The sequence below is a fragment of the Sporolactobacillus sp. CQH2019 genome, assembly GCF_028765345.1.
In the GTDB taxonomy this organism is placed as follows: domain Bacteria; phylum Bacillota; class Bacilli; order Bacillales; family Sporolactobacillaceae; genus Sporolactobacillus.
In genome coordinates, this window is record NZ_JARAJZ010000004.1 from 173,014 (window position 1) to 288,356 (window position 115,343).

Here is a 115,343-nt window from a genome sequence, read left to right on the forward strand (position 1 = left end):
TGCCGGACAGCAGAGACGAAATAATCTCACCCTGGCCCTTGCGCAATTCATCATAACCGAAATATTGTTTCAATACTTTGTGGACAGCGTCCTGCATCAATGAAACCACCTTTTTCCGGCCTTTGCATGCCGCGAAAATACTAGTTTCATTTTATCACAGGATCCGCCCAATCCGGCCAAGTTTCGTTTTTCTGCCTGAACGTAAAATGTCCGGCACCGGCCGATTTCAGGCGCCTCTTCTGGCCGTCGACGGGATGCAGCGGCCGCCGCTGCCATTCAGAATCGACCGGCTTTGAGCGATTCTATCGATCTTTTCACGATCGGCCGCCGCGCCTGATCGTGAAAAGGCTCAACAAACCGGACCGTTGTTTCCCAAAAATCAGAAGCCCGGCGAAAGCGTCCGCTATCCGTCCGAACCATTCATATAATTTCTCATATGCTGAAGTAGATTGGTTTTATGAAGGGAGAATTGATAATTATGGATCAGAAAGATCATCAGGATCCCCGATTGCCGATAAGACGAAATCTGATGGATGAGATCGATACCTTTTTTCAGCAGGATCCTTTTCGCGGTATTTTAAAATCGATTGACGACTTTTTTGAAAAGCATTCGTTTTTCGCCGGATTCTCCGTCCGCCAGTACGAATCCGGGGATGAATGGATTGTCGAGGCCGAACTTCCCGGTGTGAAACAGGAAAACATTCATATTGAACTGTTGGGAGACCGGATCCGGATTGCGATAGAAAACGATGTCTCAATGGAAACGAAGAACGAAGAAAAAAGCATCCAGACACACGAAAGACGGTTTGAGCGGGCTGAACGTCTGATCGTCCTTCCGTATACCATTGACCGGTCGCGCACCCGTGCCTCATTTTCAAACGGAATATTGAAAATTCACGGGCCGAAACATCCGAAAGCCATCGACACACTGGCGATCGAGTGAGAAAAGAAGGGCGCCGCATCAGCCGATTTTTCGACGATGAGACGTCCCTTTTTATTCTTTCTATTGCCCACCCTTTGAACAATCAAAGATTGGAGTGCCTGCCTAATCCATGACAGCGTCAGGATAGCCTTTTCTTTTTTCCTCTTGCCATCAGGCCGGCAGACTGTGTCCCAAGGTATCGATAACAAACCGGCCCTTCAGGATGGGCGTTCCATCACTGTTGAAATGTCCGTTAAAATTTCTTTCTTCCGTTCCGATTATTTGCACTTACTAGGCCGTTATGGGTGATTTCCCATGTTGATATTTTGCTGTTTACCAACGATATGCCGGCAGTTACGGGTGATGCTTTGCAACTTACCGGTGCTTTTCCAATGCCTGCGGACAATTTTCGGCATGATTCACATGAATAGACGGCAGACGGAAGAAAAGTGTCGGACATTTTCGGCATTTAACACCCGTCCGCGAATGATATCACCTGTCAGAGAAGTATTATCGCCGTTCACATCGCCTTTCAGAAGACAATACCCGTTCTCCGGAAGAGCACACGATGGCACGCATCTGGAGGGATGTTCAGCCCGACAAAATGTCTCGCGCTGATTCAGCCGGTTCAGTTGAGCCGGCAAAACTGAGTACCCGGCAACACAGAAAAATGGTAAAGTCGCTTTGATCCTGGAATGCCTTATTTTTTCAGCGGTGTCATTTCCGGCGCTCTGCCTCATTTAATCAAAGCCCGACATAAACAGCGATGCGGGTACAGCCGGTTATTTCTTTTTCTCCCTATCGGCTTAATGATCCGTTCAGGCCGCCGACAAACCTTTCAAGCCGGTCGAGCCCTTCCTTGAGGACTTCCGGTGAATAGGCGTAGGACAGGCGCAGATAGCCTTCGCCGTATGAAGAAAAGGCACTGCCGGGCACTGCCGCCAGCCGCTCCTTTTCAAGCAGATGCAGCGCGAAGTCTTCAGACGTCATGCCGAATTTTTTAATCGACGGGAATACATAAAATGCACCCGACGGACGGACCGCCTCAATGCCCATCTTTTCAAGCCGGCCGAGCACGTAATCGAGCCGCTGCCTATAAGCCTTTCTCATCGGCGCCGCGTCGTCCTTCCCAGCAGTCAGCGCTTCGATCGCCGCATACTGGGTAATGCTGGTGATGCAGGAAATTCCGTATTGATGGACCTTAATCAGCTGTTCGGCAATCGGCCGGTCGGCAAGCACATAGCCCATCCGCCAGCCCGTCATCGCGTGCGATTTCGACAGTCCGTTGATTACGAGAGCCGCCTTTTTCATTCCCGGAAAAGAAGCAATGGAAACGTGCTTCCGTCCGTACGTGAGTTCGCTGTAAATTTCATCGGAGACAACAAAAATGTCCCGATCCCGAAGCAGATCGGCAATGGCGGCCAGTTCATCGGCGGACAGCACGCAGCCTGTCGGATTGGAAGGATACGGCAGAATAACCGCCTTCGTCCGTTCGTTCAACCGGCCGGCAATCTGATCCGCCGTCATCTTAAAGCCGGTTCCGGTCGTATCAATATAGACGGGAACGCCGCCGGCGAGCCTGATCGGCGCCGCGTAACCAGGATAGGCCGGTCCGGGCAGAATGACTTCGTCCCCTTGCTCGAGAATGGTTCGGAAGGAGAGATCGAGCGCCTCACTGGCACCGACCGTAGTGATGATTTCCGTTTCCGGGTCGTAGTAAAGATTGTATTTTTCAGCGACATATCCGGAAACGGCCTGCCGCAGCCCGAGAAGTCCGGCATTCGCTGTATAGACCGTGTGATTATGATCAATCGCCGCCTTCCCGGCCTCTTTAATATGCTCCGGCGTCGGAAAATCAGGCTGACCGATCGTCAGTGAAACCGCCCCCGGATAGTCTTTGACTTTATTAAAAAAACGACGGATGCCGCTGATCTGAATCGAGTGGACACGTCCGTTCACTCTGCTTTCCATATTTCTCATCCCTTCGGAGCGTCGATAGCCCTGCCGTTCACCGGCCAAAAGCCCTTTTATAGTTCCGGCTATTCACACATATTGATTTCAGGTCGTTGACTGTTGATTCTTTGCGTTTTGCTGTTGATTTTGCACACTCGCTTCCGAAATTCTGAAGTCTACCAATGATAAACGGCCATTTACCCGTGATATACCGGCGTTGGCCGACGATTTTCGGCACGATTCATATAAATATGCAGCAGGCGGAAGAAAAGCAGCCGGTACTTCCGGAATGACCACCCGTCTGCCCCTCATACGCCCTCCAGAGGAGAATTCCGCCACGGGCACCGGCAGACTGCCCTCTTTATTCCACTGTGTACCAATAGATGATAGCTTCTTTCACGCCACGGCCGCGGTACATGCCGAGGAGACCTCTATTTAGATTATTTCGCATGAAATGAACAAAGCCTCTGCATGCCGCGCGCAAAGGCTTTGTTTTTCAGGCTCATCAGTCAGTCATCGCTGCTTCTTCAACAGTGACTTCCCGTGTCCAGCCAAGCTCATCCTTCAGACGGCCCGACTGAATTCCGGTCAGCGTCTCGTAAAGCTTCTTGGCGATCGGGCCGATCTCACCCTTTCCAATCTTGATGAGACGATCCTCCCATTTCAGGAAGCCGACCGGAGAGATCACGGCTGCCGTTCCTGTCCCGAAGACTTCTTCGAGCTTCTGCTTTTCCGCCTTTTTAAACAGCTTTTTAACCGAAATTCTCTTCTCTTTGACGGGAACATCCCAATACCGCAGCAGCCGAATGACTGAGTCGCGCGTCACACCCGGAAGGATACTCCCGTTCAGGGCAGGCGTCCAGACTTCGCCCTCAACTTTAAAGAAAATATTCATGCTGCCGACTTCCTCAACATATTTGTGTTCCACGCCGTCAAGCCACAGTACCTGATCGAAGCCGAGCTCTCCGGCTTTCGACTGTGCCTTCAGGCTTGCCGCGTAGTTTCCGCTCGTTTTGGCAAACCCGACTCCGCCTCTCACCGCTCGTACATATTCATCTTCCACATAAATCCTGACAGGGCTAACCGCATCGCCGAAATAGGAAGCGACCGGCGACAGGATAACAAATAACTTATACGATTCGGCGGGATGAACGCCGAGAAACGGTTCGGTCCCGATGATAAACGGACGGATATAAAGGGACTGTCCGGGTTTTGAAGGAATCCAGTCCCTTTCGACGGCGACAAGTTTCATGATCGCCTCAATCACGAATGCCTCATCGATTGCCGGAATATTCAGGCGGGCGCACGATTGGTTCATCCGTTTCATATTCATTTCCGGCCGGAAAAGCAGAATGCGCCCGTCTTCGGCCCGATAGGCCTTCATCCCTTCGAAAACTTCCTGACCGTAATGAAAGATTGTTGCGGCGGGTTCAAGCGCAATCGGGCCATAAGGAACAATCCGGGCATCGTGCCATCCTTCGGCCGCAGTATAGTCCATCTCAAACATGTAATCTGTAAAATGCTTTCCGAAACCGAGATTTTCCGGATCCGGCTTAACCTTCAGCCGATCCGCTTTCTGAAACGCAATCTGCTGCCCCATGATTCTTTTTCCTCCCTGATAAATCTTTTTAGTTAATTATATCAATATGGAGGAAAAATCGCTATATCGCGTCGTGAGCTGCCGCTTTCCTCCGAGTGGTCGCCCAGACCCGGAAAAGGCCTGCTGCGCGGACCCGTCCCATGATCCGAAATACACAGGCGGGCGCTTCTTTCAGGCCCTGTCAAAAAGGTTTGTTTTTTCCAGATTCTGAATAAATGATTCCGTCCACTGGGAGCAGGCTGCCGTTCTTCGTGCATGTACGTCGGACGGTATACATTTAAAATAAATTAATATGAGTCTCTCTTTAGCTTATTGTCCTGCTGTGCCATTAAATGATGATCGGCTTTTCCTGAGGCCATCTTTTGAAAGACAGATGGCGTTTTCACAGTCGATAAACTTCTGTCACGGCTGATGATAGATCGGGGTACCTGCTGAAAATCGATTAAGCACCGTCGACGACCGAAAAACAGCTACTAACGGTCGATCATGGACTGAAATCCGATCCATACAACCGGGCCGCTGGCCAGTATCGGTCCGAAAATCTTTGCCCTGAAGAATTTGCTAATCGACCTGAAGCAGCGGGCTATCGCTCTAAAATGATCTCGATTCGCCCTGTTCCGGCAAAGTATCGCCCCAGCAAGAGTTTATCACCCCGAAAAAAGAATGAATCGACCTGAAGCAGCGAGCTATCGCCCTAAAATGATCTCGATTCTCCCTGTTCCGGCAAAGTATCGCCCCGAAAAAAGAATGAATCGCCCTAAAGCAGCGAGCTATCGCTCTAAAATGATCTCGATTCGCCCTGTTCCGGCAAAGTATCACCCCGAAAAAAGAATGAATCGACCTAAAACAGCGAGCTATCGCCCTAAAATAATCTCGATTCGCCCTGTTCCGGCAAAGTATCGCCCCAGCAAGAGTTTATCACCCCGAAAAAAGAATGAATCGACCTGAAGCAGCGAGCTATCGCTCTAAAATGATCTCGATTCGCCCTGTTCCGGCAAAGTATCGCCCCGGCAAGAGTTTGACGACTGAACTCCCTGCAACAATTGATTAAATCAATCAGGTACATTCCGATTATCCGCACTAATTGATTCCAGTCCGTTTATTGTTGATACGCCGGCATTTTCCTGGCGGTCTTCGCCACGATTCACAGAAATTCGCGGCGGGCCGAAGAGAAAGATCGGGTGTTTCCGCCAGGTAACGCCTGTCCGTACCGGATATCTCTCTTTTTTCGAAGGAATAAACCGCCGTCCGCCTGAGCATTCAAAAGAATAGACTGGCGCCCATGCAAGCGATCGTCTTCTGGAAAAATCGACGGCGTTTCCACGCCGCGGTCCGAAAGGATACATGAATGGAGGGGACGCCCATTTAAATTAATTTTTTGTTCGGTCAGAGAAGGGGGAAAGAAGATTTTCCCGCTTTCGATCAGTTGCCTGTCCGGTTTGCCCGAATTTTCGGGCTTTATTTTAGAAAAAAAAGGATGTCTTTACTATAAAATTTTTTCTACATAATTTTCATTGGCGGTCAAATAGTTGCCATTATTCAATGCGTACATTTTTGATTGGTTAACGGTTAATGTGCGGACGACGGCAAACACTTGTCCTTTATGCACAAGGCCGTTCCTTGCCGACCAGTCGGGCCGGCCATAGTAATAAAGATCCCGGGCCCGTACCCTTACCAGAAAACGCCCCGCTTGATCGGTGCCTTTTTTCTTCTTCAGTCCGAATGCGGCGGCCAGGCCGTTCACATGGCCGCGGGCAATTTCCCCGATGAACATCTCAGATCGCAGCTTTGTATTATCCGCCCGCGTCTCAATGGACCCGTTCTTTGTCATCACGGCCGGCATCCCGCTCTTCATCAGTTCGGAAAAATCTGCCTTTCCTTTTCCTCTGTCCGCCCAGCCGGTCGCTCGGAGAACTGCCCGATGAATAGCCGACCGGTATGTTTCCACACCATTTCCCGCTTTCGTAAAAATACAGTCTTCAAAACCCGTCCCGTCTCCGGCATCGACATGAAGGCTGAGAAAGAAATCGGCGCCCCACAAATTGGCCGCACGCACGCGCTCCTCCACTGAAACTTCCGTGTCGTTTTCCCTGCTCATTCTTACGTTTACATCCGTATATTCCCGCTCGATGATTTCCCGGATCCGGTCGGCAATCAAAAGGGTCACCTGTTTTTCCGTTAATCCGTATGCGGAAGCGCCGCGATCCTTGCCGCCGTGCCCCGGATCCAGATAGAGTTTGAATGTCATCAGACCAAGTCCTCTCTCAAACCATAATAGGATTTTTCTTTTCATTTTATTATAAAAAGTCTTTTTTGCTTGTACCTCTGCACATCACTCCGCAACCCGTTTTTTATAGAGGGAAGGGTTTTAAAATGTCCGGATGAAGTTCGATCCAGGCCCCTGTTTTCTGCGGATGCACGGTCCCGGAAACTATTTAAAAAACGTCCGAAAAATATCTTTAATCGGGTGGGCAATCCTGCTACAATGTACTGAGTTGTGATTTAAAAAATGTGTGAGCGGACAGATGTTCTTCACGTCTTCTTTACTTTTTTCATTTATCCATTTTCAATCCGTCCTAAAAGGAGTGGCTTATGCGTCAATTTACTTTAGCGTCATGCGCCTTGTATTTTCTGACCGGACTGACTGCTATTTCCATCGGATCCGTACTGCCTCAGCTGCTGGCGTATTACAAAGTCTCGTACACAATCGGCGGGCAGCTGATTTTTATTGGCGCTATGGGCTTTCTCGCCGGAGTGCTCGTTTCTTCCTATTTGAATAACCGATTCCGGCCGAAACCTTTGCTGACCGTCTCGTCTCTGATTATCGCAGGGGCTCAGCTCGGCATTTTGCTCCTCCCTCCCATTCCGCTGTTCATGGCGTTCTATTTCATAAACAGTATGGGGCAGGCCGCCATCGGCGTCGTTGTCGCCACCATGATCATTGAAGTCTTTATCGGCAGGCAGGCCGTTGCCATGAGCTATCTCGAAGTATCGTTCGGTCTCGGCGCGTTTACAATGCCGATCATGGCCAGCCTGTTCATCGCGCTGAATATATGGCGCTATCTGTTCGTTGTAACATCTGTACTTGCCCTCATTCTGGCCGTCGTTTGGACACAGATCTCCTTTTCAAAAAAAACCGCTGTGCCGTCGGAACGGCTGGATGCTTCCGGCCTTGCGGAATCCGGGCCGCTGCGGATGGGCCGAAAATGGATTATGCTCGGGCTGTTTGCCCTGATTGTTTTTCTGTATGGAGGGCTTGAAGGCAGCCTGAACAACTTTCTGTCATCGATTTTTATGAACTATCTGGATGTCGTGGCGTACGACGCGTCAATCAGCATCGGCATCTTTTGGGCGGCGATGGTCGTCGGACGGGCATTAACCGGAGTGATCATACGCAGAGTTGCCTATAATATTTATTTGCTGATCAATATCTGCGGAGCGCTTCTTTCGCTGATTCTGTTCATCATTCTGAAGAATGCGCCGATGGGCTACTTTTTTGTCACGACGCTCGGCCTGATGATGTCCGGCCTTTATTCGATTACGCTCGTTTATGCCAACTATTCGATTCCGGACAGCGCCCATCTGGTCACACCGGTCATTTCCGGCCTCTCCGGTCTCGGATCGGCTGTTTTCCCCGCATTTACCGGCTTCTCGATCGACCATGCCGGTATGCCGGCGACGTTATGGTCGATCACCGGTATTGCCGCCTCCTACCTGATCTTTTTGCTTGTCATCGGCCGTACCCGCGGAGACGGTCCGCGCATTTTTCATAGATTTCCGAGAAGGGGGCATGCCAAACTTGTTTTTTCCCCCCGGGGATCAAGGTTTAATAAATCATAAAACAGTGAGAAAAACGAACAGCGCGTGTTTTGACGCCAAGGACTCATGATTCCGGCCTGCAGCCGGAATTTTTTTGCATGCATTTCTTTTTTATGTGTATTATATGATATAATACACGTGAAACATATAATGTGCATGAATCCGAATGGAGGTTGTTCCATGAATGAGCGGCAGGTCGGGCCGCTCCTGCTTACGCTTGATCTCAGCCGCCCTCTTTACGAACAGATACTCACGCAGATGCGCCGTTTTATTGCCAGGGGAACGATTCATGCAGGGGAAAAAATTCCTTCTGTCCGGGAAATGGCTCATAAATTAAAAATTAATCCGAACACAGTCATGCACGCCTATCAGGAACTTGAGCGTGACGGACTGACGGAGAAAAGGCGCGGCCAGGGTACGTTTGTAACAGAATCGGCAGCCCAGATCAGACGTTTTAAAGAACGGCTCGCTTTTGATTACAGCGATCAGTTTTTAGAAAATATGTACTGCCTTGGATTCAGGTGGACGGAAATACAGTCTTTTCTGAACACGATCAAAAAAAAGAAGGGGGAACGATGAAATGTCCGAGCCGGTGATTTCCGCAAAAGAACTCACAAAAAGATACGGCAGCCGGGCTGCCGTTGAGAACCTGACACTGAATGTCGGCAAAGGGCGGGTTTTGGGCGTCCTCGGGGCGAACGGTGCCGGAAAATCAACCTTTTTCCGAATGATTGTCGGTCTTGTTCGGCCCGATAACGGACAGATCGAGGTACTCGGAAAGGAACCGGGATGGCGCAGCGATGCCGAAATAGCTTATCTGCCCGACCGTGCACGCTGGTACAGCGATTATACTGCCGATCAGGGCATCGAATGGGGGAGCCGTTTTCTTCCCGGTTTTGATCGCGAAGAGGCCGGCCGGCTTGCAGAGATCATGCGTCTTCCGCGGGATCTGAAAGCCAGCGAGATGTCGAAGGGGCAGGAAGCGCGGCTGATGCTGATTTTATGTATGGCCCGCCGCGTTCCGCTTGTGATTCTTGACGAGCCGTTTTCCGGAATAGACGGCAGCTCGCGGGAACACATTATAGACGTCCTGATTGACGCGCTCAGCGAGAAGCAGCAGACGCTGCTGATCAGCACACATGAAATTTACGAAGCGGAAGGCCTGTTCGATGATGTTGTTTTCCTGAGACAGGGACGCGTGGCACTGTCCGGCGAGGCAGAATCGCTGCGCAGGCAGTACGGCTCGATCGATGCCCTGTCAAAGAAGCTCTACCGCGAGGAGGAAAGATAAGATGGAACCGAATCTTAAATCCGTTCTCGTTCCGCTGGTCAGACATGAATTCCGGCGCAGACACCGCAGAAGGCGCCAATGGATGAGCAAACAGTGGCAGCTTGCCTACGGTCTGTTTTTCCTGGCTGTTATTCTGATTCTGACGACTTATTTTTCTTTATTTCACACGATACAGCTGAACTATATTTGGTTTGTATTTTTGGGCCTTCCCTGGGCCATGTTCGGACTCTCTATCTCCAGAATCGTACGGGAATGGAAAGGAGAAACGGTCGGATGGTGGCTGACCCTGCCCTATTCCCGGCAGACACTGATTCTGGCAAAGTTTATCGCCGGTTTAATGAGGAGTCTTCTGATTGCTCTCGCCGCCTATGTTCTGATTTTTTTGTTCGGAGGCTACGCAACGCTGATCAGTGCAAGTCTGTCTTTGCAAGATTTTGGAGTTTTTGCCGAATCGGGCCTTTATTTTTTCCTTCTCGATATATGCTTTTTTCCTCTGGCTATCGCCTTCGGTCTCCTTTACGGTACATTGATCAGGACGAAGTGGCGTCCGGCTGTCCCGCTGTTCTGGATCGTCCTGAGCATAGGCTGGGGCATGGGCTGGAGTATAGGCGACCCATCGGAATGGATACAGGCATCCGGCCAGTCTCTTCAGATACCGTCACTCCCGATCCCCGCCGTCCTCATCGGCTGGGTACTAAGCGGGCTGCTCATCATGCTTGCCGGATGGCTGCTTGAGAAAAAACTGGATCTGTAAAAAAGAAGACGGAGACACACTGATTTTTATTATCCTATGCGGGCTCCCTTAGCTCCGGAAAAACGATCTTGTTTTTTGGCCATTTCAGGTTCAGGCCACTACTCGGAACAATTGACTCGGGCCCGGAAAAGCGGAAAGTTTTCCATCCTCCGCCGGGTGAAGACACAGACTGCGGCTGATCATGAGCCGAGAGAATAATTCAGTTAATATATAAGAAATCCGCCGGAAGATTCGTTCCGACGGACTTTTTATTTGGTTTCCAACGGGATACTCGGTTCTTCCATAGAAATCTGCCAGTCGATCGGTTCCTCTCCGGCTGATTCGAGATAGTGGTTGGCCCGTGAAAAAGGCCGGCTTCCGAAGAACCCATAGCGTGCGGAAAACGGGCTCGGATGGGAGGACTTGATAATAAAATGACGGTCTTCTGTGATCAGATCCGCTTTCGCCTGGGCGTTGCGTCCCCAGAGAATGAATACGATCGGCTTTTCACGCTTATTCAGATCGCGGATCACCGCGTCGGTAAACTGTTCCCAGCCCATACCCTTGTGAGAGTTGGCGGCTCCGCGGCGGACGGAAAGCACCGTGTTGAGCAGCAGCACGCCCTGGCGCGCCCACTCGATCAGGCAGCCGTGATGCGGAATCGGGCAGCCGAGATCGTCATGCAGCTCTTTGAAAATATTCTGCAGCGACGGCGGCTGCGGCACACCCGGTTTAACGGAGAAGCTGAGTCCGTGTGCCTGTCCCGGTTCATGGTAGGGATCCTGTCCGAGGATCACCACTTTTACCTTTTCATACGGTGTGTATTTCAGCGCGTTGAACAGATCGTACATGTCCGGATAGATGGTTTTCGTTGTATATTCCTGCTTCAGGAATGTTCTCAGTTTCAAATAGTAGTCTTTCTGGAATTCAGGTTCGAGAATCGGCTCCCAGTCATTGGTCAATATATGTTTCTTCAACAGCAGCACACCTCTCCCAAATGCCCGGTCGTGATTGCGGCCGGATTTTTTAATTAACAAATCAAGACCTTTATCTGCCCGATCATGACCCATCCCGCCGGGAAGGAATCAGCTTCCAGTTATTGTTGACTTTAGCCCGGATCACCTTTTTTTTAAGTATTTCGTTCGCTATGATTTCAGACACGTCAACCGGGATATCCTTGACAACCGGTTTATTGCGGAACATCAGATAGTCGCCGCCTCCGCCTGAACGGTAATTGTTCATGACCACATCATAGTTCCGGCCCATCTGAACAGGCTCGCCATGATATTCCAGCTTCGTAATGCGCCTCCCCACCGGTTTCGAAATATCAATGACATAGTCGATGCCTTCCCACATATCATAATTATAGTGCTGAAGTTTCGGCGCCGTAAAGCTCTCCCCGTCTTTATGCGGCTCTCCGTCATACTGTTTGAAATAGGAAGCCGACCGTTCCAGCGCATCGAGCATATCGCGCCCGCTGATCCGGATCACTCTCAGTGTGTTCGGATAGATGTAATTAGCAACGATATCGCGCATCGACACGTCGTGCGGAAGCCCCGGCGACTCATTGTTAAACAGCGCCGTTGACGAAATATCCGCTCCCGAAACCTTCATCTGCAGGTCATTGATAAATTCGATCAGCGGATGATCGTGCATGCGGACGTCCATCGGATCGCCGACCGTCATATCCCCCTCAATCCTGCCAAGCGGTCTGTCCAGCCAGGCCTGGGTATCTTTTTCATAGCCGTCCGTCAGCCTGAGCAGCTCTCTATCCTCGGGTACGGCGCGGACAGAAAGAAGATCCGACACTTTGCCGGTGATGCTCCAGCGTCCGCCTTTTCTGACCAGATCAAGCGTCACTCTTCCAAGAAAAGAGCCGTTCGAACCCGGTTGAACCACGGTTACACCCTTAATTTGCCGGCCGCCGATCAGACGGTGCTGGTGTCCGGTCAGCAGGACGTCAATATCCGGCACCTCCATGCACAGCCGGTATCCCTGATTTTCCCCGGTGGGCTTTCCCTCAGTTTCGCTCGTCTCCAGATTCCGCTCAAAACCGCCGTGATAGGACACGATAATAATATCTGCCCGCTTCCGTTCTTTCAGGACCGGCACCCACTTTTTTGCCGCCTCAACCGGATCCGCAAACTGCATATCCGGAATATTTTCCGCATTTTCCCAATTCGGTATGTATTTTGTTGTCAGTCCCAGTACAGCAGCCCGCAGGCCGTTTGCAAATGTTTTTATAATATACGGCCTTCCAAAAAAGGGCTTGCCGGTTTTGCGATCCAGTATGTTGGCTGCGAGCCACGGAAATGCCGAATTTCGCACAGTTTCGGCAAGCAGGCCGATGCCGAAATCGAATTCATGATTGCCGAATACAGCGCAGTCGTAGCCGAGCCGGTTGGCCAGCACGATCATCGGGTTCGGCCGCCGGTCATCAAAGCGGGCATAATAATAAAGGAGCGGAGTTCCCTGAATCATATCACCGTCGTCAATGAGGAGGACATTCGGGCAGGCTTTTCTCTCCCGGCGTACAAGAGTGGCAATCCTGCCCATGCCGAGATCCCTTCGTTCATTGTTGGCGTAGCTGATCGGATAGATGTTCCCGTGAACATCGCTCGTTTCCAAAATCACCAGTTTCATGGTTTCCATCTGCAGTCCTCCGTCCTCTTTTCATACTACCATGACGTCCCGCGTCTGTCGGCAATAAAACCGTCATTGCCTGTAAAAATTTTCTTTTAATCTTTATCCGGGCGGGCAGCGAAAAATGTTTCTTACGCCCGGATATGATGAAGCGAATCGTCACGCCGGTCCGTTGCCGATCGGCTATAATAGAAAAAGGCGTCTGTAATCAAAAAGTCCCCATTATGATCCGATGCACGCAGATGATTCATTTTTTAACAAGATCGTCCATCTTTTTCAGATACGAAACGGAGGTGTCTTCATGCGGTTTCGACATTATTCAGCACTTGCCGTTCTGTTGGTCTCCGCGCTGCTTATGCTTGCGGGATGCGGAAGCAGGCAGCCGACAGCGGAAAGCAGATTTCAGGCGTATGTTAAGGCATGGCAGAGTAAAAATTTTACAGCAATGTACGGGTTTCTTTCAAAAAGTTCTCAAAAAACGATCAGCAAGTCGGCTTTTGTCGCACGTTATCAGAAAATCTATAATGGCATTTCAGCCGGAAAAATGACGGCAGCCGTTCAGAAAACGGATCAGGAAAAAAAGAATGCCGTATCTTTTAAAGCGGCCCTCGCAACCCTCGCCGGCCCGGTCAGTTTTTCGCAATCCGTTCAGATGACGCAGGAAACACGCAACAACCGGCAAAATTGGTACGTGGACTGGCAGCCTTCGCTGATTCTGCCCGGATTAAAGACAGGGGACACCGTCAATGTCGAGACCGTGCCGAGCAAGCGCGGTGAAATTCTCGACCGCAACGGACAACCGCTCGCTATAGACGGAAGCGCAGCGAGCATCGGCGTCGTTCCCGGTCAATTAGGGACAGGGAGCGGGAAGGCCCAGACAATCAGCAGGCTCGCCCAAATTCTCGGCGTGTCCGTTCAGCAGATCAACGACGCGATGGCCGCTTCATGGGTTCAGGCCGACAGCTTTGTTCCGATTAAAACCATCGGCGCCGGAAACGTCAGCCTGATCAGGCAGGCCACCTCGCTGACCGGCGTCGTCCGGACAAACGTTGAAAGCCGGATTTATCCGGACGGCCCGGCGAGCGGACATCTGACCGGCTATGTCAGCCAGATAACGGCCGAACTGCTTAAAAAGAATCCAAATGCAGGATACAGCGACACATCCGTGATCGGAATCACCGGGCTGGAACAGCTTTTTGAAAATCAGCTTCGTCAGCACGACGGTGCCACGATTGCCCGGCTTAATAAATCCGGCAAGCAGACCGGCATCATTGCCAAAACGGCGCCGAAGAACGGCCGGAACATTCAGCTGACCATCGATCGGAATGTGCAGGATGCGCTCTATCAGGAAATGAAAAACAGCGCCGGTTCAGCCGTAGCGATAAATCCGAAAACAGGCGATATTCTCGGGCTGGTCAGCACACCGTCTTATGATCCCAACAGTTTCGCTCTCGGCATCTCCGCCGCAGATTATGCGAAGCTGAGCAACGATCCGATGAAGCCGCTGGAAAACCGTTTTGCTTCCGCCTCCGCTCCCGGTTCGGTCTTCAAGCCGGTCACGGCTGCCATTGCGCTTGACCGCAAAGCCATTAATCCGGCACAATCGGTTGCAATCAACGGCCTTAAATGGCAGGACAGCAAGTCATGGGGAGATTTCTATGTCACCCGCCTCGACAGCTCGCCAAGTGTCAATCTCGAGCAGGCGCTGTACCTGTCGGACAATATCTATTTCGCTCAAACCGCTCTGAAGATCGGCGGTCAGACCTTTGCGGCCGATGCCAAAAAATTCGGATTCGGCGAGACGCTGCCCGTGCCTTATCCGATGCAGCCGTCAACACTTTCCAGCAGCGGAAATCTGAATGATTCGCTGCTGCTTGCCAATTCCGGATACGGTCAGGGCGAGGTCAGCGTCAATCCCCTGCATCTGTCGCTCATCTACTCCGCGTTCGTCAATGACGGAAGTATCATCAAACCGCGCCTGATCAAGACTGACGCGCCTGCGGAAATGTGGAAAAAGGACGTGATGTCGCCGGCAACGGCCCGGCTTCTCAACCAGGATCTGATTCAGGTCGTCAGCAACCCGGCCGGCACCGCCCATGACGCTCAGATTAACGGCCTCACCCTTGCCGGGAAAACCGGAACACCCGAGTTCAAGATGAAGCAGAATCAGGCCGGGCGGGAAAACGGATGGTTTGTCGCCTACAATACGGACAATCCGCGGCTGCTTGTCACGATGGTCGTCGAGAACACTCAGAATCAGGGCGGCAGTCACGCGGTTACACCGAAAGTCAAAAATATTTTCACGGATTTGCTGAAATAATAACCGCGCAGCCGATTTAGAGAGAGGCTTTCTTACCCGGGGCCTGCTGTTTTCAGCAGCTGGGAGTCCCACTGCCTGAACCAGCCGATAGCACTCCGGTATCGCTCTCCCCATCCATAGGCCGCAAAAAGACAGGCCCGGAATCACATTATGATTCCGGGCCTGTCTTTTAATATAACAAAATGAGGATCAGCTCATTCTCGCTTTGACATAATCGAGTACGTCTGCCGCCGTATCCAGATTCAGGATCGCTTCTTTATGCTTAGCCACTTCTTCCTTGGACAACTTCAGCAGCTGAGTTCTTGCCGGAAGAATCGATGTCGCACTCATGCTGAACTCATCAAGGCCGAGGGCGAGCAGAACAGGAATGGCTGTCGCATCGCCGGCCATTTCGCCGCACATGCCTGCCCAGTGTCCCTCTTTGTGTGCCGCATCAATCACACGGCTGACGAGGCGGAGAATCGCCGGGTTCAGAGGCTGGTACAAATAGGAAACATGCTCGTTCATCCGATCGGCTGCCATCGTATACTGAATCAGATCGTTTGTGCCGATGCTGAAGAAGTCGGCTTCTTTGGCAAAGCGATCCGCCAGCACAGCGGATGCCGGGATCTCCATCATCATCCCGACCTCAATGTCGTCGGAAACCCGGGTCCCTGCAGCAACAAGCTTGTCCTTCTCTTCAAACAGAATCTTCTTCGCTTCACGGAGTTCATTGACGGTCGCGATCATCGGAAACATAATCTGCAGTTTGCCGAATACGCTTGCTCTCAGCAAGGCGCGAAGCTGGGTACGGAATATATCCTGACGCTCCAGGCAGAGCCGGATCGCGCGGAAGCCCAGGAACGGATTCATTTCCTTAGGAAGCGGCAGATACTTCAGCTTCTTATCGCCGCCGATATCAAGTGTCCGGATCACTACCGGTTTTCCTTCCATTTTTTCGAGAACTTCTTTATATGCTTCGAACTGCTCATCTTCCGACGGCAGGCTGTCACGGCCCATATAGAGGAATTCCGTCCGGTACAGTCCGATCGCCTCGCCGCCGTTGTTGGCAACTCCGGTTACGTCGCCCGGATTGCCTATGTTGGCGCCAAGCAGGACGCGAACGTCATCTTTCGTTTTCGTCGGTTCATTGACCAGCTTTTTCCATTCTTCCTGCTGTTCTTTAAAGGCGGCCTGCTTCGCGCGATATTCTTTAATTTCTTCCTCGCTCGGATCGAGAATGACCTCGCCGTTCAGGCCGTCGACGATGACAAGCTGGTCCTCCTCTGCCTTTTCAAGCACCGTTTTTGTGCCGACAACGGCCGGAATTTCCATCGAACGGGACATAATCGCCGAGTGAGATGTGCGGCCGCCGACGTTCGTTGCAAATCCTTTGACGTATTTACGGTTGAGCTGAGCCGTATCCGAAGGGGTCAGATCTTCAGCTATAATGACGGCTTCTTCCGTGATGCTTGCCGGAGACGTGAAAGAAACGCCGAGCAGATGGGCCAGGATCCTTTTGGACACATCGCGTACATCTGCCGCTCTTTCTCTCATGTACTCATTGTCCTTCATACTTTCAAAAGTCTGAATAAAAAATGTCGATACATCCTCAAGCGCGGCTTCGGCGCTGAAGCTTTCATCATTGATCTTATTGGCGATTGCGCCGACAAACTCCGGATCGCTGAGAAACATCAGATGGGCGGCAAAGACATCGGCTTTATCTTTGCCCAATTCTTTTTCAGCAGTTCCCTTTATCTCTGTCAGTTCCTTTTTTGAGATTTCGAGCGCGGCATCGAGCCTCTTTTTTTCAGCCGCTTTGTCGTCGACCGTTTTCCTCTCAAAAGTCAGATCCGGATTTTTCAGAATAAACGTCTTAGCAATGGCAATGCCGGCAGATGCGGCAATACCCTTAATCTTTTCAGTCATGATCAGACTCACCCAGCCCTTCAAATTTTAAGAATTCAGCGATTATGAAACCGCTTCTCGTCAGATCCGTCGCAACCTTGCGATCCCGCTGCCGGCCAGATTATCAATGACAGGCACGGCTGCCTTGATTTCCGGCCTTTCTTCATGTCCCGCGGGCTGTGAAGCGTACCGGATCGCTTCTGTCTGCCGGTGTGCAGCTTCCGTAAATGACGATTTCACAGGCCTTTGTAAATTTTTTTCATTACTTGCAAGCCATTTACGGCTATTTTTTACACCGGAAAGCATGACACTAGTTATTATAGCAAGTCGTCATTTATATTGAAAGCGAGTGCAATTTCTTGTATAAGATTTGTCACAATTAGGGGCTGATAGGGGCCGGTTCCGCGTAAAGCAGAACAGGGATTTCTGCCCTGTTCCGTTCCTCCATAGCCTTTTATTTTAAATATTGCTGACTTTTATCTGAGGCAGGAGTTCTTCTACTTTTTCCCTGCTGCACAAATCAACCGAGAAAGCCGTCGCACTTCCGGCAGCCGCGCCTTTCTGAAAAGCTTTCCGGAAGCTGCCGCTGACAGCGTATTCGGAGAGGAAACCGCCGACCAGAGAATCCCCGGCGCCGACAGAGTTTCTGAGCACGCCCTTGGCAGGAGAAGCGAAAAGATATTCGTCTTTATCTATGTAGACGGCTCCCTTTCCGCCCATGGATACGATGACATGCTCGATTCCTTGATCGACAAGTTTCTTCCCATATTTTTTCACATCGTCGGCAGATTTAATCATCACGCCGAAGTACTCGCCGAGCTCATGATGATTGGGCTTAATCAGAAACGGTTTAGCCGTGACGACCTCTTCGAAAGCCTCGCCGCTCGTATCGACCACGACTTTTGCCCGGCCGGCAGCGACTTTTTCAATCATGTCCTTGTAAATTGTTATCGGAAGGGTGCCGGGCACACTGCCCGACAGCACCAGAATGTCTTCCGCCGTCAATCCGGCGATTTTCGCAAAAAGCGCGTCCAGCTGGCTGTCCGTAATCTGCGGAGCGACGCCGTTGATCTCTGTTTCCGTGTCACTTTTCAGCTTCACATTGATTCGCGTATCCCCGTTCACCGGGACGAAATCCGTTTCAATACCCTCTCCGGCGAGCTGCTCCTTGATAAAATTGCCGGTGAAGCCGCCGATGAAACCGAGGCATTTTGACGTCTGTCCCAGATGATTCAGCACCCGCGATACATTAATCCCTTTCCCGCCGGGCATTTTTCGATCCGTTTCGACATGATTCAGTTCTCCGGCCCTGAAATGGTCGATCTGCAGGAAATAGTCGACTGCCGGATTAAGTGTGCATGTATAGATCACCAGTGATCAGCCCCTGTTCATCTGTTATTATTTCCGTACCCCGCCGGGCTTGGTTTCATGATTCATTTATTGGGGGAGCAAAGCGATAAAAACATACAGGCGGAAGGATACAGTTTGCCTGATCATTTTCCCTCTTTATTGCTGGTTTCAACCTTTCATCGCTTTTGCGGACCATACGTTCCATCCGTGTGATTCACTTCGGTTGCTGCAGCCGTCCCGCGCAACCGGAAATCAATTTTTGACCCTCCCAAGATATTTATTATAAAGGGATAATCAGTCAATATCAATCAAATTAAATCACAAAGCAATCAAAAAATGCCAGCCGTTTAAACGGGGCAATGGAGAAATCAATCCATTAAAAAAAAGACGGGATTCCCCGTAAGGATGATCCCGTCCGCTTTTCGTTTTTAATTTTCTTTGTGTTCTATTTAATAACATAGGCAAGAATCCAGATCGAGCCGGCAACCATGGCAAAAGCTACAAAGATGCCGAACAGGAGACCGAGAATCTGGTGCACCGGTTCGGTGCCTTCAGTTACATGCATAAACATGAACAATTGAATCAGCGCCTGGAAAATCGCCAGTGCGACAATAATCGTCAGCGTGACTTGAACCGGCAGAGAAAGGCCGACTGCCACCCACAAAGCGAGAAAGGTCAGTGCCAGCGAGAGGATCAGTCCGATAACCTGTTTCCAGGGAAAACCTGTCTGTTCCTGTTTGATTGCCTGATTTTCATTTTCATGCATTTTAAATCACCAGCCCCGTCAAATAAACTGCTGTGAAGATGAAGATCCAGACGACGTCAAGAAAATGCCAATAAAGGCCGACCATAAATGCTTTTCTTGCGGTAACGGCTGTGATGCCGCGCTGCGCAAGCTGGATGATGATCGAAGTCACCCAGACAATCCCCAGCGACACATGGACGCCGTGCGTACCGAGCAGGACGAAAAACCCCGACAGAAAGGCGCTTCTCGTGATCGGTGCGCCTTCGTGTACGGCATACGAATAAAACTCATTTGCTTCGAGGCCGATAAAGGCGAGTCCGAGAATCACCGTCACAACCAGCCAGCCGATCAGTCCTTTTACATGATGGCGGCGCAATTCAAGCGTACCGAGGCCGCATGTAAAACTGCTGACCAGAAGGATGATCGTTTCGGCCATGACCGGATTGATTTTAAACAGATCCCTTGCCGTCGGCCCTCCCGCGGTATGGCTCTGCATCACCAGATAACTGGCAAACAATGTACCGAAAAGAACCAGTTCGGCGGCAAGAAAAATCCAGAATCCGACGATGCGAAGATCTCCCTCTTCTGTCGAGTACTCCAGAGGCATGTTCTTTTTGTCTTTTGCGTCCAGGATGGATTCAGCCATTATGATAACCTCCCCGCAGCGCGCTCAGTGCGTTCAATTTCGTCAACCGAAATGTAATGGTAATCATTGTAAACAAAGGAACGAACAATCATACAGATGGCGACGGCGACGAGTCCCGGGATGCCCATCCAATACCATTTGAACACGAATCCGAATCCGGCCACAAACATAAAGGCCGACATGATGAACGGAATGCCTGTGTTATTCGGCAAATGGATCGGTTTAAACGGCCGCTGCGGTTGCTTCCCGCCCTTTCTCTTTTCCTCCTTTATGGTTTCAAAAGCATCGCGCGTCGATACGGTCGGAATATGGGCAAAATTGTATTCAGGAGCGGGAGAAGCGGTCGACCATTCGAGCGTACGGCCGTTCCACGGATCGCCTGTCGTGTCTCTTTTTCCATGAATGGCGCTCCAGACGATATTCAGTGCCATGATGATAAAGCCGAGGCCCATGCCGAACGCACCGATTGTGATGATGAAGTTGATCGGCCCCCAGCCGAGTCCGGCCGGATAAGTGTACATACGCCGCGTCATGCCCATCAGCCCAAGGAAGTACATCGGCATAAAGCAGATATTGAACGAAATCATAAATATCCAGAACGACCATTTACCCAGCTTTTCATTGAGCAGATAGCCGAATATCTTCGGCCACCAATAATGGAGGCCGCAGAAAATTCCGAAGACGGTGGCCGCAATCAGCGTGCTGTGGAAGTGGGCGACCAGAAAATAGCTGTTGTGGTACTGATAGTCGGCAGGCGCCATTGCCAGCATGACACCGGTAATCCCGCCGACCGTAAAGTTCGGAATAAATGCAAGGGCCCAGAGCATCGGCGTTGTAAACTCTATTCGTCCCTTATTCAGGGTAAACAGCCAGTTGAAAATCTTTACACCGGTCGGTATCGCAATCAGCATTGTCGATATCGAGAAAAAAGCATTGACCGGCGCCGTATTGCCCATCGTAAAGAAGTGGTGCAGCCACGTGAGAAAGCTCAAAAAAGAAATGGCGACCATCGACCAGACCATGACGACGTATCCGAACAGTGTCTTATGGGCGAACGTCGCAATCACTTCAGAGTAAATGCCGAACACCGGAAGCAGCACGATATAGACCTCCGGATGCCCCCAGAACCAGAACAGGTTGGCCCAGAGCATCGGCGAACCGCCGGCAGCTATCGTAAAGAAATGGGCGCCGAAAAGACGGTCGATCGTCATCAGTGCAAGAGCAACGGTAAAAGCCGGGAATGCGAAGATGATGATCACCGATGTGATCAGAACCGACCACGAGAACATCGGCATTTTAAATAATTTCATGCCCGGTGCGCGCATTTTCAGAATGGTCACCAGAAAATTGATTCCGGTCGCGAGCGACCCGATACCGGAGATCTGGACACCGATCAGATAATAGTTCTGCCCGACTCCCGGATTCAGTTCCGCCCCGGCAAACGGCGCGTAGCTCGACCAGCCGGCGTCCGGCGAACCGCCGATGACAAAGGACAGGTTGAAAAGCATCGCACCGAAAAAGAACAGCCAGAAGCTCAACGCGTTCAGGAAAGGATACGCAACGTCGCGCGCACCGATCTGAAGCGGGATGGCAATATTCATCAGTCCGAAAAGAAACGGCATGGCGACGAAGATAATCATGATCGTGCCGTGTGTGGTAAAGACCTGGTCATAATGTTCCGCACTAAGAAAATGCATATTGGGCAGCGCCAGCTGCGTGCGCATCATCAGCGCATCGATGCCGCCGCGGAACAGCATCAGCAATGCGGCAATAATATACATAATGCCGATCCGTTTATGATCCACGGTCGTCAGCCATTCGTCCCAGAGCCATTTCCACTTTTTCAAATAGGTCAGGACAAAAATGATTCCGATCGAGACAAGAGCAATGGAGACGTCTGCTCCGTAAATCATCGGATCGCCGGTAACAAAGAAGTGGCTGAGAAAATTTGTGATATTTTGCATTACGGGTTGTTCCCCCCTTTCCCGCTATTACCCGACATGTTCATACCCGGCATGGAATCTGAATGATCCATGGATGTTCCCGATTCTGTACCTTCCATTTGTGCCTTGTTCAGGTTCTTTTCGATTTCTTTTGGGTAAGATGAGAAGGTCATCGGTTTCACACTGTCCGGTTTCAGCAATTGCTTGTACTTGCTCATCGTCAGCGCAGGCTGATTTTTCTTGACGTCGCTGACCCAGCTGTCAAAATCAGACGACGACTTGGCAAGGACGTTAAACGTCATATGTGCAAAACCCTGGCCTGAATAGTTTGAGCTCCGCCCGGCGTACGTTCCCGGCTTATCCGCCTGCAGCCAGACATGCATTGACATGTCCGTCATTGTGTATTGTTGTCCGCCGAGTTCCGGAACCCAGAAAGCATTCATGGCGTCATAAGCATGGAGACGGAAATTCACCGGAATCCCGGCTGGAATCACGACATAATTCACGGTTTCGATATTCTGGCCCGGATAGCGGAACAGCCATTTCCAGTCAGCGGACGTCACATCGATTGTCATCGTTTTGCTGTTAAGAACGGCCGGAGCCTTAGCCGTCGCTTTCGGCGGATCGTTGAGCGCATAAAGCGTCCGCACGGTCGGAACAGCAAGCAAAATACAAATCACGACAGGCACAATCAGCCAGATGATTTCCAGTTTTCTGTTTCCCGTATCATTCGGATCAAAACCCTTATTGTTTTTACGCCCAAACCGGACAAGTACATAAATATAGATAATGAGAACAATTGCTAAAACCAGACTCATCATGATCAGCGACCAGACGATCAGATGATATTGCTCCCGGGCCACGGGTCCCTGAGGATTAAGAACAGTAATTTTATCTGAGCATCCGGTCAGCAGGACCAATAACGGCGCAAGAACAGCCAATCCTTTCATCTTGAAGTTTTTCATCATTGTCTCTCTTTTCCCCCCTCCTGTTTCTGCCGAATTTTGGGCCCCTCTTTGAGGTAAATTCCGATAAGCATTCACATTATAGCATAAAGGCGGTATTTTATCTCAGTAGGGGCCTGATTGCTGTGACTAAAATTACAAATAGACTTTTTTCGACAAAAGATAACACATTCGTCACTCACGTGTCACACTATGTTCATACTTTCCCAAACAGTTTTCATTATAATGGAAAAGGCCAAAATTAGAAAGCGTTTACATCATTTATTTTTTTAATGAATTTTCTCACCTGGCAGACGTGGTTTGGGAATGCACCGTCCGCCCTTCTGAAGGCCAATAAATTAACGCGGGCCATGATTGACTTTTTTGGAATGCCCGGACAGAGGTTTGAATTCCGGAAAATAGTCAGGACTTTTCTTTCGTCCTCTGTCTATTCATATAAACCGTGCCGGAAATCGTCAGTAGATAGCTGAGTATCACCAGTAAAGCTCAAAGAATCGGCGGTAAATTGCGCTTTACTGATTCGCCGGCGTTTCCCGGCGATTTTAGTCACGATTCACAGAACTTCGCGGCAGGCCGAAGAGAACGATCGGGTGTTTCCGCCGGGTAACGCCTGTCCGTGCAGGATAGCCCTCTTTTTCAGCGGAATAAACCGCTCTCCGCATGAACATTCAAAAGAATAGACTGGCGCCCGTGCAAAGTGATCGCTTTTCGAAATAATTAGAGGGTACCCGTGTTTTTTTAACTACGGGTACCCAGCTCATTGTCCTGCTGTGCCTGTCGTCAATTGATGATCGGCTTTTTCTGAGACCATCTCGCGAAAGACAGATAGCGTTTTCACGCAATAAAGCTCCTGTGACAGTCGATAAACTTCTGTCACGGCTGATCAATCGGGTGTACCTGCTGAAGACCGATTAAGCATCGTTGACGACCGAAAAGCCGGGTGTAACGACCGATAAACTCCCTGGGACGACCGATAAACAGCTGCTAACGGTCGATCATGCACTAAAATCCGATCCATGCAGCCGAGCCGCCGGCCAGTATCGGTCCGAGAATTCTCGTCCTGAAAAATTTGTTAATCGCCCTGGAACAGTGAACTTTCGCCCTAAAATGATCGCGATTCACCCGATTCCGGCGGAGTATCGCCCCGGCAAGAGTTTAACGACTGAACTCCTTGCCACAGTTGATTCAATCAATCAGGTACAATCTTGATGTTCCGATTATTCGCACTTATTGATTCCGGTCCGTTTATTGTTGATAGCTCGGCGATTCCTGCCATGATTCACAGAACTTCGCGGCAGGTCGAAGAGAACATTCGGGTGTTTCTGCCGGATAACGCCTGTCCGTGCAGGATAACCCTCTTTTTCAGCGGAATAAGCCGCCGCATGGATATTCAAAAGGATAGACTGGCGCCCGTGCAAAGCGATCGTTTTTTGGAAAAATCGACGGTGCCTTCACCGCCTGGCTGTCGTCCATGCCGGGCGCACAAGAAAGGGAGCGGATATTTATCCGCTCCCTGAAAGAATAGAATCAACTTTGTCACGGGATAATCAGGTGCTGACCCGGAAATATGAGGGTCAATGACAGATTGTTGGCCCGCATCAGCCGGTTCACCGTAACACCGTGAAGTGTCGCAATTTCCCAGAGGTTGTCGCCGGCTTTGACCTGGTAGCCTCCGCCGGATGAGGCCGACGAAGATGACGCAGTCGAAGAAGACGTGACTTTCAACTGCTGACCCGGATAGATCAGATTCGAGCTGAGGCCGTTCAGCGATTTCAATGCCGAAGCGGAAAGACCGTGGCTTTGTCCGATCGCCCATAGGCTGTCGCCGCTCTTTACCGTATAGACGGAAGACGACGAGCTCGTTTGCCCGGACGACGAAGACGACGAAGCAGCTGCAGATGCCGACGAAGAAAGCTTCAGCGTCTGACCCGGATGGATCAGATCCGAGCTGAGGCCGTTCAGCGATTTCAGCGTCGAAACAGAAAGGCCGTGGCTTTGTCCGATCGCCCACAGGCTGTCGCCGCTTTTCACCGTATAGACGGAAGACGACGACTGCGACGAGACGCTCTCGCTTTGCGTGGCTGCCGCTGCCGGCCGGGCTGCCGCGGTGCCGATAATGCGGCGTGCCGTGACAAACTTCGGCGCCCAGTAGCCTTCCGATCCTCCTCCGCTGAAAACATTGGTAATATGTACCCCGTATGATGTCTGCGCACTGATCATCTGGCCTTTGCCGGTATAGATGCCGACGTGCTGGATACTGCCGTCTCCCGCTGTATCAAAAAAGAGAAGATCGCCCGCCTGCAGGCTGTACTTGCTCACCGCGATCCCCTTTGTTGCCTGATCCGCGGCTACCCTCGGCAGCGTAACACCGGCCGCCAGTTTATAAATCAGCTGTGTAAAAGAAGAACAGTCAAACGACGAAGTTGAAAAAGCAGGTGCACCGTAAACATAAGGCCTTCCCTGAAATTGTGACGCCTTGTTGACAATGTCCTGCCCGGTCGCCGCAAAAACGGACTGCCCGGTTGCCGTAAAAACAATCCCCCCGACGATCGCAGCAGGCAAAACATATTTATTCATAAAACCGGCCTCCAATCGTTTTCTTAGTCCGTATCGCAAGTCCCGGTGACAATCGGCCCCATACCGGAGACTATGGACAAAATACCCAGCTTATTTCTATAATAACACTTTATTAGAGTCATAGATTGGCAGAATTTTTCGCTTTCAGGAGATCCCTCCATACGCGGAAATACCCGCTAATTATTGAACTGTTTCGTATTTTTTATCGGCGTGCTTCTCTAAAAGGTTTAGGCCCAAACAAAAAAACCGGTCGGATAGAACCGGTTTTACTGATAAATATACATGATTTATGATTCTTATGTCGCGCGTCTCTCGGAGAAGGACCTTGGCCTCAGTCTATTTTTTGAAAAAGGCTTTTATATTCTCCGTAGCCTTCGGATTCCAAATCTTCTTCAGGGATGAAACGGAGCGCTGCCGAATTAATGCAGAAACGAAGCCCTTCCGGAGCCGGCCCGTCGTCGAATACGTGGCCGAGATGCGAATCTCCCAGCATGCTGCGCACTTCGGTCCGGATCATGCCGTGGCTTGTATCCGTCCGTTTAACAAGCCTGCTCTCGCTCAGAGGTTTTGTAAAACTGGGCCAGCCGCAGCCCGCATCATATTGATCTGTCGACGAAAACAGCGGCTCCCCGGATACGATATCCACATAAATGCCATCCCGGCGATTGCTCCAGTAGGCATTGTCGAAGGGCCGCTCTGTCCCGTTTTTCTGAGTCACTTCGTACTGAATGCTATTCAGCTCTTCCCGCAGTGCCTTCCGCTCCTTTTTCACAAGCCAGTGCTTCCTGATAAATTCGTCGCGGCCCGAACCTTGACGATACAGCCGGTAATGCAGCCCATTTTTCCTATAATAATTCTGGTGATATTCTTCGGCGGGATAAAAAGGGCCTGCCGGGACAATTTCCGTAACAATCGGTTTCCTGAATTTTCCGCTTTGTTCCAGTGCCTTTTTTGATGCTTCCGCCAGACGTTTCTGCTCCCCGCTGTGGTAAAAAACAGCCGTCCGGTAAGAGGAACCGCGATCGTGGAACTGGCCGCCGGCATCCGTCGGATCGATCTGCTGCCAGAATAGCTGCAGAAGTTTTTTATAGGGGTAGACAGACGGATCAAAGGTAATCTGCACCGCCTCCGCGTGTCCCGTTGTTTCAGAGCACACCTGTTCATAAGTCGGATTCTCTGTGCTTCCGCCCGTGTAGCCCGATACAACCTTGATAATCCCGGGCTCTTCGTCAAAAGGATGCACCATGCACCAGAAACAGCCGCCGGCAAATGTCGCTTTTTCAATCATTCGAATCCCTCCTTTCTTAAAATGTACCTTATTGGGGCGGCCAATTGCGAACACCTTGCTCGTTTTGGTCTGATTATAGTTTTTTCGGCGCATTCTTACTATAATAAATAAAAAGTGTATTTTTGATACAGGGGGGTCGTTTTAATGACAGAACATTATAAAGCGATGACGGTCGCCGGTTCGGATTCGAGCGGCGGCGCAGGAATGCAGGCAGACCTGAAAACATTCCAGGAACTCGGCGTGTACGGGATGACGGCGCTGACCAGTATTGTCACCATGGATCCGTATCACAATTGGGCACATTCGATAACTACTCTGGGGGCAGACCTGCTGCAGAAACAGCTGGACACCATCGTTGCCGGCATCGGCATCGATGCGATGAAAACAGGAATGCTCGGTTCGCCGGCAATTATCCGGACAACGGCGGCCGTGATTGAAAAGCACCATTTAAAGAATGTCGTCATCGATCCGGTAATGGTCTGCAAGGGGGCAGAAGAAGAACTGCAGCCGGAGCTGCAGCCGGAAAATACGGAAGCAATCCGCGAGCTGCTGATCCCGAAGGCGCTGATCACGACACCGAATCTCTATGAGGCCGCAAAACTCGCCGCTACCCCGCGGATCACAAATGTCGATCAGATGAAAGAAGCCGCGGCAAAGCTTGTGGCTCTCGGTGCGGCATACGCGCTGGTCAAGGGCGGAAGCAGGCTGCCGGACACCGATCAGGCAATCGACGTGCTTTATGACGGCAAAAATTTCGAGATCGTCGCCAGTGAAAAAATCAATACCTCGAACATTCACGGCGCCGGCTGCACCTATGCCGCCGCCATCACAGCCGAACTGGCTAAAGGAAAACCGGTAGCGCAGGCCGTTAAGACTGCCAAGGCATTTGTCACGGCCGGAATCAGAGAGTCGTTCAGCCTGAATCAATACACAGGGCCGACCGACCACAGCGCTTATAAAAGACAGCTGATCGGCCGTTGATCCTTTTTGAAGATATACCGTTCGTTAATAAGTGATCATCTTGATCGGGACGGAGGAACTTATGACCGAAATCGCCAATATTTTTTGCGTGGGGAGAAACTACGCACAGCATGCCAAAGAACTGAACAATACCGTCCCCGCTGCACCGATGTTCTTTTCGAAGCCGACGCACGCAGCCGCCGAAGCCCGGGGACAGACGATCGGGCTGCCGGGAAATCAGGGCGACGTCCACTATGAGGGCGAATGGGTCGCCCATATCGGACGTGCCTTCAGTCCGGGACTGGCGGCCGACGAACTGATCGACGGAATGGCGCTCGGCATCGATTTTACTTTACGGGATGTCCAGAGCGAACTGAAGGAAAAGCAGCAGCCCTGGCTGCGGGCAAAGGGCTTTCTGAATTCCGCCGTCCTGACGCCGTTCATTCCCTTCCCGGGAGTGAAAGCCTGCCTGAAAACCGATTTTTCTCTGTGGATGAACGGAAGAGAAGTGCAGCGCGGCAATATTGGACAAATGATTTTTGATCTGCAGACGCTGATTGATTTCTGCGGCAATCATTACGGGCTGGGCGCGGGTGATATTATATTTACGGGAACTCCGGCGGGTGTCGGCAAAGTCGCGGACGGCAGCAGCTTTTCGCTGCGCTGGGGACGGGAGTCTCTCGGCGAATGCACAATCGCGCTAAAACGGTCATGAAAAGGAGAACGGCGGAAAATCGGCAGCTTGTCTCTATCCTTCTTCCTGTCCGTCATCAACGACAAATCCGAGCGCACGCAGCGGGCCCTTGGCCATGATCAGAAATAATCTTCTGGCAATCTCCTCCTTTGAGATGCTCATGTCGTTCTCGAACCACCAGCTGACCAAACCGAGCATGGCGGAGGAAATAAAAATCGGGACAATTTCGAACGTCACCGGATCGGACGTGCCATGCAAAGAAATCAGGCCGGGCACTTCACTGTAGAACCTTTGCAGAAAACTCTTCTGTACCCTGCTGCGGAATCCGGGAATGCCCTCGTTAAACAGCATCGCTCGAAAAAACAGTTCATGTTTCTGAAAATGGCCGAAAATGCCGGTGACAAAGCCGACCACCTTCTCAGGGATCAATCTGCCGTTCTCAAAAAAATTTTCCGGATGAAAATGAGTGATCAAAGCAGTCAGACCGCCGTCCATGACCCGGCCGAGCAGGTCGAACTTGTCCACATAATGCAGATAAAAGGTGCCGCGGCTGACATTTGCCCCGGCAGCAATATCTTTCACCGTAATCTCGTTAAAATTTTTCCGAAGCAGCATTTCCAGAAATTTAGATTCTATCGCTTCTCTTGTCTTGACGGCCCGGCGATCCGTTGACTCCGGCTGCATGGTTATCGCCCCATTCATTTTTGATTGGAATAACAGGTAAAAATCTGTGCGAAATTGTTCGGGATGTCAGAACGGCGCCGTTTGAATAGATGAGCCGTTCCCGGCCGTTGTTGACAAGGGCGGCGCTTTTGAGGTATTTTTTCTGTTATCAGACATTCTTACTGCAAGTGTCTATTAATGATCATTTTCTCTGACATTGCACATTGAACAAATTCCGGTTCCATTTTATCATAATTGATGAACACTGTGTTCATCAATTATTCATTCGGTGAAGGATGTGATGGCGATGACATACCCGGTTATCGGGGAACATCTTTACAAGCATTATAAGAAACAGGTTGTGCTTGACGATGTTTCCCTCACGCTCCGTGAAAGTGAAATCTATGGGCTGATCGGCCCTTCCGGCGCCGGAAAAACCACTTTGGTCAGAATCCTGCTCGGGCTGGAGAAAGCGGACGGCGGCCGTGTGGAACTTTTCGAACAGGCGCCGACACTCAATGCCTTCCGGTCGCTCGGTTATATGGCACAGTCCGACGCGCTTTATAACGAGCTGAGTGCCTATCAGAATCTGGAATTTTTCGCAGCGATTCAGGGAATGCGCGGAAAAGAAAAGAAACGGCGGATTCGGGAAGTCGCGAAAAACGTCGGACTGGAAAATGATCTGAAAAAGAGTGTCTCCCAATTCTCCGGCGGCATGAGGCGGCGGCTTTCGCTTGCCGCCGCACTCGTTCATGAACCGCGCCTTTATCTTCTTGACGAACCGACCGTCGGACTCGACCCGCTGATCCGCAGAGATATTTGGAGGCTTTTTCATTACTTGAGGAGCAAGGGGGCAACGATGATTGTCACGACCCACGTGATGGACGAGGTAGCGCAGTGCGACCGCGTCGGCCTGCTCAGTGAGGGGCATATCATCGCCGAAGGTGCGCCGAAAGAACTCATGCGCCAGTACGGCGTTTCGACTATTGAAGACGTTTTTCTGGTCAGGGAAGGGGCAAAATCATGAGCAATCTGTCCGCAATGGCAAGACGCATTATCCGCCAGATCATCCGCGACAAGCGGACGCTCGCTCTGCTGATTATCGCGCCGCTTCTTATTCTGACACTGGTCTGGTATATTTTCGGCGCAAAAAGCGCTACTCCGCATCTTGCCGTCATCAACTATGAATCGTCGGATCTGCTTCCCGCTTTTAAATCAGCGGACTACGAGCGCATGAGCCCCTTTGAGGCCCGGCAGCAGCTGGCAGACAAGCAGATCGACGCCTATGTGGATCTCGGGAATCCGGTTGCCGTTCATCTGGAAGGCAGCGATCCGCAGCGGAACGGGCTGGCAATGAATAAAATTCAAAAATCGATGCAGGCCGTGCAGCAAATTCAAGTAAATAAAATGCAGACACAGCTGAAGAACCTGATTCAGAGCCAGCAGAAGGCGATTCAGGCCCAGCAGAAGATCATGAAGCAGATGACCGTCATCATGCAGCGCTATGCTCCTTCCGCTCTGGCCGGTCTTCAGCTCAATGCTGCAAAATCCGGGGCGCCGGCAGGCATTCAGCCGCCGCAAAAGACTGAGCTCGACGTCTCCTACCTGCACGGCAACTCCGGCCTGAACACATTTGACTCATTTGGACCGGCGATGGTCGGCATCTTCGTCTTTCTGTTCATTTTTATGATCGGCGGCGTTTCTTTCCTGCGTGAACGGACGACCGGCACACTCGACCGTCTCATGGCGTCTCCGATCCGAAATTACCAGATTATCTGCGGTTATATGGCCGGTTTCGGGCTGTTCGTGATTGTCCAGTCCTTTATCCTGACCTGTTTTATCGTTTACGTCCTGCAAATCTATAACGTCGGCAGCATTTTCGACGTGCTGATTATCGTCTTTATTCTTTCATTCAGCGCACTTTCGCTCAGCATCCTGCTTTCGACATTCGCTTCAAATGAACTGCAGATGTTTCAGTTCATTCCGCTGGTCATCGTCCCGCAGATTTTTCTCTCGGGACTGTTCCCGATCGATACACTCCCGGGCTGGGTCCGGGCCATCGGCGCTCTGATGCCGATCCATTATTCGACCGATGCGCTGCGCAATATCATGATCCGCGGTACGGGATTCGCCGGCTGGTGGTTCGACGGAGCGGTGCTGCTCCTTTTCTCGGTCGTTTTCATCACCATCAACATCTTTGCAATACGTGCCTCACGGCCGCTCGCATCATAATTCAGAACGGCAGGCTTTAAAAAAGGAGATCCGGACCGCCAGCAGCAGGCGGTTCGGATCTCCTTTTCTATTGGAAACGAAAAATCAATGATCATTTTTTATGGAGATGCGGCTTCCTTGAATGACGACTTTTTCTCCTTTTTTCAGATTCGTGAACACGACGGATGTTATCGTCGAAGGCACGCGCTTTGCAATCAGGGAAAAATCGGCTTTTAACAGCCGCTCCCCTTTTTTGACCCGCTCCCCTTCTTTTACAAGCATCGTAAATCCCTCACCTTTGAGGGAAACCGTATTCAGTCCGATATGGATGAGCAGTTCGCGGCCCCCCGATGATCTAAGGGCAATCGCGTGCCTGGTCGGGAATATATGGATGACCTGGCCGTCAACCGGCGAGCGGACCATGTCGCTCTGCGGAATGACCGCGAATCCGTCGCCCATTATTTTCTGAGAAAAGACGGGATCGGGAACCTCCGTAATCGGAACGATTCTGCCGGCCAGCGGCGGGAGAAATTCAGCGTCCGGCGCCCCTGCACCGCTTGCCGCTGCACGGATGTCCGTCTGATAGTCGGAGCCTTTCTTATGGAAGAACTTCTTAATAAAGGACATCCCATTCACCCTTTCAAACCCGATTAAAATGCTGATCTCATGCTCATCTTAGTCACAAGATACAAATTTTTCAAGCAATTTATCGGCAGCCTTCGGATCCTTCTCCCGGATCGTCTAATGGCAGGCAATGGAGTCATATTATTTAGAGTGATCCATCTCAATCGGAGGTGTCGGCATGATTTCCTTTGACAGAACCCATCAGCGCTTTCATTTGTGTGCGCACGGGGTCAGCTATGTTTTTCAGATAATGGACGGTTATCCGCTGCATCTGTACTGGGGACGGCTGCTATCCGCTCTGCGCGGCAGCGCCGGACCGCTCTTCGTCAAGCGTTCTTTTGCGCCCTATGCCGATCCGGGCCATCCGGAATTTTCACTGGCCACGCTTCCGCAGGAATATCCGGCATACGGCAGCGGCGATTTCCGTCATCCCGCCTATCAGGTGCAATTCGAGAACGGCTCGACAGTATCCGACATGCGTTACACGGGACACCGCATCTACCGGGGGAAAAAAAAGCTCCGCGGACTGCCTGCTACTTATGCCGAGGATGATCGCGAGGCACAGTCTCTGGACATTTTTCTGCAAGACGATGGCGGCGGCCTTCAGGCTACACTGACTTACACAGTGTTCCGCGACTTCGGCATCATCGCGCGCTCTGTCCGCTTTACAAACGGCGGAACGGCCCCGATCCGCCTCCTGCGCGGGCTGAGCACCAGCATCGATTTCCGGGACGGCCGGTTTGACCTTCTGTCCTGTTACGGATCGCATAATAATGAGCGTAATATTTCAAGACATCCGCTTTCCCGGGAAATGCAGGTGATCGAGAGCCGCCGGGGGGCCAGCAGCCCGCAGCACGATCCTTTTTTTGCTCTGCTGCGCGAGCGGACCGATGAGGATCATGGCGAAGTTTACGGGTTCAGTCTCGTTTACAGCGGCAATTTCTGCGCACAGGTTGAGATGGATGCCTATCGAACAGTCCGGGCATCCATAGGGATGGGGCCGTTCGATTTTTCATGGAAACTCGGGCCCAGCGAGTCATTTCAGACGCCGGAAGCAGTTATGGTTTATTCGGACCAGGGCCTCGGCGGCATGTCGCGGACTTATAACCGCTTCTACCGCACGCATCTGGCCCGGGGGCGCTACCGCGATCAACTGCGACCGATCCTGGTTAATAGCTGGGAAGCGACGTATTTTCGGCTGAATGAGAGAAAATTGCTGGCAATCGCTGCGGAAGCCGGAAAACTCGGAATCGAACTGTTCGTCCTTGACGACGGATGGTTCGGCCGCCGCGATAATGACAGAAGTTCGCTCGGCGACTGGACCGTCGACCGGCGCAAACTGCCGCACGGCCTGGGCTGGCTTTCGGAGCGGATCCACGGACTGGGTCTGAAATTCGGCCTCTGGTTCGAACCGGAAATGGTCTCGCCCGACAGTGACCTGTACCGCGCACACCCGGACTGGTGCCTGCATGTCCCGAACCGGCAGCGTACGCTCAGCCGCAATCAGCTCGTGCTCGACCTGTCGCGCGCCGATGTCCGCGGCTATCTCATACAAGCGCTGACCGCCGTGCTGCGCTCGGCCGACATTAATTATGTAAAATGGGATATGAACCGGCATATGACGGAAATCGGATCCGCACAGCTGCCGGCGGACCGGCAGCGCGAGACGGCTCACCGCTATATACTCGGCCTTTACGAACTGATCGAAGCGCTGACTTCCCGATTCCCGGACGTTCTGTTTGAGAACTGTTCGAGCGGCGGCGGCCGTTTCGACCCCGGTATGCTTTATTACATGCCGCAGTCATGGACGAGCGACAACACCGATGCCGTCTGCAGGCTGAAAATCCAGTACGGCACAAGCCTGCTCTATCCGGCGATTGCCATCGGTGCCCACGTTTCCGCCGTCCCGAATCACCAAATCGGACGCGTCACTTCTCTTGGCACCCGGGGGCATGCGGCGATGTCGGGAAACTTCGGCTACGAACTGGATCTGACCCGGCTGACCGATCAGGAAAAAAAAGCGGTCGGGAAGCAGATCGCCTTTTATAAAGAAATCCGGCCGCTTATTCAGTTCGGCGACTTTTACCGGATCGAAAACCCTTTTGAAAGCAATACGGCCGCCTGGTGTTTCGTGGCTTCCGACAAATCGGAGACAGCCGGCTTCTTCTTCGAAATTCTTGCCGATCCGGCACGGCCGCTTCATACGTTTCAGTTCAAGGGCCTCGACCCGCACGCCCTGTACGAAGATGCAGCAACCGGCAGCACCATCGGCGGTGATGAATTGATGTACGCCGGGCTGGCCGTCCCCGCCGGCAAAGGCGACTTTCGCAGCGCCGTCTGGCACTTCAGGAAAAAGAAGGGATAAGCAGGCCGCAGATCAAGGGAGGATGGACAAAAATACGGATCGGACAGCCGTTACATGCCTGTTAACGGCTGATAAATCGAATGTAATGACCGATAAGTCTGTACCCACGACCGATAACTATACCGCGCCGGCTAATAAATTTAAAGATCATGATCTGAAAGATTAAAATTAAATTGAACCCGGCAAGCGATCAATCGCACGCGGCAAAACAGAACTAAAAAAGCCGGCTGAAACTCTGAAAACAGCTTCAGCCGGCTTTTTGTCACTATTCTTTTTCCAATGCTTCCACTTTCAGCGAAAGCTCGGTCCAGCGGTCCAGCGCCCGATCCAGCTCTTCTTCCGCATCCTGCTGCTGGGCAAAAAGCGTCTGCGCCTGCCCTGCATCGCTACCGGCTTCGGCCACCGCCTTTTTCAGCGTTTCCACTTTTTCCTCGAGCGCGGTAATGCGCGCTTCAATCCCGTTCCATTCTTGTTCTTCTCTGAATGACAGCTTTTTCTTTTTTTGAATCACAGGCGCGGGAACGGACTTTGCCTTCTTAGCCGCCGCTGCATTTCCCGGCGGCTGTTTCTTCTTGTCCGCAATATAGCCACTATAATTGCCTTCGAAGCGCCGGATCACGCCGCTCCCTTCAAAGGCAATCAGGCGGTCGGCAACACGGTCGAGAAAAAAGCGGTCATGCGAGACGGCGATGACTGTGCCCGGAAACTGCAGCAAATAGTCTTCAAGCACACTCAGCGTCTCCGTGTCGAGATCATTGGTCGGCTCATCAAGAAAAAGGACATTCGGCTCCCGCATCAGCACACGCAATAAATAGAGGCGCTTGCGCTCGCCGCCGGACAGTCTGCGAATATACGTGTGCTGCTGCGGTCTGGCAAACAGAAAACGCTCAAGCATCTGTTCCGCCGTCACCAGTTGCCCGTCTGCCGTTTTCATGACCTGCGCCGCTTCTTTAATATAGTCGATGACGCGCAGGTCCTCATCCATTTCAACATGTTCCTGTGTATAGTAACCGATTTTTACCGTTTCGCCGATTTCGACCGTTCCCGCATCCGGCGCAAGCCGCCCGGCGAGCAGATTCAGCAGGGTTGTTTTGCCGCTGCCGTTGGGGCCGATGATGCCGAGGCACTCTCCGGGCGTCACAAGCAGATCGAAATTCTCAATCAGCGGCTGCCCATTGAACTCTTTTGTCAGGTTTTTGGCTTCAATCACTTTTTTGCCGAGGCGCGCCGATCCGATCGCCAGATCGACAGACTGCTTCGTCTCGGGGCCCTTGTGCGCCTGCATTCCGTGTATCCTTTCGATTCGCGCCTTCTGCTTCGTCGACCGCGCCTTGGCGCCCCGTTTCAGCCAGGCCAGTTCCCGTCTCAGCCGGTTCCGGTGTTTTGCCTCGTCAGCCGATTCCCTGTCCTCCCGTTCAGCCTTCTTCTCAAGAAACATTTCATAGTTTCCGTTATAGATATAGAGTTTTCCTTGATCCAGCTCGAATATTTTCGTTGTGACACGATTGAGAAAATAGCGATCGTGTGTGACAATCAGCAGAGCTCCGGGATATTGAATAAGCGCTTCCTCCAGCCACTCGATCGTTTCATTGTCAAGATGGTTGGTCGGCTCATCCAGAATCAGCAGATCGGCCGGCTGGATCAGCGTACGGGCAAGCGCGACTCTTTTTTTCTGGCCGCCGGAAAGTTCGGCAGCCGGCGTGTGAAAGTCATGGATACCGAGACGGGTTAAAATATTGGCGGCCGCCGCTTCGGCTTCCCAGGCCCCCGCCGCGTCCATTTTCTGCTGCTGTGCCATCAGAGCATCCTGCTTCGTCCTGCTTGAAGGATCGTCATCCAGATCCGCAAGCGCCTGTTCGTAGTTCCTCAATGTGGCCATCATCGGCGCCGTCCCGCCGTAGATGTAATCAATCGGTGCGACGCCGGTTTCGAATGCCGGCGACTGCGCCAGATAGGCCAGCCGGAAAGCATTGGCGTGCCGGATGGTTCCGGCCTCAACCGAATCCGCACCCCCGATCACATTGAGCAGCGTCGATTTACCGGTGCCGTTCACGCCGATCAGGCCGATTCTTTCCTTCGCGGAAATTGAAAAAGAAATCCCGTCAAGCAGCGTTTTATCTCCGTATGTCTTATATAATCCTTCAGCATCAAGAATGCTCACTGACATCATCCTTATTGAAAAATATGATTATCCTCATGCTTATCCAGTTCGGCAAACTGCGTCGTCAGCCGGCCGTCGACTGTCCGCCGTAAAATGTTTCCGACCCATCCAGACCGGCAGAGTGTGCTTCAATTCCGCATCGGCCGTTACTGACATTCGGATAGGCTCAGAAATTTCGGTGCGGCTTCAGTCCGATTCGGTGTTTTCTGCTTTTCGGCGCAACTTTGAACCGATTCGGTGCGGCTTTTTCCTATTTCGGTGCGAGTTCTGACCGATTCGGTGCGGCTGCTCAAGTTCGGTGCGGCTTCGGCTCGATTCGGTGCGAGTTTTCTGCTTTTCGGCGCAACTTTGAACCGATTCGGTGCGGCTTTTTCCTATTTCAGTGCGAGTTCTGACCGATTCGGTGCGTCTGCTCAAGTTCGGTACGGCTTCGGCCCGATTCGGTGCGAATTTTCTGCTTTTCGGCGCAACTTTGAACCGATTCGGTACGGCTTTTTCCTATTTCGGTGCGACTCCGAAATTTCGGTGCGAGTTTTGCTCTTTTCGGTGCGGCTTTTCAGTATTTCGGCGCGACTTCAGCCTGATTCGGCGCAAGTTTCCGGGATTCGGTGCGGCTCCGAAATTTCGCTGCTGATCGCCACGCGCATTGCCCAAAAGAATAGATACCCGCCCTGGACGACGGATCGCGGCGCTCCGGCCAGATACATAAGCCGATGGGATACTCCGTTTGAAAAATTGTCGCTGCAGCTGAAACATGCGGTATCTCTTTTTATCTTACACCACTTCAGTGCCGTTTGGCATCGTGAGGAGTCACACCGATCAGTTTTCCCGTGACAACGAGCCTGTTCGGTGTCCGCGTCGGTTTATCGCATGTAATCAGCGTGATCTGTTTTTCGGCCGTCTGTTCAATCACGCTTCCGTCTGTTTCCGGAACAATCCTTTTCCCTGTAATTTCGTACGTGTAATCATTTTTCAGATCAGTAATTACGACCTGGCTGCCGATACGAATATGCATCAGCGGGCCGAACAACAGGCTTGCCTGCCGCATATGGTGCCCCGCGAGCGGATAGTTTCCCGTACCCATTCGCTGATCCGGCCGCATCGTCGTCGCTCCGGCGAGCAGATTCGCGCTCGTCGTCCCCTTTAAAATAGGCAGATTGATTCCCACGCTTTTTATCGTTATCTGACCGACCACCGCTTCCGGATCGGCACCGGCGCCCGCCTTCAGGGTTTCAAAAAATGAAGGCGGCTGGATCGCACCAAAATCACCAAAATCGAAGGAAGCCTGACGATGATCATTCTCGTTCAGCTGGACCGCCGTCAGTTTTTCCGCGCTCAGGCGGGTGCTCATGAACCCGATCAGGGCGTCTTTGATAAAAGGGGAACAGATCAGAACCAGGCCTGTCAGAATCAGAACTGTAATTATTAACTTGCGTCTCATCCCGGATCATCCTCTTTTGCTGTCCTCTTTTTTCTATAAAAAAGCACCTGATCAAAGTATCCCGATCAGATGCCGTTGAAAAAATTCAATTGCCTGCCGGCAGGGTCAATCGCGATTCTTCCGTCTTCTCGTGAAGAAGGCAATGGCTCCGCCGCTTATAAGAAGCAGAGATCCTCCCGCGACGGCGGCGATATCGCTCGTATCGCCGGTAATCGGAAGCGCTCCGCTTTTCCCTGACGCAGCGGTCTGTACAAGATGATACTTACCGCCTGCAAGGCCTTTAAAGGAAACATTGCCCGTCTTATCTGCGCTGACTCCGTGTGCAACGATATGGCCGTGCTGATCGACAACATTGTACGTTCCGCCCGGTTTGCCTCCGGGAATTACCTGATTAATCAAGTCCGGCCGATCCGTCGCAGTAATTTCGACTGCCTTCGCCTGACCTTTTGCAATGGCAAAAGGAATCGGCGTACTGTCCAGCCGGTAGTTCTTCGGCGCTGCCGTCTCGACAAAGAAGTAATGGCCCGGTGCAAGACCTTTGACTGTAAATTGGCCATTGGCATCCGTTATTAATCCTGTTTTAAGCGTTTTGCCATGACTGTCTTCCAGTTTAAATACCGCGCCTTGAAGATGGATGCTGCTGTCATTCCGGTCGACTTTCGTCAGCCGCACATCACCCGGCGTCAGCCGATCCGTTGCCGTGATCGGAACAGCCGCAACATCTGTGTTCGTCACTTTAAACGGAATCGGCGTCGCATCCAGCTGATAGCCGCTCGGCGCTTTCGTCTCGACAAACTGATAGCTGCCGGCCGGAAGACCGCTGACCGTAAACTGGCCGCTGCTGTCCGTCGTCCAGATCGATTTCAGTGTATTTCCATTAATATCCTTGGTCACCGCCTGGCCGCTGCTGTCTTCAAGCTTGAATTCCGCGCCTGCAAGCTTGGCATTGCTGTCGTTGGCATCGACTTTCGTCAGCGTCGCGGCATCCAGTTTATCCGTTGCCGTAATCGGAACAGCTTTGACTTCCGTGTTCGTTACTTTAAACGGAATCGGCGTTGTATCCAGTTGATAGCCGTTCGGGGCCTTCGTCTCGACGAATTGATAGCTGCCGGCCGGGAGACCGCTGACCGTGAACTGGCCGCTGCTGTCCGTTGTCCAGATCGATTTCAGTGTATTTCCATTAATATCCTTGGTTACCGCCTGGCCGCTGCTGTTCTCCAGCTTGAATTCCGCGCCTGCAAGCTTGGCATTGCTGTCGTTGGCGTCGACTTTCGTCAGCGTCGCGGCATCCAGTTTATCCGTTGCTGTAATCGGAACAGCCTTGATTTCCGTGTTCGTTACCGTAAACGGAATCGGCGTTGCATCCAGCTGGTAGCCGTTTGGCGCTTTGGTTTCCACAAAATGATAGCTGCCGGCCGGAAGACCGCTGATCGTAAATTGACCATTGCTGTCCGTTGTCCAGGCCGCAGGCAACGCATTGCCGTTGATGTCCTTGGTGATCAGCTGATTATCACTGCCGTACAGCTGGAACTCAGCACCCTGAAGATGGATGTTGCTGTCGTTCGCATCGACTTTCGTCAAAGTAATCTGATTTAACTTATCCGTTGCTGTAATCGGAACAGCCTTGACTTCCGTATTCGTCACCGTAAACGGAATCGGCGTCGTATCCAGTTGGTAGCCGCTCGGCGCCTTCGTCTCGACAAACTGATAGTCGCCGGCTGCCAGACCGCTAACCGTAAACCGGCCGCTGCTGTCCGTCGTCCAGGCCGCAGGCAGGTCCTTGCCGGACGCATCTTTGGCTACCGCATGACCCTGGCTGTCCTGAAGCGCGAATTCCGCACCCGCAAGCTTGGCATTGCCGTCGTTCGCGTCGGCTTTCGTCAGCGTCGCAGCATCCAGTTCATCCGTTGCTGTAATCGGAACGGCCTTGGCTTCTGTATTCGTCACCGTAAACGGAATCGGTGTTGTATCCAGCTGATAGCCGTTCGGCGCCTTTGTTTCGACAAACTGATAGCTGCCCGTCGGAAGACCAGTGATCGTGAACTGGCCGTTTTGATCCGTCGTCCACGCAGGCTGCAGATCATTGCCTTTTACATCCTTGGTTACTATATTGCCGCTGCTGTCTTCAAGTTTGAATTCTGCACCCTGGAGGTGAATGCTGTTATCATTCTTGTCGACCTTCGTCAAAGTAATCTGATTTAATTTATCCGTTGCCAATATCGGAACAGCCTTAACTTCCGTGTTCGTCACGGTAAACGGAATCGGCGTCGCATCCAGCTGGTAGCCGCTCGGCGCCTTCGTCTCGACAAACTGATAGTCGCCTGCCGGAAGACCGCTGACCGTGAACTGGCCGTTGCTGTCTGTCGTCCATGTTGCCGACAATTCTTTGCCAAACGCATCTTTGGTTACCGCATGGCCCTGGCTGTCCTGAAGTGTGAATTCTGCACCCGCAAGCTTGGCATTGCCGTCGTTCGCGTCGACCTTCGTCAGCGTCGCGCTGTCCAGATTATCCGCCGACGTCACGGCCTGGGCTTTCGTGTCGCCATTCGTTACGTTAAAAGGAATTGGGGCCGTATCCAGTTGGTAACCGTTCGGCGCTTTCGTCTCGACAAACTGATAGCTGCCCGTCGAAAGACCGGTTACCGTGAACTGGCCGCTGCTGTCCGTCGTCCAGGCCGCCGGCAGATCCTTGCCGAATGCATCTTTGGTTATCGCATGGCCCTGGCTGTCCTGAAGTGCGAATTCCGCACCCGCAAGCTTGGCATTGCCGTCGTTGGCGTCGACCTTTGTCAAAACGACGCTGCTCTGAGTATCGGATTGGGTCAGCTGCTGCGTACCGGGATCGCCCGAACCGCTTGACGCTATCGTAAATTCAACCGGGGAAGCATTCACGGTATAGCCGTTCGGCGCCTCGGTTTCCGCAAACCGGTACGTGCCCGGGGCCAGACCGGAAGCGCTGATCTTGCCGTCGCTTCCCGTTACCAGATTCTGTTTTATCGTATTCCATGACCCGTCGCCGTTTTGCATTTGCAGCTTATAAACGGCTCCGGCAAGAGGATGGTTCGCATTGTCATCTTTTGTCAGCACTGCGGAGCCCTGATAATCGGTCAGCACTCCTGCATTGACATCGGGGATTTGATTATTCGCATTCGTTGTGACGGTAAAATTGATCGGTGTTGAATTGACCAAATAACCGGCCGGAGCGGATGTTTCCGTTAACTGATAACTGCCCGGGGCCAGCCCGTCGATTTCGACTTTCCCGTTTGCATCGCTTTGAATCGTCTGGTCCGTGCGGGTCGGCGTCCAATTCCCGCCGATATTGCTTTCCAGCTGGAAAGTTGCACCGGCCAGCGGCTGCCCGTTTACATCCTGCTTGGTCAGGATCACCTTGTTCTGACTGTCATCAACGGCCGTCACAGCGCCCGCCGCCGAAGAAGATGCATCAATCGTGATCTTAGTCCCGCTGACCAGAGCGTCGCTGATCGTATAACCGTTCGGCGCCTGTGTTTCTTTCAGAATGTAATCTCCGTATTTAAAATTGTTAAAAGCTGCTTTACCATCGCTATTCGTTGTCAATGTACGCAGCGCCGTTGTTCCGGTACTGTCGTAAAGCGTAAATGTCGCGCCGGCGAGCGGCTGCTTGCTGAGCGAATCTTCCTTCAGCACGGTGAGGCTCCCGTTCACACCGCTGCCGGTCCCGGAGCCGCTCGACACCCGCACGACAACACTTTGGCTCGTTTGCTGACTGACTGTCTGTGTGTTGCTTCCGGACAGCGTCGCCGTATTGCCTAGCGTATCGCGATCATTCGCATTGATCATCGTTCGATAGGTCAACTGATAGGCGCTGTCGATCGTCTTGGCGAATTTAATCGTGAATGTCTGTGCACCCGTATTGTTGTCCGTGTTGACCGCCAGGGTGTAATCTTTGCCCTGCTGCAATTCGTGGCTCGTATCCGTTGTCAGATTTCCACTTGCATCGACCGTTTGCGGATACAGATGGAACGAGTTCGGGTCGATAATCTGATTGTTCGTCGGCGTATCGTCCAGCTGCGCATTGGAAATTGTCGACTGACTTGCATTAATATTGACCGTCCAGTCGACATAGTTGCCGTCCTGTGCGCCGCTTTTTGAGGCAAAACTGCCGCCGTTGGACGGACTGACAGAAGCGGGAAGTGCCGTCACCTGAGTGTTTCCGTCTTTAACCGTCGCCGTATTTGCATACGTTTGGTTTACAACCTGGCCGGCCAGCGACGTTTTAAAGGTAATGTAATAAGGAGTGGTGATTGAATGATTAAAATGAACCGTTAAGGTGTTGCTATTGGCACTGGACGGATAATCGACTGAGTAATCACCGGCCGGCACGTTATCCCCGACTGTAATACCGTTCGCTCCGCCGGTCAGCGTCATGTAATGAACCTCGAGCGATCCGTCAACGTACTGCTGATCGCCTGTAATCGGATCGCTGATCACCGGATCAGTGATCGTAGCCAGATTATAGTTCACGCCGATATTCCAGGTGATCTGTTTGCTCACCGCATTATAGGAGCCGTTTTTAAACCCGTTCGACTTTGTGTCGCTATCCGGGGTAAATGTCGCCGTTGATGAACTATGCTGCGGATCCCCATTTTCATCCGTCCAGTCCAGCTTAGAAGTATTCGAGAATACTTTTCCTGATGTCAGATTCGCATAATTGAAATCCGTTGTGTAATCAATGGTGAACGCATCACTTGTTGAAGAATACGCACTTTTAAAGATAACTGTAAAGCCGTTTGAATCGGAAGTTAATGTGTAATCTGTTCCTTCGGTGAGATCTGTATTTGTTGTCACATCATGGATCTTAAATGTGCTGTTCTGAAGCGACAGTCCAGCGTTGTCAAACGTATCCGTAATGGTGGCGTTCTTCAGTAGATATCCATTGCCGTTGACCGTAATATGCCATGTATCTGTTTTATTTGCATAATTGGCACTCGTACTGTACTTGATAATGCCCTGCTCCGCGGTACCTTTTGAAGCAGGAACAGGTGTTCCTGAATTTTCTTGAACGGAGTTATTGACCGTTCCGTTGGCAGTGACCAGCCCATTAGCTTTTGTCTTGTAGACAATCTGATAGGCGCCGCTGTTGCCGGTTCCGTTAAACGTCAGATCAAAGCCGTTCTTTTCGGATGTAGATGCCGGCGTCACCGTATAAGCGCCGCTGCCGCTGTCGACGAGCGCTCCCTGTGAGAAGCTGCCGTTGTCATTGACGGTCGCATGATAAACCTGCACTGAACCGTCCAGCGATTGTGTGTTGTCAAACAGATCGTGCAGCACCGTTCCGTCCGCTATGTTCTTCTCGTCGCCGTTATAGTTGATCGTCCAGGTGATCGTCTGCGTTGACGCATCGTAACCGGTCGCGCTCTTCGTGAGATGGGTGCCGCGATTATTGTCTACCGATGCATCGGCAGTCAGCGGCGAGTTTTCATCACTGGATAATGTCGCCTTATTGTCAAAGTTTTTAATATCTTTTCCTGCATCTGTAATTGCTGTTGAATACTGGATTTGATAGGCACTGCTGATCGGCTTATTAAAATCGATTTCCAGATTGCCGTCGGCTGTATTCAGCGTATACTGGCTGCTATCAATCGGCGTTGTTCCGACCGTTGTCGAACCGTCGACATTGACCGTCACCGGATAAACTTTTACGGAGTTCGTATCAAGTGTCAGCCCTGTCAGCGTCGGATCGGTCAGCTTAGCGTTTGTCAGCATATTTTCCGTCTGGTTGATGTTGATTGTCCAATTAATGCTGGTCGGATTGTAACTTTTATCCGGCGAACCCTGTTTATCAATCGAATCCATCGTCTTTGACGGCTTGAACGGAATCGTTAATGTTACCGGCTGGCTGATCGGAAACGTGATCTGCTGCTGTGTCGTACCGGTGATCGTCTGAGTATCAAAGCGCGTATTCACCGTCAGCGTTCCGTCTACATAGGAGTGGCTGTCAAAATAAAAATCATTGCTGGCATTATTGATAAACGTCATCGTCACGGTCCCGTCCGTACCGACAGTAAATGTTCCAATTTGTATACCGTTCCCGTCAGTTAATGGAAGGGGGCCTATTGTATTATAGATGGCAAAATCACTGGGCAGTTTAAAAGTATAGTAATCCCCGTCATTCACTTTTAAACCGTTAGGAATGGTGTAGGTGAAATCAATATTCGCCGGCGAATCGGTTGTTGCCCTATTGGATTGATCATAAGGCTTGCCGTTTGCATCCGTCAGCGTGACGCCCGTCAGTATATTCTGTGTGATCTGCGTGCCGGTCTGCGCCGATGTAGAAGCTGCAGCGGAAAATCTATTTATCTTGGGTGCTGCCGATGAACTCGAAGAAGATGCAGAGACTGCTGTACTGCTGCTCTGATCTGCAGACGATACTGAACTGCTGTTCGATGAACCCGATGCAGAGCCGGATGTTGTCGAAGCGGCCGCACTGCCCGATGATCCTGAAGCAGTTGAACTGCTGCCATTGCCGGCAGCCGAGCTCTGGACAACTGTCCATACCGGAACGGCATACGGACTGTTCGCGATGCTGCCGAGATCGAACTTAATTTCGTTCTGTCCTTCCTGCAGGTCGTTGTGGAAAGTCGCCGCAAGAGCGATTTTACCCTTTGTACCCGCCAGTGCCGTTGTCGTTTTATTGATTGTCAGGGTCAGCGCATGAGTCTGCGCATCAATCGAATAGCTGCCGATAACCGTTGCATTATCCGCCAGCTTAATAGCACCCTTCAAAACACTTGTGTCAAACTGAAATTCTTTTGGAATGTTAATCGTTGTGACATAAGGCTGTTTATTCAGACCTTGAATCAGATTCTGAGACAAATTGTAATTGTATTCAATGTTGACCTTATTGTCTTTCTGAATCGGATTATTCTGAGAAACGACTTTTGTCTGATCCGGTTCCGTTCCCGTAGTCAGCTGGACCGGTTTTGTCATGTCGAAGAACTGGCTGTTGTCCGCTGTTTTTGTTGTATTGCCTGTCTCCGCCAGCGCATTGCCTAACGGCGACATCGACGTCTGGCTAAGGATGACAAACAGCGACACAGCGATGATGAGCAGCTGCTTGGTGAACTTTTTTCTCTTTGTCTTTTTCAGTCCGAGCGGAAGCCTCTTTGCTCTCAATTGATTTTTCCTCCTTCTGTGTGTTTTTTTCCCCTGAACGGAATACCATTTGTTTTTTTCATAAGGACGTTCGAATCGTGCAGCTTTTCAGAGATCGGCAGAAAAATAGGTTTAAAGATTTGCAGAAATGATCACTGTTGTTATGTATCCTCCTTCATCCTCCCGTTTTTAAAGCTTCTGTCTCCGGAAGTTTTAAAAAATTTCGCAGAGTACCCCCAACTTTCCGATATTGGTTTCAGTATATTGGGTGGAACTAGACAGTTTCTGAACACTTTTCAACATTTTACCAGTCAATGTAGAATTTCTCTTGATATGTGCGGCAAATCACAGACAAAAAGAAGCTGAGAGCCCGACTTTCCTGCCGGGTTCTCAGCTTCTGGAATGATCATATTTTTTGCCGATTTAGTTAAATGAGTATTCTCCTTTGACTCATGTATCCTGTCGGTCTATGCCGCGAATGCACCGTCGATTCTTCCGAAAAACGATTGATTTGTAGAAGCACTTTGAATGTTCATGCAACGGCGGTTTATTCTGCTGAAAGGATGATGCCTTGTGCGGGCAGGCGTTACCTGGCGGAAACAGCCGATCTTTTTCCTCGGCCGTTGTGTATCCCTGCGAATCATGGCCAAAATCGCCGGCAAACGCTGGCTTATCAGTAAAGAGCAAAATATCAACAGCAATCGATGGAAAATCAACAGGAACAGTCAAGAAATCTGCATTAAACGGGCTGGAATCAATAAGTGGGAATAATCAGAACATAAAGATCGTCCCTGATTGATAAAACATTGTAGCAAGGAGTTTATCCAGTCATGGCGCCCAGGTTTTCGACTGTTTAGTAGCGGTTTATCGGTTGCGGTTGGGTTTTTCGGTCAGTTCACCCAGCTTTTCGGTCAGTGTTGCGAGCTTTCGACCGGTACGGGCTGTCTTTCGGTCAGCATACCCAGGTTTTCGACCGGTACTAGCTGTTTTTCGGTCGGCATGCCCAGGTTTTCGACCGGTACTAGCTGTTTTTCGGTCGGCATGCCCAGGTTTTCGACCGGTAGGCGCCGTTTTTCGGTCGCGGTTGGATTTTTCGGTCGGCTCACCCAGCTTTTCGGTCAGAGCAGAGAGGCTTTCGACCAGTGCTGGCTGTTTTTCGGTCAGCATACCCAGGTTTTCGACCGGTACTAGCTGTTTTTCGGTCGGCATGCCCAGGTTTTCGACCGGTAGGCGCCGTTTTTCGGTCGCGGTTGGATTTTTCGGTCGGCTCACCCAGCTTTTCGGTCAGAGCAGAGAGGCTTTCGACCAGTGCTGGCTGTTTTTCGGTCAGCATACCCAGGTTTTCGACCGGTACTAGCTGTTTTTCGGTCGGCATGCCCAGGTTTTCGACCGGTAGGCGCCGTTTTTCGGTCGCGGTTGGATTTTTCGGTCGGCTCACCCAGCTTTTCGGTCAGCGTTGCGAGGCTTTCGACCGGTGCTGGCAATTTTTCGGTCAGCGCTGCGAGCTTTTCGACCGGTGCCGGCTGTTTTTCGGTCGCGGTTGGATTTTTCGGTCGGCTCACCCAGCTTTTCGGTCAGCGCAGACAGGCTTCCGACCGGTGCTGGCAATTTTTCGGTCGACACGCCCAGGCTTTCGACCGGTAGGCGCCGTTTTTCGGTCGCGGCTGGGTTTTTCGGTCAGCGCAGAGAGCTTTTCGACCGGTACGGGTCCATCAGCTAAAAAGAAAGGCTCATTTTAGTTAATTCATCGCGTTTTTACTCTTTTTATAACGTTCATAGACATGGATGACGTCTTCAACATTGCCGGTTTTATTGTAAATGGAAATTTGGTATTTCATAATCTTTTCGCTATCCGGTTCAATTTTATCGGCCTGCTGGCAGATGTCGAGTGCTTCGACATAGTTTTTCTCGCGGATCAGGAAGTCGATCAGCCGGCAGGCATGCGCCATCCACAGCCGGGAAAGTCTGACGCGCTCAGGCTCCGCCCATATGTATCCGTATTCGCCGAAATAGTGGTCGCTGTACATCTTGAAAAGGCGGATATGTGCCTCGTACGAGGCCGCAGAGATCGGCTCCAGTCCGTTCAGCGCCTTTTCCCATTCTTCCGCATCGATCGGCGTCCCGGATAAAACGAGTGAATAACCGATATCGTTTTTTACAATGCGGTGGTGAAAAGGCAGCTGATTCATCAATTTTCGGATCTGATAGATGGTGGTGTAGAGCTGGGTCTGGGCCTTAGCGGGATCCGCATCCGGCCAAAGAAGTCCTGTCAGCCTTTCTTTGCTGATGAAACGGTCGTGTTCGCTCAAAAAGAAGGCGTACAGTTCCCGGGCTTTCGATGTCCGCCATTTAACCGGAATATAGGTCTTGACACCTTCCGTCCTCCGGTAAAATTTTAGGCTGCCGAAACATTCAATGCCGAGCTGCCGTTTGTCCGCCGCCTCTTTCTCAGAATGAATCCCGGCTTTCGCTTGGCCGAGCAGACGATCAACCGTTTTGTTCAGCCGCGATACGGTAACCGGTTTAAGCAGGTAATCGACGGCATTTATTTCAAATGCCTTAATTGCAAATTCATCGTATGCGGTGATGAAAACAACCTGGACGGCTTCATTGCCGGCCTGGATTGCTTCAGCCAGGTCTATTCCGCTGATTTCCGGCATTTCAATATCCAGAAAGGCGACGTCGACCGGCTCTTTTTCGGCATCAGCGCGCGCGGTCTCCGGATCATCATAGACTTTTATTGTCTGAAAGGCCCCCGTGCGTTCCAGCATTCTTTTTAACTGAGTGCAGGCCAGTCTCTCGTCGTCGACAACCATCGCATTCATCCGGCCGATTCCCCCTTCCCCGGCAGCCGGATTCCAAGAACCGGGTATTTTCTCGGATTTTTTGGACTAATTTAATACATCTATTATATCATACAGAAAAATATGGAAATCAGCCGATTTGGACCCTAATTCTTAAACGAGTATTGCTTCAGCCCATTGCCGCTCTGTACCGTTAATTGATGATCGGCGCTTTCTGGGGCAATTCCTTTTTTGAAAGGCGGCATCATTTCCGCGAACGATAAGTCAAGCACAGCGATCGATAAATTTTCAGCCATGATTAATAATCCGGATCTGTCTTTCGGTTCTGACTGTCCGTACTGATTGATTCCAGTCTGTTCACTGCCGATTACTCCCACGTTACTAATGATTTTGCGCCTTCTGATGATAAATGGTGTTTTACTGTTAATATCCAACGTTTGCCGATGTACTTCGCCATGATTCATATGGATAAGCGCCAGGCTGAAGAAAAATATCGGAGATCTCAAGCGTATGACGTCCGTGCATGAAATACCTTCTTCGGAGGAGTATGCCGCCGTCCGCATGGCCCCTCGGAAGGATATTGTGTCCTTCCGAGGAAGCGGCGGCGCATTCACGCCATCCGACTGATCAATCGTTTCTTATGTAACATTAAAAAAGATTTCAACCCATCTCAATTTAGTTCTGAACCCGGCAATGATTCAGGAGATTATCCCCATGCTATATTATTTTTGAAGCATTCTACTAGATGCATGAGTTGAAAGATACTCATAAATTCTTATTAATCCGCCCTTCAACTTGAATCGCTGAACTGATAGAATTACTAGTATCATATTCCTATTCCGATACGGGAGTGACACGTGTGCGCCGTTTGCCCGCCATGATCATCGTTGTTTTCATTTATATCGGCTTATTTTTAATTTTTTTGTCGTGGTCGCATCTTTCAGGATACAGCGGCCCTATGGCAAAGCAGGGTGCCCTTAATCTCGAAAATTGGAACTTTGAACGGACCGGAGAGGTTCAGTTAAACGGTCAATGGGACTTTTACCCAAATCAGATTCTTTCACCGGCGGCCGTTCATGCGGGCGGGGGCAAGCATGAAATGGCAGTGGCCGTTCCCGATAATGCACAGAGTGTGAAAGGCGGAGAAACATCTGATCTGAGTTACGGAACCTACCGGCTGCTGATCCGCTCCGACCGGGATCGGCAGATTTTCGGCATTCAGACGCAGATCATCTACAGTTCCAGCAGACTATTTATGAATGGACAGCTGATCGGCGGGAGCGGCAATCCTTCGGGCATAAAAGATCAGAATACCTCGCTCAGACCCTATGCCGCCTATTTCCCGATCCGGCGCGGAAATAATGAATTGATTATCCAGGTATCCAAGGCCGAAGGGGTCACGGGATGGGGAATCGCCAAACCGCTCTTTTTCGGCACCGAACGGCAGATCGAGCAAAGCCATGATCTGACCCTGCTCAACGACCTGATCATGATTGTCGCTTTTTTCATTATGGGCCTTTACTTTCTCGGCTATTATATGCAGCGCAGAAAAGATCTTCAACTGCTGTTTTTTTCAATCTTCTGCCTGCTTTTTTCAGTAATCGTTTCCTGGATCAGCCCGGGGCGGCTCATTTACCTGCTTGTTCCCGGCCTCTCCTACGGTGCGGTCACCGTTCTCGAATCGGCAACGACACTGTTCATCGGAATCGCCACGCTGCTTTATTTATTGTATTCGTATCCAAATCTTGTCTCCAAAAAGGTGACGTCCGCGGGTATTGCCTTTTCACTCGTCACATTGGCGCTCGATTTATTATTCCAGCAGAGCTTTCTGGTTGCCGTTGAACTGTTTCTCCATACTTTGCTGGCGATCGGCATCCTCGTCTATGCTACGTACATCTTTGTTCTGGCGATCATAAAAAGAAGTGAGGGAAGCATTTATCTGATGTTTGCCACTCTTTCAATGAGTGTCTACATCATCATCACGACGATCAGCGCATACAGTTCGCGAAGCCTTTTTTCCCTGTACTCCTTTTCATCCATTCTCTTCCTGCTGATGCTCTCGCTGCTGATGTCGCAGCGTTTCTCCAACGCCTTTAAAAGAAGCGAATCTCTGGCGCAGCAACTGATCCGAATGGATAAACTGAAAGATGAATTCATTGCTAAAACATCGCATGAATTCCGGACGCCGCTGAACGCGATTATCAACATTTGCCAGACGCTGCTCGCCCGCAAAAATAAAAAAACGATCAGCGAGGAAAGAGAGAAAATCGAACTGATCATCCATACCGGCTACCGTCTGTCCGACCTCGTGAACGACATTCTCGATCTGTCCAGGATGAAGCAGGGCCTGTTCGCAGTCCGCCCCGTTCCGGTCGACGTCCGGTCGACGGTTGAACTGACGCTGGCTATCTTCAAGACGATGGCTGAAAAAAAGAACCTGCGCCTCGTTGACCGCATTCCGGCCGATCTCCCGCCGGTTCTCGCCGATGAAAACCGTTTCCGGCAAATCGTCGGTAATTTAGTGGATAATGCGATCAAATACACCTATAAAGGACAGATTACCGTTTCGGCCGCTCAGCATGAGGAACAGGTACAGATCAGCGTTGCGGACACGGGAATCGGCATTCCCGAAGCATCGCGCGCGACGATTTTCAATGCTTTTCAGCAGGCGGAAATGAATGCGAGCGAGGGTGCAGGGCTGGGACTGAGCATTGTCCGGCAGCTCATTGAACTTCAGAACGGTACCATCGGATTCGAATCCAAAGTCGGCAGGGGATCCATTTTCCACGTGACGCTCCCGGTTGCCCGCAACCTCCAGAAACCTGTCGTCCATCTGAAAGAACCTGTTGAAACACTGGCGGCAAAGCAAAGCAAAGTATCGCTGACGACCCCCTATTTCTCCAAAAAGCAAAACGCTCCGACCATTCTGATCGTGGATGACAACATCGAAAATCTGGAAATCCTCATTGATATGCTTGAAGCCGTGCCTTACAACGTGATTGCCGTTAAAGACGGGCAGGAAGCCCTCGATATCGTCGCCCGTTCGGAACTTGACCTGATTATTCTCGATTTGATGATGCCGGGCATGACCGGCCTGCAGGTCTGCAGCAAAATCCGCGAACGCCGCGAACGGTTCAGCCTGATCGATCTGCCCGTTCTGATGATTACCGCAGCCGTTATCGGGGCCGATAAATATCAGGCATTCCGCGCAGGCGCCAACGATATTCTGCAAAAACCCTATAACTACTCTGAATTTGCCGCACGTATTAAAGGACTGATTCTCATGAAAAAATCAGCAAACCAGGCGAGAACGATGGAGATCGCTTTTCTGCAGTCGCAGATCAAGCCTCATTTCCTTTACAATGTACTCAATTCGATCATCGCGCTGAGCTATGAGGACGTTGAAAAATCAAGGGAAATGACCGCACAGTTCGCCGCTTACCTGAGAGGCAGCTTTGATTTTCAGAATACGTCGACGCTCAGTTCTTTCAGAAGAGAGCTGGCCCTTGTGCAATCCTACCTGACTATCGAGCAGATGCGCTTTTCCGGCCGCGTCCGCGCCGATTTCGATATTGAGGAAAATCTCGATTTCGCGCTGCCGCCGCTGATGATCCAGCCGCTCGTTGAAAATGCTGTCCAGTACGGGATCGGAAAAAAGAAAAAAGGCGGCCGAATCACGCTGTCCGTGCATCGGGAAAACGCCGGCGTCGCCATCCGTGTTGCAGACGACGGCATCGGCATGACCGAAGAGCAGATCAAAGAGGCACTGACGTCGGAGCATACGCAAAGTGTCGGCCTTAAAAACATTAACCAGCGTCTGAAGCACTATTACGGAACCGAATTACAGATCGAAAGCGCACCGGGAAAGGGAACGGCCGCATCCATGCATATCCCGCAGAAGTAACTATCCCGGTCCGCTATAAAAAAATAGAGGCCGCAGCCCCTCTATTAATGAAAAAAGACACCGGGCGGCTGCAGCAGTATCTTCTTTTTCAATGGCCGCTCCCGCGCTCACTTCTGCCGTGTAACGGACTGTGTTTTTTTAGTTGAAAATGCCTGCAAAGGCGTCCGTGCAATGCCGGAAAACCGGCCGGGTGTCGGGCCGACGGCAGGCTCAGAGCCTGCCCCGATTCGCAGATCGCGTCGTGCTGAAAAACGAGCGGGCAGACCAAGGCCTGGGCAGGCCCTTTTCGGCGAAAAGCCTTTTTAAACAGGTTAAAAATCCGAAAACCGCTCTGACGGCTGATCGCTTTTTCGCGCGGGCGGCCCGGACCCGGCATTTGTCGGGCTCCCTTTATTTGCAGCCGCCGCTCCGATTCTTCGGATCAGGCTGTTTTTTATTCAGGGCTATTATGTAATCAGGTAAAAGGAAGCGGGCCTGCCGCCGTCCTGCCGATTCAACATTGACCCGTCGTTTTCAGCCTTCCGTCTCCCTGACATACTTGTCTTTCGGCACGCCGTTCAGAAAATGCGTCGCTTCGCCGGAAGAAAGCAGAACCAGCTCATGCATCGCACGCGTGCAGGCCGTATAAAAAATCGTCCGCTCATTTGGCCGGTGGAAATTAGCCGCAGACGCGTCATTGACGATCACGGCGTCAAATTCGATGCCTTTCGCCAGATAGGCCGGAATAATAATGAAGCCCTTGTCAAACTGATAGGTCGCCTGAGTAACCAGCCTGACGCTGATTTTATTTTTCAGCCGCGCATAAATAGCCTGGCATTCCTTCATCGTTTTACCGATCAGCGCAAATGTTTCAAAACCTGCATTCTTGAATGATGCAATCCTGTCAAGAATAACCGCCTCTTTCCGGCCGTCGCGGATAGCGACCCATTCGGGCAACTTTCCGCTACGCTCAAACGGTTCAATTTGATCGCCGCCGGGTACCAGATGGCGGGAAAAATCCATGATTTCTTTTGTGGAACGGTAACTGCGCAGCAAAGTCAGCTTCTTAACCTCCGCACGATTATAAAGATTCTCCGACAGCATGGTCTCTTCGGCGAAACTCTGCGCATAAACGGCCTGATTCAAGTCGCCCAGAATCGTCATCCGGCTTCTCGGAAAAGCCGCCTGCAGATAGGCCAGCTGCACGGGGGAATAGTCCTGCGCCTCATCAATAATCAAATGGCGGATTTCCTGGTTCCCTTTCCTGCCCTGCAGTTTTTCTTTCAAATAAAGGTAAGGAACGGCGTCCTCCCATGGACAGTCGCCCTCTTCGAAACGCATCCGCGTGGCACGGCAAATCGCCGTCCAGTGCTCCGGAACGCACTCGTCGTCGTGGTCGTGGTAAAAAATTTCACAGTACACCTTCTGGCTGTTGACAAACTCAAGCTGCTTGATCCGGCGGCGGATCGGCTTAATCCGGCGATTCATCACGACCTTGCGAAGCATCTGCTCTTCACGGTCATAGTCATCAAATGTTTCTTCGCTGAATTGTCTTTCCTGCTGCAGCTTCTGAAAGATTTCCGCGTAATCCGACTTATCGAGAAGTTCGCCTTCTTCCAGCACCCAGTCCTTCCTGCGCTCCTCCTTCACAAAGACGGCAATCCGGCGCAGCAGCCAGTCGCGGACGTCTTCCATCCGGTTTAAAATGGACTGTTCGCGCGGCAGCGAATAGAAAAACCTTTTGATGGCCTTCCCGGAAACAATCGTCTCATCGCGAAACACAATGTCGCGAAAAATCATGCCTCCAAATTTCAGGCGCTCCAGCCAGCGGTCGAGCAGCCGTTTATAGGCAAGCGATGCCTTAAAGCGGATCCCCTCCGTCCGGGCACGGTACGCTTCACTCTCTTCCATTGTCAGACAGGCCTCCGTCTGATCAAACGGATTTTCAAGCTGAAGATCGCGCCCGATCTTCTCTTCGATAAAATCCTTAAAGGTTGTCTGCCGGACATTCTCCTCGCCGAGCTCGGGAAGAACCGTCGAGATGAAGCTGCTGAACAGCGGATTCGGCGAGAAAAGGAGCATGTTATCGGAACGGAGCGTTTTCCGATAGCGGTAGAGCAGGAACGCCACACGTTGCAGTGCCGCCGATGTCTTGCCGCTCCCGGCCGCCCCCTGAACAATGAGATAGCGGTCTGTCTCATTGCGGATAATCTGATTTTGCTCCTTCTGAATCGTCGCGACAATGCTCTTCATATGCGTGGATGCCCGGCCGCCCAGCATCGCCTGAAGCAGCCCGTCGCCGATCGTCAGTCCGGTATCGAACATACCGTCGATCTGCCCGCACCGGATGATAAACTGACGTTTCAGTTTCATTTCGCCTTTGATTTCTCCGTCAATCGAATCAAATTTAGCCGGACCCGGAGCATAATCATAGTACATGCTTGAGATGGGCGCCCGCCAGTCATAGATCAGGAATTTCTCATTGCGGGCATCCATCAGCGACCCGATGCCGATATAGAGTGGCTCCGTCTTCTGTTCGCCTTCCTCCTGAAAGTCGATCCGGCCGAAATAAGGCGAATCCTGAAGGCGGTACAACGTTTTCAGCTCCCTGTCCATCTGCCCGTGACGCCGCTCGCGCTCGGACAAAAGCTCGGCCTGCTGCTTAATGCTCGCCTGTGTTTCATAAACATCATCCATTTCGTCGAGATTGACCGTCACGTCTTCCCAGAAATTCTGGCGAAGATCAACGATGCCTTTCCTGACTGCCCCTTTTTCCCCGGTTATTCCGGAAATTTTCGAGCTGATGACGTCAACCACTTCATTTATCCGATTTTGCTCTTTTTTTCGCTCATTCTGTACCATGAAAAACACCTCTTGTTCCTGTAAAAAGTCATCCGATTGCAGCGGCGTTCAGGAGGCCGGAAAACATTCACGATATTCCGTGTCCGTGTTTCCCGGCGAACAGCCGGCGTTTGCGAACGCCGGCCGGCCAACTGAATACACGAATGCAATGTCAGTCCCTTTCCCTTCGGCCGGGCAGAGAAAGCAGGTTTCTTAATTCTGAAGATCGGCCGGTCAGAATCGATCTTCCATTTCACCATTTGCTATTGACAAAAGGGTACACATATGATATGTTGAAGTTTGGCTTTTTATGGTTTTTTCCTTCTATTGAGTTTTAACTATATCATGCTTAATCAGAAACTGCAATATTCAGTTGTTCCCTCAGACAGTCGTTTCTCTTCTTATTTTAGAACAGTTATGTTTTGTCGTTATCGTTTTAATAAAAAAGAATCATTTTACAGTTTGGGCAAAAAGAGATAAGCTAAGCATGAGAGCACCGGAAAAATTCATGCCTTTGATAAATGTTAATTAGACGATCAACAACCGGCACCGGCAAAGCAGGCGGGACGGCAAGGCTGCAACGGCTTTCCTATCCCGGATTTTTGGTAAACCTTAACTTGTAGGGAACCGCTTTTCCGACTGATGTTCTTCCATGAATGATGAAAGGGATTATTGCACGCACTCACGGACATAATTCTAAAGAGAGAGGGGCGGTTTCCGATGAAATGGAAAGGAGATGATCATGTGGTGAAAATGATCAGCAGTATACAGGATCTCAAAAATGCGCGGACGGATATTGAAGACTTCAGGACAAACTATCCGGACACGTTCTACCGTTTGCTTCATCTTGTGAATTTTACCCGTCAGCTGCAGTTCAAATATGAATATTTGTGCGGCCTGATGCTGGGAAATGAAAAATTTGCCGCCCGTTTTGCTCCTCATTTCGTCCAGCGATCCATCATCGATCTGTACAAAAGCGAGATCGAAAAAATCAACAAGCATCCGCAGGGTCTGCAGGCTCTTGAACGATTGATGAGTGCCCACGGGGAAATCGGCTATGAGAATTTCTGCCTGCTTGTCCGCGGCAAAACGCCGGAAGAAATCAAGGGCATTTATTCGAATAATAAAATTCTCAACTGATCCGTCGATTGTTGATAAGGCTCTTCCTTCCCGCCAGGCGCGAATGAAGCGCTTTTTTTGATCTTTATTTTTCGGCAGACGGCTTCAGCCGTGCTTTTCCACATCAAAGTAAAGCGGAGCATGCAGGGAGCACTTCGGGTTAAACAGTGCGCCGCAGTTCGGGCAGCGGAAACCGCCTGTCAAATATTCGTTAATCGTCAGTTCATGACCGCATGAACCGCACAGAATCGCCTTTTCATCGAACCGGCTGCGTTCCCAGACTTCCGCCGGGTGACCGGCCAGTGCTTCATGGCATGAGTAACAGGCATAATAGGTGCCGCAGCATTTAAACTTGATCGCGATGATATCCTTTTCTGTGTGGTAATGGACACAGCGCGTCTCTCCGTCCATCCCGACTCCCTGCACCTTCTGATTCATCCCGATGCTCCTCCCTCTTTCCGATCGATCTCTTTAGTTATTTTCGCATCTTCGTACCGGTTGCTGTCCTTTCCTCAGCAAACAGAGCATCCCTTTTCAGACGGCCGGGTGCGCGGCGGTCTGAAGGAAGTATGTAAAGAGCGGCCAAAGAGCGGATATTTTGTCTCCGGCCGCAGGCAGTACAGCCGTCAGCCGACGGTCAGCTCCTCTATATCGACGCGCGGTTCACGCCACATTTCCAGCCATTTTTTGATCGCGGTCACCATGATCACGAAACCGAGAATGAGCATGACGATGGACAGGATCGCGTTAAGCAGGCTGAATCCGGAAGCGGCGCGATTCAGGTAGACATGGGTAATCATCCAGTATCCGGCTACGTTTACCGTCACATACAGATAGGCAAGCGGAATCAGGCAGGTCAGCATATAACGCCTTTTAACGGCGATTTTCAGAACAAATGTGGCGCCGACAATCAACCCGATGGCCGCCATTAACTGATTGGAGACGCCGAAGAGTACCCAAATCGACCCAATATTGCCCGAGAAGAGCAGATAACCCCACAGCAGGCAGGCGAGAGCGCTTGCAAAAATAGAACCCGGCAGCCAGTCTGCTTTTTTCAGAGGAGCATAGAATTCACCGAAAAAGTCCTGAATCAAATAGCGGGCAACACGGGTCCCCGCGTCAACTGCCGTCAAAATGAAGACCGCTTCGAATAAAATGACAAACTGGAAGAAATAAGGCGCGAGGTGGCTGAACCACTGAATACTTGTGAAAATATAGGTCATGCCGACAGCAAGTGTCACGGCGCCTCCCGGCCTGCCGGCAAGACCCAGTCCGATCTCATGGTCCAGCTGCGGCAGATTGACGACGTTCATGCCGAGTGTCTTAAACACGGCCGGCACAGAATTAATCGCAAAATAATCGGCCGGATGAAGCGCTGTCGCAGCGATCAGCGCCATAATACCGACCAGGCACTCTACCAGCATTGCTCCGAAAGCGACCATTTTGATATCGGTCCAGCGATCGATCATCTTCGGCGTGGTTCCCGAACTGACAAAGGCGTGGAAACCCGAAATCGCTCCGCAGGCAATCGTAATGGAGATAAAAGGCCAGACCGGGCCGCCGATGACCGGACCGCCTCCGCCCGTAAACTGTGTCAGTGCCGGCATCCGAATCATCGGGTTAATGATAAAAACGCCAATAATCAGCGCGGCAAAGACGCCGATTTTCATGAAAGAGCTCAGATAATCGCGCGGTGTCAGCAACAGCCAGACCGGCAGGGCCGCCGCGAAAAACGCATAGACGGGCAGCAGAACGGACAAGGTTTTCACGTCGAGCGTCAATAAATGCCCGAGCGCCGTGTGCTGAATGTACGGCCCGGCAAAGACGGCCAGCAGGATAAAGAGAAAACCGACCGCCGAAGCCATTTTCAGGTTGCCGCTTTTGCGGTAATAAAGGCCGACCGCCATCGCGATCGGGATCGTCATGGCAACGGTGAATACGCCCCACGGATTGTTCGTGAGCGCATTGACGACGACCATTGACAGGCCCGCCATGGTGATGGTGATAATCAGCAGCATGGAAAGCCCGGTGCAGAATCCGGCCACCGGTCCCATTTCCTTCTTGGCAACTTCCGAAAGCGATTTCCCGTCATGCCGCATCGATGCATAGAGAACGACCAGATCGTGTACGGCTCCTCCGACCACCGCTCCGATCAGAAGCCAAAGCAGGCCGGGAAAATATCCGAACTGTGCGGCAAGAACCGGACCGACAAGCGGGCCGGCCGCAGCAATGGCCGCAAAATGATGCCCGAAAACAACCCATCGGTTCGTCGGAACATAATTTTTTCCGTCCGCAAAGGCATGGGCCGGTGTCACTGTATCATTGTTTAAACGCAGGACCTTGTTTGCCATAAAAACTCCGTAAAACCGATAGGCTATTGCCAAAATGCAGATCGAGCCAATCACAATGGTAATCGCACTCACTTTTCTTGCCTCCTCCGTTCATTTTCGGACCTCGGACGTCAGCTTTTCTCAATTGTAAGGGAAAACGGTGTCTGATCGTACAATGAGCGGATAAAAAGCCGCTACCCTGTTTTGAAAGAGCGGAACGGCCGTTTGAAATACATTTTTGTTATATAACATGTATGTTTGTTATATAACAATCAGGCCGAAAATTTTCCTAAAGTCTGAACCACATTCTTAGATTTTTCGCGTAGTTCCGGCTGACCGGAACCTTGTCTCCGTTTTCCAGCATCAGATTATAGGTTGAATTGAACCATGGAGAAATTTCCGTCACCGCTTCGAGGTTCACGAGATAAGCGCGGTGCACGCGGACGATGCCGCTCTGCGGCTGCAGCCTTTTTTCCAAAGAGACGAGTGTCTCGTTTACAGTCATTTTTTTCTTTCTCAAAGCAACGACCGTTCTGCCGCGGTCCGCGCCGATGTACATAATATCGGAAAAAGGAACAATCAGGAACCGTTCATCTGTCGCAATGGCCAGCTTCCGCAGCAGAGGGATATTTCTCTGCATCTGATCCCCGCGATTCATTCCTCCGTTTTCCGGCAGAAAGGAGATCGGCAGGCCCTTTTCCGGCCGTCCCCTGTCTGCCAATGATTTCACCATCGTTCATTCCCCCGTTTTTCTATAATATTCATGGAACCCATCGCCGCCTTCAGCGATTGAGATATAAGTCACACTTTCATTCTATCATGAATACGTTTTCAAATTCATGCCCGCGCACTCCATTCTATTGTGTACTATGCTAATATTAATCTATAAAGCGGCCTTTTTCGGTGCCGACATTTACTGATAAGGAAGATGTCTTTTGAACACAATCCGCCGGCTCATCCTGCCCAATATCATTTTTCCGGTGTTCATGTTTTATTTCTCGCCGCCGCTCCTCGGCCTTGCCGCCGCCGCAAGTCTGATCATCGACGCGGCAGTCATGTTTGTCATTCTGCTTTTTTTTCATATAAAAATAAAGAACCGGCTCGGCTTATTGATGGCCCTTTGGGGAATCGGCATGGCCGCAGATATTTTCGCGGCACTCCTGCTGATGCTTTCCGGGAAGAACGGAAGCCCGCTTTCTCTGAACCTTATTGACTTTTACTATATTTATACCTCGCCGCTCAGCGTGGCGCTGTTTTGTCTGGTCATTCTGATCTCTGCCGTGCTGACATACCGGCTTGATTTAGTTCTGCTGAAAAAAAGGATGAGCACAAAACAGGCAAAGCGGATGGCACTGCTGTTTGCCGTCTTCACCGCTCCCTATGCTTTCCTGATCCCGACCAGCTGGCTTGTGTAAGCCCGCATACGGCGGTTCTTAGCTATTTATGGGGAGCTTTCGGAAATCAATCGGCGCGGCGCTGAAAGGCGGACTCCCCCGGCAGCGGCCGATCAATCAAGACAATCAAGACAGCCGGGGTTCCTCGGTTAGCCGATCTTCCGGGGCAGTCGCGCTGGAACCTGTATCTCTTCGGCTGAAGGAAAAAGCCTGTTTTCTCTGATCAGAGAAAACAGACTTCATGTACAAATAAAATGACGCATGCTTGCATACCGGAAACTCCCGGAGACCGGTTCCATTCGGCGCGGACGCTTTCGGCTGAGAGCTTGACGATTCTCATCCGAACCGTTCCGCGGCTTCGGCGTTCACCGCCGGCGCTTTATGTCCGATCGGGATCTGGTTTGCGAGCCCTCTTGCGCCCCGGCGGCCGGCAGCAGCCTCCCGGACGGGCGGTTCATCGAAAGTCCGGCTGCTTATAAAAGATTCAGACGGCTGCAGCGTGCCGATTACGGATTTTGCAAATCAAAGGCCTGCACAGAAATTTTTAAGCCGTACTCAGGAAATGCTGCGGAATAACCTTATGTCTCCTATTTCACCTTCAGCGGCTCCAGCTGTTTCAGAATTTCGGGATAAGAGACTTTCGCATGAAGCAGGGCGGCCGCCGTATAAGCGCCTTCGATGAAAGCCGTATCAAATATTTCGATTTTCTTGTCTGATACTTCCGCGACCATGTCCAGATTCATTTTCGAACTGCCCAGATCATAAAACGCCAGCAGACTTTCGCCGGCATTCTCGCGGACGGCCGCCTGAATTTTATCGAAACTTGTTCCGACACCGCCGTCATCCGTGCCGCCGGCTGTTGTGAGCGCCACATCCGGAGCAACTTCTTTTAATAGTCGGCTCAGGCCTTCGACAATCTGAGCGACATGCGAGACGAGCAGAACTCCGTAATCACTCATCGAGAACGCCTTCTTCAATCAACGATTCAAACAGCAGGCCGCTTGAGGCGGCTCCCGGATCAACGTGCCCGATTGAACGATCGCCCAAATAAGAGGCCCGTCCTTTTTTCGCCTTCATCGGTTCGGTTGCCTTCACCCATCCGTCAATCCGTTCCCGGTTCAGCTCTTTATTTTTGGCCGCATCAACAGCGGGAAGCCACACGTCAACCATTGTCTTGTCTCCAGCCTCCGCTTTTCCGCGTTTCCGAATGCCTTCCAGCCCTGCCTCAAGCACAGCCGGTACATCCGCGGATTCTCCGCCCGCCTGTTTCGCCATCCCGATAAAAGCAGAACCATACAAGGGACCCGATGCTCCGCCGATCTTGCTTAACAGGGCCATACCCGCCGTTTTCAAAACATCCTGCACTGTATCGAAGGCTTTCTGCTCAAGAGCGGTTTTCATCGCCGCCGCTCCCCGTGCCATGTTTGCTCCATGGTCGCCGTCGCCGATCTTCTGGTCCAGTTCGCTCAAATAGTCTTTGTTTTTTTCAACCTTCTGTCCGAATAGATTCAGCCATGCGATCGTCTTTTCAACCGTCAGCATCTCTCTCATCCTCCTTACCACGCAATGGTCGTTACCGGTTCCTGAAGCCACTTCAGCCACTGTTCCTCTTTCAGCCGGATCATCGTCAGCGAGATGCCCGCCATATCGAGCGACGTCATATAATTGCCGGCTTTCTTAAAGACAATGTCCAGTTTTTCTTCTGCCAGCAGCTGCCGGACATCATTGATAAAAACATACTGTTCCATCAGCGGAGTCGCCCCCATCCCGTTAACGAGGACACCATAGCGGTCGCCGCTCTGCCAGTTGAAGTTCTTTTTCAGCTGTTCGATCAGTTCCGATGCCATTTCTTTCGACGATTTAATCTTCTCGCGGCGATAGCCCGGTTCCCCATGGATGCCGACCCCGTATTCGATTTCGTCCTCCGCCAGTTCAAATCCCGGTTTGCCGACTTCGGGTACCGTGGCCGCAGAGAGGGCGACGGCAATCGTCTTAATCGAGGGAATCAGCTCTTCGGCAAGCGATTTTAATTCTTTAAGCGGCAGGCCCGCTTCCGCCGCCGCACCGATAATTTTATGAACGAGTATCGTTCCGGCAACGCCGCGCCTTCCCGCCGTGTAAGTGCTGTCTTCGACGGCAACATCATCATTGACAACGATGTGATCGACCGGGATGTCTTCTCCGGCCGCCAGTTCTTCGGCCATTTCAAAATTCATCACATCGCCTGTATAATTTTTGATGACAAGCAGAACGCCGGCCCCCTGGTTCGCATGTTTAATGGCTTCGAGAATCTGATCGGGTGCAGGTGAAGTAAAAACAGGTCCGGCCACCGCAGCAGCCAGCATGCCCTTTCCGACAAAACCGGCGTGCGTCGGTTCATGGCCGCTCCCGCCGCCGCTGATCACGGCTACTTTTCCATCCGATCGATACGTTCTGGCGATCACTTGCGTTCCCGGCAGACGTTCGACGATTGCGTCATTTGTAAAAGCGAGGCCGTCCAGCATTTGATCAACAATGTTTTCCGCTTCATTCATTATTTTTTTCATTTTCTCACACCCCTTTTTTCCTTTTTGTACAAGTTTTCTGTTTACTTAAAGCTTATCACGAAAGCGATTTCAGTTAAATAGACCCAAAAATATTTTTTCTCAAAAAAGCAGGCATGATTCAAAAATTAATACATGCCTGATTCGACGTTAAAAATGAGCGGATGATCCCATCCTGTTCGATAGGAGGCGCGTCCGGCGGGTCCGTGCCCGTCGCAGCCGGTCCCGGACCGGATTCGGCTGTCTTATGCTTTTCAGTCTGAAGAACAGCCTATTTAAGGGACGGTGCTGCTTTCGATTATTCCATATACTGAGTATCCCCCCGGCTGATGTATCTAACCGGACCGCCGCGTGCATCCGGCATCCGCTCATCTGCAGGGCGGGGACATCCGCCGTTACCTGCCGATGCCAGACGCGGCATTGGCTGACAGCAGCGCAGATAACAAATGCTCTTGAATGATCAAAAATTACATGAGTACTTGGACCATACAAGCTTAGTAAAAAAAGCAATTCTTCTTTAACACTTACATTCCCGGTTTTTTATACCGAAGCCATGAAAATCCGGATGTTTAAGATATTTTGGGACCATTAGTAACCAATTATACCAATGAGGAAGAGGTGTTAAGCTGAAAATCCCTTACTGATGCGCCAACTTGTTATAATTTCCCGGAAATCCAGGTTAATAATGAATAAAACTTGCTAAAAATAAAAATGCCCGTTTTTTGCGGGTGTTATTGACGCCTGATTTTAGCCAGGCAAGCACAAAAAGGAAAAGACTTTTATACGAAAAAGCGGTCCATGACTCATACTCTCGTTGAGTCATGGGCCCTATTGATTTGCTCCGATGCAAGCATGCTTTTGGGGCAGACTCTGCCTTTTATCTGCTGATTCAGCTCCGCCATTTTATAATGATATCGGATGCGCGCCGATGTCCCGCGTTCATGAGCCTGTCACGCCCGGGTAAACGCCATATAAGGATCCGAAACGCATGGTTGGCCGCCGGCAGCTGATTCCTGAGACCGGACTTCCTGAAAAAAGCAGCGCGCTGCCTGCAATCTCAATATATATTAAGGCTGTCAGCTAAGGATTACTTGATGATCTCATGCAGTTCGGCATGAGCTGCCTTGACCAGATCATCGACAGCCAGGATGATCTGCACGCCTTTTTTCCCGCCGCTGACCACAATATGATCGATCGAACGGGCAGAGACATCAATCACCGTCGGATAGGCTTTTTTCATGCCGACCGGGGAACAGCCGCCGCGCACATAGCCGGTGTGCTTCTGAATATCCTTCACATGGATCATTTCAACGCGCTTCTCCCCGACGCTTGCGGCTGCTTTTTTCAGATCGAGTTCTTCTGCCACAGGGACGACAAAGACATAAAATTCACCGCTGTGACCCTGTGTCACCAGCGTTTTATAAACGGTTTTCGGATCCTCGCCGACTTTCTTCGCAACGGAAACGCCGTCAATCAGCCCGTCGCTGATGTCATAAGTCTGAGTCCCGTACTGTATTTTTTCTGAATCAAGGATTCGCATTGCATTCGTCTTTACTTTGGATTTTGCCATCAAAACCATGCTCCTTATTCTTTCATCCGCATCTGTCAGCGAACGAGAACGGACAGCCTGTAGCCAGTCCGCTCCTCAATCCGCCCGCCTACCCGCCGCACTTCTTCTTCAGGGGGCTTTTCCGGAAGCTTGACCGTCAGCAGCGCTTCTCCCGGGTGCAGAGACGGATTTTTCTGAAGGCCCCAGTCCTCGGGAATCAGTTCCGAGGCTGCGCGGATGATCTCATTCTGTTTCGGATTCTTCGCGAAAGTGATCGGCAGTCCCGTCCGGTAGGACAATTCTTCCATGTCCGCCGTGTGCCGCATGGCGACTTCCGGTGTGATAAAATGCACTTCCATATAGGCGAGTCCGTTCCGCTGTTTCATACTGGCCTTGTAAATCGTGATACCGCGATCCGCCGCCCAGACTTTCGCTTCATGGATGGCCTCATTATTTTCAAGCCGCGGGGACGGCGTCTGCGCCCTGAAGAATTCCGGCGGAACACCGCGCCGTTCCTCAGCGTCCGCCAGGGCGGGCGATTCATCTTTGAACTGCAGCGTGAATCCTGTTTCCTTCTTTATTTTTTCGGCGATCTCCCCGCCGTTTTCCGGACATTTAATAGGAAGCGACACACATTTTGTATCGAGATAAATCGACGGCGAAACAGATGTGCCGAGCGATTCGCCGATCTTTGCCTGCAGAAGATCCGTACGGACAGAATCGGAAAAAGCAGCCGTCCATCCGGTCGCATCTTTTATTTTCCCGGACAGCCTCTCCCGTTCCTCAGGGCCGACCGTGTCGGGAAAATCAAAATAGAGCGTGATACGCTCGTCATCCGTTCCCAGCCCGTCGGCTCCGCAGCGGATAAAGTGCGGCTGATCGGCCAGCAGTTCCCTGATTTTATCCATCGCCAGGGTCACGTTCATTTTCAGGCCCTGGACGGGCAGCGCAGGACCGGCCAGCAGACGCCGGCTTTCCCGATCGATCCGGTAACGGGCCGTGCCCTGATTCAAGGTTCGGAAACGATCCGGCAGCGCCTGCAGGACAAGCGCCGCGGCAAGTCGCTGCTTCAGATCGGCTTCCGGAAGGCACATTGATACCATTTCCGCGAATGTCCGGTTTCCTTCCTTCGCCCTCTCCCAGTCTATTTTTTTTATAAACGGACGGGCAAAGGCAAACACTTCGCCGGAATCGCTTTGCAGCTCGTCAAAGGAGCGGTTCCAGCGTCCGACTGTTTCGGCCGTCTGATCCGGGGACAGCCGGATCTGCTTCCCTTTCGGTGTCTGGCAGATCAAAGAATGTGTCCTTCCGTGAACGCCCGTGCACAGCGCCAGATGAAGCGGCTCGTCTTCTTTTTTCCGATACAGGATCAGGGAGCCCACTTTTTCCTTCAGGGCCCGGTCCGGGCCGCGCTGCGGACCGCCGCTGCGGATTTCCCGGCCGGATGCGCTTCGGCTGAATGTGTAGGCTTCTCCATTTTCCGATAAAATCGGGCAGTAGCGTTTTTCGATTCTTTCGTTTAATGCAGCGCGGGCCTCGTCATCACCGTGAACGAGCAATGTATGCGCCGGACGGACCGTATCGATAAAGCGGTTCAGCTCCCCGGCATCGCCGTGGGCGGAAAGGCCGTATTTACCGACCCGGCATTTTACGGAGTGAACCGTCCCGTTCAGTTCCAATTCATCGCTCTCACCTTCAGCCAGATTGAGCAATTTTCGGCCCGGACTTTCCTCATCCTGGTAGCCGGTGATAAAAATGGCATTCTGTGCGCCGCCGATCAGCCTCTCTGCATACCAGACGCTGGCACCGCCGATCAGCATCCCCGACGAGGCGATGATACAGGCGGGCTTTCCCTGCAGAACCCCCTCACGCTCTTTCGGCTGCACAGCCGTACATCGTCCTTCAGTGAGAAACGCATCGCCGTTTGTCCGAATACGATGGGCCACGGGACCTTTAAGAAATTGCGGGTAGCGCCGGTAGATTTTACTGATCGGCGTCACCAGCCCGTCGACATAGATCGGAAATTCCGGAATCAGCCCGCGGTCCATATAGTCCTGCAGGATCAGCAGCACTTCCTGAGCCCTGCCCAGGGCAAAAGCGGGAATCAGTGCAAAACCGCCGGCTGCGATCACCTCGGCGACATTATCTGCAAGCCTTTTTTCCTCCGTATTGCGATCTGAATGTTCGCGGTTCCCGTAGGTGGATTCAAGGATCAGTGCATCCGGGCGCGTGCCGGCCGGCACCTCCGCCCCGGGAATCGTCCGGCCCGCCTTGAAACTCAGATCTCCGCTGACGAGCAGTTTTTCGCCGCCGCCTTCAATCAGAAACATCACCGCACCCAGAATATGGCCGGCCCGGTATAGAGTCACCTTTGCATCACCGAACGTTATCGTTCCGCCGGCAGGAAATAAGCGCACGGCCCGAAGCGTTTCTTCCATCTGCTCCTTCGTGTACGGAATGAGCGAACGCGTTTCCAGACAGCGCTGTTCCATGATTTTAAAAGAATCCCTCATCATGATCTGCATTAAATCGGCGGTAGGCGGTGTGGCAAAAATCGGAGCTTTCGGATAGAATCGGTGGACAATCGGCAGCGCGCCGATGTGATCGGCATGTGCATGGGTCACGAGTACCGCCTCCGGTTCGCCAAGATTGTCCAGCATTCCGAATGCCGGAAGCAAATCGTCTCCGTGCACGCGCATGCCGGCATCGATCAATAAATCGGTTTCGCCGATATGTACATGCAGACAGGAAGCGCCGATCTCGCTGCCTCCGCCAAGAATACTCACTTTCATCTCTATCTGCCTCTTTCTGGATCGCTTATCTTTCTCTTAATTTTAACACAGCTCCTTCTTCATCAGAAATGCACCTTTTCTCATTTCAGCGAAGAGGCCGGCACCCTGAGGAGACCGTTTATTCAAAAGGCAGTATCACTTTTTATCCCGTTTCCGGATGATCTGTCGGCCATCTCTTCCAGCAGGCGTTTCATGCCCGAAGCGGAAGGGGCCTGTAAGTTCCGCCAGACGAACGGCTCTATTTGTTTTAAATTCAAATAAACTGTGGTATTCCGTTTCACGAGGATCGGCCCTTTAGAATCGGGTTCTGCACGATTTTGATTTGCCGGGAAGAGCCCTCTTTCTCAAAGAATAAGCTCACATGCCTGCTGCGCCCGGTGTCCTGCAGGTTCGTTCACGGCAGCAGTCGGCAGCGGAACTTACAGGCTGAACGATCGCCTGCAGATATTTTACTCACACTTTTCCGAAGTGCCGCTTCTCAGACGGCGCCGCTCGGGCGAGAGGCTCCTTGGCGGCCCGGTTGCTTGTTTGAATCCTGTAACGCCTGGTATGCGGAAATGCCGTTTCCCCCGGCAACGGCCCTCAGCGCTTTTACCCGCCCGCGGCGTGTCCATGAAAAAAAGCCCGCGCGGGACGGACTCTTTTTCTCTTTATACGCTCTGTTTTCAGCGATTCTGTTTTCATCCTTAACTCTTTTTCTCTTTTATTTTTTCGAATAGGTATTTCGATGAGCGGACTTTCCGGCATACATTCCGCGCCGTCCTCAGAACGCGCAGCTGCCGGTTCTCATTGAACTTCCAGATGCAGGTCTCTCTCTTTGACCCAGCCGGCAACTTTAATGGCCCGATAAAGCACCAGTGTGATGACCGCCGGGATCAGGACACCGGATACAATAAAGATCATCAATCCGCGAACGCCCTGGACAGCAAGAATGTTCAACGGAGCGATCAGCGAGCTGAGGCCCAGGCCGCCCAGTTCGTAGGGCACTTTAAGACCAAGCAGCATCGTTGCGATCGGGGCACTCACCATTGCGGCGACGAACGGGGGAATAATCAGCTTCGGATTCTTGACCAGATTCGGGAACTGCACTTTCGGCGTCACAAGGGCCTGCGCGAAAAATCCGCCGAAATCATTTTCTTTGAACGACATCACCGTGAAACCGACGAACTGAACCGTGCAGCCGATCAGGGCCGCGGCACTGGACACAGGGTCAAGCTGCAGGGCAATCGCCAGTGCGGCTGAAGAGGCAGGAGACATCAGGAAAATGCTCCAGACAAGCGAAATGACCATCGATGCGATAAGCGGCGATCCCTGAACGGAGTGCGTGATCTGGCCGCTGATCCAGTTCAGCGAAGGCGTCACCACCAGCGCAAGGCCGTAACCGCAGATACCGCCGATCAGAACGGAGAAAAACGGAATGGCCATGATATCGAACTTGGTCCTTCCGGTGATTTTTTTGCCGACAAATACGGCGATGACCGCCGCCAGCACACCGCTGACCGGTTGTCCGGTCGTAATTGTGAAGACCTGGGCCGGCGTTGTATGGACCAGCTGAATCGCATTGGCACCGACGGATGCACAGGCCATGGCCGCAAACATGGTCAGTGTATTGCTCTTCAAAGCATAAGCCACACCGGCCCCCAAAGCAGGGGCGAGCAGCACTTTCGCCGCACCTCCGATGGTCTCGAAAGGCATGAATCCCGTGAATTTGGCAAGCGTCTCAAAAAGCAAGCCGACGCCCAACGTGACCAGAATGGCATAGGCAATGCCTCCGGAAACGGCGTACATCCGATCCATGAAATAATCCTTGAAACTCTGTTTATCCGCGGTTTTCGCTTCCCGCCTTTGGGGATCTCCCTTCTTGTTCGCTTCTTCTTTTTCTGATTTCATTGTCTGCTCATCCTTCATCCTTTTTCGCTCCCTAATAAATTCTATTTTTTAAAAATTCGGATGCTGATTGTGTTAATTGCTTTATGCTAGTTTAATTGGAATAATCGAAATATTTAAATTAAAAGGCCAACAAAAAAACCTATCCGTGAAACGCGGCGGATAGGCGCTGTTTTTGCGATTGCCTGAGCGCCTATTCGTTGAAGATGATAAGCCGGACTCAAACAATGCCATTCCAGAGAAACGGTTTTGTTTCAGCCCTTCATGTGCGCAAACGCAAAATAATTCGAATCAAGCCTTTCACTCGTATGCTGTTCACGACCTGTTCCATTATTCTCACTTCCCCCAAAACTTAATTTTTTTGTGATTGACATTGATATTATCAGAGTTTGTTTAAGTTGTAAATAGTATTTTAACATTTTCTCTTTAAAATTTTCTGCAAACTAAAGTGCGACTGTGCGGCTTTCAGACATCTCATCTCTCCCGACTTTAAGGCTGCACATCTCGATAACACGAAAAAGGCCGGCACATGTCCGGCTCCGGCGCAAACAGCACTATTCAATTTATTCATATAGATCGTCCGCCCCTGGAAACGTCACAGACAAAAACGCGCCCCGTCCGTATTCTCGATGGCGAGGCCCGGTCCGGACAATGGTCGTGCCGGAAGCGGGATATGATCCGCAATGTCGGTCTGTAAAGAAAAGGGCCGGTGCCTGTTAGAAGTCCTTTTCCCCGTTCTGATTATTCACATTTATCGATTTGGGCACACCGACCGAAAAACGAGGTACATTGACCGATAAAATTGCCGTGACGACCGATAAATGAGGTACGTTGACCGATAAAGTTACTGCGCCGACCGATAAACCGGGTATGTTGACCGATACACATCCCGAAACGGGGCTGTTTAACGTTTCGGTGCGAGTTCAGCTGCATTCGGTGCGACTCTAGCTCGATCCGGTGCAAGTTTTCAGGATTTTGGTGCGACTTTGACCTGATTCGGTGCGGCCGCTCAAATTCGGTGCGACTCTAGCTCGATTCGGTGCGAGTTTTCAGGATTTTGGTGCGACTTCAGACCGATTCGGTGCATCCGCTCAAGTTCGGTGCGACTCTAGCTCGATCCGGTGCAAGTTTTCAGGATTTCGGTGCGACTTCAGACCGATTCGGTGCATCCGCTCAAGTTCGGTGCGACTCTAGCTCGGTTCGGTGCGAGTTTTCAGGATTTTGGTGCGACTCTGACCTGATTCGGTGCGTCCGCTCAAGTTCGGTGCAACTCCAGCCTGGTTCGGTGCGACCGCTCAAATTCGGTGCGACTCTAGCTCGATCCGGTGCGAGTTTTCAGGATTTCGGTGCGACTTTGACCTGATTCGGTGCGTCCGCTCAAGTTCGGTGCGACTCTAGCTCGATCCGGTGCGAGTTTTCAGGATTTTGGTGCGACTTTGGCCCGATTCGGTGCATCCGCTCAAGTTCGGTGCAAGTTTTCAGGATTTCGGTGCGACTTCAGACCGATTCGGTGCGGCCGCTCTCAAGTTCGGTGCGGCTCTAGCTCAATCCGGTGCGAGTTTTCAGGATTTTGGTGCGACTTCAGACCGATTCGGTGCGTCCGCTCAAGTTCGGTGCGACTCTAGCTCGATCCGGTGCAAGTTTTCAGGATTTCGGTGCAACTCCAGCCTGGTTCGGTGCATCCGCTCAAGTTCGGTGCGGCTCTAGCTCAATCCGGTGCGAGTTTTCAGGATTTTGGTGCGACTTTGACCCGATTCGGTGCGACTCTAGCTCGGTTCGGTGCGAGTTTTCAGGATTTTGGTGCGACTTCAGACCGATTCGGTGCGTCCGCTCAAGTTCGGTGCGACTCCAGCCTGGTTCGGTGCGACTCCGAAATTTTGGTGCTGGTCACGCCCGGCCGAGAAACAGACAACGGAGTCGCTCCCGGCCGGATACTCCGTTTATCTTTTCGGTGCCGTTCCCGACATGCGTCCGTTTTTCATCACTTGGCAGCCATCGATTTTCACATCCGGATCTTTGAACACGCAGTCGATGTGCACGCCGGCCTCAATCGTTCCTCCGAATGTCAGGTTGCTGCCGAATGCAATGTGCACCGTTCCGTATACCTTCTCGTCTTCAAGCACATTGCCGGTAATCCGTGCGCTGCGGTTTGTACCGATGCCGAATTCGGCGACCGAGCGGCCGAGATCTGCTCCCAATAGTTCAAGAAGCCGTCCGGCACCCTCGCCTTCCGCTTCGACCAGACGGCCGTCCTTTACTGTCAAAAGAAGAGACGACTTCAATTTGCCGACGCCGACGACCGATCCGTCGACAAGTATCCTGCCTGACGCCGTCCCTTCAACCGGCGCTATGAACGCTTCTCCCGACGGCAGATTGCCCGATTCGCCGGAGTGGATATAGACACCTGTACTCGGCACGCCCTTCCGTCCTTCGATAGAAAAAGCGAGGCGCTGCCCTCCCTTTTCGATGAGCACCCGGCGGCCGCGGTCGAGCAGCCCGGTGATCCGTTCCGTCAGCGCCTTTACCTCCGAATAATCGGCAGTAATCGCACCCTGCAGAAACATATCTTCCGTTATTCCCGGCATGGTCGCCAGCCGCGTGCCCGCTTCAACCGCCCTTTTGCGCGCCCGGGTGTGCGTCAGCGAGAATTCGGTGATCAGGACGGCGGCGTCCGCTTCAATCAGGGCCGCGGCAACTGCCCGCGGCGGCTCTTCACCGGACCTTTGCCGTTCTTTCATAACAATCAGCAGCGTTTCCGCGCCGATTGCCTGCCCGGCCCGGTACAGCGCTTCAGCCAGTCTTTTTTTCGCATCATCCGTCACGATCAGAAACGTTTCGCCCGCCTTCAGATCCAGGCTGTTCTTTAAGATTTTCCGGCATACATCGCTTAATTCCATACGATCATCCCTCTGAATTATTCGGTCAGCCGCGTGCGGCCATAATAGTTTCGAAAGCACGCTTGATCTCCGTCACCTTGACATTGGCCTGCCGGATACTCTCCTCCGAAGCCCCGCGGCCGACCAGCCGGTCCGGATGATTTTCTTTGATCCGCTGCCGGTACTGCTTTTTTATCGTTTCATCGGAATCGTGCTCGCTGCAGCCGAGCAGCCGGTAGCATGCCGCCAGGTCGCCGCCTTTTTCCTGCGTGTTTTCATAAAAACGGGCCTTGAGCGAGGCATATGCCGCACCCAGGCCGAAGAGATCCGCCGTCCGGGCGATCATTGCCTCCTCCCCGGCGTTCAGCGATCCGTCGGCAGAGGCAATGGCCAAAAGCGCAACCAGCGTATCCTCAAGGATGTCCCGGCGGCCGCCGACAGAAGCATACAGGTTTTCGGCAATCTCTTCAAAAGTCTCATCCGAATAACGCGACATGTTAAAAACAGACATAATCCGGCTGAGCTGCTCTTCGTTCGGCTGAAACGCCTGCCGAACAATACGATCCACCTGCCGGACTTCATTTTCTGTGACGACGCCGTCTCTTTTGGCCAGTTTGGCAAAAAGCTTGACGATCCATTCAATCTGCGGAAGCACCTGATCCTCTCTGATCCTGTAAGTACGGCCGTCCGCGCTGTATGTGAATGTTCTGCCGCAGTCCGGGCAGGCCCAGCTTCCCGGAATATCGTCAATGACGACCCGGCTCCCGCAGTAGGGGCACGTCGCCTCAACCTGTCTCCGCCAGTTCAGGGCATCTCCGGAAGATGGGCCCGCCCGGAAAATCCGGCTCATCCTGATCCTTCTGCCTGGCATAAACAGAATGACGATCGGAGCGAGCCAATAGAAAACGACGCCGACAAAAAACCAGACGATCGGGTTGCGTCCCTTCGCCGACGCAATCATCGCGGTTATAAATCCCGTCAGGATTCTTAGAAAAATTCCTCCCAAAAGAAATCAGGCTCCCCTTCATAAATTCGCCGTTCCCGCAGCTTCCATTATAGCTATAGTTTTCGCCGTTTCCGATGCAGTCGTGACGCAAAAATTACGGATCGGATAAGTTTTATCGGGCTGAAAGGCGGGCTTTCTTCCCGAAAAAATTCAGGCTGATAAATAAAGCGGAACCGCTGACGGCGACCAGAACCCAGGCAAGCAAAAATAAGTGCTGCGGTGTCACCGTCTTTCCGAAAATCATCCCAAGGACAACCGTAGATAAAATGGATCCGACATAACGGCAGGTCTGGAACAAGCCGGTGGACGTTCCCGCCGCTTCGCGCGGCGCCGCGTCAAGCATCGCCGCCTGCAGGGATACATTGCCGATCCCGTAGCCGGCCCCCATTATCAGCAGGATCCCGCCGATCAGCCAGAAGGGAATATTTACGGCCGAAAACAGCAGAAGAGCCGATCCGCCTACCGTCGCAGCCGCTCCGGCAATGATCGGCGCCGCTGTCCCGGAATGGTCGATCCAGCGTCCGGTCAGAAGCGAAAAGAGGACGCTGGCCACCGACATAAACAGCATAAGCGCGCCGCTGAGCCGCAGGCCGAGATGGAGCGCATCCTGAAAATAGCTGGGCAGGCCGTAAAACAGGCAATAATTAATGATATTCAGTAAAATGAACAGCACATAAACAAGGGTCAGCGCATGATTTTTCTTCATCAGGCGCAGATCGACGAAAGGCCGGGCGGTTTTCCATTCACGGCGGGCAAAAAGGACGAAACAAAACAGACCGACAGCCGCTGCCGTGTAGTGCACGGCTTCTTCGAGCGACAGCAGAAACCAGAGCAGACAGACAATGCCGGCGGAAAAAAGACAGATTCCCGGAATATCAAGACGATGCAGAACCTCTTTGATCCGAACGGCTCCATCTCGCACATCTTTGGGAATGACCAGAATGCCGAGGACAAAGCTGATCAGAATAAACGGGAAATTGACGGTGAAAATCGTCTGCCAACCGCCCCAGACAATCAGAAATCCGCCGACTGTCGGCCCGAAAGCCGTCATCACCGAAGCAAAAATGGCCAGAATGGCAAGCGAGGATGCCTGCTTGGAGTGGTCCACATGGCTGCGGATGATGGCGACGCCGGACGGATAGACGGCGCTGCTGCCGAGTGCCTACAAAATCCGCATCAGAACAAGGAAGAGAAAAGTCGGTGCCAGAGGGGCGCCCAGCGAGGCAGCGGCGGCAATCAATAACCCGATCAGAAACATCTTCCTGCGGCCGACAAGATCCCCCAGCTTCCCCGTTATCGGCTGGCCGACCGCGCTGGCCAGATAAAATCCGGACACAAGCCAGGAAACGGCGGCAAACGACAGCCGATAATTATCCTGAATGCTGCGAAGCGCCAGCGAGATCATCGACGAATTGAGCGGATTCAGTATTGTTCCGGCTGCAATGGCCGTCAGAAAAACCGGGCGGCTTTTTTTCCAGCCGCTCATTCATCCGCCTGCTTGATAAAGCCGTCCGTCGAACGAACTCTCCCGATATAGGGAAAAATAAATTGTATGGAGGCCCTGTGCTCTTCTTCGCTGTGCGCCGTCATTGCATCCCCGATAAAAAATTGATGGTAGCCGTAATGAAAAGCCTCGCGGGCCGTGCCCTCCACACCGCGGTTAGTTGAGATCCCGCCGAACACGATGGTATCGATGCCCCTCCGCCTCAGCTGAAGATCCAGATCCGTACCGAAAAAAGCGCCCCACTGCCTTTTGGTCAGGCGATAGTCCTGATTGCCAATATCGAGACGCGGATCGAGAACCGCCCAGTCATCTGCTCTTTCACCGGCCGGAAACGGCCGATCGGTCAGGGGCTTCAGCACATCTTTTCCGTCATGAAAATCAACGTTGACAAAGACAATGAATCCTCCCCGCCTATGAAACAGATCCACCAGTTTCGCTGCATTTTCAACGACCCGGTCTCCTCCGGGCACGCCGACGATGCCCTTCTGCAGATCGATCAGAACCAGCGCCGTTTTCGCAAAGTCGATTGTCTCCTTTACCATACAGAACTCCCCTTTTATTTGAGTCGTTTTCTTCGTTCGATTTTTCTGTTCAGTCCCGCCAGATGATCGGCAAACACGGTCCGCTCTTCCTCGCTCCAGTCGTCGAGCAGGCCCTGATAAATCCGGATACGTTCTTCTTTCAGCGCGGAGACCGCATGCCTTCCCGCCTCGGTAATCGAGATCTGATGAACACGTCCGTCATGGTCCTCTATTTTCCGGGCAATCAGCGCTTTGTTTTCCAGCGCTTTGATCTGGCGGCTCATCGTCGACAAATCCAGCTGAAACAGGTCCGCCAGTCCGCGAACCGACATCGGGCTCTTTTTCAGCAGTACATTCAGAATCAGGTATCCGGAACGGAACAGACTGTTCTCCCGGCCGTCCATCGTTTTTTTAAAATCCGCCCGACGGAGCAGCACGACCACTTCATACTCGATCACTTCAAGCGGATCGGTGCCGGATCGCGTCATGATAAAAATCGCCTCGTTCCTGACCAAGTTTCCTGTAAATAAAGTGTATTATACAGCGATAAACTTGTATGATGCAACCTTTTTGTTTCGCAGGCATGACAGCAATTCCGTGATGACAGCCACGCGGCAGGAAGCTTATCGGGGCCCGGGGACGGCGCATGAAGGGATTCACCGTACGGATGCCGGGAAAATTCAGGGCACAGGGCTGTTCGAACAGAATCAGGCAAATTTTCTGCAGCCGGGCGGCATGTCCGCGATCTCTGTAAAAAAAAAGAATGGACACCGGCTCCCGGCTCCCGTCTTCTCTTTATAGCCCCCTCCGGATCCGGTCATTTACACTCTTTTTTCTGCTTCATTTCGAGGCATTTTTGACGAATGACATGTCGACCAGTTTGTTGAAGTCATAGCCTTTTGTGTACACGCCTGTTTTGGCGACAACGTCCAGCGGTTTGGCCACGGCGGCCGGAGAGATCGTTCCGTCTTTGCTCCACAGTTGATCTTTGTATGCACGGTCCAGCGCCGCTTTCAGGCTCGCCTCGGACGTTGTCGGAAATTCCTTTTTCAGTATTTTCAAGGCCTCGTTCTTATTTTCATTGATCAGTTTGAGCCCTTTAAGCATCGCATTGACAAACTTCTGTACGGTCTGCGGTTCTTTTTTTATCGTCGATTGTTTCACACTGATCACAGAATATGCGTAATCGCCGAGGCTCGGGAAGCCGTAAAACGGTTCGCTCCAGGCACCCTTCTTAATCCCTTCGGTGATCTGCGGCTCCGCCCCGTTGGCAATATCGGCCTGGCCCTGCGATACGAGCGAAACGGCGGCGGCCGCATCGCCCTGTTCTTCCAGTTTGACGTCTTTTTCCGGATTAAGTCCGAGTTTTATCAGCAGCCAGCGGGTCAGCAGGTCCGGACTGCCGCCGTACCGGCCGGCGGCAATTGTTTTTCCTTTTAAAAATGCGGCGAGCCCTTTATCGCTGCGGTCCTTCAGCTGCAGTTTAGAGTTTGCCATCAGGTACACATTGGCCCGGTCGACAACGTTGACGACGGATACGATCGGGTCTTTGCTTTTCCCCGCGTTGGCGATCTGAGTGGAATCCGGTCCGCCGATCACGCCCCAGGCATCGCCGCTGACGACGGTGGTGACATGCGCTCCGCCCGTTGCCGTAATGGTACTGACATTCAGGCCTTCCTGCTTGAAATAGCCTTTATCAATGGCCGCATAAAGAGGCAGATAGGCAATCAGATGAACCGGTTCGGCTATGACGATCTTCTCCGCTGTTTTTGAACCCCCTGCCGCTCCGCAGCCCGACAGGAGCAGAGCGGACACCATCAACAGGCTCAGCGCCCACTTTAATTTTTTCATGCTGACCCTTACCTCCGTTCATGACTTTGTTTTTCTTTCTCGCATAAGCAGGTGCTCCAGCCAGACGGCTCCAAGATACATCACAATCGACAGGACGGACAGCGAAACGACGCCGACCCATACAAGGTCCATATTCAGCACCTGCCCTGCGTAAAGGATCATCCGGCCGATCCCCTGTCTTGAACTGATGAATTCACCGACGATCGTTCCCGCCAGCGCCAAAGAAATATTGATTTTAAGAATGCCGACCATCCACGGCATCGACGCCGGGATAACCAGTTTTATAAACACATGGCGCCTTTTTGCCCCCAGTGAAATCAGCATTCTCTCAAGATCGCGGTCGATATTTTTCACTCCGCTGTAGGCCGCAATCGCCGCAACGACTACAGTCATCAGAAAAGCAAGGACAACTTTGGAACCGAATCCGATGCCGAACATAATCACGAGCACCGGCCCGAGAGCGAGTTTCGGCACCGCATTAAGGGCGATCAGATACGGTTCGGCGATCTTCGTATACAGCCCGGACCACCAGAACGACAGGCCGAGAGCGCTCCCGGCCAGAGTGCCGAGAATGAAGCCGGCAAGCGTCGAGCCGGATGTGTACGCGAGATCCTGCAGCAGCGTGCCTTCTGTAATCGCCGTCCAGGCCGTCCGGACAATGGTTGAGGGGCTGCTCCAATAATAACTGTCCAGCCATCCGATTCGCGTCAGAAATTCCCATAAAAAGACAATCAGGACGCCTGCAATCAACTGTCCGGCAAGCGCTCGGTGCCGGAGCCTTGCCGCGTCCAAGCTCTGATCTTCAATCAGCGGACCGCGGCTGTTTTTCTTCCTGTTCCCCACTGACGACCCGCCTCCGTTCTTCTTTTTTATCCAATGTTTTTTTAAAACTGCCGCTCCGGCACTTAGTCAGGCCGACGGTTCGCGTTCTTCCTTCAGCATCAGTAAAAGCTCTCGTTTCAGCTGCAGGAATCGCTCATCCGTCATCGTCCGCTCATCGCGGGGACGCGGCAGTCCGACTTCTATTTTGGCTTTAATTCGGCCGGGGCGGCGTGTAAAGACGTAGATTTCATCAGAAAGATAGATGGCTTCGTCAATGTCGTGCGTCACAAAAAGGATCGTTTTCCGGAAATCGTTCCAGATCTGAAGCAGCCAGTTCTGCATCTGCAGCCGCGTCTGGGCGTCCAGAGCGCCGAACGGTTCATCGAGCAGAATAACATTCATGTCCTGCAGCAGCGTCCGGATCAGGCCGGCCCGCTGCCGCATTCCCCCGGACAGTGCATCGGGACGGTCATATTCAAATCCGGCCAGACCGTATTTCCGCAGCAGCGGCAGCGCCCGTTCACGCGCCTTTTTCTTTGATATCCCGTGGATTTCGAGCCCGATAATGACATTATCAAGAATGGTCCGCCACGGAAGCAGAAGATCTTTTTGAAGCATGTATCCGACGTGCCCGCTCTCGCGGACAATATTCTCTCCGTCTAGGAGCACCTGTCCGGCGGACGGCCCGGTCAGTCCGGAAATAATATTGAAAAGCGTCGTTTTACCGCAGCCGCTCGGGCCGATGATGCTGACAAATCTGCCGCTTCCGATCTGCATGTCGGCCTCTTTCAGCGCACAGAACAGTTCGCCGTTCTTTTTGTAGTATTTACTGCAGTGCACCACTTCCAGTTCACTCATATCGCGCCCCCTTTCTCTTGAAAAATGGAAAAGCAGCGTGCCGCAGCCGGCATCGGTGAAAATAATTGGGCCTCAATATGATATATGCAATGGGCGAATGCCGTGACACTCAAAGAGGGTAAATAAACCGGATTCATCATCGGATACGGGTGCCCGGTTCACAGCGGCCGATCATGAGCTGGCGAAAGGATAGATGAAAAATTGGTCCGATCCATCGGGAACCGGACTCTTTAATCCATATTGATTTTCACGAGAAATACCGTCGTAACAGGATAATCTCTAATAGAATCGGGGGACTGAGAGTGAAAGCGATCGAAAGGGAAAAAGATATCATTCTGCCAGTAGAAAATCTGACCACGGATGGCGGGAACGGACCGTCCCTGAGGGGGCAGTGATCCTGATGTGTGCAGCGGCCGGATCTTCGGCACCGCACCGATTAGGCATCCGTCCTCCATCCGCAGCGAAACGTTAAAAGCTTTTATCATCCGGCTGCTTCTCTTCGTTTATCCGGTTTTATCCGCTGCATTTCCGATTATTTACAAATGGCCGATCCTTTCCGATCCGTCGGTTTTTTTTTAACCGCATGCTGTCCGGCGTATTCTGCTATAAAGTGATCGATAGGGGAGCGCTCCCTTTTTCCATATCGTTGTTTGAGACTGTCCGGGAGGAAGGCCATATGCTGACACTGCCGCACATCGGCTCACTGCTTCCCGAATACGCCTCGGACTCTGTGCTCTGGTCCTGCCAGATTTTTTTTACCCGGCAGAGACATCCCTTCTGTCCGGCTGAAACTATGACCGGCAGCAGCTCCTCTTTCTTGTGATGTGTTGCCCGGCTTCTGTCGTGGTAAGATAAATTCAGATGCTGAAAAGGAGATGGCTTTTTTGAGGGAAGATATAATCAGACGTTTTATCTCTTACGTAAAAGTAAACACACAATCAAACGACAACAATCCCGGCTGCCCGTCGACCCCGGGCCAGCTGACGCTGCTGAACCGGCTCGTTGACGAGCTGAAAACGATCGGCATGGCCGAGGCGGCGATTGATGCGAATGGCTACGTGATGGCGACGCTGCCGGCCAATACGGATAAAGATGTGCCGACAGTCGGTTTCATGTCCCATGCCGACACGGCCACCGATTTTACAGGCAACGGCGTCAATCCGCAGTTTGTCGAACATTACGACGGCGGAGACATCGTTCTGAACAAAGAACGGAAAGTTGTGCTCAGTCCGAAAGCGTTTCCCGAATTGGAAAAATATATCGGGCACACCCTGATCACGACCGACGGAACAACGCTGCTCGGCGCCGATGATAAATCCGGCATTGCCGAGATTATGACAGCCATGGATTACCTGCTCCACCATCCTGAAATCAAACACGGCAAGGTGCGTGTCGCTTTTACTCCTGACGAAGAAATCGGCCGGGGGCCGCATAAATTCGACGTTGCAGTATTCGGCGCAAACCTCGCCTACACGGTCGACGGCGGCGCGCTCGGCGGGCTTGAATATGAAAATTTCAATGCCGCGGAAGCAAAGCTTACTTTCAAAGGAAGCAACGTCCATCCGGGTTCCGCCAAGGGAAAGATGATCAATTCGATCAAAATCGCCATTGATTTTCAGAACCGGATGCCCGAAAACGAAGCACCGGAACTGACCGACGGCTATGAAGGATTCTATCACCTGCTTTCATTTGCCGGCGATGTTGAACAAACGAAGCTCGTGTACATCATCCGCGACTTCGACAAAGCCGAATTCGCCGCAAAGAAAGCATTCGTCCGGGATACGGCTCGAAAGCTTGAGAAGGAGTACGGAATCGGCAGCGTGATTCTCGAACTGAAAGACCAGTATTACAACATGAAAGAAAAAGTGGAACAAAACAAGGAAGTGGTCGACGTCGCCTACCAGGCGATGAAGAACCTCGGTATTGAACCGCAGGTGCTGCCGATCCGCGGCGGTACGGACGGCGCTCAGATTTCTTACATGGGCCTGCCGACGCCGAATCTGTTCACCGGCGGCGAGAACTTTCACGGAAAATTCGAGTATATCTCCGTCGATAACATGGTCAAAGCCGCTCAGACCATCGTGGAGATCGCCAGACTCTTTGCCGCACAGGCAAAATAAATTCCTTTTAGGAAAACAAAGCATCCCCGAAACCGTTTATCCGGCGGTTCCGGGGATGCTTGTCTCAGCGGAGAAACATTTACGTAGATTCAGGTTGACCTTTTTTCATCGCGGTCGGCGTAGTCCTCGTATTTTTTGCAAATCGTTTTCCCACGGTTGTTCAGAACCTTTTTCACATGCTTAATATCGCTGACATTGTACTTCGCCATGACCAGGTAGCAGATCGCCGAAGGAAGCAGCGGCAGTTCAAGAAGGCTCATGGTCAAGACGTAGTCGCCCGGATGCTGCAGATAGACGGAGACAAAAGCGAGTATGCCGCTCATGCCCAGATTGCCGAAGGTACGTCCCAGACTGTTGGCCAGATTGGCAATGCTGAAAACGGTCCCGCGATGTTCCGGAAGATTGACATCCGTAATCAGCGCCAGCCAGTTCGGCGTATTGGCGGACTGGGCGGCCGATGCGAACAGGGCGATGACAAAAAGGGCCAGTATCCATGGATTCGTGAGCATCTGCTCAATCAGGCTGAAAAACAGCGTGACCGAATTTACTGTCTTAGGAAGTGATAATTGATTAATGGGAAAAATAAATAATAGGATATAGAGGGGCATGGTCGCAAACACAAAAGCCGCCGTAATCAGGGCGCGCGCTTTGTAGCTTCTGCGCTGCAAAACATCTCCGAGATAACCGAACAGGGAAGTCAGTGTCCCGCCGATCTGAAAAATGCCATACAGAAAAGACGCGACAATAATGGCAATCTTGCTTCCATAGCCCAGCGCCTCTAACTTGGCTATGTAAAGCGTCGGAAGCCAGATGAGGCTTCCCGTCGAAATATTCATGAAGAAGCCCTGCAGAAACAGGAGCAGATTGCTTTTCTTTCCCAGCATCATCCTTATCTGACCCGGGGTGATCCGGTAATTATAACTTTGTCCCTCTTTAATCAGCGCTCGAAGTTCCGGCTCGGTATTCCCGATCTTCGGTTCTTCTACAAAGAAGTAAAAGATAATCAGAACCAGGCCGAGCATGCTGAGCACTTCGAACGGCATGCGCCAGTCCGACAGTGTCGAGATGATCGATGCAATCAGGGCGCCGGCAATACCCCCGAATCCCTGTGACATGCCCCAGAGGCTGAGAATCATGCCCCTGGACCGGTAAGGAACATAGTCGGTCAGCGCACTGAAACCGATCGAGGCTACACAGCCGAGCCCGATTCCGGTCACGATCTGGAAAGCCAGCAGCAGAATATAGGAAGAGCTCAGCGACGTCAGGTAGACGCCGGCTACCCAGATCAGCGTTCCGACAATAATCAATTTTTTTCTATTGTATTTTCCGGACAGATAACCCCAGAACAGGGAAGAAAGCGACGTTGCAAGAATATTAATCGCCGAAACGACGCCCATCGCCGAAACCGCGACACCAAGGTCATGAGAAATGTTGGAAAACAGAGGGGGGAACAGCCCGATAACGATGTTATCAAACGCTGCCAGGCTGACATAGACACAAATGGCGTAAATTGTTTTGAATTTCTGAAATGACATGGAATGCCTGTCTCCTTAAGGTTTGGTGTTGCACAGCCTCTAACTTTTTGCTAGCATTATTTTATATCTTTCTTAAAATAAATTGTTTCTTGTCCCAGTTTATCATACAATGTAATTTAGACAGAAGAGACTGTTTATCTAGCGAGTCAGTCCAATTGTTAGAGAAAGGATATCTTCGATGATTAAAAACATACTCATCATATCGTCTAATTACACCGGCCATGGGCATAAGAGCATCACCGAATCTTTGAGCGAGAAATTCGATATTGTTCCGGACGTAAAGATCCATGTCGTCGATGGCTTTTCTCTTGGCGGAAGCACACTGCTCAAAGTAGGTAAAATGTACGGGCCGATCACAAGAAATTCTGAACATCTGTGGAAAATCATCTGGGATTACACATCGGTCAAAATGACGTTTGTCAACCATCTGGTTGAATTGAAAATCAGAACGAGGTTCCTTGCATTGCTTGATCAAGTGAAACCGGACCTGATTCTGACTGTACATCCGAACTTCAATGGTTCAATTATTAACATATTGGAAAAAAATAATATCCATATCCCTTTTGTCACGCTGATTGCCGATCTGATCAGCATTACGCCGTTCTGGGCGGACCCGCGCGCCGACTATATCATCAGCCCTACGGAGGAAGCCAAGGAAAAATGTATTGAATTCGGTGTTCCGGCTGAAAAGATCAAGGTGCTCGGTTTTCCGGTCCGCTCGCGTTTCTACAATCACACGTCCAAGAATATGCCGGAGCACTACACCCCCGGAAAGCCTTTGAACTGCCTGATTATGAGCGGCGGCGAGGGCGTCGGGAACATGGGCAAGATGGCCAAGACGCTGATTGATAATTTTGGATTTAATATTACCATTGTAGCCGGAAGAAATGAAAAATTACAAGCTCACCTAAAAAAAACTCTCGGAAAGAAATACGGCGATAAAGTAAAAATCTACGGATTCACTCAAAACATACAGGATCTGATCGCAAATTCCGATATTGCCTTTATCAGGAGCAGTCCGAATGTGATGATGGAAGCCGTCTCATGCAACACGCCGATCGTAATTACCGGGGCGCTTCCGGGCCAGGAAGCGGGCAACCCGAGATTTGCCGAAAAGTATCATTTGGCCATCACCTGCGGTTCGATGAGCGACCTGATCCCGACGATCAACGAACTGCTTGATAATAACGTGGCGATGCTGAAAGAAATCAAGAAATCGCAGCAGGAATACGTCGATCCGCTGATTCCTGAAAATATCGTCAAATTTATCCTGAATATCCCGAGTGAAGACCTGCAGACGGCGAGTGTCTCCCGCGAAATCCCTGCAGTGAATAAAATCAATTACGAATCCTGAGAGAGAAAGAATCATTTTTCTCTACTCTAATTATTCGGATTCAAAGGTGCAGGAAGTATGCGTCATCCGCTTATTTAATGGCGCATATTTCCTGTTTTTTTTTGCGTTCTGCCGTCCCGCCGCCATGCTTCAGGCAGCACGGCCGATCGCGAACGCTTTTCCGCACAGCAAAAAAGCGGAGCCATTGCCATTGTTTAAGAGGCTGCCTTTTGACAGCGGAACAATTTGAACTGCAGATCTGATTGAATCCTGAATTTTTTAAAATCAATATCATCAAAATTTTTTCTTGCGGAATATAAAGTAAGGGGAAGCGGAAAAAACCATTGATAAATACAAATAAGATGCCATACAGTCCATGATTCAATCTGGGACTTCATGACAAAAAAGTCCTCTCCTGTTCTATAATTAACTGCAGGAAAAAGGATGTCTCGCAGTTGACGGGTACAGCGCAGCCGTCCGATCAGATTAGAAAGCTAGACCAAACCGGAGAAAGCCGAGACGGAGCGTCGAAAAAAGAGCGGGTGCTCCGAATCAGGTTCAAGTCGCTCCGAATCGTCGGAAACTCGCTCCGAATGCAGTTGAAGTCGCTCCGAAATCCGAAAAAGTTGCTCCTAAAAGGAGCGGGTGCTTCGAATCAGGCCTATCTCGCTCCGAATCAGGCTCAAGTCGCTCCGAATCACCGGAAACTCGCTCCGAATGCGGCTAAAATCGCTCCGAAATCCGAAAAAGTTGCTCCTAAAAAGAGCGGGTGCTCCGAATCACCCAAAAACCGCACCGAATCGTTAAAAATTCTGTTTCAGAACGGTTTATCGGTCGGCGCAGCAGCTTTATCGGTCAACATACCTCGTTTATCGGTCGGCGCAGCAACTTTATCGGTCAACGCGCCTCGTTTATCGGTCGGCACAGCAACCTTAATCGGTCAACATACCTCGTTTATCGGTCGCTGTGCCCCAATGGCGCCGGACTCACCCTGACCCGATTCATTAGGCAAAAAAGCAGGGCGGGTTTTACCCGTCCTGCTGTTGGCTTTTCCTGAGCATTTGTCCGAAAAGGTCGGATCAGGATCGGCGGACTTTGGCTTTTCTGATCTGCTTGCTGCGCAGCTGGCCGCAGGCAGCGTCGATGTCCGTTCCGAATTCTTTGCGCACCGCAGCATTAATGCCCTTTTTCTGCAGTGTGCCGTAAAAAGCGGCGACCGTATCTTCCTCACTGCGTTGATAATCCGAGTGCTCTTCGACCGGGTTGTACGGAATCAGATTGACAAAAACAAGATGGCGCTTGTTTTGAAGCAGCGCGGCAAGCTGAAGCGCCTCTTCTTTATGATCATTTATGCCTTTAAGCATAATATATTCAAATGTAACCCGTCGGTTAGTTTTTTTCAAATAATAATCCACGGCTTCCATCAGCTTTTCAATCGGATAGGCACGGTTAATTTTCATAATCCGGCTGCGCAGCTCGTTATTCGGCGCATGAAGCGAAATAGCCAGATTAATCTGCCAGTCGATATCGGCGAACTGATAGATCTTCGGGACGATGCCGCTTGTCGATACAGTGATGTGGCGAGCGCCAATCGCCAGTCCCTTTTGATCGTTGATAATCCGCAGAAAGTCCACGACATGATCAAAATTATCAAACGGTTCGCCGATGCCCATGACAACGACATGACCGACACGTTCCCCGTTTTCCTCCTGATCAAGACGTTTCTGAATGGCAACGAGCTGTTCAACCATTTCACCGCTTGTCAGATCCCGATTTTTCCGCAGCAGCCCGCTTGCACAGAAACTGCAGCCGATGTTGCAGCCGACCTGCGACGTCACACAGACGGAAAGCCCGTATTCATGCGGCATCAGTACGGTCTCGATCAAATTTCCGTCCGTCAGCTGAAAAAGGAATTTGGTCGTCCCGTCCTTCGCCTTCTGTGCGATGCGTTCTTTCAGAGTCCCGATCGTAAAGTGCTCTTTAAGCAGCCGGATACTCTTTCCCGACAGATTGGTCATTTCGTCAAAATCGCTCGCATGTTTCACATAAAGCCAGTCCCAGATCTGAGCCGCCCGGAATTTTTTCTCGCCGTGCTCCAGAATCCACGCCGTCAGCTGCTCAAACGTTAAATCATATATGGAATAGTTATCCATTGCTTAACCTCTTTCAAAAATCCGCATGATGTTTTTATCATAGCGATTGCTGCTTCAAAGTGCAAGAACCGCGGAAAGTCCGGGCACATCTTCACCGATCCGCACTGCCCTTCCCGTGCATGGGCGGTCAGTCGCCGCGGCGTTTGAAAGTTATTTTTTTCTCCGGACGTTTGTACTGCACATTAAGCACGTCAATCAGAAAAACGAACACCGGGAGCCCGACGATCAGTCCCCAGATGCCGAAAAAATGTTCAGAAAAAATCAATACGACGAAAGTCAGGAAGACAGGCAGTTCGGTTTTGGCCGACATCAGTTTCGGATTAAGGACGTAAGCCTCCACGCAGTGCACAAGCAGAATCGTCAGCACCATATAGATGACATCCTGAACGCCGCCGATGGTATAGCCGATCATGGACAGCGGAATCAGAGAGATGATGACTCCTGCAACCGGAATCAGGCTGAGCACAAAGACCATCAGAATCAGGCTGAACAGCTGCGGGAAGTGAAGCACTATGAGAATCACTGATGTGATCAGCGTATTGACAATCGCGATAATAAACTGCGCCTCGAGCACTTTGCCGAACGTGCCGACAAAACGCGAGCCGAAAAAGGCCACTTCATTGTAAAGAAAACCGATTTTGCTTTCCTTAAAACCGGCTGCGAACTGGATCAGGCGATTTTTCTCCAGTGAAAAGAACAGACTGAGCAGCAGCGCAAGAAACAGATCGACGGCGAACGAGCCGAATGAGGAGAACGAATCGATCAGAATTTTCACACCGGAGCCCAGGTATGTATTGACATTGTATTTCTTCAACTGGCTAAGAATCGCATTGCCGAGAACGGAACCTTGAAAATCTTTAGCAGCTTCCATAATCGATTTAAAAAGTTCGACCGTCTGTTCGATAATAACCGGCAGATAGACAGTTAGCGATACATAAATGCCGAGCGCGATCAAAATATAAAGAAGCACCACGATCAATCGACGCGGAATCCTCAGTTTTCGGTGAACGAAGGCTTCCAGCCGGTCGACCAAAAATGAAAAAATAAAGGTCAGCAAAAGCAAATTGATCAGGCTTTTCAGAAGGTACAGAATAAAAATCAGCAATCCGAAAATCAGCACCCGCCGGACGGACTGCCGTTTTAAATAGTCAATAAGTCTGTTCATAGATTCTGTTTCCCCATTCTGTTTCAGGTCCGATTCTATGTCATTTCGTTTTCTATCCTGGACATAGTGATACACTTTTATTCTAGATGGTTTTCAGAAATTATGCAAAATAAAATTGAAGGAAAAAATTTTCCAACCGGATTCGGGCATTAACTTCAGAATATTCAGCTTCTAAGCGGCCGATCTGAATACCTTTATGATGAAGAACAGACCGCAAACCGGTCAGCATTCAGCCTCTACACGGCCGATCTGAATCCATCCGCCGCCTGTCGTACCGCCCCGGCTTTCTTTAGATGCTGCCCCGCGATGGATATTTTCCCGGCTTTTTGCTGCCGAACCTGCATCAGGCCTTCACCGACCGGCGGCCGCCCATGCTGGGCGCACCCGGAAAAAAGCCGTCCGGGCGGCGGCCGGACGGCTTAACTGGTTTAGCCTGGTTTACTTCATTAAGGCCAGGGCACCCATCGGATCCCACGGTTTCAGTTCGACAGGCTCCTGCTCGTAAGCTTTTTTCAATTCATCGGAAAGATACTTCTTGTTGACGACAACCTGATAGGTGAATTCATCCATCCACTTGTCGCTCATCACGAAATAGCCTTTCTTTCCGCGATCTTCTCCCCAGCTGTTTTCGACCTTCCAGCGGTTCGGCCGGCCGTCCACGAGATTGACGCCGGTCAGCACCATGGCATGCGTCAGGCAGCTTTCCTTATAGTCCAGGCGTTCTGCTTTAGAGAGCTTGAATTTCGTGCTGAACGCCGTGTCATAATCATAGAGGTCTTTATCCATGATGCCGAGTTTGCCGTCGGAATAAAGAACCACGTCGCACCCGAACCAGACGGTTTCCTTGTCTTTAATCTGGCTGATTGCGAGATTCTTCAAGGTATCTATGTCTACATTAAGGTACTTAATCTTGCGCCCGCCGACGACTGTGCCGAGATACTGTACCGTATAGGTCTTATTGAACGGTTTGTCTTTCGTCGGCGCATTGATGATGCTGACATAGTCATCCAGATTCAGGCTGACGTATTTTTTAAAAAATTCCTTTGGCGTAATGCCCGTTTCTCTGTGGAATTCCTTCTTTTCCTCATCGCGGTACTCGAAATCAAAACTTTTCGGAGGCTCGCCGAGCGAGAAAACTAGGATTCTGTAAATATCGTCGAGCATATCATCCTTAGTTTCCTCAAGATCGCTTCTCGTCTTTCCTTTTTCATGCAGTCTCCGCAGCGCGCCCGCGTCCTCGCGCAGTTTTGCATTAAGAAGCCCGTTGAGTTCTCTTGTACGGCTGCTCTGAAAGGTTTCCGGCATAACTTGCTTCGGAACGACGCCGTATTTATCGATGATGGACACGAGCATATCCCACTGGCCGCCGTCCTGCTGCGGTGTCGCCATCAGCCATGAAACAAGCCGGCCGTCGAGCGGCTGATCAGCTGTCTCAATAATGCTTTCAAGAAAATAGTTTGATTTCTCGAATTTGTCCCAGAATAATGTGTAATTCTGTGACAGCTCAAAATCTTTCAAATGAAACAGGTCATTCAGTTTGTGGCGGAAGGTGTTCAGCGCCGCAAACATCCAGCATCTGCCGCTCATTTTCTGATCGGTGACTTTGCCGGTTTCGATCTCCTCAGAGAATGCCGGATTCATAGATACGAGCGAATCATTGTTCAAAGTGGCAGCATTGATGCCGTTTTTCATGATCGCGTCTTTAATGATCTGATTCTTCGGTTTGGTCTGTATTTTGTCGGAATATCTTGCAACCATTGATGCAGAAATTTCTTTCGTCAATCTTTTTTCCCCCTCCGTAAACGACTCCTCCAAGTTATTATATGCCTAAAAATAACTGCACGCAAAAGCAATACGAGCAAAAATGCCGGTCTGTGCAGGAAACATGTAAGAGTTTCTGACATAGCCTGCGGACACGGAACGGACTTTTTCGACCGAAGCGCTGCGTGCGGGCTTCAATGCCGTCCGGTCCGCAGATTTTCAAGCCGGCGGGTCACTCTTCTTTGCAGAAACGCCAGTTCTTCAGCCTGTTTCAAAAAAAGTTTTTCCGCCTGAAGCACAGGGATCTTTTGAAAACGAAGCATACTTCCCGGCGGCAGCTGGGACAAGAGAGGCAGGTCGACAGCCGCAACCTGCGCGATGCGCGGATAACCGCCGGTCGATTGATGATCGGTCATAAGAATAATCGGCTGCCCGCTGCGCGGGACCTGGACGGAACCGTTCGTAACCGCCTCCGAATAGAGTTCGAGCGGACGGTCGAGCACCAGGTTCGCACCTTCCAGTCTGTAGCCCATTCGATCGGACGATGCCGTCACACGATAAACAGAATGGAGAAATTGACGCCGGCTGTCCGCTGAAAAGCGCGGCCAGAGCCTGTCGGACGTCACCCGGATCGTCCGAATGCCCCGATAAGAGCGGCGCAGTGAGAAAAAGCAGCCGCCCGGTGCCGGTTCCGAAGCGAGGCCCTTCATCACGCCGGCTGCAAGGGGCGAAGGCCGTCCGACTGGGAGACGGTCCTGCTCCTTTAAAAAGCGGCCTTTAAAACCGCCCAGTCCGGCCCGCTCGTAAGTCGACCGGCTGCCGAGCCAGGGAACGGTATCAATGCCGCCGGCCAGCGCCAGATAGCCTCTGCTTCCGGATGAAAGCCCGCCGATGGAAAGAATCTGGCCGGCCCGCGCAAGATACGGCCGCCCGGTGCCGACAGCCCGATTATCCAGTTGCGGTTGGCAGTCCGCGCCTGTTATCGCAAACAGTGTATCCTCCGTAAAGAGCACGGTAGGACCGATAAAAGAATATTCAACCACCGCGGCCGGCGAAGGATTGGCAACGAGCCAGTTTGCCAGTTTGGCCGAAGGCGGATCCATGACGCCGCCGACAATAATACCAAACCGCTGATAACCCGGCCGGCCCAGATCCTGCACAGATGCGGCGAATCCTTTCCGAATCACTGTGAAAGCCATCATCTACTCTCCTTCATACGTCTGTACTCCGGCTCAGCGATCGGATCGAACTTAACAAGATCACCGGCTGCGAGCAGTGTCGGCGGATCGGCGGCGGGCGAAAAAAGCGGCAGCGGCGTCCGGCCGATAATCTGCCAACCGCCCGGCGAATCGAGCGGATACACACCGGTCTGGCGGCCGGCAATGCCGACGGAGCCGGAGGCGATCTTTATCCGCGGAACAGCGCGCCGCGGCGTGGCGAGTTCCTCCGGCAGTCCGCCAAGAAACGGAAAACCCGGAGCAAAGCCGAGCATATACACGAGATATTCCGGTTCGGAATGTTTGACGATCACTTCGGCAGCGGATAGGTGATGAACCTCCGCGACCTCCTTCAGATCCGGTCCGAAACTGCCGCCGTAGCACACGGGGATATGCACTGTTTTCCTGCTTTTCTCTTGTTTTTTCTCTCCTGTCATACGCTCTGAAAGCCTGAGCAGATAATCGGCAACCTGCTGCTGCGCCGGCAGGCTCTGTTGCCCGTATGCTGCCACCCGGCACGGATCATAGTAAAAGACTACATTGGTATAGGCGGGCACATATTCAATGAATCCGTCAAAAGGCTGCCGGTCGAAAAAAGACGTGAACTGTTTGATTTTCTGCTGAATATTCGGATCGATGCGATCCCCGAAAATGACACGGACCGCGAGCTCGCCAAAAGGTTCTATTTTCATTTCTGTTTCCACCCTTGGTCTGATTAAGAAAAACCCGGAGGAACGAAGCAAGTCTCAGACAGCGGCCGGGCCTTCGTTTTTTCTTAAACTAAATGAGGCCGATCTTCCGCAGGCCCATGTATTAAAAAGAAAAACCCGCCCGCCGGCAAGTTTTTCATACGCGCACCGGAAGGGCGGCACGGGCAGAATGTCCGATTCACGGGCATGAACGGTGCAGCGGCGTTAAAGAATACTGAATGCCGTATCTTTCCGGTCTGTTATAAACATATGCCCGGGTGCATGCGTAATCGCGATCTCAGGCCTGGAAGCCATCACCGCGGCCTGCGGTGTGACGCCGCAAGCCCAGAACACAGGTATTTCATGATCACGAATTGTCACCGCATCGCCAAAATCCGGACGGGACAGATCGGCAATGCCGATTTTCGCCGGATCGCCGAAGTGTATCGGGGCACCGTGAACGGACGGGAAGCGGCTGGTCACCTGAATGGCTCTGATCGCCTGGCGCTCAGTCATCGGACGCATGCTGACAACCATCGGCCCGCTGAAAATACCCGCCGGCCGGCAGGAAATATTCGTCCGGTACATCGGAACATTGCATTGCTCTTCAATCTGGCGGACGGGAACATCATTTTCGAGGAGTGCCTGCTCAAAACTGAAACTGCAGCCGATCAGAAATGAAACAAAATCGGCCTGCCAAAAAGCTTTGATGTCAGCGACTTCATCGGTCAATACCCCGTGCCGATAGATGCGGTATTTCGGAACGTCTGTCCGTATGTCGGCGTGATCCGCCAGGAATGTCACGGCCGGATCGCCGGCATCGAGCACTTCCAGCAAGGGACAGGGGCGCGGATTGCGCTGGCAGAAAAGCAGAAAATCATAAGCATATTTTTCCGGCAAAATCACCAGATTAGCCTGTGTATAGCCGTTCGAAAGCCCGCTTGTCGGTTTCTGCCAGCGGCCTTCGCCGATCATCCGGCGGGCTTCTGAAGGCGGTACGGCAGCCGGATTGTCAAATCCAGTCATTTCAGTCATCTCCATAAAAATCAATGCCGGGCTGCTATCTCAATACCGCGATTCTTTAACTCCCGGTTTATTTTTTTCGCAAAAGCAAGTGCCGCTTCACCGTCTCCGTGCAGGCAGATTGTTTCGGCGCGGACGGATACTTTCCGGCCGCCCGCCGTCAGCACCGTCCCATCATCAATCATCTGCAGGACCTGCCTGATCGCCTGATCCGCGTCTGTGATCAGAGCATGCGGCTGCGTGCGGGGAGTCAGGGAACCGTCCGGCTGATAAGTGCGGTCCGCATACGCTTCATAAACCACACGGAGGCCCGCTTTTTCAGCGGCAGCCGTCAGCGAAGTGCCGTCCATACCGAAAACCAGCAGGCCGGCATCGACGTCCTTTACGGCCTGAACAACCGCTTCGGCTATTTGTTCCTGCTCGGAAGCCATATGATATAGCGCGCCGTGGGGCTTGACGTGATTCAGCCCGACTTTCCGGGCAGCGGCAAACGCCTGCAGAGCGCCTACCTGATAGACAACCATGTCGTAGACTTCTGCCGGAGTAACCGCCATTTCCCGGCGGCCGAATCCTTCGAGATCAGGCAAACCGGGATGTGCGCCGATCGCCACTCCGTTCTCCTCCGCCCGGACAATTGTCCGGTGCATGACGGACGGATCGCCCGCATGAAAGCCGCAGGCAATATTTGCAGATGAGATCAGCGGCAGAACTTTTTCATCATTTCCGATGACATAGTGACCGAAACTCTCTCCCAAATCACAATTCAAATCAATCTGTACCATTTAGAAATCATTCTCCTTTAACGCCATAAATCGCTCAGAAAAGAGACGAGAATCCTGTGATCAGTGATTGGACGCCTGCATAGGCCATGAATACGACGATGATCCAGCCGGCAATCGTCAGCCAGAGCGGATGGTTGTATCCTTCCCCTACAATCCGCTTTTTCGTCGAGGCGATCAGCAGAATGGCCAGCGCAATCGGAAGGATCAGGCCGTTAATCGCCCCGACCGCGATCAGCACTTTGGCCGGACTGCCGATAAAATAGAAGATTGCCGTAGAGAAGACAATAAAGAATATAATCAGATAGGGACGGATCCTTTGAAAACCATCATTTTTCTCTTCAGATTTAGAATAATCCAGAAACGAGACCGATGTAAAGGTCGAACCGAGCGTTGATGTCATGCCGGCCGCGAATAAAATGAGCCCGAAAAATTTATAGCCGAAAGTTCCTGCTGCCGACTGGAAAATGCTGGCCGCCGGGTTTAACGGATTAAGCTTGAATCCTTCGGTGATCACGGCAAGGGCTGCCAGAAAAAGCAGGACACGGATGATCGAGGCAACGCCGATACCCGTCAGTGCCCCCTCATTAATGTAGCGGATGCTTTTTTTGCCTCTGAGGCCGCCTTCAAGCAGTCGATGCCCGCCCGAGAACGATATGTACCCTCCGACCGTACCGCCGACAATCGTCACGATCGAATAAAAATCAATATGGGAAGGAAAAAAGGTATGGACGGCCGCCTGGCCGAACGGCGGGGCACTGACCGCGACAATAAAGATAATGAGAAGCACTTTTACGACCGCAAGCAGCTGAACGGTCCGATCCATGACGATCAGGGCGTTGCGGACAAGAAAGATGATCAGAGCAATAGCTCCGCCAATAATCGCTCCGTTTTCCGGCGATATGCCGAAAAGCACATTAAACCCGAGACCGACGCCGCCGATATTGCCGATGTTAAAAGTCAGACCGCCGATAACAATCAGAATAGTCAATAAATAGCCGAGACCGGGCAGCAATTCGTTCGCGATCGTCTGCGCTTTCTTCCCCGAAACAACAATAATGCGCCAGATATTGAGCTGAACGCCGATGTCAACCAGAATACAGATTAAAATAGCGAAACCGAAATCCGCGCCCAGCTTCGAGGTAAAAGCCGCCGTCTGAGTCAGAAACCCGGGTCCGACGGCCGACATCGCCATAAGGAAGGCCGCACCCATTGCAACATTGAATGCCTTGCGTTTACCGTTTTCCAAAAGATTCACCGCCTGAAGTTAAAATATAACACAATTATACATATTTTTAAAATCTTTTTCAAATTATGACGGTTCTTCAGAAATCTTTTTGCCGCTATACATTTTGAAACTTTTTAGTGCGAATCAAAAGCCTCTGTTCAATCCATCCTCTGTTTCTCCTGCCGGCCTTCCAAAAATGCGGGCCGTATTTTCAAGTGTCGGATAATTTTTCTTTGTCCGTTCAATACTTTCTGTCAAAAGCGAAAAGATATTCTCCAATGGTCTGTGCTGTTAGTAAAATTTTTTCAAAATGGCTGTCCGATTCGAACGCGGCTCAAGGCCTCAATGTGTCGGCAAGTTGCAATCTCCGCTATCTGGCCGGCTTTATTTTAAATGAAGCGAAAGCCCCCTGAGATCGGAGGAATAAATCCGATTCCAGGGGGCCGCTGCGATGCAAATCCCGGTTTTCAAGGGTTGCTTCAGTTTGTTGCGATACTCATACCTGCTTCAGAATCCGGCTGAGGAACTGGCGGACCCGCTCATGACGCGGATGACGGAAAATAGACTCGGGACCGCCTCGTTCAAGAATGACGCCGTCATCCATGAACAGCACTTCATCCGCAACTTCCGAAGCAAATTTCAGTTCGTGAGTTACAATAACCATTGTCCAGCCTTCCTGAGCCAGATCCTTCATGACTTTCAGCACGTCGGCAACCAATTCCGGATCCAGAGCGGACGTCGGTTCGTCGAAAAGAAGCAGTTTCGGTCTCAAAGCCACTGCCCGGGCGATGCCGACCCGCTGCTGCTGCCCGCCGGACAGCTGATGCGGATACTTGTCCAGATGCGCCGACAATCCGACCTTGCCGAGAATCTGCCTGGCATCGGCAGCGGCTTTTTCTTTCGGCACCTTTTGGACAAAAACCGGCCCTTCGATGACATTTTCCAGCACGGTTCTGTGCGGGAACAAATTATAGCTCTGAAAGACCATTGCTGATTTTTGACGGATTCCGCGAATGGTGCTTTGTGAAACCGGCTGTTCAAAATCAACCGTCCGGTCACCAATCTGCAGCGTTCCTTTTTCAGGAATCTCAAGCAGATTAAGGCTGCGGAGAAGGGTTGTTTTTCCTGAACCGGACGGGCCGATAATGACCAGCACTTTTCCTTCATCCAGAGTAAAATCAATACCCTTCAATATCGGATGCCCGCCAAAAGATTTGTGAATATTGCTTGCTGCAAGCAGCATCATGTTCTCCCCTTAATTTGAAGCCGTATAGCGATCCAACCGCGCTTCGACCCATCCCTGCAGGAGAGAAAGGAAAAAGCAGAAAATCCAGTAGATCAAAGCAGCTTCCGAATAGAGCAGCAGAAAATCATAACTTGTGGCCGTTATCTCCTGCGCTTTTCTGAAAAGTTCCGTTACCGTCACCGTTGAGGCCAGTGAGGTATCCTTCACCAGACTGATAAATGTGTTCGACAGCGGCGGAACCGACACGCGCGCGGCCTGCGGCAGGATAATCCGGCGCAGTGTCTGAAAATAGTTCATACCAATTGTGTAGCCGGCTTCCCACTGGCCTTTCGGTACGGATAGTATCGAAGCGCGGATTGTTTCAGCGGCATAACCGCCGACATTCAATGACAGGGCGGCGATCGCACCGAGAAACGGACTGACTTCGATGCCGAGATCGGGCAGGCCGAAGTAAATAATCGAAAGCTGCACAAGCAGAGGCGTGCCGCGAATGATCGAAATATAGACCCGGGCAATCGTCTGAAGCAGTCTGACGTGAGAAAGCCGCAAGACAGCCATAATCAGCGCAATCACAAGGCCGAAGATAAAAGAAACAACGGCCAGGGGAATCGTGTAGACCAGGCCGCCTTCTAAAATCGGCCAGAAAGACTGCGCGGCCAGCTGCCAGTCTATTGTGATCTGGCCGAGTACAAAAAATGACATTTACTTACTGATGTCCTTTCCAAAATACTTCTCCGATATTTTCTTCAGTGTACCGTCTTTCTTCAGCGCCTGCAATTCTTTTGTGAAAGCCTTATCCAGTCCGTTTCCTTTCAGGACAGGAAAAGCAACATTCGCGCTATCGGTCGGCACAACAGCGGCAATTTTCAGGTTATTATCCTTTACCGTATTGAAGTACTGCAGCACGGCACCCTGATCGTTAACGAGCGCATCCGCACGGCTCTGACTGACGAGTTTCAGCGCTTTTGACAGATCATCTTCTCCGATGATCACCGCTCCCGCTTTCTTTGTTTCTTCTCCAAAATTGCTTGTCAGACCTTGGGCTACTTTGACACCCTTCAGATCGTTCAAAGTTTTGATCTTATTATTATCTTTACGTGTCACGATCACGGACTGCGATGTCGAGTAAACACTGGAAAAATCATATTTTTTCTGACGGTCCGGCGTCACGGCCACGTCGTTGGCAATTGTATCAAACCGTTTGGCATTGAGTCCCGCAAACAGTGAATCCCAGGCCGATTCTTCGAATTGTACCTTGACGCCGAGACGCTGTCCGACCGCCCGAATAACGTCGACATCGAAGCCGACCAGCTTGTTCGTTTTGCTGTCGTGGTAAGTATAGGGCGCATAGGTGCCCTCCGTACCGACCGTGAGCACGCCCTTCTTCTTAATCTGATCCAAGGCAGTGCTCGCAGACTTCGCGGACTTCGATGAGCCGCTGCTTTGCGAGCTGCAGGCTGCCAGGGAAAATGCCAGAGCGGCAATCAATAATCCCACAATAAACTTTTTCACTTCTCTATTCCTCCCTGTTCCGTATCCCTCCGGCCGCACGCTCTGCTTCTTTATGCGTGTGCCTGAAACACCGTTACTTTTCGCCTGACTAAGCAGCCCACCCTGAGAATTGTTTATGCAGAACGGATCAATCCCAAGTAAGCGCATGTCATTAAACGGCAAATGATCATGTTGATTCTATCATTATTTTGTCAATCAGGCAATCGGAGATTTTCTGCCGGCCCCTTTCAGCGGAGCCTGCTCAAGCGATAATCTTGCTGCCGTTCCTCCCCGCCGTTATCAGCGCATCACCCGGTTCTTTCATTATTATGCACCGATATCCGGCCCATAATAGAGCAGGAGGAATCTTTTCGTCAAATGAGAATCCCTTCAACTCATGTATCCGGTCGGGTCCCGGCGTGAAAGTGCCTTCGATTCTTTCAAAAAACGACCGGCTTGCACGAGCGCCGGTCTATCTCCCCGAATGTTCATGTGATCGGCGGTTTATTCCGCTGAAAAGAAAGATAACGTGCGTGAACAGGCATTAAATGGCGGAAACACCCGATCTTTTTCTTCGGCCTGCCGCGTATTTCTGTGAATCGCGGCTAAAATCGCCGGGAACCGCCGGCCTGTCATCAGTAAATCGCCGATTCTCATCGGTAACCGGCAGGATATCGGCAGAAACGTGCGGAAAATCAACAGCAACAGCCAAAGAATCGGCAGTAACCGAATCAGAATCAATAAGTGCAAATAATCAGAACAGCAAACTCGTCCCCGATTGATTTAATCAATCGTGGCTGGGAGATTTATCAATTGCTGTACCTGATTTATCTTCGATCAGCTGCTGATTGTCGGTTCCGGGCGATGGGGGCGATGGGTTCGGTTGATCCGAGCCGTTTATCGGTCGCTGTGTGCCCCGTATCGGTCGTCGCACCCCGTTTATCGACCCTTTCAGGAAGTTTATCGGTCATTCCGAGCCGTTTATCGGTCGCTGTATGCCCCGTATCGGTCGTCGCACCCCGTTTATCGGTCATTTCAGGAAGTTTATCGGTCGTCCCGGGGAGTCGATCGGTTGTGGCAGAAGTTTATCGATCGCGGCACGCTCTTCGTCTTTCGAAAGAGCGGCGGTCTCAGGAAAAGTCGATCATCAATTGGCGGCACAGCGGGACAATAAGCTAAAGAATGCTCGTATTCCATCATTCTTTCAGACAGCAGTATGGGCGTTCGAAAATTGTTTGACAGGGCTGGGGGAGGAAGGTACGTTTAAATGGAATACGTACCTATTTGGTTTAGCAAAAACACGCAATACTGCGGGAGATGATCGGGATGAGTGAAAACATGATCAAAAAAGACTGTGCGCGGGAAGCATTAAAACTGATCCGCGCCCGCATGATCATCGGTTTGGGCGGTGGAAGCACGATCGGCTACCTGATCGATTTTCTTGGGAGTGCAAAAGATCTTCGCGTTAAAATTGTGACCCCTTCCCTAGAAACCGAACTGCGATGTCTGGAAAACGGACTGAATGTGCTGCATACCGGGACGGTCGATCACATTGATCTCGCTTTTGACGGCTGCGATCAGGTGGACAGACAGCTCCATGCGCTGAAAAGCGGAGGCGGCATCCACACCAAAGAAAAATTAATTGCCTCAATGGCCGACGAGTATATTTTGCTCGTGGATGAATCGAAAGTTGCAGACAGGCTGACCTTTGAGCAGCCCGTCGTTTTGGAAATTCTGCAGGACGCGGCGGCTTACGTCAAAAGAAGAGCGGCCGAACTGGGCGGCAGGCCGGTGATGCGCAAGAGCGCGGCAAAGGACGGTTTTACGGTGAGCGATAACGGCCATCTGCTGATGGATGTCTTTTTTAAACAGGTGGACGACATCGAGACGCTTGAGCGGGATTTAAAGGCGATCAGCGGTGTGATCGATACTTCTCTTTTCACAAATGTCGTGTCCCGGGCGCTTGTTGCCGGCAGCACCGGCGTGCAATGGCTCTTGAAAAACCGGCCGGTCCGGTGAAAACACTGCTTCCGACGGCCGCTGCCGTGTCCATTACAAGTCTTGTCAGAGCGTGGGGAAACGATCCCGTTATCTCTTTGAATCCGGCCGCTGATTCGTGCAATAAGCCGTTCATTTGAAAAAATGAGCGTTTTCATTTTGTTTTTTAACCATTGTATTTATAATTAAATTGTAACAAATAATTCATTTTCCTACACAGGAAGGGAGATTGATTTATGAGCGTACCAGAATCAGTATTGAACCAATCAGTTGACTCTGAGTATAAACTTTACATTGGTGGAAAGTGGGTTGACGGTTCGCATAATAAGAAGCTGACAAGCTATAATCCAAGCAATGGAGAAAAGCTCACTGAATTTATCGATGCCAGCCATGAAGATGTCGACGCCGCTGTGAAAGCGGCTACAAAGGCATTTGAAACATGGAAAAGCGTCGGCGTTCAGGAAAGAAGCACGATCTTGCTCAAGATTGCCGATCTGATTGACGCAAATGCCGACCACCTGGCACTTGTCGAAACTCTGGATAACGGCAAGCCTTTGAGAGAAACGAAAAATATCGACGTTCCGGCAAGCTCGGACCATTTCCGTTATTTTGCCGGAGTGATTCGTTCTGAAGAGGGCACGGCCAAGGCACTCGACGAGAATACGCTGACGATTAATCTGAAAGAACCGATCGGCGTCGTCGGTCAGATTGTCCCGTGGAACTTTCCTCTGCTGATGGCTGCCTGGAAGATTGCGCCGGCAATCGCTGCGGGCAACACGGTCGTCATTCATCCCTCCTCATCGACATCGCTCAGCCTGCTGGAATTGGCCAAACTGCTTGACCAGGCTCTTCCGGCCGGCGTCGTAAATGTCGTAACAGGCAGAGGCTCCGATTCCGGCGATTACATGCTCCATCATCCGGGTTTTGCAAAGCTGGCTTTTACGGGTTCAACTGAAGTCGGCTACAAAGTCGCTGCGGCCGCAGCCGATAAATTGATTCCGGCAACTCTTGAACTCGGCGGGAAATCGGCGAACATCTTCTTTGACGACGCACCGTGGGACAAAGCGATCGAAGGCGCTCAGCTCGGTATCCTGTTCAACCAGGGCCAGGTTTGCTGCGCAGGCTCCCGCTTGTTTGTCCAGGAAGGTATCTATGACAAATTCGTCGCGGCCCTGAAAGACGCCTTTGAAAAGGTCAAAGTCGGTCTTCCATGGGAGGACGGCGTTCAGATGGGCGCTCAGGTCAACGAACGCCAGCTGGACAAGATTCTGAACTATGTCAAAATCGGCGAAGATGAAGGAGCGAAGCTGGTTACCGGCGGCAACAAGCTGACAAAGGACGGCCTCGATAAGGGCGTGTTCTTGGCTCCGACCATTCTCGCCGACGCGAAGAACGATATGCGCATTGCTCAGGAAGAAATCTTCGGACCGGTAGCAACTGTCATAAAGTTTAAAGACGCCGATGATGCAATTAAGCTGGCCAATCAATCGGAATACGGACTTGGCGGCGCCGTATGGACGAGCAACCTCAATACGGCCCTCCGCGTAGCACGCGGCGTAAGAACCGGACGCATGTGGGTTAACACATACAATCAGCTGCCGGCAGGTGCTCCGTTCGGCGGTTACAAAAAATCCGGTATCGGCCGCGAAACGTATAAGAGTATCCTTGATGCCTATACACAGACGAAGAACATCTTTATCAGCACAAAAGAAACGGTGGACGGCCTGTATTAATCTAAACATTTCGGCCAAAAGGGCAGGAATACGAAGCCCTTTGTCCGTCGGGAGACGAGCGTGTTTTACGCTCGTCTCTTTTTTAATTTTTAGTGGAAGCGCCGCGCTCTGCGCTCTGTCCGGCATGAGGCTGCCCCTTCTCCCCGCAGCGGCGGCTTCGTCGCGCGCCAGGAGCCCGGCAAAGCGGGCTTTCCAGTCATTCCTTCTCTCATTTACAATATCTTCACACGCGGAACTGAGTGGAAGTGCCCGATAAAAGCGTTAAAATGCGAATAATATACATGTTTTTGCGTGATCCGGCCGAAATTCGAACAGTTATGTTCCTTGCCGGATTCGTGAGAAAAGACCCTGTCTGCATCAACATCCCGTCGGCGGCCGGCAATGGCTTATCACCGATGCGATCTCAAAAATATCTTCGGCAATCAGCCATTCGTACCGGTATGAACCCTATCCGGTTACACGATAATATATGAGAAGAACAGCTTGCTGTCTATTTAAGAATAAACAAGAAAAGGGAGTTATTCATGGACCGCGTATCAAAATTTAATAAGCCGACTGTCATTTATTTGCTGACGATGGCAGTTCTTTTTGTGGTTGCCATTTATAACCTGTTCTATCACCTGGGCAGTTTTCCGTTCGCCAGTTACGATGAATCACGCCATGGGGCCAGCGCATATGAAATGCTGCAGAGCGGCAATTATCTTGTCAATACATATATGCACCACACGGACTATTGGAATCTGAAACCGCCGCTCAGCTTCTGGAGCATCATGCTCGGCTATAAAATCGCCGGTTTTAACGCTCTGGGGCTGCGGCTCGCCTCCGCTGTCTGCGCCCTTCTGACAATTGTTATGGTGGCCGCCTTCACATTGAAAAAGCACGGAAAACTTGCCTCGGCTATATCCGCGCTCGTTCTGATCACGTGCATCCAGTTCTTAACAAACCACAGTGCCCGAACCGGAGACCCGGATTCTCTTTACGTTTTTCTGTTCACGGCGGCGATTCTGGCTCTGCTGCTTTCAGGGAAAAACAACAGATGGATCTATGTTTCGGGACTGGGTTTTTCGCTTGCTTTTTTAACAAAAAGCTGGCATTCGTTTAACATCGCAGCCATTATCGGAATTTATCTGATTTTTTCAGGTAAATATAAATCGTTTTCATTTAAAAACTGGTTTCTGCTGGCATTGAGCATGTTTGCGCCGATCATGGTCTGGGCCGTCTTCCGATATCAATATGACGGCCTGGCTTTCTTCAAAGGGATGGTCACCTACGACTTGCTGACCCGATCCACGAGGACAATTGAAGGGCACATCGGGGGCTGGCTCTATTACGCCGGAATCATTTCCCATTTTTTTATTTATTGGCTTGCCGTCCTGTACGGACTGATCCTCGTTTTTCTAAGCAAACGATTTTCTTTTCAATCAATCAGAAAGCTGAAACCCGAAGAACGGGCCTACTGGATCGGAATGATCGCATGGATTATTGTGCCTTTAATCTTCTTCAGCCTGGTAAAAACAAAAATAAGATGGTATATTCTCCCGATTTATCCTGCGCTGTCCATCGTGATCGCCATTTTCTCCGCCCGGCTTTTGCAGAGCGGAAGATGGATGCTGAAAATCTTTCTGCTGGCTTCCGTACTGCTTGTTTCCGTTTCCTATGAACTGAAAATTAACAACTACCTAACCCATATCCATCCCAGCGTGCAGCTGGAGCTGATTCAGAAACTGCGCGGAGTGGACGGGATTAAAGGCGACAGTCTGTTTTACTACAACAGAAAAAAAGTATGGCCGCAGAATGCGGTTTTAGAGGGGGAGCTGATCCGCGACCTGCATGCAAACAAAGGAAATTTCAATGAATTTTTACGGACAGACAAGGCCTTGCTTTTAGTACAAAAAAAATATTACACGCCAAAATTGATGAAGGCTAATCGCTTAAAGATCATGGTATCCAATCCGTGGGGTTTCATCGTTTATAAATACAAAAGATTTTAGGTGCCTTTTGATTGCCGATATCCGCAGCCGGCCGGCGGAAGCAGGAATTTCATCAGCGATGTGTTTTCCGACCGGGCAATGTTAAATTCGATTAAATATATTAAAATACTTGTATTTAAATATTGACAAAAACAAATCAAGGCGTTAGAATTATCACAATTAAATAAATCTTATCAAGAGTGGCGGAGGGACTGGCCCTGCGAAGCCCGACAACCAGCACGTCTGAGTGTGTATGGTGTTAATTCCAGCAGATTAAATTCTGGCAGATAAGAAAAGAATCGGCTAAAAGGCTGCTTTCCTTTTTTTCTCCAGGAAAGCAGCCTTTTCACGTGCAGCTCTTTCCAATCTGTAACTCTTTCCGATCTAAGATTTTATTTAATTAAAAATTAAGGGTATAGGGAGAGATCGAAATGGCTGAAGAAGAAAGGCATTATGGTTTCGAAACATTGCAGGTTCACGCGGGGCAGGTTCCAGATCTAACGACACAGTCGCGCGCTGTGCCGATTTATCAGACAACCTCTTATGTTTTCAAAGACGCCGATCAGGCGGCGGATTTTTTTCAGCTGAAAAAGCCGGGCAACGTTTACGGCCGGATCATGAATCCGACTGAAGATGTCTTTGAAAAACGGGTCGCCGAACTGGAAGGCGGATCGGCAGCGCTGGCCACCTCTTCGGGGCTTGCAGCCATTCTATATTCCATTTTGAATGTCGCAAACGCCGGCGACAATATCGTTTCCGCCGAGGCGCTCTACGGCGGGACCTATGAATTGTTCAATGTGACACTCAGGAAACTGGGCATTGATGTCATTTTCGTTGATCAGGATGATCCGGAAAACTTCCGGAAGGCAATCAATGACCGTACTAAAGCACTTTACGGCGAGACGCTGGGCAATCCGAAAATCAACGTGTTTGATACCGAAGCCATTGCCAAAATCGCTCATGAAAACGGGATTCCGCTGATCATCGACAATACGTTCGGCACACCGTACCTGAACCGGCCGATCGATTGGGGCGCCGACGTGGTGGTCCATTCCGCGACAAAGTTCATCGGCGGTCACGGTACAACGATCGGCGGCGTACTGGTTGACGGAGGAAAATTCGACTGGGCGGCAAGCGGCAAATTCCCCGATTTTACGACACCTGACGAAAGCTATGGCGGCCTCGTCTACGCTGATCTGGCCCCTGCCTCCTTCGCAACAAAAGCGCGCGTTCAGCTGCTGCGCAACACGGGCGCAACCCTCGCTCCGCAAAGTGCCTTCTACTTCCTGCAGGGACTGGAATCCCTGTCCGTCCGCGTAGAACGCCACGTTGAGAACGCACGCAAAGTCGTCAAGTTCCTGAAAAACCATCCGAAGGTCACATGGGTCAATTATCCGGAACTCGAAGACAGCCCATATCGTGAGCTTTCGAAAAAATATTTTCCGAAGGGTCCCGGCTCCATCTTCACGTTCGGCGTCAAGGGCGGCCTGGAAGCCGGCAAAACACTGATCAATAACGTGAAACTGTTCTCCCTCCTCGCCAATGTCGGCGATGCAAAATCGCTGATTATCCACCCGGCCAGCACGACACATGCCGAACTGAATGAAGAGGCACAGGCTAAAGCGGGAATTACGCCGGATCTGATTCGTCTTTCCATCGGCATTGAAACGATTGACGACATTATTTACGATCTCGACCAGGCGCTGGCTAAAATCCCTGCAACGGTAGGCAGCAAGTAATCAAAGAGAATAAAGCCGTCTCAAAAACATGGGGGATTGTTCAGAATAAGAGAGCCCTCCGGAACCGCCAAAGTTCCGGAGGGCTTTTTTTATCAGGCAGCCGATCGCGTCTGCTTTATTTGCTGAGGCCGAACCTGCCTTTTTTCAGCATGGTTTCCAGGCCGCCGATTTTGACAAGCGACCGATTTTCAATGATTTTCTTCATGAAAAAGGCCGGATACCCCTTAAGATTCTGGCCCATCACTTGACCGACCGCGTCTTTTCTGCCAAGCGAGCAGACCGTTCCTTTGGATTTATAGATGAAGTTTTTCAATGTGTGCCCTTCGGCCAGTGCCTTCAGGTTATAAGCAGCGTAATCCGCCTGCATTATGGCAATCTGCGCCGTCGTCGGGTAAGGCCGGCCGCTGTCCGGATCAATGACCGCGGAACAGTCGCCGATGATTAGAATATCCGGGTAGCCGGGGACCGTCAGATCTCCATTGACCTGGACCCGGCCCCGCCGCTGTCTGAATCCGGAAGCCGCGATGATGGAACTGCCGCGGACTCCGCCGCCCCAGACAAATGTTCCGGCATGAATCGCATGCAGTTCATCGCCGTTTTTATAATAAACCTGATCCGGCAGCACCCGAACGACACGGCCGGTAACAAATTCTACGCCGCGGGCGCTGAGCTTGCTTGTTCCGTAACCGGCCAGTTTACGATCAAACATCGGCAGCACGGTCGATTCGATACAGACAACACGCACCTTGCTCCCGTCCACATGATAGCGCCGGATCAGTTTTGGCAGACGCTCTGTCAGCTCACCGAGAAATTCGAAGCTGGTAAATCCGGCTCCGCCGACAGCAATGGTCAGCCGTTCGTCCTTATGATCTTCCGCCCATTTGGAAAATTGTTCTTCTATGTGGCGGCGAATGCTCTGCACGGAGGGAATATCGGAAATCGCCAAAGCATATTCTTCAATACCCTGAATGCCGAACGTCTCCGATTCAAATCCAAGGCTGATTAAAAGAAAGTCATAGGAAAGCGGCCCGCCTTGTTTCAAAATCACCTTTTTCCCTTCCCGATCAACCCGAAGCACTGTGTCTTGGACGAACGTTGCCTGTTCTCTGTCGATAACGAAGGAAATCGGATAGCAGATTTTCTCCGCATTGGTCGTCCCCGCGGCCACTTCATGCAGCGATGTTACTTCACAATGGTAGTCATTTTTATTAATGATAACAATATCTGCATTCGGATGAAATTCCTGCAGCCTTTTCAAAGTTCTCAAACCGCCGTAACCTGCCCCAAGAATAACAATTCTTTTTTTTCTCAAAACGGTTCATCCCCTTCATTAATTAAAAATGTGATCATTAATGATTGCTCATTGAAACAATAACAATCCCTTGTCACAAAATGTTCACACTATCTCTACCTTTATTTTAGCCTTGTGTGGAAGCGTTTTCAACTCAATTTATAAAAAAATGTGATTTATATCATATCATTTTCGATTCCATGTAAAAAAGCCTCTCTGCATGATTTTTCCATCACACAAAGAGACCTTAAACTGAAAATAAATAACGATCCGCAGCAGAACGTTTCCAATCGTTTAATGAAAGGTTCCGATACGATAGCTAAGAGGGCGTACGGGAATTGAACCCGCGATCATGGAATGAGAATCCATTGGCTTAACCACTTGCCCAACGCCCTATAAAAAACATGCCTGTCCACAAATTTCTTCGCGACATGAACCGTTCAACACGAAGAATATTGTACCATATTAAAAAGAATCATTTCAAGTGTTTTTTTCGAAACGGGGCCTTTTCTGCACCATTAAGGTCAGTATGTTTTTGTGAACCTGAATATTTCTCCCGCCTATCTGAACGATGATCATGGAATCCAGATGCCCATTCTTCGATTGCCCCTTCTGGACCGCAAAGCCCTGCTACTGCAGATACTCCGGTAATTCCGCCTGCAGCTTTTTCAATTCCCGACGGTCAAGCAGACGCTTCGCCGACAGCTTATGATCGCTTGTAATCGGCACCACGCCTAAATGCATATGCGGCGGCGTTTCATCCATATGTACCTGCGCATAGGACGCATTGTCCGCCCCATAACGCGTTTTTAAAGGAATCCGTCACTGTCCTGAAATAATCCCGTTTGCCATCCGCAGGAACGGGAAAGGCCTCAGCCCCTTCGTCCAAATACGCCTTCTGTTCCTTCAATTCCGGCCTGTCGAATAATTCCGTACTGGCACTGATGAACTGTAGATTCGTACCGCATCTTTCCGAATGGCCCGGTTTGTCTCCACCCCTTCAGCAACCTGAGCATTGATTTTCTCCGGATACGAGATCTTCTCCGCGTTCGCCAAGTCATAGTTCAAATAGGACCACTCCGGATGAATATCCTTGTTTGCATGATTTCTCGTTGATTATGTCATTGCAGTCCTCTGAGATTTCCGAACGTGTACTTTTCCATATGACAGATCACAAAAGCCATGAACGAGCACCTCTTTTTCGGCCAAGCTTTCATGTAAAGTATAGGTACAATATACTTCACTACGTGAAGCTTGCGTTCTGGCAAGGCTTTCGCGGCTTTGCCGCGCTTATCTTCGGCAAGAAAAAAGAAGCCAGCCCAATGCTGCTACAAAGAACATTTTTTCAAAATACCCAATCTATTAGGTCCGAATAACATTTGAAAAAAATAAAAACTATGTAACAGGATTCGACCATTTTTTAAATAGCATTTGGCCTTTGATTCTAAGCGATTATTACTTGCTCATAAAAAAATATGTCGAATTATTTATCTGGATTATTCAGGCATCAAAAATTATTATCATAATATATCAAGGAGTTAGTGAGTCCTTTTACAAACTGGTGATAATTAGAAATAATACTATTTTTTATAATATAAGAGAATATTACCCATTTTTAAGATCCTTTTTTTAGTCATTTCATCTTTTTCAATTGTTGGTACTGTATCTGCTCATTCGAGGATAGTTGGCAAATAAGGAGTATCCATAACTCATGGCTATGTATGTGTCAGTTTTAATTCTCTAACGACAAAAAGAATTTTAAATGTGCTAGATAGTGCAAGTGGGTTTTCAGGAGCAGTTGATGGTGTCACTGCTATTGTTCGGGAAGAACATATTGCATCATTATCGCCTTATTTAGGAGTCATAGCGGGTGCCTTATTCCTAGATAGGTGGCCAATAAAATGAATATCAAACAATGGGAAATATGGAATAAGTTTTTACTGGATACGTTATGCACACATCCTTGTTCCATGGAGAAACGGCTGATATAAGGGAGAATTATTTTATGTCGATTGATAGGCTCATAGTTGTATTGGCAATAGTAATATTTATATTAGATTTTATATCTAAACTCTTTTTTCATCAGAATTCTGAATATGGTACCTTTATAGGCTTAATGTTACTAAGCACTGCAGTTATAAGAGTAATCGATAACAAAAACAAAAAGTAATAGTAAGTTATGTATGACCTCTTCTTAGATACAAGACAATTCCGTAGGTAGTAGAAAAAAATAATTACAACCAACCTTTGAAGGGTGATTTGCGTAATTAAGAGCCTTATTTTGATATCAAAGAGGAAGCAATACTATTTTCCCTAATAGACGCCGATGACGAAATAAAAGCGTTAGAAGAAGATGGATATAATTGTATTAAAGTGAGCTGGGAGTTAATAAAAAGTCAATTGCGCAGTAGTGCCCAATTCATCTTATGACAAGAATGCGGGAACTCGAGGTACAGAAAAAAAGCCTGTATTAGCTACAGATAAATATTATCTTAATTAGGCAGGTGGATCCGATGAAAATAATTTTTTCAAATACTTTTTATTATATAGTTATTGGTACTTTAGCTGCCGTATGGGCACTCTCTAAATTTGTGTTTAAATTTGATTCATCAATTACTGATAAGGTCCTTTTCGTTGAGGTTGTGCTTGCTTTAATACTAGTATTTTGTGGAGATTATTGGAAAAGGGAAAATGCTAAAAAAAGAGAAAACTGAAACATTCTCGATGAAAATTTTTAACTTTATTTTAAAAATTGTACTATCCCTCGTTATCGTAGCAACACTTATATTTCCATCCTTTTATGCGCTCGTTTCAAAATCACACATATATCCAGTAATTCTGCTTGCATGCCTACTGTACGTAGCTTTTTCAAAAAGATGATATTTTAACAAGCATCCTAAAAAAGGATGCTTGTTAGCATATCACGCGGCATGGGCTATAACTTGGCGGCGAAAGTCCCCCGCAGGCCGTAGCAGTCGGAACTACTAGTTGAGGACAAGGGTATCCTGTGAGAGAGAATCTGAAGAAAGCTCAAAGCAAAGTACTGGGCTGATGTACAAGAGCCAGCTATAAGGCTGACCGTCATGGATAAGGCTGCTGTACAAACCAAAGTCCGATACCACTCGAAATATCCGCAGTAAAGCTGACCGCCAGAAAAGGAGAGGCCTGGAAGGCCAAAAGCAATCCGGAGCGCGCAGTACCGCTTCTGGCGAAAGTACGGTTGAGAGTAGCCCCTTCTAGTCCTGTCCCGAAATAACCCTGAATAAAGCCTACCTTCGGGTCAGGCGTAATAAAGATGCGGCAGGAATTGACGGGATGACTATAGAAGGAATTACTGTCCTATCTAAAGGAACATCGGGAAGAATTATTAGCATCGCTGCGCAACGGAACCTATAAACCAGCCCCGGTAAAGCGCGTAGAAATAAGAAATTCTCAAACCGGATGGTTCCAAACGCAGACTTGACATACCAACAGTTGTCGATCGGATGATCCAACAGGGCTGCGGCCCAAGCCATGATGCCAACGTTTGAAAGGGTGTTCTCAGATCACAGCTTTGGCTTCAGGCCGACCGCAGCGCCCATGATGCGATTCGTCAAGTGGTGATGCTCTGCAACCGGGGATGCAGTCTTGAGGCTCTTTTAGGAGAAATCCGGCTGAAAATGAGGGGTTGGCTCCAGTACTACGGCATCGGACAGATGAGGACCTTCATCCAAGCGCTGGATGAAGGTCTCCGTTCGAGAATTCGTCAATAAATCTGGAAATCGTGGAAGAAAATAAAAACCCGGCTTAAGCAACTCCGGAAATTAGGAATATCTAAAACACATACGGTATCCGCTTCGGCCGTTCTCGTTTCAGGTTAGTTGGTTAAGAAAACTTATCCCCGTTTTCGTCATATCGACAACGAAATTATCTGCAACCGTGGCGCCGATATCGGCGAACGTCTGCCGAACCGGCAAGGGTCGGCCGTCCCCCGCAAACTTCGGAGAATAGACAAGCAGCGGAACATATTCCCGGGTATGGTCCGTTCCCCGGAACCCCGGATCATTGCCGTGATCGGCCGTAATCATCAAGAGATCCTCCGTCCTTAGTTTCGGCAGCGCCTGCCCCAGCCGGCGGTCAAACGCTTCGAGCGCCCGGCCGAAAAGCACCGGTTCGCGCCGGTGTCCGTATTTTGCATCGAAATCGACCAGATTGGTGAAAGAAAGCCCGTGAAAATCGCGATCAAGCACCTGGTTAAACTTATCCATGCCGTCATCGTTGCTGACTGTATGCCATCCTTGCGAAATGCCGTGGCCGCTGAAAATATCGTTGATTTTTCCAATCGCCAGTGAATCGAAGCCGGCTTTTTTCAGATGATCCATCACCGTTTCTTCAGGAGGTTCGAGCGTCAGGTCGCGGCGGTCCGCCGTCCGTTCGAAATTGTCGGCGCGATCGCCGATGTACGGCCGCGCGATGACGCGTCCGAGGCGGTATGGTTCGGCGATCGTCAGTCTGCGGCTGTACTCGCAGATATCATAGAGTTCCCGGAGAGGAATGACTTTCTCGTGCGCGGCAATCTGCAGAACCGAGTCGCCCGATGTATATACAATCAATTCCCCGGTTTTCATCTGCCGCTCGCCGAACTTTCTGATGATCTCCGTTCCGCTTGCCGGTTTGTTCCAAAGCACTTTACGCCCGCTGTACGATTCAATTTTTTTGATCAGCGCGTCGGGAAATCCATTCGGAAAGGTGTGCAGGGGAGTCATCACCGGCAGGCCCATCATCTCCCAGTGCCCGTCCATACTGTCCTTTCCGGCAGATATTTCGTGCATTTTCGTATAATAGGCGGCAGGATGCTCCTGAACCGCCACCCCTTGCAGCGGTTTGTCCGGCCGGATATTCGAAAGTCCCAGCTTCTCCAGATGCGGCACATGCAGCCCGCCGATCGCCTCCGCAGTATGCCCGAGTGTGTCGCATCCTTCGTCGCCGTATTTTCCCGCATCGGATGCCTCGCCGATCCCTACCGAATCCAGCACAATGATGTGAATCCGCTTAAATTTTTCAGACATACCCCCGCCTCCTGTTTGATAACAACAAAATTCCGGCTCCGCCGCCTGTATATATTGATGCAGCAGCAGTTTAATCAATGTTATTTTACCACATTCGGCGGAAAAGCTATCCCTCCTTTGAAATCGGGAACATGCACCGGAATTCAAAAATCATTTAACACCCTTTTAACTCACTGAAAAGGCGCAAAAAAGCTCCGAAACTTCAGCGGCGGAATATCGCCGCAAAGGCTCCGGAGCTCTCCGAACCGGCCGTACCTTTACTCATTCTGGTATTGTCTTGAAGCTTCCTTGAGATGGACCAGATCGACAAGCAGTGAATGATAGGGAGCCTGCAGCCCGTGTTTTTCAGCGAGCCGGACAACGGCGCCGTTGATATAGTCGACTTCTGTCGGCCGGTCCGTGGTCATGTCCTGATGCATGGACGGGTAGTGCAGCGGGTTAGCCACCTTTGATACATACATGACCTGCTCGACCAGTTCATCGCGGCCCATTTCCATTTGAATGCCTTCGGCGTCCAGGGCATCATACGCTTCGTAGATCAGTCTTTGCGACATCACTTCCGCATTTTTGTACGCAGCGAACTGCCCCATCTTGATATTCATTAATGTACACAGCGTATTGACGACGGAGTTAAAAACGAGTTTGGTCCAGACGGTTCCTTTATAATCCGTCCGGACAGCCGGGTGCATGAGCGCCTTTTCCATTTCATCGGCAACTTTATAGATGAAAGCGTCCGGCTCGCCTTCCATTTTTACAATATTTACATGTCCCGTACCGCGTTTCCCGATAAAATCCACCTTCCCGGGGCCTTTCATAACGGTTGCAATCATCGCCGTCCCGGCTATAATTTTCTTTTTGTCGACAAATTGAGCAATGTCTTCGGCACCCCCATAGCCGTTCTGGTTCGTCAGAACGTACGTATTCTTGCCGATAAAATGCTTGCAGCGTTCCATGATCTCAATCGTGTGCATGTCTTTAATAAAAAAGATGACAAGTTCCGGCTGATCGTGGTACTCTTCCGGATAACAGACTTTGATCTCAACTCTGTGCGGATCCTCTCCGTCCCGGGTGACCTCCACGCCGTGATTTTTCCGAATCGCTTCCACGTTCGGCTCCCATGTATCGACAAACTGCACGTCGTTCCCCGCTTCCTGCAGCAGAACGCCGTACCTCAATCCCATTGCACCGGCACCAACGACTACGATCTTCATCCTTTTTCGTCTCCTTTTTGTTCTATATATAGCATAATCTGTAAAACCGGAGGAACACAGAAGCGGTTAGCAAAAGCCTCATCCAGATCATACTGAATGGGGCTTTCCCGCAAAGTCCCGCAGCGAAACGGAAGGCTCAGACAAACATTGATTCGGCCAACGTCTGCCGAGCCCTAATGAAGCATACCGAATCCCTTTTCGTTTCTCCGCACACGGAACATATTTAAGATCCTTTCAATAAAAACAAAAGATTTTGACAAGTGTCATTATTTTACTTGATTAAGTTATTAAAGTCAATGTGAAATAATAACGTTCAGCCAGCAAAAATGAGCAATAAAAAACGGCCCCGCCAGTATCCCCGGCAAGACCGTTTTTTCATTCCGAATCAAACGAATCGTTTTATTTTACGGCCACTTCAGGCAGCTTGACTTCCGCTCTGCCCAAATCTTTACCGTTAATTGCTGCATCGAAATTGTCAAAACTTGTCGAAATCATGTTGGAAACCGCTTCGTCCGTCATCGCCGCAACATGAGGCGTAATCAGTACTTTCGGATAAAGCTCGACGAGTTCCTTGATCGTTGCATCAGGGAACGCACTGCCGTCCGAGAAGTCCTTGCCGAAGAAGCGTGCTTCATCGGTCAGCACGTCTGCGCCGAAACCGTCCAGCTTGCCGCTCTTAATAGCCTTAATGACAGCCGCTTCATCAACCAATTCGCCGCGGGCGGTGTTGATCAGGATCGCGCCGTCTTTCATTTTACCGATAAAATCTTCACTGACAAAATTTTCGTTCTTGCCGGGGAAGTAAGGAAGGTGCAGGCTGACAATATCGGACTCGGCAAGCAGTGCGTCCAGTTCTTTGAATTCTACCAGTTTCTTGGCGAAGTCGCTTTGGAAAATATCATAGCCGAGCAGCTTGGCGCCGAGGCCTTTATAAAGTTCGGCTTCCACACAGCCGATATGGCCTGTGCCGACGATGCCGACCGTGCTTTTGCGAATTTCATGGCTGAACATCGTTTCCGTCACCTGAAAATTCAGCTTTGCCGTTCTGCCCGTCGTATAAACTGTGTGGCGGGACAGGGACAGGCCGAGCGAAACCGCCAGTTCCGCAATCGCATTCGGTGAATAAGCAGGAACACGGGCCACCTTCATACCAAAATCAGCAGCAGCCTGCAGATCGATATGGTTGAAGCCCGCCGTACGCGTAAATACATATTTAATGCCGAATTCTTTAAATTTTTTCAGATTTGCACGATCAGCCAGGCAGTTAACAAACAGAAGCACACCATCATGACCCTTTGCCAGATCGCCGTTATCCGCCGTGAGCAGATCATTGACCAGAGTCAGCTCATAGCCGTACTTGTTCAATTCACCATACAAGTGTTCTTCATAAGGTTCAACGCCATATGCAATGATTTTAAAAGCCATGCTGAAACATCCTCCTAAAAATGATTTTTGCTTCCTCATTCCGGTCATGAGACTACCAACCTGTTTCTCTCGTCTGTGAAAAAATAAATTTCGTGATAACTTTCACAAGAAAAGTAAAATCAAGTATCAGATGCCTTGCCATTGATCCGCTTTTCTTACTTTTCCCTTGCCGGAGAAAAATATCATGAAATCTTTTTTCATGTCAAAATTATATCATTGCTTTAATTGAACTACAATCAACTTGAGTGCCGAAAAAATGATTTTTTTGTGAATATCTTCGCAATATCATTTCACACCTCCTTTGCCCATCTCCGGCCCGATCGGATAATATATGAATACCCGGCGGACGGCTTCACCAAACCTGACCGGCGGCCGGGGCCCGCACATTCAGATTATTCCATAACCCTCTATCATACGTCCATACCATCCGCTTTCTCCTTCATATCCTATTTTACGTAAGCATAAAGGAGGAACAGAGATGCAAAAGAGAGAGCAGCGATCAATCGCTGTCATCGGTCTGGGATTCGTCGGGTTACCCTTATGCCAGCTGTTTCTGCAAAACGGGTACACTGTCCACGGGATCGATGTGGACGAGGCGAAATTGAAGGGTATCCGCACGGGTAACAGCAACAATCCGGACGTCGACGGCCATTTTATACAGCAAACCATCCGGGAAAACCGTTTTTTCCTTCATCATACAGGTAAGGGCATTGCCGGGACCGAAGCCGTCTTTATCTGCGTGCCGACACCGCTGACCGGCAGCGGTAATCCGGAGCTGATCTTTGTCAAAAAAGCAGTTGAAAGCATTTTGCCGCATCTGGAAGCCGGGCAGCTCATCTGTCTGGAAAGCACAACCTATCCCGGAACCACGGACGAATTAATCCTGCCCCGGCTTGAAGAAAAAGGATGGACAGTCGGCAAAGACATTTTTCTCGCCTATTCCCCGGAACGGATCAACCCCGGCAGCCATATTCCGCTGAAAAAAATTCCAAAAGTTGTCGGCGGGACCACTCCGCAATGCCTCGGCAGAATCAGTGCCATCTACCGCAGCGTTTTTGACGAAGTATTCGAAGTTTCCTCAACACGTGCGGCGGAGATGACAAAAATTCTGGAAAATACGCAGCGTTTTATCAATATTTCTTTCATCAACGACTTTGCCATTCTTTGTGAAAAAATGAATATTGATGTATACGAAGTGATCGAAGCGGCAAGCACCAAGCCGTACGGCTTTTCCCGCTACACGCCTTCGGCAGGAATCGGCGGCCATTGCATTCCGATCGACCCGCTCTATCTGTCCTGGAAGGCGAAAGAATACAACCATGAGACGCCTTTCATCCATACGGCAGACGCGGTCAACAAAAAGATGCCGCAGTATGTCACGACTAAAATCAAAAACTTGCTTAAAGGCGGAAAAACCGTTTCGCCGCCGTCGATTCTGCTGGTCGGCGTCGCCTATAAAAAAGATATCGGCGACGTCCGGGAGTCTCCCGCGATTCCGATCATTCGATTATTAGTGAAAGACGGTTTCCATGTCGACTATTATGATCCCTTTGTGCCCTCCCTGACTGTCGATTCCACGGAATATGTTTCGATCGATCGATCCGCGCTCGCCTCCGTGCATTACGATCTGGCGGTTGTCATCACGGATCACAGCACAACACCTTATGAAACCATTAAGTCGCATATTCCGGTTGTCATCGACACAAAACAGCTTTTTCTCCCCGCTTCAGGCACAAGATCATGAAAAAAGGAGCGACAAATGGATGAAGAAGATACTCATTACGGGAGGCGCCGGTTTCATCGGTTCCCATCTCGCCGAATATTTGCTTAAAAAAGGTTATTTCGTAACCGTCGTCGATAATTTATCCAATGGAACGACGGCCTATTTAAAAGATGTGCTCGGCCATCCGTCTTTCGCCTATCATCAGGGATCCGTCCTTGACCGGGAACTGATGGACCGGCTGATCAAAGATCATGATGCGGTCTACCACATGGCAGCCGTCCTCGGCGTGAAAAACACGGTGGACGATCCGCTCAAAGTGATCGAAGGAAACATTGACGGCACACGGATGATTCTGAAGCTGGCCGATCATTATCAAAAAAAAGTCATCTTCGCCTCGACATCGGAAATATACGGAAAAAATCCCCGGCTCCCCTACGCGGAGGATTCGGACCGTCTGCTCGGCGATCCGTCGATTCATCGCTGGTGCTACGCGACGGCGAAAGCACTGGATGAGCACCTCTGCTTCGGCTACGCCAAAAAAGGCCTTCCGGTAACCGTGGTCCGGTTCTTTAATGTTTACGGCCCGCGTCAGACCTATTCGGCATACGGCGGAGTCATCCCGATTTTTATCACAAAGGCGCTGAGCGGAAAACCGCTCCCGATCTTTGGAGACGGCAATCAGGTCCGCAGCTTCGGCTACGTCGGCGATGTTGTTAAGGGACTGGAAGCCGCGCTGAGCCCCGCAGCCGATCATCAGGCGATTAATCTCGGCGCACGTGAGCCGATGACGATCAGCGAACTGGCGAAAAAAATTGCTGCGCTGACCGGCAGTGAAGCCGGTTTTGAATATATCCCCTATCAAAAAGCGTACGGCGATGGATTTGAGGAAATTCCTGCCCGGATTCCTTCGCTGGATAAGGCCGGGAAACTGCTTAACTACACGGCGGCCACTCCATTTGCGACGGGGCTGAAGGAGACCATCGACTGGTACCGTATGCGGATCGCAAAGGCCCATCATGACGAGCTCGCGAAGCATTGATCCGGAACAACCGTCGGCTAATCAAAATGCCAGGGCCGATGAAGCGCTTATCCGATCGGACAGAGAACGGCTGCAGTCGCTGCTCGTACTGTCATTTTGCCTTGGAGAACAGTGTTCAGGCATCCGGTTGAAAGACTTTGTCAAACTGCTCATTATTTTATTCTATCTGTATGCTTTCGCCGGCATTGAAAATGCCGGTGAAAACGACAGGCCCGGGTCGGATTGTTAAATCCTGCCCGGGTTTTTCATTGTTCCGCACCGGCCGGAAAGGGCCGGGCCTGTCCATCTGCCCGAAACGCTTTATTCCCGGATGCACGATAAAGGTTATCCATAGCCGCTGCTATGGATAACCTTTATCTTTTCAAAAGCATTTTTCAGCAGTGAAAGCCTGCCGATCGGCAGGCTTTCAGGCGAAGCCGGAGACTGAGCCGCGGCGGCCGGGACGGCTCCCCGCGGGATGATGCGGCGCTTATGTCCGGCCGCTTATATGATTGATATATATCCGCTTAATTCCATGCTTTCCCTCATGTCAATAAACGCCGGCCTTGCCTTGTAATTTCCTCGCTCTTCCCCGTTTCATATCCGTTCCGCACGGCAGGACTATTGATCCGAGCCGGATTTAAAAACGGGATCGTAGTTGATGACTTCTGCAATAATCGGCGTGCCCTTAGCAATATCCGAACCGCCGGGAACGGTGATCATCAAGTTGCCGACACCCGTTTCACCCGCTGTATAGGCAAAATTATCGTCCATCTGTATCACGCCGTTAATATAGACGTTCAGATAACTGTTATTCAGATTTAACGGCGGAAGGGATTCTACGGTTTCACCCGAGTCATCGAAAAATTTAGCCGTGTCGATTTTTACAATCGTCCGTTCGGCAATCGGCTCTTCCAGTTCATAGAAAAAAC

Annotated in this window: 84 protein-coding genes, 1 tRNA gene, 2 pseudogenes and 1 riboswitch (2 of these 88 only partly in view); of the genes and pseudogenes, 28 read left to right on the forward strand and 59 right to left on the reverse strand. The window is 50.9% G+C overall.

Translation table 11 applies throughout. The features are described from left to right. On the reverse strand, window positions 1-97 hold the beginning of the coding sequence (gene recQ / locus OYT88_RS07280; protein ID WP_274398969.1) for a DNA helicase RecQ. 1,709 nt of this gene lie to the left of the window's left edge; the window shows 97 of its 1,806 coding nt (coding positions 1-97); the start codon lies at window positions 95-97; its stop codon lies beyond the left edge, outside the window. Window positions 98-478: 381 nt separating this feature from the next. Here recQ and OYT88_RS07285 point away from each other — a divergent pair, with 381 nt between their 5' ends. Then, complete coding sequence (locus tag OYT88_RS07285) at window positions 479-943, forward strand: Hsp20/alpha crystallin family protein (RefSeq protein ID WP_274398971.1); 465 nt, start codon at window positions 479-481, stop codon at window positions 941-943. Between the two features lie 777 nt (window positions 944-1,720). Here the strand turns inward: OYT88_RS07285 and OYT88_RS07290 are convergent. The 3 genes from OYT88_RS07290 to OYT88_RS07300 all read right to left on the reverse strand — a co-directional run bounded on the left by OYT88_RS07290 (window position 1,721) and on the right by OYT88_RS07300 (window position 6,723). Further along, window positions 1,721-2,893, reverse strand: coding sequence for an aminotransferase A (locus OYT88_RS07290; RefSeq protein WP_274398973.1), 1,173 nt, complete (start codon window positions 2,891-2,893; stop codon window positions 1,721-1,723). A gap of 487 nt (window positions 2,894-3,380) precedes the next feature. After that, window positions 3,381-4,475: a branched-chain amino acid aminotransferase gene (locus OYT88_RS07295; protein WP_274398975.1), complete on the reverse strand. Its 1,095-nt coding sequence runs from the start codon at window positions 4,473-4,475 to the stop codon at window positions 3,381-3,383. A 1,486-nt stretch (window positions 4,476-5,961) separates the two neighbouring features. Continuing rightward, on the reverse strand, window positions 5,962-6,723 hold the full coding sequence (locus tag OYT88_RS07300; RefSeq protein WP_274398976.1) for an N-acetylmuramoyl-L-alanine amidase: 762 nt from the start codon (window positions 6,721-6,723) through the stop codon (window positions 5,962-5,964). Between the two features lie 344 nt (window positions 6,724-7,067). On the opposite strand from OYT88_RS07300, the gene OYT88_RS07305 reads away from it, so the two are divergent. From OYT88_RS07305 to OYT88_RS07320, 4 genes are all read left to right on the forward strand, one after another. Then, window positions 7,068-8,315, forward strand: coding sequence for an MFS transporter (locus OYT88_RS07305; protein WP_274398978.1), 1,248 nt, complete (start codon window positions 7,068-7,070; stop codon window positions 8,313-8,315). A gap of 159 nt (window positions 8,316-8,474) precedes the next feature. After that, entirely contained in the window at window positions 8,475-8,873 is a 399-nt protein-coding gene (locus tag OYT88_RS07310) for a GntR family transcriptional regulator (RefSeq protein WP_274398979.1), read from the forward strand. Between the two features lies 1 nt (window position 8,874). Continuing rightward, entirely contained in the window at window positions 8,875-9,585 is a 711-nt protein-coding gene (locus OYT88_RS07315) for an ABC transporter ATP-binding protein (RefSeq protein ID WP_274398981.1), read from the forward strand. A gap of 1 nt (window position 9,586) precedes the next feature. Next, a complete protein-coding gene (locus OYT88_RS07320) occupies window positions 9,587-10,339 on the forward strand; it encodes an ABC transporter permease (protein WP_274398983.1) in 753 nt (250 codons plus the stop codon). A 248-nt stretch (window positions 10,340-10,587) separates the two neighbouring features. Here OYT88_RS07320 and OYT88_RS07325 read toward each other — a convergent pair whose 3' ends face one another. Both OYT88_RS07325 and OYT88_RS07330 read right to left on the reverse strand, forming a co-directional pair. Beyond that, window positions 10,588-11,295: a uracil-DNA glycosylase gene (locus tag OYT88_RS07325; protein WP_274398984.1), complete on the reverse strand. Its 708-nt coding sequence runs from the start codon at window positions 11,293-11,295 to the stop codon at window positions 10,588-10,590. A gap of 82 nt (window positions 11,296-11,377) precedes the next feature. Then, window positions 11,378-12,970: a bifunctional metallophosphatase/5'-nucleotidase gene (locus OYT88_RS07330; protein ID WP_274398985.1), complete on the reverse strand. Its 1,593-nt coding sequence runs from the start codon at window positions 12,968-12,970 to the stop codon at window positions 11,378-11,380. Between the two features lie 292 nt (window positions 12,971-13,262). Between OYT88_RS07330 and OYT88_RS07335 the strand changes: the two genes are divergently transcribed. Then, window positions 13,263-15,281 (forward strand): penicillin-binding transpeptidase domain-containing protein, encoded by a 2,019-nt coding sequence (locus OYT88_RS07335; RefSeq protein ID WP_274398987.1) that lies wholly within the window; start codon window positions 13,263-13,265, stop codon window positions 15,279-15,281. 189 nt (window positions 15,282-15,470) lie between these two features. On the opposite strand, the gene ptsP is transcribed toward OYT88_RS07335, so the two are convergent. The 8 genes from ptsP to msrA form a co-directional block, all read right to left on the reverse strand. Continuing rightward, window positions 15,471-17,189 carry a phosphoenolpyruvate--protein phosphotransferase gene (gene ptsP / locus OYT88_RS07340; RefSeq protein ID WP_274398988.1) on the reverse strand — a complete coding sequence of 573 codons (1,719 nt, stop codon included), beginning with the start codon at window positions 17,187-17,189 and terminating at the stop codon, window positions 15,471-15,473. A 438-nt stretch (window positions 17,190-17,627) separates the two neighbouring features. Further along, window positions 17,628-18,539 carry a 1-phosphofructokinase gene (pfkB, locus tag OYT88_RS07345; protein ID WP_274398989.1) on the reverse strand — a complete coding sequence of 304 codons (912 nt, stop codon included), beginning with the start codon at window positions 18,537-18,539 and terminating at the stop codon, window positions 17,628-17,630. A gap of 424 nt (window positions 18,540-18,963) precedes the next feature. Further along, window positions 18,964-19,284, reverse strand: a complete 321-nt coding sequence (qoxD, locus tag OYT88_RS07350) for a cytochrome aa3 quinol oxidase subunit IV (RefSeq protein ID WP_274398990.1) — start codon at window positions 19,282-19,284, stop codon at window positions 18,964-18,966. A gap of 1 nt (window position 19,285) precedes the next feature. Next, a complete protein-coding gene (qoxC, locus tag OYT88_RS07355) occupies window positions 19,286-19,909 on the reverse strand; it encodes a cytochrome aa3 quinol oxidase subunit III (protein WP_274398992.1) in 624 nt (207 codons plus the stop codon). After that, window positions 19,909-21,873, reverse strand: coding sequence for a cytochrome aa3 quinol oxidase subunit I (gene qoxB, locus OYT88_RS07360; RefSeq protein WP_274398994.1), 1,965 nt, complete (start codon window positions 21,871-21,873; stop codon window positions 19,909-19,911). The genes qoxC and qoxB overlap by 1 nt, the downstream gene beginning before the upstream one ends. After that, complete coding sequence (gene qoxA / locus OYT88_RS07365) at window positions 21,873-22,817, reverse strand: cytochrome aa3 quinol oxidase subunit II (RefSeq protein ID WP_274398996.1); 945 nt, start codon at window positions 22,815-22,817, stop codon at window positions 21,873-21,875. The genes qoxB and qoxA overlap by 1 nt, the downstream gene beginning before the upstream one ends. A gap of 1,536 nt (window positions 22,818-24,353) precedes the next feature. After that, entirely contained in the window at window positions 24,354-25,394 is a 1,041-nt protein-coding gene (locus OYT88_RS07370) for a LysM peptidoglycan-binding domain-containing protein (protein ID WP_274398997.1), read from the reverse strand. 331 nt (window positions 25,395-25,725) lie between these two features. Then, window positions 25,726-26,682, reverse strand: a complete 957-nt coding sequence (msrA, locus tag OYT88_RS07375; protein WP_274398999.1) for a peptide-methionine (S)-S-oxide reductase MsrA — start codon at window positions 26,680-26,682, stop codon at window positions 25,726-25,728. 144 nt (window positions 26,683-26,826) lie between these two features. On the opposite strand from msrA, the gene pdxK reads away from it, so the two are divergent. Both pdxK and OYT88_RS07385 read left to right on the forward strand, forming a co-directional pair. Continuing rightward, complete coding sequence (pdxK, locus tag OYT88_RS07380; RefSeq protein WP_274399001.1) at window positions 26,827-27,663, forward strand: pyridoxine/pyridoxal/pyridoxamine kinase; 837 nt, start codon at window positions 26,827-26,829, stop codon at window positions 27,661-27,663. A gap of 61 nt (window positions 27,664-27,724) precedes the next feature. After that, window positions 27,725-28,357: a fumarylacetoacetate hydrolase family protein gene (locus OYT88_RS07385; protein WP_274399003.1), complete on the forward strand. Its 633-nt coding sequence runs from the start codon at window positions 27,725-27,727 to the stop codon at window positions 28,355-28,357. A gap of 33 nt (window positions 28,358-28,390) precedes the next feature. Here the strand turns inward: OYT88_RS07385 and OYT88_RS07390 are convergent, their stop codons facing one another. Then, window positions 28,391-29,020, reverse strand: coding sequence for a TetR/AcrR family transcriptional regulator (locus tag OYT88_RS07390; RefSeq protein ID WP_274399005.1), 630 nt, complete (start codon window positions 29,018-29,020; stop codon window positions 28,391-28,393). 286 nt (window positions 29,021-29,306) lie between these two features. On the opposite strand from OYT88_RS07390, the gene OYT88_RS07395 reads away from it, so the two are divergent. Beyond that, a complete protein-coding gene (locus OYT88_RS07395) occupies window positions 29,307-30,026 on the forward strand; it encodes an ABC transporter ATP-binding protein (RefSeq protein ID WP_274399199.1) in 720 nt (239 codons plus the stop codon). Continuing rightward, window positions 30,023-31,231, forward strand: a complete 1,209-nt coding sequence (locus tag OYT88_RS07400) for an ABC transporter permease (protein WP_274399007.1) — start codon at window positions 30,023-30,025, stop codon at window positions 31,229-31,231. Before OYT88_RS07395 ends, OYT88_RS07400 begins: the two co-directional genes overlap by 4 nt. An 84-nt stretch (window positions 31,232-31,315) precedes the next feature. Here OYT88_RS07400 and OYT88_RS07405 read toward each other — a convergent pair whose 3' ends face one another. Beyond that, entirely contained in the window at window positions 31,316-31,837 is a 522-nt protein-coding gene (locus tag OYT88_RS07405; RefSeq protein WP_274399009.1) for a PTS sugar transporter subunit IIA, read from the reverse strand. Between the two features lie 175 nt (window positions 31,838-32,012). Between OYT88_RS07405 and OYT88_RS07410 the strand changes: the two genes are divergently transcribed. Beyond that, window positions 32,013-34,199, forward strand: coding sequence for an alpha-galactosidase (locus OYT88_RS07410; RefSeq protein WP_274399012.1), 2,187 nt, complete (start codon window positions 32,013-32,015; stop codon window positions 34,197-34,199). 265 nt (window positions 34,200-34,464) lie between these two features. On the opposite strand, the gene OYT88_RS07415 is transcribed toward OYT88_RS07410, so the two are convergent. From OYT88_RS07415 to OYT88_RS07440, 6 genes are all read right to left on the reverse strand, one after another. Beyond that, window positions 34,465-36,360, reverse strand: a complete 1,896-nt coding sequence (locus OYT88_RS07415) for an ABC-F family ATP-binding cassette domain-containing protein (protein ID WP_274399013.1) — start codon at window positions 36,358-36,360, stop codon at window positions 34,465-34,467. A gap of 784 nt (window positions 36,361-37,144) precedes the next feature. Further along, a complete protein-coding gene (locus OYT88_RS07420) occupies window positions 37,145-37,801 on the reverse strand; it encodes a class A sortase (protein WP_274399015.1) in 657 nt (218 codons plus the stop codon). 105 nt (window positions 37,802-37,906) lie between these two features. Then, window positions 37,907-44,956, reverse strand: a complete 7,050-nt coding sequence (locus OYT88_RS07425; protein ID WP_274399016.1) for a SpaA isopeptide-forming pilin-related protein — start codon at window positions 44,954-44,956, stop codon at window positions 37,907-37,909. 843 nt (window positions 44,957-45,799) lie between these two features. After that, a complete protein-coding gene (locus OYT88_RS07430; RefSeq protein ID WP_274399017.1) occupies window positions 45,800-46,207 on the reverse strand; it encodes a hypothetical protein in 408 nt (135 codons plus the stop codon). Between the two features lie 467 nt (window positions 46,208-46,674). Beyond that, the gene (locus tag OYT88_RS07435; RefSeq protein WP_274399018.1) at window positions 46,675-47,760 is read right to left on the reverse strand and encodes a response regulator; all 1,086 of its coding nucleotides are present in this window, start codon (window positions 47,758-47,760) and stop codon (window positions 46,675-46,677) included. Window positions 47,761-47,885: 125 nt separating this feature from the next. Further along, complete coding sequence (locus OYT88_RS07440; protein ID WP_274399019.1) at window positions 47,886-48,245, reverse strand: hypothetical protein; 360 nt, start codon at window positions 48,243-48,245, stop codon at window positions 47,886-47,888. A 371-nt stretch (window positions 48,246-48,616) separates the two neighbouring features. Here OYT88_RS07440 and OYT88_RS07445 point away from each other — a divergent pair, with 371 nt between their 5' ends. Next, complete coding sequence (locus OYT88_RS07445; RefSeq protein ID WP_274399200.1) at window positions 48,617-51,643, forward strand: hybrid sensor histidine kinase/response regulator; 3,027 nt, start codon at window positions 48,617-48,619, stop codon at window positions 51,641-51,643. Between the two features lie 513 nt (window positions 51,644-52,156). Here OYT88_RS07445 and helD read toward each other — a convergent pair. Further along, window positions 52,157-54,484 carry an RNA polymerase recycling motor HelD gene (gene helD / locus OYT88_RS07450; RefSeq protein WP_274399020.1) on the reverse strand — a complete coding sequence of 776 codons (2,328 nt, stop codon included), beginning with the start codon at window positions 54,482-54,484 and terminating at the stop codon, window positions 52,157-52,159. 699 nt (window positions 54,485-55,183) lie between these two features. On the opposite strand from helD, the gene OYT88_RS07455 reads away from it, so the two are divergent. Next, on the forward strand, window positions 55,184-55,603 hold the full coding sequence (locus tag OYT88_RS07455) for a hypothetical protein (protein WP_274399022.1): 420 nt from the start codon (window positions 55,184-55,186) through the stop codon (window positions 55,601-55,603). Window positions 55,604-55,687: 84 nt separating this feature from the next. Here the strand turns inward: OYT88_RS07455 and OYT88_RS07460 are convergent, their stop codons facing one another. The 3 genes from OYT88_RS07460 to OYT88_RS07470 all read right to left on the reverse strand — a co-directional run bounded on the left by OYT88_RS07460 (window position 55,688) and on the right by OYT88_RS07470 (window position 58,645). After that, window positions 55,688-56,020, reverse strand: coding sequence for a CHY zinc finger protein (locus OYT88_RS07460; RefSeq protein WP_274399025.1), 333 nt, complete (start codon window positions 56,018-56,020; stop codon window positions 55,688-55,690). Between the two features lie 188 nt (window positions 56,021-56,208). Continuing rightward, window positions 56,209-58,005 carry a carbon starvation CstA family protein gene (locus OYT88_RS07465; RefSeq protein ID WP_274399026.1) on the reverse strand — a complete coding sequence of 599 codons (1,797 nt, stop codon included), beginning with the start codon at window positions 58,003-58,005 and terminating at the stop codon, window positions 56,209-56,211. 196 nt (window positions 58,006-58,201) lie between these two features. Next, window positions 58,202-58,645: a LytTR family DNA-binding domain-containing protein gene (locus OYT88_RS07470; RefSeq protein ID WP_274399027.1), complete on the reverse strand. Its 444-nt coding sequence runs from the start codon at window positions 58,643-58,645 to the stop codon at window positions 58,202-58,204. A gap of 202 nt (window positions 58,646-58,847) precedes the next feature. On the opposite strand from OYT88_RS07470, the gene OYT88_RS07475 reads away from it, so the two are divergent. Next, the gene (locus tag OYT88_RS07475; RefSeq protein WP_274399029.1) at window positions 58,848-59,327 is read left to right on the forward strand and encodes a hypothetical protein; all 480 of its coding nucleotides are present in this window, start codon (window positions 58,848-58,850) and stop codon (window positions 59,325-59,327) included. A 566-nt stretch (window positions 59,328-59,893) separates the two neighbouring features. Here the strand turns inward: OYT88_RS07475 and dhaM are convergent. The 11 genes and pseudogenes from dhaM to OYT88_RS07530 form a co-directional block, all read right to left on the reverse strand. Continuing rightward, window positions 59,894-60,265: a dihydroxyacetone kinase phosphoryl donor subunit DhaM gene (gene dhaM / locus OYT88_RS07480; protein WP_274399031.1), complete on the reverse strand. Its 372-nt coding sequence runs from the start codon at window positions 60,263-60,265 to the stop codon at window positions 59,894-59,896. Continuing rightward, entirely contained in the window at window positions 60,258-60,848 is a 591-nt protein-coding gene (gene dhaL, locus OYT88_RS07485; protein ID WP_274399033.1) for a dihydroxyacetone kinase subunit DhaL, read from the reverse strand. Before dhaL ends, dhaM begins: the two co-directional genes overlap by 8 nt. A gap of 14 nt (window positions 60,849-60,862) precedes the next feature. After that, window positions 60,863-61,852, reverse strand: coding sequence for a dihydroxyacetone kinase subunit DhaK (gene dhaK, locus OYT88_RS07490; protein ID WP_274399035.1), 990 nt, complete (start codon window positions 61,850-61,852; stop codon window positions 60,863-60,865). Window positions 61,853-62,936: 1,084 nt separating this feature from the next. Beyond that, the gene (gene ybaK / locus OYT88_RS07495) at window positions 62,937-63,419 is read right to left on the reverse strand and encodes a Cys-tRNA(Pro) deacylase (protein ID WP_274399036.1); all 483 of its coding nucleotides are present in this window, start codon (window positions 63,417-63,419) and stop codon (window positions 62,937-62,939) included. Window positions 63,420-63,454: 35 nt separating this feature from the next. Next, window positions 63,455-66,190, reverse strand: a complete 2,736-nt coding sequence (locus OYT88_RS07500; protein ID WP_274399037.1) for an MBL fold metallo-hydrolase — start codon at window positions 66,188-66,190, stop codon at window positions 63,455-63,457. Between the two features lie 786 nt (window positions 66,191-66,976). Further along, window positions 66,977-67,978, reverse strand: coding sequence for a PTS sugar transporter subunit IIC (locus OYT88_RS07505; protein WP_274399202.1), 1,002 nt, complete (start codon window positions 67,976-67,978; stop codon window positions 66,977-66,979). Between the two features lie 2,039 nt (window positions 67,979-70,017). Continuing rightward, window positions 70,018-70,974 (reverse strand): aminopeptidase, encoded by a 957-nt coding sequence (locus tag OYT88_RS07510; RefSeq protein ID WP_274399038.1) that lies wholly within the window; start codon window positions 70,972-70,974, stop codon window positions 70,018-70,020. A 25-nt stretch (window positions 70,975-70,999) separates the two neighbouring features. Further along, a complete protein-coding gene (locus OYT88_RS07515) occupies window positions 71,000-71,959 on the reverse strand; it encodes a TerB family tellurite resistance protein (protein WP_274399039.1) in 960 nt (319 codons plus the stop codon). Window positions 71,960-72,071: 112 nt separating this feature from the next. Beyond that, window positions 72,072-73,445 (reverse strand): annotated as a pseudogene (locus OYT88_RS07520) (MFS transporter). After that, a complete protein-coding gene (locus tag OYT88_RS07525; RefSeq protein ID WP_274399040.1) occupies window positions 73,442-74,005 on the reverse strand; it encodes an isochorismatase family protein in 564 nt (187 codons plus the stop codon). Before OYT88_RS07525 ends, OYT88_RS07520 begins: the two are co-directional and overlap by 4 nt. A 14-nt stretch (window positions 74,006-74,019) precedes the next feature. Then, the gene (locus OYT88_RS07530; RefSeq protein ID WP_274399041.1) at window positions 74,020-74,472 is read right to left on the reverse strand and encodes a MarR family winged helix-turn-helix transcriptional regulator; all 453 of its coding nucleotides are present in this window, start codon (window positions 74,470-74,472) and stop codon (window positions 74,020-74,022) included. Between OYT88_RS07530 and OYT88_RS07535 the strand changes: the two genes are divergently transcribed. Further along, window positions 74,471-74,785: a hypothetical protein gene (locus OYT88_RS07535; protein WP_274399043.1), complete on the forward strand. Its 315-nt coding sequence runs from the start codon at window positions 74,471-74,473 to the stop codon at window positions 74,783-74,785. The two genes, OYT88_RS07530 and OYT88_RS07535, sit on opposite strands and share 2 nt — an antisense overlap. Window positions 74,786-74,824: 39 nt before the next feature. Here OYT88_RS07535 and OYT88_RS07540 read toward each other — a convergent pair whose 3' ends face one another. The 3 genes from OYT88_RS07540 to OYT88_RS07550 form a co-directional block, all read right to left on the reverse strand. Next, complete coding sequence (locus OYT88_RS07540) at window positions 74,825-75,835, reverse strand: ABC transporter substrate-binding protein (protein ID WP_274399045.1); 1,011 nt, start codon at window positions 75,833-75,835, stop codon at window positions 74,825-74,827. An 18-nt stretch (window positions 75,836-75,853) separates the two neighbouring features. Then, window positions 75,854-76,627, reverse strand: coding sequence for an ABC transporter permease (locus OYT88_RS07545; RefSeq protein WP_274399204.1), 774 nt, complete (start codon window positions 76,625-76,627; stop codon window positions 75,854-75,856). Between the two features lie 117 nt (window positions 76,628-76,744). After that, on the reverse strand, window positions 76,745-77,515 hold the full coding sequence (locus OYT88_RS07550) for an ABC transporter ATP-binding protein (RefSeq protein WP_274399047.1): 771 nt from the start codon (window positions 77,513-77,515) through the stop codon (window positions 76,745-76,747). An 884-nt stretch (window positions 77,516-78,399) separates the two neighbouring features. Here OYT88_RS07550 and pepT point away from each other — a divergent pair. Then, the gene (gene pepT, locus OYT88_RS07555; RefSeq protein WP_274399049.1) at window positions 78,400-79,635 is read left to right on the forward strand and encodes a peptidase T; all 1,236 of its coding nucleotides are present in this window, start codon (window positions 78,400-78,402) and stop codon (window positions 79,633-79,635) included. A gap of 89 nt (window positions 79,636-79,724) precedes the next feature. Here pepT and OYT88_RS07560 read toward each other — a convergent pair whose 3' ends face one another. After that, on the reverse strand, window positions 79,725-81,170 hold the full coding sequence (locus tag OYT88_RS07560) for an MFS transporter (protein WP_274399051.1): 1,446 nt from the start codon (window positions 81,168-81,170) through the stop codon (window positions 79,725-79,727). 178 nt (window positions 81,171-81,348) lie between these two features. Here OYT88_RS07560 and OYT88_RS07565 point away from each other — a divergent pair, with 178 nt between their 5' ends. Both OYT88_RS07565 and OYT88_RS07570 read left to right on the forward strand, forming a co-directional pair. Beyond that, entirely contained in the window at window positions 81,349-82,524 is a 1,176-nt protein-coding gene (locus OYT88_RS07565) for an MGDG synthase family glycosyltransferase (RefSeq protein ID WP_274399053.1), read from the forward strand. 434 nt (window positions 82,525-82,958) lie between these two features. Next, a complete protein-coding gene (locus OYT88_RS07570) occupies window positions 82,959-83,498 on the forward strand; it encodes a hypothetical protein (protein ID WP_274399054.1) in 540 nt (179 codons plus the stop codon). Window positions 83,499-83,582: 84 nt separating this feature from the next. On the opposite strand, the gene rlmN is transcribed toward OYT88_RS07570, so the two are convergent. The 11 genes from rlmN to OYT88_RS07625 all read right to left on the reverse strand — a co-directional run bounded on the left by rlmN (window position 83,583) and on the right by OYT88_RS07625 (window position 95,276). Then, the gene (gene rlmN, locus OYT88_RS07575; RefSeq protein WP_274399056.1) at window positions 83,583-84,656 is read right to left on the reverse strand and encodes a dual-specificity RNA methyltransferase RlmN; all 1,074 of its coding nucleotides are present in this window, start codon (window positions 84,654-84,656) and stop codon (window positions 83,583-83,585) included. Window positions 84,657-84,783: 127 nt separating this feature from the next. Continuing rightward, on the reverse strand, window positions 84,784-85,821 hold the full coding sequence (locus tag OYT88_RS07580; protein ID WP_274399057.1) for an AI-2E family transporter: 1,038 nt from the start codon (window positions 85,819-85,821) through the stop codon (window positions 84,784-84,786). Between the two features lie 438 nt (window positions 85,822-86,259). Beyond that, window positions 86,260-87,603 (reverse strand): C1 family peptidase, encoded by a 1,344-nt coding sequence (locus OYT88_RS07585; RefSeq protein ID WP_274399058.1) that lies wholly within the window; start codon window positions 87,601-87,603, stop codon window positions 86,260-86,262. Window positions 87,604-87,776: 173 nt separating this feature from the next. After that, the gene (locus tag OYT88_RS07590) at window positions 87,777-88,781 is read right to left on the reverse strand and encodes a 5-oxoprolinase subunit C family protein (protein ID WP_274399059.1); all 1,005 of its coding nucleotides are present in this window, start codon (window positions 88,779-88,781) and stop codon (window positions 87,777-87,779) included. Beyond that, window positions 88,781-89,491, reverse strand: coding sequence for a 5-oxoprolinase subunit PxpB (gene pxpB, locus OYT88_RS07595; protein WP_274399061.1), 711 nt, complete (start codon window positions 89,489-89,491; stop codon window positions 88,781-88,783). Before pxpB ends, OYT88_RS07590 begins: the two co-directional genes overlap by 1 nt. A gap of 222 nt (window positions 89,492-89,713) precedes the next feature. Beyond that, entirely contained in the window at window positions 89,714-90,514 is an 801-nt protein-coding gene (locus OYT88_RS07600) for a putative hydro-lyase (RefSeq protein ID WP_274399062.1), read from the reverse strand. Window positions 90,515-90,534: 20 nt separating this feature from the next. After that, window positions 90,535-91,293, reverse strand: a complete 759-nt coding sequence (locus OYT88_RS07605; RefSeq protein WP_274399064.1) for a LamB/YcsF family protein — start codon at window positions 91,291-91,293, stop codon at window positions 90,535-90,537. Window positions 91,294-91,327: 34 nt separating this feature from the next. Next, on the reverse strand, window positions 91,328-92,503 hold the full coding sequence (locus tag OYT88_RS07610) for an NRAMP family divalent metal transporter (protein WP_274399205.1): 1,176 nt from the start codon (window positions 92,501-92,503) through the stop codon (window positions 91,328-91,330). A 511-nt stretch (window positions 92,504-93,014) separates the two neighbouring features. Continuing rightward, window positions 93,015-93,758 (reverse strand): amino acid ABC transporter ATP-binding protein, encoded by a 744-nt coding sequence (locus OYT88_RS07615; protein WP_274399206.1) that lies wholly within the window; start codon window positions 93,756-93,758, stop codon window positions 93,015-93,017. 15 nt (window positions 93,759-93,773) lie between these two features. Beyond that, window positions 93,774-94,466 carry an amino acid ABC transporter permease gene (locus tag OYT88_RS07620; RefSeq protein ID WP_274399065.1) on the reverse strand — a complete coding sequence of 231 codons (693 nt, stop codon included), beginning with the start codon at window positions 94,464-94,466 and terminating at the stop codon, window positions 93,774-93,776. Further along, window positions 94,467-95,276: a transporter substrate-binding domain-containing protein gene (locus OYT88_RS07625; RefSeq protein WP_274399066.1), complete on the reverse strand. Its 810-nt coding sequence runs from the start codon at window positions 95,274-95,276 to the stop codon at window positions 94,467-94,469. A 792-nt stretch (window positions 95,277-96,068) separates the two neighbouring features. On the opposite strand from OYT88_RS07625, the gene OYT88_RS07630 reads away from it, so the two are divergent. The 5 genes from OYT88_RS07630 (at window position 96,069) to OYT88_RS07650 (ending at window position 102,695) form a co-directional block, all read left to right on the forward strand. Further along, the gene (locus OYT88_RS07630; protein ID WP_274399068.1) at window positions 96,069-96,434 is read left to right on the forward strand and encodes a hypothetical protein; all 366 of its coding nucleotides are present in this window, start codon (window positions 96,069-96,071) and stop codon (window positions 96,432-96,434) included. 147 nt (window positions 96,435-96,581) lie between these two features. After that, window positions 96,582-97,274, forward strand: coding sequence for a ribose 5-phosphate isomerase A (rpiA, locus tag OYT88_RS07635; RefSeq protein ID WP_274399070.1), 693 nt, complete (start codon window positions 96,582-96,584; stop codon window positions 97,272-97,274). A gap of 215 nt (window positions 97,275-97,489) precedes the next feature. Beyond that, window positions 97,490-98,986 carry an aldehyde dehydrogenase family protein gene (locus OYT88_RS07640; RefSeq protein WP_274399072.1) on the forward strand — a complete coding sequence of 499 codons (1,497 nt, stop codon included), beginning with the start codon at window positions 97,490-97,492 and terminating at the stop codon, window positions 98,984-98,986. 524 nt (window positions 98,987-99,510) lie between these two features. Continuing rightward, on the forward strand, window positions 99,511-100,977 hold the full coding sequence (locus OYT88_RS07645) for an ArnT family glycosyltransferase (protein WP_274399074.1): 1,467 nt from the start codon (window positions 99,511-99,513) through the stop codon (window positions 100,975-100,977). A gap of 167 nt (window positions 100,978-101,144) precedes the next feature. Next, window positions 101,145-101,250, forward strand: a riboswitch (SAM riboswitch). A gap of 137 nt (window positions 101,251-101,387) precedes the next feature. Further along, the gene (locus OYT88_RS07650; RefSeq protein WP_274399075.1) at window positions 101,388-102,695 is read left to right on the forward strand and encodes an O-acetylhomoserine aminocarboxypropyltransferase/cysteine synthase family protein; all 1,308 of its coding nucleotides are present in this window, start codon (window positions 101,388-101,390) and stop codon (window positions 102,693-102,695) included. 115 nt (window positions 102,696-102,810) lie between these two features. Here OYT88_RS07650 and OYT88_RS07655 read toward each other — a convergent pair whose 3' ends face one another. From OYT88_RS07655 to OYT88_RS07665, 3 genes and pseudogenes are all read right to left on the reverse strand, one after another. Continuing rightward, complete coding sequence (locus OYT88_RS07655; protein WP_274399077.1) at window positions 102,811-104,007, reverse strand: NAD(P)/FAD-dependent oxidoreductase; 1,197 nt, start codon at window positions 104,005-104,007, stop codon at window positions 102,811-102,813. A 302-nt stretch (window positions 104,008-104,309) separates the two neighbouring features. Next, a tRNA-Glu gene (locus OYT88_RS07660) sits at window positions 104,310-104,381 on the reverse strand. 235 nt (window positions 104,382-104,616) lie between these two features. Beyond that, a pseudogene (locus tag OYT88_RS07665) lies at window positions 104,617-105,084 on the reverse strand (plasmid recombination protein); the annotation flags it as partial. 1,415 nt (window positions 105,085-106,499) lie between these two features. Here OYT88_RS07665 and OYT88_RS07670 point away from each other — a divergent pair. Together OYT88_RS07670 and OYT88_RS07675 are read left to right on the forward strand one after the other, a co-directional pair. Next, window positions 106,500-106,700 carry a hypothetical protein gene (locus tag OYT88_RS07670; RefSeq protein ID WP_274399079.1) on the forward strand — a complete coding sequence of 67 codons (201 nt, stop codon included), beginning with the start codon at window positions 106,500-106,502 and terminating at the stop codon, window positions 106,698-106,700. Between the two features lie 888 nt (window positions 106,701-107,588). Beyond that, a complete protein-coding gene (locus OYT88_RS07675) occupies window positions 107,589-107,738 on the forward strand; it encodes a group II intron maturase-specific domain-containing protein (RefSeq protein WP_274399207.1) in 150 nt (49 codons plus the stop codon). A 99-nt stretch (window positions 107,739-107,837) separates the two neighbouring features. On the opposite strand, the gene OYT88_RS07680 is transcribed toward OYT88_RS07675, so the two are convergent. From OYT88_RS07680 to OYT88_RS07690, 3 genes are all read right to left on the reverse strand, one after another. Then, on the reverse strand, window positions 107,838-109,034 hold the full coding sequence (locus OYT88_RS07680; RefSeq protein WP_274399080.1) for a phosphopentomutase: 1,197 nt from the start codon (window positions 109,032-109,034) through the stop codon (window positions 107,838-107,840). Window positions 109,035-109,291: 257 nt separating this feature from the next. After that, entirely contained in the window at window positions 109,292-110,245 is a 954-nt protein-coding gene (locus tag OYT88_RS07685) for a ketopantoate reductase family protein (RefSeq protein WP_274399082.1), read from the reverse strand. A gap of 399 nt (window positions 110,246-110,644) precedes the next feature. Then, window positions 110,645-111,670 carry an NAD(P)-dependent oxidoreductase gene (locus OYT88_RS07690; protein ID WP_274399084.1) on the reverse strand — a complete coding sequence of 342 codons (1,026 nt, stop codon included), beginning with the start codon at window positions 111,668-111,670 and terminating at the stop codon, window positions 110,645-110,647. Window positions 111,671-112,148: 478 nt separating this feature from the next. On the opposite strand from OYT88_RS07690, the gene OYT88_RS07695 reads away from it, so the two are divergent. The 3 genes from OYT88_RS07695 to OYT88_RS07705 are packed head-to-tail and all read left to right on the forward strand — an operon-like array spanning window position 112,149 to window position 114,661. Next, window positions 112,149-113,414 (forward strand): nucleotide sugar dehydrogenase, encoded by a 1,266-nt coding sequence (locus OYT88_RS07695; RefSeq protein WP_274399085.1) that lies wholly within the window; start codon window positions 112,149-112,151, stop codon window positions 113,412-113,414. A 19-nt stretch (window positions 113,415-113,433) separates the two neighbouring features. Next, window positions 113,434-114,432: an NAD-dependent epimerase/dehydratase family protein gene (locus OYT88_RS07700; protein ID WP_274399086.1), complete on the forward strand. Its 999-nt coding sequence runs from the start codon at window positions 113,434-113,436 to the stop codon at window positions 114,430-114,432. Continuing rightward, window positions 114,410-114,661 (forward strand): hypothetical protein, encoded by a 252-nt coding sequence (locus OYT88_RS07705; RefSeq protein ID WP_274399087.1) that lies wholly within the window; start codon window positions 114,410-114,412, stop codon window positions 114,659-114,661. The genes OYT88_RS07700 and OYT88_RS07705 overlap by 23 nt, the downstream gene beginning before the upstream one ends. A 371-nt stretch (window positions 114,662-115,032) precedes the next feature. Here OYT88_RS07705 and OYT88_RS07710 read toward each other — a convergent pair whose 3' ends face one another. Then, window positions 115,033-115,343 carry the 3' portion of a DUF4183 domain-containing protein gene (locus tag OYT88_RS07710; RefSeq protein ID WP_274399089.1) on the reverse strand. The gene runs 70 nt beyond the window's last position, so the window shows 311 of its 381 coding nt (coding positions 71-381); its start codon lies beyond the right edge, outside the window — the gene reads right to left on this strand; the stop codon is at window positions 115,033-115,035.

Bases quoted from the DNA above. Each gene is read 5' to 3' on its own strand.
- OYT88_RS07610 (WP_274399205.1), bottom strand. From the start codon at position 92,503: ATGGGTGCGGCCTTCCTTATGGCGATGTCGGCCGTCGGACCCGGGTTT.
- ptsP (WP_274398988.1), bottom strand. From the start codon at position 17,189: ATGACTGAAAAGATTAAGGGTATTGCCGCATCTGCCGGCATTGCCATT.
- OYT88_RS07695 (WP_274399085.1), top strand. From the start codon at position 112,149: ATGCAAAAGAGAGAGCAGCGATCAATCGCTGTCATCGGTCTGGGATTC.
- OYT88_RS07535 (WP_274399043.1), top strand. From the start codon at position 74,471: ATGATAAAAATCGCCTCGTTCCTGACCAAGTTTCCTGTAAATAAAGTG.
- OYT88_RS07680 (WP_274399080.1), bottom strand. From the start codon at position 109,034: ATGTCTGAAAAATTTAAGCGGATTCACATCATTGTGCTGGATTCGGTA.
- OYT88_RS07690 (WP_274399084.1), bottom strand. From the start codon at position 111,670: ATGGCTTTTAAAATCATTGCATATGGCGTTGAACCTTATGAAGAACAC.
- OYT88_RS07370 (WP_274398997.1), bottom strand. From the start codon at position 25,394: ATGAATAAATATGTTTTGCCTGCTGCGATCGTCGGGGGGATTGTTTTT.
- OYT88_RS07530 (WP_274399041.1), bottom strand. From the start codon at position 74,472: ATGACGCGATCCGGCACCGATCCGCTTGAAGTGATCGAGTATGAAGTG.
- OYT88_RS07540 (WP_274399045.1), bottom strand. From the start codon at position 75,835: ATGAAAAAATTAAAGTGGGCGCTGAGCCTGTTGATGGTGTCCGCTCTG.
- OYT88_RS07620 (WP_274399065.1), bottom strand. From the start codon at position 94,466: ATGTCATTTTTTGTACTCGGCCAGATCACAATAGACTGGCAGCTGGCC.
- OYT88_RS07335 (WP_274398987.1), top strand. From the start codon at position 13,263: ATGCGGTTTCGACATTATTCAGCACTTGCCGTTCTGTTGGTCTCCGCG.
- rlmN (WP_274399056.1), bottom strand. From the start codon at position 84,656: ATGGATAACTATTCCATATATGATTTAACGTTTGAGCAGCTGACGGCG.
- OYT88_RS07605 (WP_274399064.1), bottom strand. From the start codon at position 91,293: ATGGTACAGATTGATTTGAATTGTGATTTGGGAGAGAGTTTCGGTCAC.
- OYT88_RS07295 (WP_274398975.1), bottom strand. From the start codon at position 4,475: ATGGGGCAGCAGATTGCGTTTCAGAAAGCGGATCGGCTGAAGGTTAAG.
- qoxC (WP_274398992.1), bottom strand. From the start codon at position 19,909: ATGGCTGAATCCATCCTGGACGCAAAAGACAAAAAGAACATGCCTCTG.
- ybaK (WP_274399036.1), bottom strand. From the start codon at position 63,419: ATGGCAAAATCCAAAGTAAAGACGAATGCAATGCGAATCCTTGATTCA.
- OYT88_RS07435 (WP_274399018.1), bottom strand. From the start codon at position 47,760: ATGAATGCGATGGTTGTCGACGACGAGAGACTGGCCTGCACTCAGTTA.
- dhaM (WP_274399031.1), bottom strand. From the start codon at position 60,265: ATGAGTGATTACGGAGTTCTGCTCGTCTCGCATGTCGCTCAGATTGTC.
- OYT88_RS07315 (WP_274398981.1), top strand. From the start codon at position 8,875: ATGTCCGAGCCGGTGATTTCCGCAAAAGAACTCACAAAAAGATACGGC.
- pdxK (WP_274399001.1), top strand. From the start codon at position 26,827: ATGACAGAACATTATAAAGCGATGACGGTCGCCGGTTCGGATTCGAGC.
- OYT88_RS07305 (WP_274398978.1), top strand. From the start codon at position 7,068: ATGCGTCAATTTACTTTAGCGTCATGCGCCTTGTATTTTCTGACCGGA.
- OYT88_RS07390 (WP_274399005.1), bottom strand. From the start codon at position 29,020: ATGCAGCCGGAGTCAACGGATCGCCGGGCCGTCAAGACAAGAGAAGCG.
- OYT88_RS07460 (WP_274399025.1), bottom strand. From the start codon at position 56,020: ATGAATCAGAAGGTGCAGGGAGTCGGGATGGACGGAGAGACGCGCTGT.
- OYT88_RS07550 (WP_274399047.1), bottom strand. From the start codon at position 77,515: ATGAGTGAACTGGAAGTGGTGCACTGCAGTAAATACTACAAAAAGAAC.
- OYT88_RS07470 (WP_274399027.1), bottom strand. From the start codon at position 58,645: ATGGTGAAATCATTGGCAGACAGGGGACGGCCGGAAAAGGGCCTGCCG.
- OYT88_RS07590 (WP_274399059.1), bottom strand. From the start codon at position 88,781: ATGGCTTTCACAGTGATTCGGAAAGGATTCGCCGCATCTGTGCAGGAT.
- dhaK (WP_274399035.1), bottom strand. From the start codon at position 61,852: ATGAAAAAAATAATGAATGAAGCGGAAAACATTGTTGATCAAATGCTG.
- OYT88_RS07685 (WP_274399082.1), bottom strand. From the start codon at position 110,245: ATGAAGATCGTAGTCGTTGGTGCCGGTGCAATGGGATTGAGGTACGGC.
- OYT88_RS07320 (WP_274398983.1), top strand. From the start codon at position 9,587: ATGGAACCGAATCTTAAATCCGTTCTCGTTCCGCTGGTCAGACATGAA.
- pxpB (WP_274399061.1), bottom strand. From the start codon at position 89,491: ATGAAAATAGAACCTTTTGGCGAGCTCGCGGTCCGTGTCATTTTCGGG.
- qoxD (WP_274398990.1), bottom strand. From the start codon at position 19,284: ATGCATGAAAATGAAAATCAGGCAATCAAACAGGAACAGACAGGTTTT.
- OYT88_RS07385 (WP_274399003.1), top strand. From the start codon at position 27,725: ATGACCGAAATCGCCAATATTTTTTGCGTGGGGAGAAACTACGCACAG.
- OYT88_RS07410 (WP_274399012.1), top strand. From the start codon at position 32,013: ATGATTTCCTTTGACAGAACCCATCAGCGCTTTCATTTGTGTGCGCAC.
- qoxA (WP_274398996.1), bottom strand. From the start codon at position 22,817: ATGAAAAACTTCAAGATGAAAGGATTGGCTGTTCTTGCGCCGTTATTG.
- OYT88_RS07580 (WP_274399057.1), bottom strand. From the start codon at position 85,821: ATGAACAGACTTATTGACTATTTAAAACGGCAGTCCGTCCGGCGGGTG.
- OYT88_RS07510 (WP_274399038.1), bottom strand. From the start codon at position 70,974: ATGGAATTAAGCGATGTATGCCGGAAAATCTTAAAGAACAGCCTGGAT.
- OYT88_RS07700 (WP_274399086.1), top strand. From the start codon at position 113,434: ATGAAGAAGATACTCATTACGGGAGGCGCCGGTTTCATCGGTTCCCAT.
- qoxB (WP_274398994.1), bottom strand. From the start codon at position 21,873: ATGCAAAATATCACAAATTTTCTCAGCCACTTCTTTGTTACCGGCGAT.
- OYT88_RS07400 (WP_274399007.1), top strand. From the start codon at position 30,023: ATGAGCAATCTGTCCGCAATGGCAAGACGCATTATCCGCCAGATCATC.
- msrA (WP_274398999.1), bottom strand. From the start codon at position 26,682: ATGATTGAAAAAGCGACATTTGCCGGCGGCTGTTTCTGGTGCATGGTG.
- OYT88_RS07670 (WP_274399079.1), top strand. From the start codon at position 106,500: ATGAAAATAATTTTTTCAAATACTTTTTATTATATAGTTATTGGTACT.
- OYT88_RS07500 (WP_274399037.1), bottom strand. From the start codon at position 66,190: ATGAAAGTGAGTATTCTTGGCGGAGGCAGCGAGATCGGCGCTTCCTGT.
- helD (WP_274399020.1), bottom strand. From the start codon at position 54,484: ATGGTACAGAATGAGCGAAAAAAAGAGCAAAATCGGATAAATGAAGTG.
- OYT88_RS07600 (WP_274399062.1), bottom strand. From the start codon at position 90,514: ATGACTGGATTTGACAATCCGGCTGCCGTACCGCCTTCAGAAGCCCGC.
- dhaL (WP_274399033.1), bottom strand. From the start codon at position 60,848: ATGCTGACGGTTGAAAAGACGATCGCATGGCTGAATCTATTCGGACAG.
- OYT88_RS07310 (WP_274398979.1), top strand. From the start codon at position 8,475: ATGAATGAGCGGCAGGTCGGGCCGCTCCTGCTTACGCTTGATCTCAGC.
- OYT88_RS07675 (WP_274399207.1), top strand. From the start codon at position 107,589: ATGCTCTGCAACCGGGGATGCAGTCTTGAGGCTCTTTTAGGAGAAATC.
- OYT88_RS07285 (WP_274398971.1), top strand. From the start codon at position 479: ATGGATCAGAAAGATCATCAGGATCCCCGATTGCCGATAAGACGAAAT.
- OYT88_RS07330 (WP_274398985.1), bottom strand. From the start codon at position 12,970: ATGGAAACCATGAAACTGGTGATTTTGGAAACGAGCGATGTTCACGGG.
- OYT88_RS07300 (WP_274398976.1), bottom strand. From the start codon at position 6,723: ATGACATTCAAACTCTATCTGGATCCGGGGCACGGCGGCAAGGATCGC.
- OYT88_RS07560 (WP_274399051.1), bottom strand. From the start codon at position 81,170: ATGTCATTTCAGAAATTCAAAACAATTTACGCCATTTGTGTCTATGTC.
- OYT88_RS07405 (WP_274399009.1), bottom strand. From the start codon at position 31,837: ATGTCCTTTATTAAGAAGTTCTTCCATAAGAAAGGCTCCGACTATCAG.
- rpiA (WP_274399070.1), top strand. From the start codon at position 96,582: ATGAGTGAAAACATGATCAAAAAAGACTGTGCGCGGGAAGCATTAAAA.
- OYT88_RS07445 (WP_274399200.1), top strand. From the start codon at position 48,617: ATGATCATCGTTGTTTTCATTTATATCGGCTTATTTTTAATTTTTTTG.
- OYT88_RS07505 (WP_274399202.1), bottom strand. From the start codon at position 67,978: ATGTACGCCGTTTCCGGAGGCATTGCCTATGCCATTCTGGTCACGTTG.
- OYT88_RS07525 (WP_274399040.1), bottom strand. From the start codon at position 74,005: ATGGTAAAGGAGACAATCGACTTTGCGAAAACGGCGCTGGTTCTGATC.
- OYT88_RS07705 (WP_274399087.1), top strand. From the start codon at position 114,410: ATGACGAGCTCGCGAAGCATTGATCCGGAACAACCGTCGGCTAATCAA.
- OYT88_RS07640 (WP_274399072.1), top strand. From the start codon at position 97,490: ATGAGCGTACCAGAATCAGTATTGAACCAATCAGTTGACTCTGAGTAT.
- OYT88_RS07290 (WP_274398973.1), bottom strand. From the start codon at position 2,893: ATGGAAAGCAGAGTGAACGGACGTGTCCACTCGATTCAGATCAGCGGC.
- OYT88_RS07645 (WP_274399074.1), top strand. From the start codon at position 99,511: ATGGACCGCGTATCAAAATTTAATAAGCCGACTGTCATTTATTTGCTG.
- OYT88_RS07455 (WP_274399022.1), top strand. From the start codon at position 55,184: ATGAAATGGAAAGGAGATGATCATGTGGTGAAAATGATCAGCAGTATA.
- OYT88_RS07650 (WP_274399075.1), top strand. From the start codon at position 101,388: ATGGCTGAAGAAGAAAGGCATTATGGTTTCGAAACATTGCAGGTTCAC.
- OYT88_RS07420 (WP_274399015.1), bottom strand. From the start codon at position 37,801: ATGAGACGCAAGTTAATAATTACAGTTCTGATTCTGACAGGCCTGGTT.
- OYT88_RS07565 (WP_274399053.1), top strand. From the start codon at position 81,349: ATGATTAAAAACATACTCATCATATCGTCTAATTACACCGGCCATGGG.
- OYT88_RS07395 (WP_274399199.1), top strand. From the start codon at position 29,307: ATGACATACCCGGTTATCGGGGAACATCTTTACAAGCATTATAAGAAA.